This is a genomic window from Sphingomonas immobilis, assembly GCF_030580995.1.
Classification (GTDB): Bacteria; Pseudomonadota; Alphaproteobacteria; order Sphingomonadales; family Sphingomonadaceae; genus Sphingomonas; species Sphingomonas immobilis.
This window is the reverse complement of sequence record NZ_JAUQSZ010000013.1, coordinates 53,830-135,299: the sequence shown is the minus strand read 5'-3', so window position 1 is coordinate 135,299 and position 81,470 is coordinate 53,830. Positions and strand designations below refer to the sequence as shown.

At 67.6% G+C, this 81,470-nt stretch carries 82 protein-coding genes and 2 tRNA genes (1 of these 84 running past the window's edge); 54 read left to right on the top strand and 30 right to left on the bottom strand.

Features of this window, described 5'->3' with window-relative positions; genetic code table 11:
• Nucleotides 1–168: 168 nt before the first annotated feature.
• From hisH to Q5H94_RS17515, 13 genes are all read left to right on the top strand, one after another.
• Entirely contained in the window at nt 169–774 is a 606-nt protein-coding gene (hisH, locus tag Q5H94_RS17575; RefSeq protein WP_304562607.1) for an imidazole glycerol phosphate synthase subunit HisH, read from the top strand.
• Nucleotides 762–1,499, top strand: coding sequence for a 1-(5-phosphoribosyl)-5-[(5-phosphoribosylamino)methylideneamino]imidazole-4-carboxamide isomerase (gene hisA / locus Q5H94_RS17570; protein WP_304562606.1), 738 nt, complete (start codon nt 762–764; stop codon nt 1,497–1,499). The genes hisH and hisA overlap by 13 nt, the downstream gene beginning before the upstream one ends.
• 13 nt (nt 1,500–1,512) lie before the next feature.
• Nucleotides 1,513–1,764 carry a hypothetical protein gene (locus tag Q5H94_RS17565; RefSeq protein WP_304562605.1) on the top strand — a complete coding sequence of 84 codons (252 nt, stop codon included), beginning with the start codon at nt 1,513–1,515 and terminating at the stop codon, nt 1,762–1,764.
• On the top strand, nt 1,761–2,531 hold the full coding sequence (gene hisF / locus Q5H94_RS17560) for an imidazole glycerol phosphate synthase subunit HisF (protein ID WP_304562604.1): 771 nt from the start codon (nt 1,761–1,763) through the stop codon (nt 2,529–2,531). Before Q5H94_RS17565 ends, hisF begins: the two co-directional genes overlap by 4 nt.
• A gap of 154 nt (nt 2,532–2,685) precedes the next feature.
• Nucleotides 2,686–2,865 (top strand): hypothetical protein, encoded by a 180-nt coding sequence (locus Q5H94_RS17555; RefSeq protein WP_304562603.1) that lies wholly within the window; start codon nt 2,686–2,688, stop codon nt 2,863–2,865.
• Between the two features lie 32 nt (nt 2,866–2,897).
• Nucleotides 2,898–3,218 (top strand): phosphoribosyl-ATP diphosphatase, encoded by a 321-nt coding sequence (locus tag Q5H94_RS17550; RefSeq protein WP_304562602.1) that lies wholly within the window; start codon nt 2,898–2,900, stop codon nt 3,216–3,218.
• A gap of 10 nt (nt 3,219–3,228) precedes the next feature.
• Nucleotides 3,229–3,621: a histidine triad nucleotide-binding protein gene (locus Q5H94_RS17545; RefSeq protein ID WP_304562601.1), complete on the top strand. Its 393-nt coding sequence runs from the start codon at nt 3,229–3,231 to the stop codon at nt 3,619–3,621.
• A 62-nt stretch (nt 3,622–3,683) separates the two neighbouring features.
• A complete protein-coding gene (locus tag Q5H94_RS17540; protein ID WP_304562599.1) occupies nt 3,684–5,207 on the top strand; it encodes an amino acid permease in 1,524 nt (507 codons plus the stop codon).
• Nucleotides 5,208–5,326: 119 nt separating this feature from the next.
• Nucleotides 5,327–5,545, top strand: coding sequence for a translation initiation factor IF-1 (infA, locus tag Q5H94_RS17535; RefSeq protein WP_010162480.1), 219 nt, complete (start codon nt 5,327–5,329; stop codon nt 5,543–5,545).
• 61 nt (nt 5,546–5,606) lie between these two features.
• On the top strand, nt 5,607–6,182 hold the full coding sequence (locus Q5H94_RS17530) for a Maf family protein (protein ID WP_304562597.1): 576 nt from the start codon (nt 5,607–5,609) through the stop codon (nt 6,180–6,182).
• Nucleotides 6,175–7,122, top strand: coding sequence for a ribonuclease (locus Q5H94_RS17525; protein ID WP_304562596.1), 948 nt, complete (start codon nt 6,175–6,177; stop codon nt 7,120–7,122). Before Q5H94_RS17530 ends, Q5H94_RS17525 begins: the two co-directional genes overlap by 8 nt.
• 1 nt (nt 7,123) lies before the next feature.
• Nucleotides 7,124–7,315, top strand: coding sequence for a DNA gyrase inhibitor YacG (gene yacG, locus Q5H94_RS17520; protein ID WP_304562595.1), 192 nt, complete (start codon nt 7,124–7,126; stop codon nt 7,313–7,315).
• A 31-nt stretch (nt 7,316–7,346) separates the two neighbouring features.
• A tRNA-Phe gene (locus tag Q5H94_RS17515) sits at nt 7,347–7,422 on the top strand.
• Between the two features lie 33 nt (nt 7,423–7,455).
• Here Q5H94_RS17515 and Q5H94_RS17510 read toward each other — a convergent pair.
• From Q5H94_RS17510 to Q5H94_RS17490, 5 genes are all read right to left on the bottom strand, one after another.
• Nucleotides 7,456–8,901, bottom strand: coding sequence for an ATP-binding protein (locus tag Q5H94_RS17510; RefSeq protein ID WP_304562594.1), 1,446 nt, complete (start codon nt 8,899–8,901; stop codon nt 7,456–7,458).
• 51 nt (nt 8,902–8,952) lie between these two features.
• Nucleotides 8,953–9,819, bottom strand: coding sequence for an FAD:protein FMN transferase (locus Q5H94_RS17505; RefSeq protein WP_304562593.1), 867 nt, complete (start codon nt 9,817–9,819; stop codon nt 8,953–8,955).
• A gap of 77 nt (nt 9,820–9,896) precedes the next feature.
• Complete coding sequence (locus Q5H94_RS17500) at nt 9,897–10,805, bottom strand: DUF4198 domain-containing protein (RefSeq protein WP_304562592.1); 909 nt, start codon at nt 10,803–10,805, stop codon at nt 9,897–9,899.
• On the bottom strand, nt 10,802–11,275 hold the full coding sequence (locus tag Q5H94_RS17495; protein ID WP_304562590.1) for a DUF2271 domain-containing protein: 474 nt from the start codon (nt 11,273–11,275) through the stop codon (nt 10,802–10,804). Before Q5H94_RS17495 ends, Q5H94_RS17500 begins: the two co-directional genes overlap by 4 nt.
• 12 nt (nt 11,276–11,287) lie before the next feature.
• A complete protein-coding gene (locus Q5H94_RS17490) occupies nt 11,288–11,944 on the bottom strand; it encodes a PepSY-associated TM helix domain-containing protein (protein ID WP_304562589.1) in 657 nt (218 codons plus the stop codon).
• A gap of 207 nt (nt 11,945–12,151) precedes the next feature.
• Here Q5H94_RS17490 and Q5H94_RS17485 point away from each other — a divergent pair, with 207 nt between their 5' ends.
• The 6 genes from Q5H94_RS17485 (at nt 12,152) to Q5H94_RS17460 (ending at nt 21,913) form a co-directional block, all read left to right on the top strand.
• Nucleotides 12,152–15,289, top strand: a complete 3,138-nt coding sequence (locus tag Q5H94_RS17485; protein ID WP_304562588.1) for a PAS domain S-box protein — start codon at nt 12,152–12,154, stop codon at nt 15,287–15,289.
• A 68-nt stretch (nt 15,290–15,357) separates the two neighbouring features.
• Nucleotides 15,358–16,965: an NAD(P)/FAD-dependent oxidoreductase gene (locus Q5H94_RS17480; protein ID WP_304562587.1), complete on the top strand. Its 1,608-nt coding sequence runs from the start codon at nt 15,358–15,360 to the stop codon at nt 16,963–16,965.
• A 241-nt stretch (nt 16,966–17,206) separates the two neighbouring features.
• Nucleotides 17,207–17,647, top strand: a complete 441-nt coding sequence (locus Q5H94_RS17475; protein ID WP_304562586.1) for a MarR family winged helix-turn-helix transcriptional regulator — start codon at nt 17,207–17,209, stop codon at nt 17,645–17,647.
• Nucleotides 17,644–19,071 carry an efflux transporter outer membrane subunit gene (locus tag Q5H94_RS17470; RefSeq protein ID WP_304562585.1) on the top strand — a complete coding sequence of 476 codons (1,428 nt, stop codon included), beginning with the start codon at nt 17,644–17,646 and terminating at the stop codon, nt 19,069–19,071. Before Q5H94_RS17475 ends, Q5H94_RS17470 begins: the two co-directional genes overlap by 4 nt.
• Nucleotides 19,068–20,339: an HlyD family secretion protein gene (locus tag Q5H94_RS17465; protein ID WP_431312190.1), complete on the top strand. Its 1,272-nt coding sequence runs from the start codon at nt 19,068–19,070 to the stop codon at nt 20,337–20,339. Before Q5H94_RS17470 ends, Q5H94_RS17465 begins: the two co-directional genes overlap by 4 nt.
• Nucleotides 20,336–21,913, top strand: coding sequence for a DHA2 family efflux MFS transporter permease subunit (locus Q5H94_RS17460; RefSeq protein WP_431312189.1), 1,578 nt, complete (start codon nt 20,336–20,338; stop codon nt 21,911–21,913). The genes Q5H94_RS17465 and Q5H94_RS17460 overlap by 4 nt, the downstream gene beginning before the upstream one ends.
• A gap of 1 nt (nt 21,914) precedes the next feature.
• On the opposite strand, the gene Q5H94_RS17455 is transcribed toward Q5H94_RS17460, so the two are convergent.
• The 5 genes from Q5H94_RS17455 to gmd all read right to left on the bottom strand — a co-directional run bounded on the left by Q5H94_RS17455 (nt 21,915) and on the right by gmd (nt 26,869).
• The gene (locus Q5H94_RS17455; protein ID WP_304562584.1) at nt 21,915–22,382 is read right to left on the bottom strand and encodes a YaiI/YqxD family protein; all 468 of its coding nucleotides are present in this window, start codon (nt 22,380–22,382) and stop codon (nt 21,915–21,917) included.
• 15 nt (nt 22,383–22,397) lie between these two features.
• Nucleotides 22,398–23,399, bottom strand: coding sequence for a GDP-mannose 4,6-dehydratase (locus Q5H94_RS17450; RefSeq protein WP_304562583.1), 1,002 nt, complete (start codon nt 23,397–23,399; stop codon nt 22,398–22,400).
• 66 nt (nt 23,400–23,465) lie between these two features.
• A complete protein-coding gene (locus Q5H94_RS17445) occupies nt 23,466–24,767 on the bottom strand; it encodes a UDP-glucose dehydrogenase family protein (protein WP_304562582.1) in 1,302 nt (433 codons plus the stop codon).
• 103 nt (nt 24,768–24,870) lie between these two features.
• A complete protein-coding gene (gene fcl / locus Q5H94_RS17440) occupies nt 24,871–25,812 on the bottom strand; it encodes a GDP-L-fucose synthase (RefSeq protein WP_304562581.1) in 942 nt (313 codons plus the stop codon).
• A complete protein-coding gene (gene gmd, locus Q5H94_RS17435; RefSeq protein WP_304562580.1) occupies nt 25,805–26,869 on the bottom strand; it encodes a GDP-mannose 4,6-dehydratase in 1,065 nt (354 codons plus the stop codon). Before gmd ends, fcl begins: the two co-directional genes overlap by 8 nt.
• Before the next feature lie 199 nt (nt 26,870–27,068).
• Here gmd and Q5H94_RS17430 point away from each other — a divergent pair, with 199 nt between their 5' ends.
• The 3 genes from Q5H94_RS17430 to Q5H94_RS17420 all read left to right on the top strand — a co-directional run bounded on the left by Q5H94_RS17430 (nt 27,069) and on the right by Q5H94_RS17420 (nt 29,848).
• Entirely contained in the window at nt 27,069–27,881 is an 813-nt protein-coding gene (locus Q5H94_RS17430; protein WP_304562579.1) for a metallophosphoesterase, read from the top strand.
• 79 nt (nt 27,882–27,960) lie between these two features.
• Entirely contained in the window at nt 27,961–29,589 is a 1,629-nt protein-coding gene (locus Q5H94_RS17425) for an alpha-D-glucose phosphate-specific phosphoglucomutase (protein ID WP_304562578.1), read from the top strand.
• 16 nt (nt 29,590–29,605) lie between these two features.
• Nucleotides 29,606–29,848 (top strand): XrtV sorting system accessory protein, encoded by a 243-nt coding sequence (locus tag Q5H94_RS17420; RefSeq protein ID WP_304562577.1) that lies wholly within the window; start codon nt 29,606–29,608, stop codon nt 29,846–29,848.
• Between the two features lie 20 nt (nt 29,849–29,868).
• Here Q5H94_RS17420 and Q5H94_RS17415 read toward each other — a convergent pair whose 3' ends face one another.
• The 8 genes from Q5H94_RS17415 to Q5H94_RS17380 all read right to left on the bottom strand — a co-directional run bounded on the left by Q5H94_RS17415 (nt 29,869) and on the right by Q5H94_RS17380 (nt 38,166).
• Nucleotides 29,869–31,884 (bottom strand): acetyl-CoA carboxylase biotin carboxylase subunit, encoded by a 2,016-nt coding sequence (locus tag Q5H94_RS17415; RefSeq protein ID WP_304562576.1) that lies wholly within the window; start codon nt 31,882–31,884, stop codon nt 29,869–29,871.
• Nucleotides 31,885–32,179: 295 nt separating this feature from the next.
• Nucleotides 32,180–32,575 carry a lysozyme inhibitor LprI family protein gene (locus tag Q5H94_RS17410; protein WP_304562575.1) on the bottom strand — a complete coding sequence of 132 codons (396 nt, stop codon included), beginning with the start codon at nt 32,573–32,575 and terminating at the stop codon, nt 32,180–32,182.
• Nucleotides 32,572–33,594 (bottom strand): biotin synthase BioB, encoded by a 1,023-nt coding sequence (gene bioB / locus Q5H94_RS17405; RefSeq protein ID WP_304562574.1) that lies wholly within the window; start codon nt 33,592–33,594, stop codon nt 32,572–32,574. The genes Q5H94_RS17410 and bioB overlap by 4 nt, the downstream gene beginning before the upstream one ends.
• Entirely contained in the window at nt 33,594–33,941 is a 348-nt protein-coding gene (locus tag Q5H94_RS17400) for a hypothetical protein (RefSeq protein WP_304562573.1), read from the bottom strand. The genes bioB and Q5H94_RS17400 overlap by 1 nt, the downstream gene beginning before the upstream one ends.
• Nucleotides 33,938–36,076, bottom strand: a complete 2,139-nt coding sequence (scpA, locus tag Q5H94_RS17395; protein WP_304562572.1) for a methylmalonyl-CoA mutase — start codon at nt 36,074–36,076, stop codon at nt 33,938–33,940. Before scpA ends, Q5H94_RS17400 begins: the two co-directional genes overlap by 4 nt.
• The gene (locus Q5H94_RS17390; RefSeq protein WP_304562570.1) at nt 36,073–36,342 is read right to left on the bottom strand and encodes a type II toxin-antitoxin system RelE/ParE family toxin; all 270 of its coding nucleotides are present in this window, start codon (nt 36,340–36,342) and stop codon (nt 36,073–36,075) included. Before Q5H94_RS17390 ends, scpA begins: the two co-directional genes overlap by 4 nt.
• Nucleotides 36,339–36,602 carry a hypothetical protein gene (locus Q5H94_RS17385; RefSeq protein ID WP_304562569.1) on the bottom strand — a complete coding sequence of 88 codons (264 nt, stop codon included), beginning with the start codon at nt 36,600–36,602 and terminating at the stop codon, nt 36,339–36,341. The genes Q5H94_RS17390 and Q5H94_RS17385 overlap by 4 nt, the downstream gene beginning before the upstream one ends.
• Nucleotides 36,603–36,639: 37 nt before the next feature.
• Nucleotides 36,640–38,166: an acyl-CoA carboxylase subunit beta gene (locus Q5H94_RS17380; RefSeq protein ID WP_304562568.1), complete on the bottom strand. Its 1,527-nt coding sequence runs from the start codon at nt 38,164–38,166 to the stop codon at nt 36,640–36,642.
• A gap of 217 nt (nt 38,167–38,383) precedes the next feature.
• Here Q5H94_RS17380 and Q5H94_RS17375 point away from each other — a divergent pair, with 217 nt between their 5' ends.
• From Q5H94_RS17375 to Q5H94_RS17325, 11 genes are all read left to right on the top strand, one after another.
• A complete protein-coding gene (locus Q5H94_RS17375) occupies nt 38,384–39,766 on the top strand; it encodes a helix-turn-helix domain-containing protein (RefSeq protein WP_431312188.1) in 1,383 nt (460 codons plus the stop codon).
• A 191-nt stretch (nt 39,767–39,957) separates the two neighbouring features.
• Nucleotides 39,958–40,197: an exodeoxyribonuclease VII small subunit gene (locus Q5H94_RS17370; protein ID WP_304562566.1), complete on the top strand. Its 240-nt coding sequence runs from the start codon at nt 39,958–39,960 to the stop codon at nt 40,195–40,197.
• On the top strand, nt 40,197–41,102 hold the full coding sequence (locus Q5H94_RS17365; RefSeq protein ID WP_304562565.1) for a polyprenyl synthetase family protein: 906 nt from the start codon (nt 40,197–40,199) through the stop codon (nt 41,100–41,102). Before Q5H94_RS17370 ends, Q5H94_RS17365 begins: the two co-directional genes overlap by 1 nt.
• A gap of 132 nt (nt 41,103–41,234) precedes the next feature.
• The gene (gene coaD / locus Q5H94_RS17360; protein ID WP_304562564.1) at nt 41,235–41,744 is read left to right on the top strand and encodes a pantetheine-phosphate adenylyltransferase; all 510 of its coding nucleotides are present in this window, start codon (nt 41,235–41,237) and stop codon (nt 41,742–41,744) included.
• A 252-nt stretch (nt 41,745–41,996) separates the two neighbouring features.
• Nucleotides 41,997–42,488, top strand: coding sequence for a papain-like cysteine protease family protein (locus tag Q5H94_RS17355; RefSeq protein ID WP_304562563.1), 492 nt, complete (start codon nt 41,997–41,999; stop codon nt 42,486–42,488).
• Between the two features lie 247 nt (nt 42,489–42,735).
• Nucleotides 42,736–43,449, top strand: a complete 714-nt coding sequence (locus tag Q5H94_RS17350; RefSeq protein ID WP_304562562.1) for a peptidylprolyl isomerase — start codon at nt 42,736–42,738, stop codon at nt 43,447–43,449.
• A gap of 107 nt (nt 43,450–43,556) precedes the next feature.
• Nucleotides 43,557–44,591 (top strand): tRNA preQ1(34) S-adenosylmethionine ribosyltransferase-isomerase QueA, encoded by a 1,035-nt coding sequence (queA, locus tag Q5H94_RS17345; protein ID WP_304562561.1) that lies wholly within the window; start codon nt 43,557–43,559, stop codon nt 44,589–44,591.
• Between the two features lie 44 nt (nt 44,592–44,635).
• A complete protein-coding gene (gene rfbF / locus Q5H94_RS17340) occupies nt 44,636–45,406 on the top strand; it encodes a glucose-1-phosphate cytidylyltransferase (RefSeq protein WP_304562560.1) in 771 nt (256 codons plus the stop codon).
• Between the two features lie 74 nt (nt 45,407–45,480).
• Complete coding sequence (locus Q5H94_RS17335; RefSeq protein ID WP_304562559.1) at nt 45,481–45,987, top strand: EF-hand domain-containing protein; 507 nt, start codon at nt 45,481–45,483, stop codon at nt 45,985–45,987.
• On the top strand, nt 45,984–46,649 hold the full coding sequence (locus tag Q5H94_RS17330; RefSeq protein ID WP_304562558.1) for an HAD hydrolase-like protein: 666 nt from the start codon (nt 45,984–45,986) through the stop codon (nt 46,647–46,649). The genes Q5H94_RS17335 and Q5H94_RS17330 overlap by 4 nt, the downstream gene beginning before the upstream one ends.
• A gap of 35 nt (nt 46,650–46,684) precedes the next feature.
• The gene (locus tag Q5H94_RS17325; RefSeq protein WP_304562557.1) at nt 46,685–47,623 is read left to right on the top strand and encodes a bifunctional helix-turn-helix transcriptional regulator/GNAT family N-acetyltransferase; all 939 of its coding nucleotides are present in this window, start codon (nt 46,685–46,687) and stop codon (nt 47,621–47,623) included.
• Between the two features lie 173 nt (nt 47,624–47,796).
• Here Q5H94_RS17325 and Q5H94_RS17320 read toward each other — a convergent pair whose 3' ends face one another.
• Nucleotides 47,797–50,181 (bottom strand): TonB-dependent receptor, encoded by a 2,385-nt coding sequence (locus Q5H94_RS17320; RefSeq protein WP_304562556.1) that lies wholly within the window; start codon nt 50,179–50,181, stop codon nt 47,797–47,799.
• Nucleotides 50,182–50,273: 92 nt separating this feature from the next.
• Entirely contained in the window at nt 50,274–50,657 is a 384-nt protein-coding gene (locus Q5H94_RS17315) for a winged helix-turn-helix domain-containing protein (protein WP_304562555.1), read from the bottom strand.
• A gap of 202 nt (nt 50,658–50,859) precedes the next feature.
• Here Q5H94_RS17315 and tgt point away from each other — a divergent pair, with 202 nt between their 5' ends.
• The 4 genes from tgt to Q5H94_RS17295 all read left to right on the top strand — a co-directional run bounded on the left by tgt (nt 50,860) and on the right by Q5H94_RS17295 (nt 56,313).
• Nucleotides 50,860–51,996 (top strand): tRNA guanosine(34) transglycosylase Tgt, encoded by a 1,137-nt coding sequence (gene tgt, locus Q5H94_RS17310; protein ID WP_304562554.1) that lies wholly within the window; start codon nt 50,860–50,862, stop codon nt 51,994–51,996.
• 29 nt (nt 51,997–52,025) lie between these two features.
• Nucleotides 52,026–52,214 (top strand): hypothetical protein, encoded by a 189-nt coding sequence (locus Q5H94_RS17305; RefSeq protein ID WP_304562553.1) that lies wholly within the window; start codon nt 52,026–52,028, stop codon nt 52,212–52,214.
• Between the two features lie 76 nt (nt 52,215–52,290).
• Nucleotides 52,291–55,110, top strand: a complete 2,820-nt coding sequence (locus Q5H94_RS17300; protein ID WP_304562552.1) for a M16 family metallopeptidase — start codon at nt 52,291–52,293, stop codon at nt 55,108–55,110.
• A gap of 186 nt (nt 55,111–55,296) precedes the next feature.
• Nucleotides 55,297–56,313, top strand: coding sequence for a cell wall hydrolase (locus tag Q5H94_RS17295; protein ID WP_304562551.1), 1,017 nt, complete (start codon nt 55,297–55,299; stop codon nt 56,311–56,313).
• 171 nt (nt 56,314–56,484) lie between these two features.
• On the opposite strand, the gene Q5H94_RS17290 is transcribed toward Q5H94_RS17295, so the two are convergent.
• Complete coding sequence (locus Q5H94_RS17290; RefSeq protein ID WP_304562549.1) at nt 56,485–58,371, bottom strand: S9 family peptidase; 1,887 nt, start codon at nt 58,369–58,371, stop codon at nt 56,485–56,487.
• A 116-nt stretch (nt 58,372–58,487) separates the two neighbouring features.
• Nucleotides 58,488–58,901 (bottom strand): holin family protein, encoded by a 414-nt coding sequence (locus Q5H94_RS17285; RefSeq protein ID WP_304562548.1) that lies wholly within the window; start codon nt 58,899–58,901, stop codon nt 58,488–58,490.
• Between the two features lie 217 nt (nt 58,902–59,118).
• Here Q5H94_RS17285 and Q5H94_RS17280 point away from each other — a divergent pair, with 217 nt between their 5' ends.
• Together Q5H94_RS17280 and Q5H94_RS17275 are read left to right on the top strand one after the other, a co-directional pair.
• A complete protein-coding gene (locus Q5H94_RS17280; RefSeq protein WP_304562547.1) occupies nt 59,119–59,331 on the top strand; it encodes a hypothetical protein in 213 nt (70 codons plus the stop codon).
• A 31-nt stretch (nt 59,332–59,362) separates the two neighbouring features.
• Nucleotides 59,363–60,247 (top strand): bestrophin family protein, encoded by an 885-nt coding sequence (locus Q5H94_RS17275; RefSeq protein ID WP_304562546.1) that lies wholly within the window; start codon nt 59,363–59,365, stop codon nt 60,245–60,247.
• 9 nt (nt 60,248–60,256) lie between these two features.
• On the opposite strand, the gene Q5H94_RS17270 is transcribed toward Q5H94_RS17275, so the two are convergent.
• Nucleotides 60,257–60,688: a DUF7684 family protein gene (locus Q5H94_RS17270; protein ID WP_431312187.1), complete on the bottom strand. Its 432-nt coding sequence runs from the start codon at nt 60,686–60,688 to the stop codon at nt 60,257–60,259.
• 158 nt (nt 60,689–60,846) lie between these two features.
• Nucleotides 60,847–60,923, bottom strand: a tRNA-Pro gene (locus Q5H94_RS17265).
• 267 nt (nt 60,924–61,190) lie between these two features.
• On the opposite strand from Q5H94_RS17265, the gene yajC reads away from it, so the two are divergent.
• The 4 genes from yajC to Q5H94_RS17245 all read left to right on the top strand — a co-directional run bounded on the left by yajC (nt 61,191) and on the right by Q5H94_RS17245 (nt 64,598).
• Nucleotides 61,191–61,538, top strand: coding sequence for a preprotein translocase subunit YajC (yajC, locus tag Q5H94_RS17260; protein WP_304562544.1), 348 nt, complete (start codon nt 61,191–61,193; stop codon nt 61,536–61,538).
• 3 nt (nt 61,539–61,541) lie between these two features.
• A complete protein-coding gene (gene secD / locus Q5H94_RS17255) occupies nt 61,542–63,146 on the top strand; it encodes a protein translocase subunit SecD (protein WP_304562543.1) in 1,605 nt (534 codons plus the stop codon).
• Nucleotides 63,147–63,255: 109 nt separating this feature from the next.
• Nucleotides 63,256–64,224, top strand: a complete 969-nt coding sequence (gene secF, locus Q5H94_RS17250) for a protein translocase subunit SecF (protein ID WP_304562542.1) — start codon at nt 63,256–63,258, stop codon at nt 64,222–64,224.
• Nucleotides 64,224–64,598, top strand: a complete 375-nt coding sequence (locus Q5H94_RS17245) for an Mth938-like domain-containing protein (RefSeq protein ID WP_304562541.1) — start codon at nt 64,224–64,226, stop codon at nt 64,596–64,598. The genes secF and Q5H94_RS17245 overlap by 1 nt, the downstream gene beginning before the upstream one ends.
• A 30-nt stretch (nt 64,599–64,628) precedes the next feature.
• On the opposite strand, the gene Q5H94_RS17240 is transcribed toward Q5H94_RS17245, so the two are convergent.
• Nucleotides 64,629–65,792: a glycosyltransferase gene (locus Q5H94_RS17240; RefSeq protein ID WP_304562540.1), complete on the bottom strand. Its 1,164-nt coding sequence runs from the start codon at nt 65,790–65,792 to the stop codon at nt 64,629–64,631.
• Between the two features lie 100 nt (nt 65,793–65,892).
• Between Q5H94_RS17240 and Q5H94_RS17235 the strand changes: the two genes are divergently transcribed.
• Nucleotides 65,893–66,945 (top strand): sulfite exporter TauE/SafE family protein, encoded by a 1,053-nt coding sequence (locus Q5H94_RS17235; protein WP_304562539.1) that lies wholly within the window; start codon nt 65,893–65,895, stop codon nt 66,943–66,945.
• On the opposite strand, the gene Q5H94_RS17230 is transcribed toward Q5H94_RS17235, so the two are convergent.
• Nucleotides 66,942–67,760: a class I mannose-6-phosphate isomerase gene (locus Q5H94_RS17230; RefSeq protein WP_304562538.1), complete on the bottom strand. Its 819-nt coding sequence runs from the start codon at nt 67,758–67,760 to the stop codon at nt 66,942–66,944. The two genes, Q5H94_RS17235 and Q5H94_RS17230, sit on opposite strands and share 4 nt — an antisense overlap.
• A 157-nt stretch (nt 67,761–67,917) precedes the next feature.
• On the opposite strand from Q5H94_RS17230, the gene Q5H94_RS17225 reads away from it, so the two are divergent.
• The gene (locus Q5H94_RS17225) at nt 67,918–68,727 is read left to right on the top strand and encodes an outer membrane protein assembly factor BamD (RefSeq protein WP_304562537.1); all 810 of its coding nucleotides are present in this window, start codon (nt 67,918–67,920) and stop codon (nt 68,725–68,727) included.
• Between the two features lie 23 nt (nt 68,728–68,750).
• Nucleotides 68,751–70,403: a DNA repair protein RecN gene (gene recN, locus Q5H94_RS17220; protein ID WP_304562536.1), complete on the top strand. Its 1,653-nt coding sequence runs from the start codon at nt 68,751–68,753 to the stop codon at nt 70,401–70,403.
• A gap of 3 nt (nt 70,404–70,406) precedes the next feature.
• Here the strand turns inward: recN and Q5H94_RS17215 are convergent, their stop codons facing one another.
• Nucleotides 70,407–70,817, bottom strand: a complete 411-nt coding sequence (locus Q5H94_RS17215) for a hypothetical protein (protein ID WP_304562535.1) — start codon at nt 70,815–70,817, stop codon at nt 70,407–70,409.
• 374 nt (nt 70,818–71,191) lie between these two features.
• Between Q5H94_RS17215 and Q5H94_RS17210 the strand changes: the two genes are divergently transcribed.
• The 5 genes from Q5H94_RS17210 to typA all read left to right on the top strand — a co-directional run bounded on the left by Q5H94_RS17210 (nt 71,192) and on the right by typA (nt 78,598).
• A complete protein-coding gene (locus Q5H94_RS17210) occupies nt 71,192–71,398 on the top strand; it encodes a cold-shock protein (protein WP_304562534.1) in 207 nt (68 codons plus the stop codon).
• A 68-nt stretch (nt 71,399–71,466) separates the two neighbouring features.
• The gene (locus Q5H94_RS17205) at nt 71,467–71,673 is read left to right on the top strand and encodes a hypothetical protein (RefSeq protein ID WP_304562533.1); all 207 of its coding nucleotides are present in this window, start codon (nt 71,467–71,469) and stop codon (nt 71,671–71,673) included.
• 146 nt (nt 71,674–71,819) lie between these two features.
• Nucleotides 71,820–73,901 (top strand): NAD-dependent DNA ligase LigA, encoded by a 2,082-nt coding sequence (gene ligA, locus Q5H94_RS17200; RefSeq protein ID WP_304562532.1) that lies wholly within the window; start codon nt 71,820–71,822, stop codon nt 73,899–73,901.
• 180 nt (nt 73,902–74,081) lie between these two features.
• Nucleotides 74,082–76,616, top strand: coding sequence for a TonB-dependent receptor (locus Q5H94_RS17195; protein ID WP_304562531.1), 2,535 nt, complete (start codon nt 74,082–74,084; stop codon nt 76,614–76,616).
• A gap of 155 nt (nt 76,617–76,771) precedes the next feature.
• Nucleotides 76,772–78,598, top strand: a complete 1,827-nt coding sequence (gene typA / locus Q5H94_RS17190) for a translational GTPase TypA (protein ID WP_304562530.1) — start codon at nt 76,772–76,774, stop codon at nt 78,596–78,598.
• A gap of 86 nt (nt 78,599–78,684) precedes the next feature.
• On the opposite strand, the gene Q5H94_RS17185 is transcribed toward typA, so the two are convergent.
• Complete coding sequence (locus Q5H94_RS17185; protein ID WP_304562529.1) at nt 78,685–79,512, bottom strand: SDR family NAD(P)-dependent oxidoreductase; 828 nt, start codon at nt 79,510–79,512, stop codon at nt 78,685–78,687.
• A gap of 74 nt (nt 79,513–79,586) precedes the next feature.
• Between Q5H94_RS17185 and Q5H94_RS17180 the strand changes: the two genes are divergently transcribed.
• Nucleotides 79,587–80,030 carry a winged helix-turn-helix transcriptional regulator gene (locus Q5H94_RS17180; protein WP_304562528.1) on the top strand — a complete coding sequence of 148 codons (444 nt, stop codon included), beginning with the start codon at nt 79,587–79,589 and terminating at the stop codon, nt 80,028–80,030.
• Nucleotides 80,031–80,042: 12 nt separating this feature from the next.
• Here the strand turns inward: Q5H94_RS17180 and Q5H94_RS17175 are convergent, their stop codons facing one another.
• Nucleotides 80,043–80,444, bottom strand: coding sequence for an EVE domain-containing protein (locus Q5H94_RS17175; protein ID WP_304562527.1), 402 nt, complete (start codon nt 80,442–80,444; stop codon nt 80,043–80,045).
• A gap of 149 nt (nt 80,445–80,593) precedes the next feature.
• On the opposite strand from Q5H94_RS17175, the gene Q5H94_RS17170 reads away from it, so the two are divergent.
• Together Q5H94_RS17170 and Q5H94_RS17165 are read left to right on the top strand one after the other, a co-directional pair.
• Nucleotides 80,594–80,965 (top strand): hypothetical protein, encoded by a 372-nt coding sequence (locus Q5H94_RS17170; RefSeq protein WP_304562526.1) that lies wholly within the window; start codon nt 80,594–80,596, stop codon nt 80,963–80,965.
• Between the two features lie 128 nt (nt 80,966–81,093).
• On the top strand, nt 81,094–81,360 hold the full coding sequence (locus Q5H94_RS17165; RefSeq protein WP_304562525.1) for a DUF3297 family protein: 267 nt from the start codon (nt 81,094–81,096) through the stop codon (nt 81,358–81,360).
• Nucleotides 81,361–81,372: 12 nt separating this feature from the next.
• Here the strand turns inward: Q5H94_RS17165 and Q5H94_RS17160 are convergent, their stop codons facing one another.
• Nucleotides 81,373–81,470, bottom strand: the 3' end of a protein-coding gene (locus Q5H94_RS17160; RefSeq protein ID WP_304562524.1) for a LytR/AlgR family response regulator transcription factor. It continues 703 nt past the right edge of the window; 98 of the gene's 801 nt are visible here — the last part of the coding sequence; its start codon lies beyond the right edge, outside the window; its stop codon occupies nt 81,373–81,375.

The following is an 81,470-nucleotide window of genomic DNA, read 5'->3' as shown; positions in this document are numbered from 1 at the left end:
CGGGACGCCCCGGCGCACAGCCCCCCAACACCCCCCCGCCGGCGCGACCCCCCCCCCCCCCCCCCCCCCCGCGGGGGGGGGCGCGGGCCGCCCCCCCCGCGCCGCAAGCGTCGGCCTCTGCGAGAACTCCCCCACCCCCAACCCCTCCCCTGAAGGGGAGGGGCTTAAATGACGCTCGCCCTGATCGATTACGGCGCGGGCAATCTTCATTCGGTCGCCAATGCGCTGAAGGCGGCGGGGGCGACGGACGTGGCGATCACCGCCGATGCCGATGTGGTGGCGAAGGCCGACCGCATCGTGCTGCCCGGCGTCGGCGCGTTCGGGGCGTGCGCGAGCGCTCTCCGCGCGGTGCCGGGCATGGTCGATGCGCTGAACGTGCGCGTGCGCGACGAGGGTGCGCCCTTCCTCGGCATCTGCGTCGGCATGCAGCTGATGGCGGATACCGGCGAGGAGCATGGCGTCCACGACGGGCTCGGCTGGATTGCGGGCAAGGTGCGGTTGATGATCCCCGCCGATCCGGCCGCAAAGGTGCCGCACATGGGATGGAACGATGTCGCCCCCGCCGCGCACGCCGCGCTGATCGAACCGGGCGAGGCGTATTTCCTGCACAGCTACGCCTTCGAGGGCGACGACGTGATCGCGACCAGCGACCATGCCGGCCCCGTCGTCGCCGCGATCGGACGCGGCAACATGATCGGCGTGCAGTTCCACCCCGAAAAGAGCCAGCGCTACGGGCTCGATTTCCTGCGGAGGTTTCTCGCTTGGGCTCCCTGATCGTCTTTCCCGCCATCGACCTTAAGGGCGGCCAGGTCGTTCGCCTGGCCGAGGGCGATATGGACCGCGCGACCGTCTACGGCGACGATCCCGCCGCGCAGGCGATGCTGTTCGCGGGGGCCGGTGCGGAGCATCTGCACGTCGTCGATCTCGACGGGGCGTTCGCGGGCGCGTCGGTCAACGGCGCGGCGGTGAAGGCGATCGTGTCGCAATTTCCGGGGCACGTGCAGCTCGGGGGCGGCATCCGCAACCGTGAGAGCATCGAGCGGTGGTTCGATCTCGGCGTGTCGCGCGTGGTGATCGGCACCGCCGCGCTGGAGAACCCCGAGCTGGTGCGCGAAGCGGCGAAGGATTTCCCCGGCGGCATCGTCGTCGCGGTCGATGCGCGCGACGGCTTCGTCGCGACCAAGGGCTGGGCCGATGTCTCGACCGTCACCGTCACCGACATGGCGCGGCGCTTCGAGGATGCGGGGGTGGCGGCGCTGCTGTTCACCGACGTGGGGCGTGACGGGCTGCTGAAGGGCTGCAACGTCGAGGCGACGGTCGATCTCGCGCGGACCGTCGACATTCCTGTGATCGCGAGCGGCGGCGTGGCGGGGATCGGCGAGATCCACGTCCTTGCGCTGCACAACCGGGACGGCGTGGAAGGCGTCATAACCGGCCGGGCACTGTATGACGGGCGGCTCGATCTGGCGACCGCGCTGGCGGTGGCGAAGGCAGCATAGGGGAGTGGATCGCATGATACTGGTCTTGGCATTGGTGCTGCTGTTCGGGTCCATCGGCGGGGCGGTGCTGACGTGGCACCAGTTTCGCGGCGGGACGATGGCGCCGCTCGGGCTCGATCAGTTGCACATGATGAATCGCGTCCGCGCGAGCCGCCGCGACAGCCTGGAATTCTTCTGGGTGCTGAGCATCCTCAACTGGGTGGCGTGCGCGCTTGCCGCGATCGCCGGCTTCGTGCTGCTGCCGATCGGATTCGAACTGCTGTGACCGTCCGCGCGCGCGTCATCCCCTGCCTCGACGTGGCGAACGGGCGCGTGGTGAAGGGCGTCAATTTCGTCGATCTGCGCGACGCCGGCGACCCGGTGGAGCAGGGGCGCGCCTATGACGCGGCGGGCGCGGACGAGTTGTGCTTCCTCGACATCACCGCCAGCCACGAGGCGCGCGGCACGATCCTCGACGTGGTGCGGCGCACGGCGGACGTGTGCTTCATGCCGGTGACCGTCGGCGGCGGCGTGCGCACGCCCGAGGATGCGCGCGCGCTGCTGCTGGCGGGGGCGGACAAGGTCGCGGTCAATTCGGCGGCGGTCGAGCGGCCCGAGCTGGTGGCGGACTTGGCGGACCGTTTCGGCAGCCAGTGCGTCGTGGCCTCGGTCGATGCGCGGCGCGTGGACGGCCATTGGGAGGTGTTCACGCACGGCGGACGGCGCGGGACGGGCATCGACGCGGTGGAGCATGCGCGGCGACTGGCGGAGCTGGGCGCGGGCGAACTGCTCGTCACATCGATGGATCGCGACGGCACCAAGAGCGGCTTCGACCTGGAGCTGACGCGCACCATCGCCGATCTGGTGAGCGTGCCGGTGGTGGCGTCGGGCGGGGTCGGCGGGCTGGCCGATCTGGTCGCCGGCGTCGTCGAGGGCCATGCGAGCGCGGTGCTGGCTGCGTCGATCTTCCATTTCGGCGAGGCGAGCATCGCGGAGGCTCACGCAGCGCTGGCGGCGGCGGGGATTCCGGTGCGGCGACCGATTACACAATGATCGTCACCCCGGCCTTGAGCCGGGGCCCATCGTGCAGCGCGCGCAAGGCCAGAGGTTCGGTGCGTTCCGGGATGCATGGGCCCCGCCTCAAGGCCGGGGTGACGACGTATATTGGGGCGACGGAAAGTTAAGCGGTTCGCGCTAAACCACGCCCATGCCCGTCCTCCTCGCCCTTTCCGAAGCCGTGCATACCGGCGTGCCGAAGGTGCGCACCGGGCCCGAAGCGTCCGACATCGCGCTGTTCGTGATGGCGGTGATCGGCGTGTGGATCGCACGGCGGGCGCTACGTGCGCGGTTCGCGCAAAAGGCGAAGGCGCGCGCCCGCAAGGATTGACCTTCGCGGCCCGCCGGGGCAGCGCTCCCGACATGGCCGACGATTTCCTCGATACGCTCGAAGCGACCATCCGCGCGCGAAAAGGTGCGGATCCCGCATCCTCCTATGTCGCCAAGCTGTTCGGCAAGGGCCGCGCGAAGATCGCGCAGAAGCTCGGCGAGGAAGCGACCGAAACCGTCATCGCCGCCGTTTCCGAAAGCCCGCAGGCGCTCGCCAGCGAGGCGGCCGATCTTGTCTTTCACCTGCTCGTCCTGCTCGCCGACGCGGGGCTCAGCCTCGACGACGTCCGCGCCGAACTGCGCCGCCGCGAAGGCGTGTCGGGGATCGATGAAAAGGCCTCCCGTTCGAACTGAGGAGTTGTAGATGCCCGTCGACGCCACCCTCCCCTATGACGACCAGAACATCTTCGCGAAGATCCTGCGCGAGGAGATTCCGTCGAAGCGCGTGTACGAGGACGATTTCGCCGTCGCCTTCCACGACATCAATCCGCAGGCACCGACGCACATCCTTGTGATCCCGCGCGGACCGTACGTGAGCTGGGACGATTTCAGCGCGCGGGCGAGCGATGCCGAGATCGCCGGCTTCGTGCGCGCGGTGGGCAAGGTGGCGCGCGACAATGGCCTGGTCGCGCCCGGATACCGCCTGCTCGCCAACACCGGCGTGGATGCGCATCAGGAGGTGCCGCATCTCCACGTCCATCTCTTCGCCGGGCGGCAGCTCGGCCCGATGCTCGCGACGATTTCCCCGCGCCCCTAAGGGGGATTGCGCGCTTTCGATTTGCGGTTAGGCTCCCGAAATTCAGTATTCGGGGGACGTTGATGATTTTTGGGCGCGTAAAGTCGTTGGATGCCATTCTGGCGACGGCCGAAAAGAAATCACTGCACCGCTCGCTCGGCGCGTTCCAATTGACCATGCTCGGCGTCGGTGCCGTGATCGGCACCGGCATCTTCGTGCTGACGGCACAGGCCGCGCAAAAGGCCGGGCCGGGCATGATGCTGTCGTTCATCATCGCCGGTTTCGTCTGCGCCGTCGCCGCCCTCTGCTATGCCGAGATGTCGGCGATGGTGCCGGTTTCGGGCTCCGCCTACACCTATAGCTACGCCGTGATGGGCGAGCTGGTGGCGTGGATGGTCGGCTGGGCGCTGATCCTCGAATATGCCATCGCGGCGGGCGCCGTCTCGGTCGGCTGGTCGGGCTATTTCATCGGCTGGCTCAACACCAGTTTCCAGATACAGATACCGCTCGCGCTGGTGCGCGGGCCGTTCGACGGCGGGTTCATCAACCTGCCGGCGATGCTGATCGCCGCGATCGTGACGGCGCTGCTCGTCAAGGGCACCAAGGAAAGCGCGACCGTCAACGCCGTCCTGGTGGCGATCAAGATCCTCGCGCTGTCGCTGTTCGTGATCCTGACGATCCCGGTCATCAAGACGGGCCAGTTCACCCCCTTCGCGCCGCTCGGCTTCGCGGGCATTTCGGGTGCCGCCGCCTCGATCTTCTTCGCATACGTCGGCTTCGACGCCGTTTCCACTGCGGCGGAGGAAACCAAGAACCCGCAGCGCAACATGCCGATCGGCCTGATCGGCAGCCTCGCGATCTGCACCGTGTTCTACATGCTGGTCGCGGCGGGCGTGATCGGCACGGTGGGAGCACAGCCGGTGTTCGGCCCTGGCGGCGCGGCGCTCTCCCCCGGCACGCCCGAGCTTTCGCAGGCGTGCGCGGCGATCCACGAGAACGCCGTCGTCTGTTCGAAGGAGGCGCTGGCCTGGACGCTGAAGTCGGTCGGCTATCCCTTCATCGGCTGGCTGGTCGGTGCCGCCGCGATCATCGCGCTGCCGTCTGTCATCCTGATGATGATGTTCGGCCAGACGCGCATCTTCTTCGTGATGAGCCGCGACGGGCTGCTGCCGGAATTCTTCTCGCGCGTGCATCCGCGCTGGCACACGCCGCACGTCATCACGCTGCTGACCGGCGTGTTCGTGACGCTGTTCGCGGCGTTCTTCCCGGTCGGTCTGCTGGCCGACGTGTCGAATTCGGGCACGTTGTTCGCCTTCGCCGCCGTGTCGATCGCGGTGGTGGTGCTGCGCCATACCGATCCCAACCGCGCGCGCCCGTTCCGGACGCCGCTCGTACACGGCATCGCGGCGCTGTCGATCATCGGCTGCATCTACCTGTTCTACAGCCTCGACATCGTCACCAAGTCGCTGTTCTTCGGCTGGGCGGCGATCGGTCTGGTCGTCTATTACGCCTATAGCCGTTCGCGCAGCCACGTCGGTCGCGGGCTGAGCGAAGAACATGGCGGCGACGCGGGCATCCCGCCGCTGCCGGTGCCGCCGATCGACTGACGCTGATACTGGAGTTGGAGAAGCGTGGGCGGCCCGGTGCCGCCTGCGCTTTTCTTTTGAGGCGTTTGCGGCTATGGGCGCGCTTCACTCGCGATACCGCGAAAAATCCAGAGGTTTGTTTGGCTAAAGAAGAACTGCTCGAAATGCGCGGCCAGGTGGTGGAGCTTCTCCCCAACGCCATGTTCCGCGTAAAACTCGAAAACGATCACGAAATCCTCGGCCACACCGCCGGCAAGATGCGCAAGAACCGCATCCGCGTGCTCGTCGGCGACGAAGTGCTCGTCGAGCTGACGCCCTATGACCTGACCAAGGGCCGCATCACCTACCGCTTCAAGTGACACCCGCGGGGTGTCGTCCCCGCGCAGGCGGGGATCCGGAGCCACGAATGGCGACGGCTGAATGATCCCGGCACTTGTCCTGGCCTCCTCCTCGCCGCGGCGCCGCGATCTGCTCGCGCGGATCGGCGTGACGCCCGCACGGATCGAGGCCCCCGCCATTGACGAATCGCCGCACCCGCGCGAGCTGCCGCGCGCCTATGCGTTGCGTCTGGCCGAGGAGAAGGCCGGCGCGGTGGCGCGCGCCGAAGGCGAGATCGTGATCGCGGGCGACACCACGATCGCGGTCGGCCGCCGCATCCTGCCGCCGGCCGAGACAGAGGACGTCCAGCGCACCTTGCTGGGCCTGCTGAGCGGGCGGCGGCATCGCTGCATCTCGGCCGTCTGCGTGATCGGCACGGACGGCAAGGCGCGCACCCGGATGGTCGACACGATCGTCGCGTTCAAGCCGCTCTCGGCGTCCGAGATCGACGCGTACATCGCGTGCGGCGAAGGGCTCGGCAAGGCGGGCGGCTATGCCATTCAGGGCCGCGCCGAGGCGTTCGTGCGCTTCCTCAGCGGCAGCCATTCGGGCGTGATCGGGCTCCCGCTGTTCGAAACGCGCGCGCTGTTGCTGAGCGCCGGCTATCCGCTTGGCTGAATGGCTCTACGAGGCCGGGATCGGCGAGGCGCGCGCGGCGCTGGTCGAGGACGGCGTCATCGTGGAGGCGCGCATCGAGCTGGAAAGCGACGCACCGCGCGTCGGCGCGGTATTGCCCGCCCGGCTCGTGGAGATCACCGTGAAAGGGCGTGAGGGCCGCGTGACCTTCGCGGGCGGAGAGGCGATGCTGTCGCCGCTGCCGCCCGGCATCACGCAGGGCGCGGCGCTGACGATCGAGATCGTCCGCGAGGCCATTCCCGAGCCCGGTCGCGTCAAGCTGCCGCGCGCGGCTCCGTCCGATGCTCCGCCCGCGCCGGGGTCCACGCTGCTGGAGCGGATCACCGCGAGCGGCGTGCCGGTGCGCACGTGCCTGCCGCATCAACCGGATGCACTGGAAGCGGCGGGCTGGTCGGAGGTGCTGGACGAGGCGATGACCGGCGACATCGCCTTCCCCGGCGGCATGCTGCGGATGATCCCGACCCCAGCGATGACGTTGTTCGACGTCGACGGATCCGGGCCGCTGGAAGCGCTGGCTGTGGCCGCCGCGCGCGCCGTCGCCGCTGCGATCGTGCGGCACGATATCGGCGGGTCGATCGGCGTCGATTTCCCGACCGTCGCCGGCAAGGGCCCGCGCCAGGCGATCGCCGCCGCGATCGACGCCGGCCTGCCGCAACCGTTCGAGCGCACCGCCGTCAACGGTTTCGGCTTCCTGCAGATCGTGCGCAAGCGATCGCGAATCGCTTTGCCCGAGTTGCTCCGCGCCGATCCGGCCGGGGCGGCCGCGCGCACGCTGTTGCGCCAGATCGAGCGCACCCCGCCGCCGGTGCCCCCGCTCCACCGCGTGTCGCCTGCGATGGCGAAGGTGCTGGCGGCGCATCCGCACTGGCGCGATGCCGCCGCGCGGGCTACCGGCGCGGACATTCGTTTCGAGAGTAACTGACATGGCGCGCGCCAAGCCCTGCCCGCTCTGCGGCAAACCCCAGACCCCCGCTCACACCCCCTTCTGCAGCCAGGGTTGCCGCGACCGCGACCTGCTGAAATGGCTCGGCGAGGGCTATGCGATCCCGGCCGGACCCAGCAACGATGAAGAAGAGACGCGCAGCGGGGTGGACAGCGCCGGAAACGCCGATTAAGGACGCGCCTCTCCGATCCGAAACGGATCATGCCCGGGTAGCTCAGTTGGTAGAGCATGCGACTGAAAATCGCAGTGTCGGCGGTTCGACTCCGTCCCCGGGCACCACTTCCTTGAAAATATCCGGGCGTCGCCGAACGCTCAGTCCTGCACCGGCTGCGTCGTCCAGCCGAGCCGGGGAATCGTGAACGAGCGCTTGCCCGACAGATCCGTGCGCGCGACGATGATGTCGCGCTCCTCCATGTAGCTGACGACGCGACGCGCGCGGCCGAGCGAGCTGGTGCCGTAGATGCGCGCGATCTCGGCGTCGGCGGGGCACGGCGCACCTTCGCGGGCGGCGCGGGCGATCAGCAGGAACGCGCCGAGCATGTCGTCGGGCACGCCCGCCGCCGCCTCCAGCGCGGGCGCCCATTCCGCGTCGAGCCCCTCGAAGATTCCCGCCCGCGCCGCCGCCAGCCTGCGCGCGAACGCTGCGGGGTCGAGCGGCGGGCGGCGCGCGCCGGCCATCCGGCAGCGCACCTGGAAATCCTGGTACAGCACGGCGGCGGGGCGGCCGACCGCATCGGGGTCCGCGACGATCGCGCGCAGTACTTCGACCGCCAGCGCCTCGAGGTCGATCGGCTCTGCCTCCAGCGCGTCTGGTTCCTGTACCAAAGGCTGAGCGATATCGCCGAGCATCTGCGCGACCGGCAGCACCTTGCGCTCCGGCGGGCCGAGCGGCAGCAGCGGCTCGGGCGGCTCGGCGAGCAGGAGGTCGCGCATGCCGCCCGCCGGGGCGCTCGGCAGCGGCACCAGCACCGGGCTGCTGCTGCGCGCGGACGTCTCGACCGCGCCGATCCGCACCGTGATCGGCCGCCGCGCGATGGCGGGACCGAGGCCGAGGAAGGTGCCGCGCTGCAGGTCGCGGATCGTTTCCGCCTGCCGCCGCTCCATGCCGAGCAGATCGGCCGCGCGCGCCATGTCGATATCGAGGAAGGTGCGGCCCATCAGGAAGTTGCTCGCCTCGGCCGCGACGTTCTTGGAGAGCTTGGCGAGGCGCTGCGTGGCGATGATGCCGGCGAGGCCCCGCTTGCGCCCGCGCGACATGAGGTTCGCCATCGCCGAGAGCGACGCGCGCCGCACCTCCTCGCTCACCTCGGCCCCCGCGGCGGGGGCGAAGATCTGCGCCTCGTCCACCACCACCAGCGCCGGATACCAGAACTCGCGCGGGGCATCGAACAGCGCCATCAGAAAAGCGGCGGCGCAGCGCATCTGCCCCTCCATCTCGAGCCCCTCCAGGCTCAGCACGACCGAGGTGCGGTGCTCGCGGGCACGCCCGGCGAAACGCGCGATCTCGGCGGCGGTGTAATCGACCGCCTCGATCGCGACATGGCCGTAGGGGCCGGAAAGCGTGACGAAATCACCCTCGGGATCGATGATGATCTGCTGGACCTGCCCCGCGCTCTTTTCCAGCATCCGGCGCAGCAGGTGCGATTTGCCCGAGCCCGAATTGCCCTGGACGAGCAGCCGCGTCGCCAGCAATTCCTCCAGATCGACATATACGGGGGCGCCCGCAGTGTCGGTCCCCATATCGACCCGAAACGTCATGGCCGAAGCCTTGGCGGATCGCAGGGTACGGAGGCAAGCGCGAAGCGGGCGTCAGTCCGCGATCATCGCCGAAAGCTGTGGACTGAGCGTTTCGTTCGCGCCGACGAAGCGCGCGGCGAGGGATTCGCGCTCGGCCAGCGGGGGGCCGGCAACGGTGAGTGCGGTCGCCCAGGCGTCGGCGAGCATCGCGCTCGCGTGGATGACACTGACCGAGACCGTGCCGCGCGCGAGCGGCCGGCCGGTCGCCGGGTCGATCGTATGCGCGCCGCGCACGTAATCGCCCGAGGTCGCGACGGCGAGATCGTGCAGCCCGACCCGCAGCGGCGCGAGGTCGACCCCCGGCGGGCTTTCGAGATCGACCCACCACGGCTGGCGGTCGGGCCGCAGCCCCCTCCCCGCCAGTTCGCCGCCCACCTCGACCAGCGCATCGGGCAGGCCGTGGTCGCGCAGCAGATCGGCGATGGCATCGACCGCGAAGCCCTTGGCGATGCCCGATAGATCGAGCCACAGCCCGCCCGGCTGGCGCAGGCGGCGGGCACCGGAGTCCCATTCGAGGCGCTGCCAGCCTGCCGCAGCGCGCGCCTCCCCCAGCGCGGCTTCGGACGGCGGTGCGGTGACGGCTTCCGCTCCGAAGCCCAGCAAGGCAGCAGCACGGCCATGCGTCGGGTCGAACGCGCCGTCGCTGCGCGCGGCCACGTCGAGTGCAGCGGCGATGACGGTGGCGAAGTCGGGCGGAAGCGTAACCCAGGCCCCTGCCGAAGCGCGGTTGAAGCGCGAGAGGACGGACGACGGCTCCCACTGGCTCATCTCCGCGACGATGGCCGCAAAGCGCCGCTCGATCGCATCGCGCAGCCCGGCGGGAGCGCTGCCGGCAAAACGTACCTGCCACGACGTACCAATCGCCGCGCCGCGCAGCACGCCCACGCCACGCGAAGGATCGCACCGTGCGAACGCCGTCTGCGATACGTCCGCAGGCAGCGCGATCCGTATCTCGTTCAGGGCGTCACCACCTCGAGCGTCGCCGAATAGCTCATGCGGCGGGCCTCGGCGCGCTTTTCGGACGGAGCCTTGTCCTCGGCCTCGGTGCCGACCCAGTACATGCCGGCGGCGGGCCATTTGATCGCGACCACGCCGTCCGCGCCGGTCTTGAGCGTGACCTCGCCCGCATCGTCGCGGTAGCGGTCGCCGCCGGGGATCACCGTCACGTCGAGGCCGGGGGCAGGCTTGCCGTCGATCAGGAAGCGGAACTTCGCGGTTTCGCCCGCCACGACTTCATTGGGATGCGTGACCGGGTCGAGTTCGATGCCCTTGCCCGTCGGCTTGAGCGCGCCGGTCGTCGGTGCGCCCGCACTGACGAAGGTCTCGGCGCGGCCGATCACTTCGGTCAGCCGAACGTCGGTGGCGTCGGCGGGGATATCCTCGAACGCGACCGGCGGCTGGCGGCGCGGTTCGCCGCCGGGCGCGGGGCCGGGTCCGCCCGCCGGACGCCCAGCACCCGGACCGCCCGGCCCGCCCGGACCGCCGCCGCCCGGACGCCCGCCGACGCGGCGCTCCTCGCCGTTCTGCTTGAAGCTGCCGGTGATCATCGCCTGCACGCTCGCGATCTTCCACGTGCCCTGCTGGTCGAGCTTGAGGTCGAACGACGAGCGATAGCGGCTCTGCAGCGTGTTGAACGGCTGGGCGGGCGTGCCGTCGGGCGCGGTGATCGCGATCGAGCTCAGTTGCAGCGGGCGGTGATCGAAGAAGAACACATGGTCCGCCCCCGCCGCGTCGAAGGTCGCGATCGGGTTGTCGCCCGAATAGGCGGTGTTCGACGGCAGCACGAAGGGATGATCGGCGTAGGCGGCGGACGCCCAAAGCAGAGCGGCGAGCGGCGCCAGCCGAAGGATGCCGCGCGCGCTCACTTCGTCACCGTCACGGTGCCGAGTTCGGTCTTGCCCGCCGCCTTGCCGCCCGCCGCGGGCACGGAGATCGGCACGCTCACCAACTCGCGCCCGCCATGCTCGCGCGCCGCCTCGACGTTGAGGACGTATTTGCCCGGCTTGAGATCGGCGGGCAGCGGGATGGTGTAGCTGCCGGGGCCGCGCGTCGCGCCCGACACGCCGTCGGCGGGGAGCTTCATCGTCCGCCCGCTCTTGCGCCACCACGAGCGCAGGTCGGCGAGCCATTTCGTGCCCTCGGCACCGCTGGTCTTGTACCAGGCGAACAGGCTGCGCGCGCCGCCACCACCCGCAGGCTCGATCCACGCCGCAACATAGGGCTTCTTGTATTCGGCGATCGGCACGCGCGGCAGCACGACCGTGACGGTGCCGGCGATGGCGTTCGCGGGCAACGCCACGAAGCCTGCGGCGAGAGCGAGATGTGCGGGGCGCATGTTTTCCCTTCCCTAGTGAATGAAGATGAGTGCGATGACGAGCGGCACGGCGAACCCGAGCCCGACCAGCGGCCAGGTTTTCTTGCGGTGCTTCGCGTGGAACTGGAGGAGCAGCAGCCCGGTCGCGGTGAACAGAATCGCGGCGGCCGCGAACAGATCGATGAACAGCCGCCACACGATCCCGGTGTTACGGCCCTTGTGGAGATCGTTGAGCAGCGACAGCAGCCCCTGCGACGTCACCTCGGATTTGATCGCGCCGCTCGCGCGGTCGACGCTGACCCACGCATCGCCGCCGGGGCGCGGCATGGCGACATAGACTTCGGCGTCGCTCCACTCGGCGGGACGGCCGGCGGGGTTGAGCCCGACCGCTGCCGACACCGCATCCGCCACCTGCGCGGGCACCGGCGCGTCGCTCGCTTTCGGCGCGGGCTTCAGCAGCCGCAGCAGCGACGGCGCGAGCATGCCAGACTTCGCCGTCACTGCGGGCGTCGCCGGAATGATGTCGGCATGGTTGAGCGTCACGCCGGTGATCGCGAACATCAGCATCCCGATCAGCGAGACGGCGGCGCTGATCCAGTGCCAGGTGTGGAGCTGACGCAGCCACCATCCGCGCGAGAGGCGGCGTTTTTTCGGCGGGGCGGCGATGAGGGGAGCAGAATCAGCGTTCACACGCCACCGACTAGCGCGGTCGCGCGCCGATCACAATGCTATTGCAAATGGTTCGCATAAACTTGCATTCCTGCGAAGCGGCAGGGCTCCCGCTTCGATCGACTTTCAAGGAACCTGTACCGCCGGTCCGACGTTGATTACGGCTATGCCGGTCGTGAGGGAGAAAAGCCCCGCGGACGGCGTGTTTCGGGTGACAAGCGGGGGCCAATGACAGCGAGCGATACCGGCACGGACCAGGCCTTTCTCGCCGGTGGTGGTGAGATGGGGGTGCGGATCGCCGGGTTCGACTGGGCCGCTACGCCGCTCGGCCCGATCGAAAGCTGGGGCCCGAGCCTGCGCCATACCGTCGGGCTGATGTTGCGCAATCCGGTGCCGCTCGTCCTGCTGTGGGGCGAGGCCGGCATCATGATCTATAACGATGCCTATGCGGATTTCGCCGGCGGGCGCGACAGCCGCCTGCTGGGCAGCCATGTCCGCGAAGGCTGGGACGAGGTCGCCGACTTCAACGACAATATCGTGCGCGTCGGGCTCGCCGGCGGCACGCTGAGCTACCGCGACTTTCCGCTGACGTTGCACCGCCACGGCGAGCCCGAACTGGTCTGGCTCAATCTCGATTACTCGCCGGTGCCGGGCGACGACGGCAAGCCCGCGGGCGTGATCGCGATCGTCGTCGAGATCACCGACGCCTATAACACCCGCAACGCCATCGCCGAGAACGAGGCGCGCAATCGCCAGATCCTCGACAGTGCGGTCGATTACGCGATCATCGCCACCGACATCGCCGGCAATGTCGTGAGCTGGAACGCCGGTGCGACCAACATGCTCGGCTGGCGGCCCGAGGAGATGCTGGGCGAGCGGCTCGACCGGTTCTTCACGCCCGAGGACCAGGCGATCGACCGCCCCGGACGCGAGCGCGCGGAGGCGGCGGCAACGGGCCGCGTAACCGACGACGGCTGGCGGCTGCGGCGCAGCGGCGAACGCTTCTGGGCGCATGGCGAGATGGCGCCGCTGCGCAGCGAGGCGGGCGAGACGGTCGGCTTCGTCAAGGTACTGCGCGACACCACGTCGGAGCACCGCGCCCGCGAAGAGGTCGAGGCCGCCGAAGCCGTTGCCCGCCGCGCGCAGGAGGCCGGCGGCGTCGGCCTGTTCTCGATCGAGACCGCGCGCGACGAATTGATCGTGACGCCGGAATTCTGCCGGATCTTCGGCCTGGTGAATTCCGAGCGCATGCCCGCGAGCGTCGTGGAAAATCTGACCATCGCCGAGGACGCGCACATCATCTCCAACGCCGCGCGGCGCGCGAGCGGATCGGCGATGCTCGACGTCGAATATCGCATCCGCCGCGCCGATACGGGCGAGGAACGCATCGTCGCACGCAAGGGCGAATATGAACGCGACGAGACGGGCCGCGTCGTGCGGCTGGTCGGCGCGGTGCAGGACGTTACCGAGCGCCGCCGCGTCCAGCGTGCGCTGGAAAAGAGCGAGGCGGGCTTCAGCGCGCTGGCGCAATTCATGCCCAATCAGGTGTGGACGGCGCGTGCCGATGGCTGGCTCGATTGGTTCAACGATCAGGTCTACACTTTCTCCGGCACCGAAAAGGGTTCGCTGGACGGGGCAGGCTGGACGGCGATCGTTCATCCCGACGATCTCGATGCGGCGGCGGCGCTGTGGGCGAGATCGGTCGCGACCGGCGACGGCTATGAAACCGAATTCCGGTTGCGCGATGCCGGGGGGCAGTATCGCTGGCACCTGACGCGCGCCGTTGCGCTGCGCGATTCGGCGGGCGCGATCGTCTCCTGGGTCGGCACCAACACCGATATCGATGCGCAGAAGCGCGCCGAGGAAGCCTCCACGCAGGACCGCGAGCGGCTGTGGACGATCAGCCAGGATCTGCTGCTGGTATGCGATCCCGAAGGCCGCATCACCGCAATCAATCCGTCGGCCGAACGCGTGCTCGGCTTTCAGCCGGAAGAGATGATCGGCACGCTGCTCACCGATTTCATTCACCCCGACGATCTTGCGGATACGGCCGCCGAAGTCGCCCGCATCGCCGCCGGGGCGACCACCCTGTCGTTCGAGAATCGCTATCGCACGAAGAGCGGCGACTATCGGCTGCTCGACTGGACGGCTGTGCCGGCCGGCGGGCACATCCACGGCGTCGGCCGCGACATCACCGCGCAGCGCGCCACCGAAGAGGCTTTGCGCCAGAGCCAGAAGATGGAGGCGGTCGGCCAGCTCACCGGCGGCATCGCGCACGATTTCAACAATCTGCTGCAGGGAATCACCGGCAGCCTCGACATGATCCAGACGCGGCTCGACCAGGGCCGGCCGGGCGATCTCGGCCGCTGGCTGACCGGCGCCAAGACGTCCGCCAGCCGCGCCGCCGCGCTGACGCACCGCCTGCTCGCCTTCTCGCGCCGCCAGCCGCTCGATCCGCGGCCGGTACGCGCCAACCCGCTGATCTCCTCGATGGAGGATATGCTGCGCCGTTCGCTCGGTGAGCGGGTGGAGCTCGAACTGGTGCTGGCGGGCGGGCTGTGGCTGACACGATGCGACCCGAACCAGTTGGAGAGCGCGCTGCTCAACCTCGTCATCAACGCGCGCGATGCGATGCCGGAGGGCGGGCGGCTGGTGATCGAGACGTGCAACGCCCATCTCGATTCGCTCTACGCCGCGCGCGACCGCGACGTGCGGCCGGGGCAATATATCTGCATCTGCGTGACCGACACCGGCACCGGCATGTCGAAGGAGACCATCGCCCGCGCGTTCGAGCCGTTCTACACCACCAAGCCGATCGGCCAGGGAACCGGGCTCGGCCTGTCGATGATCTACGGCTTCACGCGCCAGTCCGAAGGCTATGCGCGCATCTACAGCGAGCTCGGCGAGGGATCGACGATCAAGCTCTACCTGCCGCGCTATCGCGGTGCCGAGGATCCGGAGGACATATTGCCCTCGCTGTCCGAGGTGCCGGCGGCGGACGGCGAGGTCGTGCTGGTGGTGGAGGACGAGCCGGTCGTACGCGGGTTGATCGTCGAGGTGCTGGGCGAGCTGGGCTACCGCGCGATCGAGGCGGAGGACGGGCCGAAGGGGCTGGAGATTTTGCAGTCGAGCCGTCGCATCGACCTGCTCATCACCGACATCGGATTGCCGGGCCTCAACGGGCGGCAGGTTGCGGACGGCGCGCGCGCGGTACGCCCGGCGCTGAAGGTGCTGTTCATGACCGGCTATGCCGAGAATGCGGCGCTCGCCTCGGGCTTTCTGGAGCCGGGCATGGCGATGATCACCAAGCCCTTCGCGATGGAAGCGCTGGCGACGCGCATTCGCGAGATCATCGAGAGCCGCTGATCTTCATCCTTCCCCGCAAGGGGGAGGATTCACGTGCGCGAAACCGCACGGCCCGTTAAGAGGCGCGGATGCTCCGCCTCACCGAACTGACGCTTCCGCTTCACCATGAGGCCGAGGATTTGCCTGCCGCGATCTGCGAGCGGCTGGGGATCGCGCCGGGCGAGCTGGTGCGTTTCGAGATCGCACGGCGCGGCAACGATGCGCGCAACAAGCGCAATATCAAGCTGGTCTATGCGATCGACGTCGAGCTCGCCGACGAGGCGGGCGTGCTGGTGCGGCTCGCGGACGACCACCGCCTGCGGCCGACGCCCGACACCGAATACCGTTTCGTCGCGCACGCCCCGGAAGGCGGCACGTCGCTGCGCCCGGTCGTGGTCGGCACCGGCCCGTGCGGGCTGTTCGCCGGTCTGATCCTCGCGCAGATGGGGTTCCGGCCGATCATCCTCGATCGCGGCAAGGTGGTGCGCGAGCGGACCAAGGACACCTGGGGACTGTGGCGCAAATCGGTGCTCGACCCCGAGAGCAACGTGCAGTTCGGCGAAGGCGGTGCCGGGACGTTTTCGGACGGCAAGCTCTACAGCCGCATCAAGGATCCGCGCCATCTCGACCGCAAGGTGCTGACCGAATTCGTCAAGGCGGGTGCGCCGCCCGAAATCCTGACCGAGGCGCATCCGCACATCGGCACTTTCCGCCTCGTCACGATGGTGGAGAGCATCCGCGCCACGGTCGAGAGCCTGGGCGGCGAATATCGTTTCTCCACCCGCGTCGACGGGATCGACATCGCGCCCGACCGCAGCGTTCGCGGCCTACACCTGCACGGCGGCGGCTATCTGGAGGCGACGCACGTCGTCCTCGCGGTCGGCCACAGCGCGCGCGACACGTTCGAGATGCTGCATGCGGCGGGCGTGTTCGTCGAGCCCAAGCCCTTCTCGATCGGCGTGCGCATCGAGCATCCGCAATCGTGGATCGACACGGCGCGCTTCGGCGCGGAGGCGGGGAACGATATCCTCGGCGCGGCCGAATATCATATTTCGCATCACTGTTCGAACGGGCGGACGGTCTACAGCTTCTGCATGTGCCCGGGCGGCACCGTCGTCGCCGCGACATCGGAAGAAGGCCGCGTCGCCACCAACGGCATGAGCCAATATTCGCGCAACGAGCGCAACGCGAACTCGGGCTTCGTCGTCGCGATCGACCCGGCGCGCGACTATCCCGGCGATCCGCTGGCGGGCATCGCCTTCCAGCGGCACTGGGAATCGGCGGCGTTCGTCGCGGGCGGATCGAATTACCGTGCGCCGGGGCAGTTGCTGGGGGATTTCATGGCGGGGCGGGCGTCGACCTCGCTCGGCAGCGTCGTGCCCTCCTATCGCCCCGGCGTGACGCCGACCGATCTCGCGCAGTGCCTGCCCGATTTCGCGGTCGAGGCGATGCGCGAGGCGATTCCGGCGTTCGGGCGGCAGATCCCCGGCTACGATCATCCCGACGTGGTGATGACGGGCGTGGAGACGCGCACCTCCTCGCCGGTGCGCTTCACGCGGGGGAAGGATTTCCAGAGCCTCAACACGGCCGGGTTGTTCCCGGCGGGCGAAGGCGCGGGCTATGCCGGCGGCATCCTCTCGGCGGCGGTCGACGGAATCAAGGTGGCGGAAGCGGTGGCGTTGAGTTTGACGCTTTAGCGTCACCCCGGCGCAGGCCGGGGTCGCTAGATTGTTTGGCGAAGGCGGTGCCACAAACGCAACGGCCCCGGCCTCCGCCGGGGCGACGGATGCGTCCAGCAACAAACCAGCAAAAATATTTGCACAACTCCCTTGCACCTATCTGCCGTTGAACTATCTGCCTGTGCAGATAATGCGGAGACAGCAATTGGCGCACCTGACCGTTGAAGATTGCGTGGCGAATCGGGCGCCAGCGCGCCTGATGCGGCGTATCGACAAGGATGCGCGCGCCCTGATCGAGGGGCGGCTGGAGCGTGCCGACGTCGATATCAGCTTCAACCAGTGGATCGCGCTGAAGGTGATTCGCGACGGCGTCGTCGCGACGGCGGGCGATCTTTCGCACGAGCTCAACATCACCACCGGCGCCACCACGCGCATGATCGACACGATGGAGGAGAGCGGCTGGATCGCGCGGACACGCAGCGGAACGGACCGCCGCGTCGTCGGCTTGCGGCTCACCGACGCCGGCCAGGCGACGATCGATGCGGTCGCGCCGATCGTGGTCGGCACCTGGAACGACCTGATCACCGATTTCAGCCGCGCCGAGGTCGATCAGTTCATCGCCTTGCTCACGCGCCTCTACAACGCCGCCGAAGCCCAGCTCGGCAAGGAAACCCGTCATTTGAAGGACGCTGCGGAATGACGCGCAAGCCTTTCGCCATCGTGATCGCCGCCCTGCTCGCGGGCTGCGGAGCCGTGCCCAAGGAGGGGCCGCAGGTCGCGCAGGTACGACCCACGGCCCTTGGCCTGTCCATTGCGACGCCGTCGGTGTCGGCGCGCTGGTGGGACGATTTCGGCGATCCGCAGCTCGGCACGCTGATCGACATGGGTCTGGCCGGCAACCCCAACCTCGAAGGGGCGCTCGCGCGTTTGCGGGCCGCGCAGGCGCAGATCGCCGTCCAGCATGCCGGCCAGTTGCCGCAGGTGACGGCGGACGCCGGGCTTCAGGTCGAGCGCTTCAGCGAAAATTATATCATCCCGCCCCCCTATGGCGGTGCGACCTATTCGGTGCCGTCGCTGGCGGCGAACCTGTCGTGGGATCTCGACCTGTTCGGCCGCCAGCGCGCGCGCGTTGCGCAGGCGCGCGCCTCCGCGCTTGCCGCGCAATATGATGCCGACGCCGCGCGGCTGACGATCTCCACCGCGATCGCGCAGACCTATGCCGGGCTGGTGCAGGCCAACCGCCAGATCGCCATCGCCGACAATTTCGTCTCCACCCGCCAGCAGGCGCTGGGGTATGTCCGCTCGCGCATCAAGCATCAGCTTGCCAGCAACTACGACGCGCGCACCGCCGAGACGCTGTTGGCCGAGGCGCAGCAGGCGAAGGTGCGCGCGGAACGCCAGCGCGACCTGATGATCCACGCGCTCGCGGCGCTGGTCGGGCGCGGTGCCGATTTCTATCCGCAGATCGCGACGCCGACCTTGTCGCTCGATGCCTTGCCCGCCGTGCCAGCCGAGCTTCCGGCAGACCTGCTCGGCCGCCGTCCCGATCTGCTCGCAGGCCAGGCGCGGATCGATGCGGCGGTCTCCGGCCGCGCGGTCGCGAAGGCCGATTTCATGCCCAACGTGAATATCACCGCGCTGGCGAGCCTCGCCTCGCTCGGGCTCGGCTCGTTCTTCACGGCGGGCTCGGTCCAGCCCGCCGCCGGCGCTGCCATCCATCTGCCGATCTTCGAGGGCGGGCGGTTGAAGGCGCAGTATCGCGGCGCGACCGCCGATCTCGACTCCGCCGTCGCCGATTATAACGGCAGCGTGATCGAGGCGGTAAAGGCATCCGCCGACGCCATCACCAGCGTGCGCTCGGTCGATGCCGACCTCGCCGCCCAGCAGCGCGTCGTCCACGGCCTGCGCGAAACGGTACGGCTCGATCAGGTCCGCACCTCGACCGGCCTCGGCTCGAAGCTCGACGCGATCGATTCCGGCTTCCGCCTGCTCGAGGCCGAACAGCAGCTCGCCGACGTACAGGCATCGGCGCTCACCAATCGCATCAAACTCATCGCGGCATTGGGGGGCGGGTTCGACGCCCGCACCGCCGTGGCATCGACTCAAAAGGGATCGGGACTATGACCGACAACAGCACCCGCATCGACCGCGATGCAGCCATTCGCGAAAACGTTGCCGAGGAAGCCGCGCCCATCGGCGCGACCGGCACGCCGTCTGCCGATCCGGTCATCGCCGCCCCGCCGCCGCCCGCCGCCCCCGCCGCAAAGCCGCGCGCACGCCGCATCGGCTTCATGATCCTCGGTGGTGTCGTGCTGCTCGGGCTCATCATCTACGGCCTGATGCAGTGGTTCGCCCCGCCGAGCGAGGAAACCGACGACGCCTATGTCGGCGGCAACGTCGTCGCGGTGACGGCGCGCGACGGCGGCACCGTGCTTGCCATCCATGCCGACAATACCCAGGCAGTGAAGCGCGGCGCGGCGCTGATCGATCTCGATCCCGCCACCACCGACGTCCAGCTCGCCGCCGCTGAGGCAGCACTCGGCCAGGCGGTGCGCGAGGTGCGCTCCAGCACCGCGTCCGTCGACGAAGCCGGCGCGGAAATTGCGCAGGCCCGCGCCGATCTCGCCAAGGCGCAGAACGATCTCTCGCGTCGCCAGGGTGCCGCCAAGGACGGCGCGGTCTCGGGCGAGGAAGTGAGCCATGCCAGCGACGCCGTCGTCACTGCGCGCGCCGCCCTGAACCTTGCGGAGGCGAAGCGCGCCGAGAAGGCGAGCGCGGTCGAGGGTACGGACGTCTATTCCAACCCGCGCGTCCTTGCCGCGATCGCACAGGTCCGCCAGGCCGCCATCAACTCCAGCCACATGCGCATCGTCGCGCCGATGGACGGCGTCGTCGCGCAGCGCACCGTCCAGCTCGGCCAGAAGGTCGCCGCCGGCACGCCGCTGATGGCGGTCGTCCCGCTCGACAGCCTGTGGGTCGACGCGAACTTCCGCGAGACGCAGCTCAAGGATCTGCGCGTCGGCCAGCCCGCGAAGATCGTGGCCGACGTCTATGGCGGCAAGATCACCTTCCACGGCCATGTCCTCGGCCTCGGTGCGGGTTCGGGCAGCGCGTTCTCGCTGCTGCCGGCGCAGAACGCCTCGGGCAACTGGATCAAGATCGTCCAGCGCGTGCCGGTGCGCATCGCGCTCGATCCGAAGGAGTTGCGCGATCACCCGCTGCGCGTCGGCCTGTCGGCGACCGTCGAGGTCGATACCAGCGACACGTCCAAGCCGCTCGTCGCGACCGCCACGCCGCCCGCCGGCGGCGTTCAGCAGAGCCTTGACGGCGGAGTGCAGATCGAAGGACGCATTCGCCAGATCATCAACCAGAATCTCGGACGCGGTCGGTGAGCTCAGCAGCTCCCGCCGCCAGCGGCGCCGGTGCCTCCCCTCCCCCCCGAACGGCACCGGCGCCGCTTCAAGGCGTCAATCTGGGGATCGTCGCCATCGCGCTCGCGCTCGGCACCTTCATGCAGGTGCTCGACGGCACCATCGCCAACGTCTCGCTGCCGACGATCGCGGGCAGCCTCGGCGTCAGCGCCGATCAGGGCACCTGGGTAATCACCAGCTTCGCGGTGGCCAACGGCGTCACCGTGCCGCTGACCGGCTGGCTGATGATGCGCTTCGGCGTGGTGAAGACCTTCGTATTCTCGGTCTTTGCCTTCTCGGTCGCGTCGTTCCTGTGCGGCATCGCATGGGATCTCAACTCGCTGATCTTCTTCCGCATCCTGCAAGGCGGCGTGTCGGGGCCGATGATTCCGGGCAGCCAGGCGCTGCTCATCGCGATCTTCCCGCCGCACAAGCGCGGCACCGCGCTCAGCATCTGGTCGATGACCACGCTGGCAGCGCCGGTGCTCGGGCCGCTGCTCGGCGGCTATATCTCCGACAACTACCACTGGTCGTGGATCTTCCTGATCAACGTGCCCGTCGGCATCGCCTGCGGCGTGATCTCGTGGCGCTACATGGCGAGCCGCGAGACGCCGACGATGAAGCTGCCGATCGATACGTTCGGCCTGATCCTGCTCGCCTTCTGGGTGTTCAGCCTGCAGACGATGCTCGATCTCGGCAAGGATCGCGACTGGTTCAACAATTCGACCATCATCGTGCTGACGGTCTGCGCCGTGGTCGGGTTCATCGCCTGGGTGATCTGGGAACTGACCGAGAAGCATCCGGCGGTCGATCTGTCGCTGTTCAAGAGCCGCAATTTCGCGCTCGGCACGCTCGCGCTGTGCCTCGGCTATGCGTTGCTGTTCGCCAACAACCTGCTGCTGCCGCTCTGGCTGCAGACGCAGATGGGATACACCGCGACCTGGGCAGGGCTGGTGGCAGCGCCGAGCGGGCTCGTCGCGGTCATCATCACGCCCATCATCGGCCGCTTCAAGATCGACGCGCGCATCCTCGCGAGCGTGGCGTTCCTGTCTTACGCCGGATCGTTCTTCATGCGCAGCTGGTACACGCCCGACGCCAGCTTCTTCGTGCTGATGTTCCCGCTGCTGCTGCAGGGCGTGGCGATGGCGACCTTCTTCGTGCCGTTGATCACCATCCTGCTCGACGGCGTATCGCCGCAGAAGCTGCCGAGCGCATCGGGCATCTCCAACTTCGCGCGCATCACGGCGGGATCGTTCGCCGCGTCGCTCATCACCACCTATTGGGACCGGCGCGCGGCGCTCCACCAGGCGCGGCTGACCGAGGTGGGGACGGATTATTCGCCGGTCTATCGCGGTGCGGTCGATCAGCTCCAGCAGCTCGGCGCGAGCCCGTTGCAGGCGACGGGCGCGATCCTGCGGCAGATCACCGGCCAGGCGTATCTACTGTCCTCGCTCGAACTGTTCTGGCTGTGCGGCTGGATCGCGATCGTGCTGCTCGGCGTCGTCTGGCTGACCCGCAAGCCGGCACCGGCCGACCACGGGCCGATGGCGGAATAGCTCAGGCCTGGCGCGCCAGCCGCACGAGCGCCTCGTCCAGCGCCGACAGGAAGCGCGAGCGATCGGTCTTGGAGAAAGGCGGCGGCCCGCCGATACGGTCGCTGGCGGCGCCGGCGCGCAAATCCGCCATGATCGCGCGCACCGCCACCGCGTTGCCGATCGAGGCGGCGGTGAAGGGCTTGCCGTTCGATCCGATCACCACCGCCCCCGCCTTGATGCAGCGATCGGCGAGCAGGATATCGCCGGTGATGACGATGGTGCGCGGGCCCGCGCGCTCGGCGATCCAGTCGTCGGCCGCGTCGAAGGCATCGCCGACGACGGTGCGCGCGATCAGCGGGTGCTGGGGGATGCGGATCGGGCTGTTGCTGACGATGGTGACGCGCACCTCGCGCCGCATCGCCACGCGGTAGATCTCATCCTTCACCGGGCATGCATCGGCATCGACGAGGATGTGGAGCGGCTCGCTCACCAACGCCAGCGCCCGTCAGAGCCCGGTATAGCCGCGATACCAATCCACCCAACGCGGTATCCCCTCGGCGATCGAGATCGACGGCGTGAAGCCGAGATCGTTCTGGATCGCGGTGATGTCGGCATAGGTCGCCGGCACGTCGCCGGGCTGCATCGGCTGGTAATCGCGCACCGCCTCGCGGCCGCACGCGCGCTCGATCGTCTCGATCAGCGTTTCCAGCGCCTCGGCGCGGTTGTTGCCGATATTGTAGAGCCGGTGCGGCGAGTGGCTGCCGCCCGCTTTCTCCGCGCCATCGTCTGGCGGCGGATTGTCGGTCGCCGCGATCACGCCCGCGACGATATCGTCGATATAGGTGAAGTCGCGCTGCATCTGGCCACCGTTGAACACCTTGATCGGCTGCCCGCGCAGGACCGCATCGGTGAACATCCACGCCGCCATGTCGGGCCGCCCCCACGGCCCGTAGACCGTGAAGAAGCGCAGCCCCGTCTGCGGGATGCGGAAGAGGTGCGCGTAAGTCTCGCTCATCAACTCGTCGGCGCGCTTGGTCGCGGCATAGAGCGAGATCGGCCAATCGACCCGGTCTTCGACGCGGAACGGCAGCGACTTGGTCGCGCCGTAGACCGAGGAGGAGGAGGCGTAGACGAGATGCGCGACGCCGCGCGCGCGCGCCAGCTCGAGGATGTTGACGTGTCCCGCCAAGTTCGAGCGCACATAGGCACCGGGGTTTTCCAGCGAGTAGCGCACCCCCGCCTGCGCGCCGAGATGCACGATCCGGTCGATCTCCACCCCCGCCAACGCCGCGTCGAGTGCGGCCTGATCGGCGAAATCGCATTCGTGGAAGGTGAAGCGTTCCCCCCCGGTGCCGGCGCGGATATCGGCGATCCGGTCGCGCTTGAGCTGGACGGGGTAATAGGGATCGAGATTGTCGATGCCGATCACCGTGTCACCGCGCCTCAGCAGCGCCCTTGCGACATGGCTGCCGATGAACCCGGCAACGCCCGTGACGATTATGGTCATGCAGCTCCCCTTAACCCCGCCGATCGTGCTACCCGGCGGCGGGAAGGGTGACAAGCACGAGGCCCCTCAGCGGCCGATGCTGGTATAGTCGAAGCCCGCCGCCTTGGCCTCGTCGGGCTTGTAGATGTTGCGCAGATCGACCAGCACCGGCGCGTTCATCAGCCCCTTGACGCGGTCGAGATCGAGCGCGCGGAACGCATCCCATTCGGTCACGATCGCCAGAGCATCGGTGCCCGCGACCGCCTCGTACGGGCCTTTGCAATATTCCACATTGTCGAGCACGGCCTTGGCCGCCTCCATGCCCTCTGGGTCGTACGCCTTCACCGTCGCACCGGCATCCTGCAGCGTCTGGATGACGGCGATCGCGGGCGAATCGCGCATGTCGTCGGTGTTGGGCTTGAAGGTGAGGCCGAGCACCGCGACCGTCTTGCCGCGCGCCTCACCACCCAGCGCGGTGATGATCTTGCGACCCATCGCGCGCTTGCGGCTGTCGTTGACCGCCACCACCGTCTCGACGATGCGCTGCACCGCGTCGTAATCGTGGCTGGTCTTGAGCAACGCCAGCGTGTCCTTGGGGAAGCACGAGCCGCCATAGCCCGGACCCGCGTGCAGGAACTTGGAGCCGATGCGATTGTCGAGGCCGATGCCGCGCGCGACGTCCTGCACGTTCGCACCGACCTTCTCGCACAGGTCCGCGATCTCGTTGATGAAGGTGATCTTGGTCGCGAGGAAGGCGTTGCCGGCGTATTTGATCAGCTCGGCGGTGCGGCGCGACGTAACCATCACCGGCGCCTTGTTGAGCGACAGCGGGCGGTAGATGCGCTCCATCACGTCGGTCGCGCGCGGGTCGTCGGAGCCGACGACGATGCGGTCGGGCCGCTTGAAATCCTCGATCGCGGCGCCTTCGCGCAGGAATTCGGGGTTGGAGACGACGCCGAACTCGCCGTCCGGGTTGACCTCGCGGATGATGCGCTCGACCTCGTCGCCGGTGCCGACGGGCACGGTCGATTTGGTGACGACGACGGTATAGCCCTTCATCGACTCGCCGATCTGCTTGGCGGCGGCGTGGACGTAGCTGAGATCGGCATGGCCGTCGCCGCGCCGCGAAGGCGTGCCGACCGCGATGAACACGGCGTCCGCATCCGCCACGCCCGCCGCAAGATCGGTGGTGAACGACAGGCGCGACGCCTTCACGTTGCGGTCGACCAGCTCGGCGAGGCCGGGCTCGTAGATCGGCATCTTGTTGGCGTTGAGCGCGTCGATCTTGCGCTGGTCGATATCGACGCAGATCACGTCATGCCCGAAATCCGCGAAGCACGCTCCCGACACGAGACCGACATAGCCCGACCCGATCATCGTAACCCGCATCGATTCTTCCTTTGTGCAGTGCAACCAAACGGCCCGATGAGCCCCTAAAGAGCGGCGCGTCGATAGACAAGCGGCGATGCTCCGGCGAGGGCGAATGTGACCGTCAGGCGCGGTTTTCCAGATACCAATCGTACGTGCGTGCGATTCCCTCGCCGAGGGGGATCGCCGGCTCCCAACCCAGACCTTGCAGCACGTCCGCGCTCATCAGCTTGCGCGGCGTCCCGTCGGGCTTGGTCTCGTCGCGGACGATGTCGCCTGTAAAGCCGACCGCGGCGGCGACCATCCCCGTCAGCTCCAGAATCGACACGTCGCTGCCCGATCCGACATTGACGTGCGCATCGCCCGAATAGTGCTGCATCAGGAAAATGCAGGCATCGGCGAGATCATCGACATGCAGGAACTCGCGGCGCGGCGTGCCCGTACCCCAGATTTCGATCGACGGCGCCCCCGCCAGCTTCGCCTCATGCGCCTTGCGGATCAGCGCGGGCAGGACATGGCTCGATTGCAGGTCGAAATTGTCGCCGGGGCCGTAGAGATTGGTCGGCATCGCCGAGATGAAGTCGCGCCCGTGCTGGCGGCGGTACGCTTGCGCGAGCTTGATCCCCGCGATCTTGGCAATCGCATACCATTCGTTGGTCGGCTCCAGCGGGCCGGTGAGCAGCGCGTCCTCGGTGATCGGCTGGGGCGCGAACTTCGGGTAGATGCACGAGGAGCCGAGGAACAGCAGCTTGGCGACGCCCTCTCGGTGCGCCGCCTCGATCACGTTCGCCTCGATCATGAGGTTGTCGTAGAGAAAGTCCGCCGGGAAGCTGTCGTTGGCGAGGATGCCGCCGACCTTCGCCGCTGCGAGGAACACCGCGTCGGGGCTTTCGGCCGAGAAGAAATCGCGCACACCGCGCTGGTCCATCAGGTTCAGTTCGGAACGCGGTGCGGTGATGACGTCGCAATCCTCACGCGCCAGCCGCCGCACGATCGCCGAGCCGACCATGCCGCGATGCCCCGCCACGAACACGCGCTTTCCGGCGAGGGAAAAGGCCTCAGGCATCCTGATCGATCGGCGCGTTCTTCATCGCCTCCAGATCGTGAAGCGCCATCTCACGCGCAAGCTCGCGCGCCGAAGTCTCATGCACCCAGCCGAGCTTTTCCTTCGCTTTGGTGGGGTCGCCGATCAGCAGATCGACCTCGGTCGGGCGGAAATAGCGCGGGTCGACCTCGACCAGGCATTTGCCCGTCTCGGTGCAGAAACCGCGCTCGTCCTTGCCCTCGCCTTCCCAGCGCAAGGTGATGCCGACATCGGCGAACGCCCATTCGACGAAGGTGCGCACCTGCGTCGTGGCCCCTGTCGCCAGCACGTAGTCGTCGGGCTCGTCCTGCTGCAGCATCAGCCACATGCCGCGCACATATTCGCGCGCATGGCCCCAGTCGCGCTTGGCGTCGAGATTGCCGAGCCACAGCTTCTCCTGCCGCCCGAGCCTGATCGCCGCCGCCGCGCGCGTGATCTTGCGCGTGACGAAGGTCTCGCCGCGCAACGGGCTCTCGTGATTGAACAGAATGCCGTTCGAGGCATGCATCCCGTACGCCTCGCGGTAGTTCACGACGATCCAATAGGCGTAGAGCTTGGCGACGGCATAGGGCGAGCGCGGGTAGAAGGGCGTCGTCTCGCGCTGCGGCACCTCCTGCACCAGCCCGTACAGCTCGGAGGTCGACGCCTGATAGAAGCGCGTCTTTTTCTCCATGCCGAGGATGCGGATCGCCTCCAGCAGGCGCAGCGTGCCGATGCCGTCGGCATTGGCGGTATATTCGGGCGTCTCGAAGCTGACCATCACATGGCTCTGCGCGGCGAGATTGTAGATCTCGTCGGGCTGGGTTTCCTGGATGATGCGGATCAGGTTGGTCGAATCGGTCAGGTCGCCATAGTGCAGGTGGAAGCGCGCGCCGGCATCGTGCGGATCCCTGTAGATGCTCTCGATCCGGCCGGTGTTGAACGAGGACGAGCGCCGCTTCACGCCGTGGACGATATAGCCCTTGTCGAGCAGCAACTGCGCCAGATAGGCGCCGTCCTGCCCGGTGACACCCGTGATCAGCGCGACCTTTTCGCTCATGTTTTCCCGCAAGCCCCTCTGATACCAGCCTCCCTTTGACGGCGGGGGGCGGTGATTTCCAGCGCTATCTCCCGGTGCGGCACGCCTCTCGCGCCGCCGCCCCGCTTGAATCGCACGGGGATCGGGCGCAAAAGGCGCGCCGGGTCCGGGCTTGCGCCCGGTGCCCATGGGGGTCGTTTCCATCGTTTCGATAGCATCCTTGCTTTCGCGCCTGCGCACCACCGAACCGCCCGTCGCGGTGGATGCGGAGGAGGCGTGGCCGACGCCGGCCGCACCGCAAGACATGCGGATCTACGCGATCGGCGACGTGCATGGCCGCCGCGATCTGCTCGACATGATGCTCAGCCAGATCGTCGCGGACCTGCAGACGCGCCCGGCGGAGCGCTTCACGCTGGTCTTCCTCGGCGACCTGATCGATCGCGGCCCCGATTCCGCCGGCGTGGTCGAGCGTATCCTGCGATTGCAGGCGGAGCGCGTGCCGCTGCGCATCATCCAGGGCAATCACGAGCAGATCCTGCTCGAGATGCTCGACGGCGACACCGATGCGCGCGATATGTTCGGCCATATCGGCGGGTATGAAACCATGACCAGTTACGGCCTGACCGACCACGAGATGCGCAGCCGCTCCGCCGACGAGAACGTGTCGCGCCTGCGCGAACTGATCCCGGAAACGCACCTCGCCCTTTTCCGCGCGGGCGAGGAGTCGGTACAGCTCGGGGATTACCTGTTCGTCCACGCCGGCGTACAGCCCGGCGTCGCGCTGGACGCGCAGAGCGCGCGCGATCTGCGCTGGATCCGCGCGCCGTTTCTCAACAGCGATCGCTATCATGGCAGCGTGATCGTCCACGGTCACAGCGTATCGAAAGCACCCGTAGATCGCGCCAACCGCATCGGCGTGGATACCGGTGCCTTCGCGACCGGCGTGCTGAGCGCGGTCGTGCTGGAAGGCGAGACGCGCCGCTTCCTCGAAGCGCGCGGGGTCGCCCGCGCCCGCACCGAAGAAGCCGCCTGAATCCAGACCGTTCCCCGACCCGCCATTGTCACGACCACGGTGCATTGGCTACGGCATTGATACATCTCTCGGGGGCCTCATGATCCGCACTGTCGAAACCACGCCCTTCGCCGACCAGAAGCCGGGCACATCCGGCCTGCGCAAGAAGGTGCGGCACTTCCAGCAGCCGAACTACATCCAGAATTTCGTGCAGGCGACGTTTGACAGCCTCGGCGCGCATGATGGCGCGACGCTCGTGCTCGGCGGCGACGGGCGCTATTACAATCGCGAGGTGATCCAGATCGTGCTGCGCATGGCGGCGGCAAACGGCTTCGGCCGCGTGCTGGTCGGCCAGGGCGGCATCCTCTCCACTCCGGCGGCGAGCAACGTCATCCGCCAGTACGGCGCGTTCGGCGGGCTGATCCTGTCGGCCAGCCACAATCCCGGCGGGCCCGACGAGGATTTCGGGATCAAATACAATATCGGCAATGGCGGCCCCGCGCCCGAGGCGATTACCGAGGCGATCTACGCCCGCTCGCAGGTCATCGATCGCTATCTGACGGTCGATGCCGACGACATCGACCTCGATACGGTCGAAGAGACGGTGATCGGCGGCATGACCGTGCAGGTGATCGACCCCGTCGCCGACTACGCCGCGCTGATGGAACGCCTCTTCGATTTCGACGCAATCCGCGCGCTGATCGCCTCGGGCTTCCGGCTATCGTTCGACGCTATGAGTGCGGTGACGGGACCGTATGCGACCGAAATCCTCGGCCGTCGCCTCGGCGCGGGCGAGGGCGCGATCCTGAACGGCGTGCCGCTGCCCGATTTCGGCGGCCATCATCCCGATCCCAACCTCGTCCACGCCAAGGCGCTGTACGACGCGCTGATGGCCCCCGATGCGCCCGATTTCGGCGCGGCGTCGGACGGCGACGGCGACCGCAACCTCATCATCGGGCGCGGCATCTTCATCACGCCGTCGGATTCGCTGGCGATGCTGGCGGCCAACGCGCATCTCGCGCCGGGCTACGCGGGCGGGCTCAAGGGCATCGCGCGCTCGATGCCGACGAGCGGTGCCGCCGACCGCGTGGCGGAAGCGCTCGGCATCGCGCTGTACGAGACGCCGACCGGCTGGAAATTCTTCGGCACGTTGCTCGACGCGGGCCTAGCGACGATCTGCGGCGAGGAGAGTGCGGGCACCGGCTCCGACCATGTCCGCGAGAAGGACGGGCTGTGGGCGGTGCTGCTCTGGCTCAACATCCTCGCCGTCCGCCGCCAGAGCGTCGCCGACATCGCGACCGAGCATTGGGCGAAGTACGGCCGCAACTATTACGCCCGCCACGACTACGAGGGCGTGGACAGCGCCGCTGCCGACGCGCTGATGGCGGCGCTGCGGGGCAAGCTCACGGAGCTTCCCGGCAGCACGGTCAACGGCCTAAAGATCGTGTCGGCGGACGATTTCGCCTACATCGATCCGGTCGACGGCTCGACCTCGCAGAAGCAGGGCATCCGCATCGGCTTCGACGGCGGCTCGCGCATCGTCTATCGCCTGTCGGGCACCGGCACGTCGGGCGCGACGTTGCGCGTCTATCTCGAACGCTACGAACCCGCGACCGGCGATCTAACGCAGGACACGCCCGTCGCCCTCGCCGACCTGATCGCCGCCGCCGCGCAGATCGCCGGGATCGCCGCACACACCGGCCGCAACGCGCCCGACGTCGTCACCTGACCCGCGAAGGAGCGGCATGAAAACCATCTACGACTGGATCACGGTCGCCATATTCTGCGCGATCATCACGCTGTTTCTCAGCCGCTCGGTCGCCGAGACCAAGGTGCCGGGCGATTTTCTGATCCACTATCTCGTCGCCTCGGTCGGGTGCGCGGTGGCGAACTATCTCGGCAACGAAGGCTATCATTTCGCCGCGGCCGCGATGATCGCGGCGTCGGTCGGCTACGTCTTTTATTTCCTGCGGCCGCTCGCCCGCTAACGGACGAGCGGCCGAGCGGCCTATTCCATCTCCAGGATCACGGCGTCCACCGCCAGGCTCTCGCCGGGCTTGGCTTCGACCGATTTCACCACCCCGGTCTTTTCGGCGCGCAGGATGTTCTCCATCTTCATCGCCTCGACGACGGCGAGCGGCTGGCCCGCCTCCACCTTGTCGCCCGCGTTGACATAGAGCTTCTGCAGCAGGCCCGGCATCGGGCAGAGCAGGAACTTCGACAGATCGGGCGGCACCTTCACCAGCAGGTGCTTGGCATAGGGCGCGACATGCGCGGGCAGCACCCGCGCCTTGTGGATCGCGCCGCGCGCGTTGAGGCGGAAGCCGGTGCGGGTGCGCGCGATCTTGACGATCAGCGGCGTGCCGTCGACCTCGGCCTCGATCACGCGGTCGCCCGGCGTATATTCCATCGCGATATCGAGATCCGCGCCGTCGACGGCGATCGCTTCCTCGGACACCGAGACGGCGTGATCCTTGTCGCCGATCCGCACCACCCACTCGGACGGCGGATCGAGCCGGTCGCCGAGCTGGCCGTCGGTGCGCCGCGCGCGGTCGGCCTCCGCCGTCGCCGCGAACGCCGCCACCGCCGCCAGTTCCTTGAGCAGATCCGCCGATGCCGGCGCACCGACGAAGCCTTCGGGATATTCCTCGGCGATGAAGCCCGTCGTGATGTTGCCCGAGCGGAAGCGCTTGTGCTGCATCAGCGCCGACAGGAAATCGATGTTGTTGCCGGGGCCCGAAATCTCGAACCGGTCGAGCGCGGCGATCTGCAGGTCGATCGCCTCCTCGCGCGTGTCGGCATGGGTGATCAGCTTGGCGATCATCGGATCGTAGAACATGCTGACCTCGCCGCCCTCCTTCACGCCGTCATCGACGCGGATGTACGGCGCGCCCTTGCCGACGGGGCCGTATTCGGGGCGCTGATCCTCGGGCGGATCGTAATGCACGAGACGGCCGATCGACGGCAGGAAGCCGCGATAGGGATCTTCGGCATAGACGCGGTTCTCGATCGCCCAGCCGGTCAGCGTCACGTCCTTCTGCTGGAACGGCAGCTTCTCGCCATACGCCACGCGGATCATCAGCTCGACCAGATCGAGGCCCGTGATCGCCTCGGTGACGGGATGCTCGACCTGCAGGCGGGTGTTCATCTCGAGGAAGTAGAATCCCTGCCCCGTCGTGTCCGCGCCCGACACGATCAGCTCGACCGTGCCCGCCGAATGATAGCCCACCGCCTGCGCCAGCGCGACCGCCTGCTCGCCCATCGCCTTGCGCATCTTCGGCGTGACGAAGGGCGACGGCGCCTCTTCCACGACCTTCTGGTGGCGGCGCTGGATCGAACATTCGCGCTCGCCGAGGTAGACGACGTTGCCGTGCTTGTCGCCCATCACCTGGATTTCGATGTGGCGCGGGCTCTCGATGAACTTCTCGATGAAGACGCGGTCGTCGCCGAACGACGCGAGGCCCTCGCGCTTGGTCGCCTCGAAGCCTTCGCGCACGTCCTTCTCGCTGTACGCGAGGCGCATGCCCTTGCCGCCGCCGCCGGCCGAGGCCTTCATCATCACCGGATAGCCGATGTCGCCGGCGATCTTCACCGCCTCGTCGGTGTCGGCGATCTCGCCGAGGAAGCCCGGCACGACGTTGACGCCCGCCGCCTTGGCGAGCTTCTTCGATTCGATCTTGTCGCCCATCGCGGCGATGGCGTTGGGCGGCGGGCCGACGAAGGCGATCCCGGCCTCGGCGCACGCCTTGGCGAAGCTCTCACGCTCCGACAGGAAGCCGTAGCCGGGATGGATGCAATCCGCCCCCGTCTCCTTGGCGGCGAGCAGGATGAGATCGGCGAGCAGATAGCTCTCCGCAGCGGGCGGCGGCCCGAGCCGGACGGCCTCGTCGGCCATCAGGACGTGCGGCGAACGCGCATCGGCGTCCGAATAGACCGCGACGGTCGCGATCCCCATCTTCTTGGCAGTCCGCATGACACGGCAAGCAATTTCGCCGCGATTGGCGACCAGGATTTTCTTGAACATGACGGCCCCTAGATGATGCGTTCGCGCACCGCGCGAACCTGCTGCTGGCCGTCACCCTGAACGTGTTTCAGGGTCCATCGTGCCAGGGGCACGGACGGCGCTGGTTGAGAGATGGATGCTGAAACAAGTTCAGCATGACGGCGGAAAATATGCGGAACGGCGGCCCCAAACGCATCGTCACCCCGGACGTGTTCGGGGGTCCAACGCGCCGCACATCCTGCCGTGTCTTGCTGCACGGCGGACGCCGGAACAGGTCCGGCATGACGGGTGGTGGCTGGGGTGAACGCGGCGCGCATCATTCGACGACCGTCAGCCCCTTGAGCTGCAACCGCCGCGCGTTGGTCAGCGCGGTCTTGCACTGGGCGATGATGAGGCCCTGCCGCGGATCGCCGGCATGCACCCCGCCCTCGACCGCGCAGGCGGTGTCGCGATAGCGGATCCACGCGCGCTGGCTTTCCAGCAGCGCCGCCGCATAGCCGAAGCCGCCGCCGCGCGTCTTGTTGAGCGCATCCTTGCCCTTCATGAAGGCGTTGGTGAGCTTCCACTGCGCCGCCATCTCGCCGTCCGCCTTCGCATAGTCCGCCAGCGCCGCCTTGGTGAGCGGGCCCGGAGTCGGCTTCGCAACCGGCGTCGGTGTCGCCCCGGGCTTGTGATCGGGCGCGGCGAGCGCGAGCAGCAGCAGCGAGATCATTCGGCCGCCACCGCATGTTCATGCGCGACGCCACAGGCCTTCGCCGCGCGCGCCGGCTCCTCGCCCTCCATCGCCTTCAACCCGAGCTTCGCGAACAAAACAGCGTCCGCGCTGTCGCCGCGGTTGCCGGTCGTCAGCAATTTGTCGCCGGTGAAGATCGAGTTGGCGCCCGCCATGAAGCACAGCGCCTGCGTCGCCTCGCTCATGCTCTCGCGGCCGGCGGACAGGCGCACCATGCTCATGGGCATGGTGATGCGCGCGACGGCCACCGTCCGCACGAACTCGATGTCGTCGATCTGCGCGAGCGGCGTATCGGCGAGCATGTCGCCCAGCACCGTGCCCTTCACGGGCACCAGCGCGTTGACCGGCACGCTCTCCGGGTGCCGCGGCAAGGTCGCCAGCGCATGGACGAAGCCGACGCGATCACCGCGCGTCTCGCCCATGCCGACGATGCCGCCGCAGCACACGTTGATCCCCGCCTCGCGAACATTCTCCAGCGTGTCGAGCCGGTCCTGGAAGGTGCGCGTGGTGATGACCTCGCCATATTTCTCCGGCGAGGTATCGATATTGTGATTGTAGTAATCGAGCCCCGCGTCGGCGAGCTGCTCCGCCTGCTTTGGCGTCAGCATGCCGAGCGTCATGCAGGTCTCCATGCCCATCTGGCGCACGCCCTTCACCATCTCGACGATGGCGGGCATGTCCTTGTCTTTGGGGTTGCGCCACGCGGCACCCATGCAGAACCGCTGCGATCCCGCATCCTTGGCCTGAGCCGCCGATTGCAGGACGGAACGCACGTCCATCAGCTTCGAGGCTTTCAGGTCGGTCTCGGCGCTGGCCGACTGGTTGCAATACCCGCAATCCTCCGGGCAGCCGCCGGTCTTGATCGACAGGAGCGTGCAGAGCTGCACCTCGCCGCTACGGTGATGCGCGCGATGCACGGTCTGCGCCTGAAACATCAGGTCATCGAAGGGGAGATCGAAGAGATCGGCGATCTCGGCGCGGGTCCAGTCGGTACGCATCACAGTTTCAAGGTTCCCATAAAGAGATAGACGAACACCCCGAGCCCCATCGACAGCAGGATCGGGGATGCGGTCCGGTACATATTGATATGACCGGTCAAAGGCTTGCCCTTGTAGCGCGCACCGACGATCTCGCCCGCGCCGCTGAACGACAGCAGCGCGGCAAAACCGATCACCAGCAGCGCCGTGATCAGCAGCGTGATGCCGCGGCCCTTTACCTGCGCCGCCAGCGCCAGCACGCCGCCCAGCGAGAACAGGCACAGCGACGTGAGGTGCTTGAAGTAATCGTAGAGCAGGGTCACGCCGTCTTCCGGCGGCCCCGGCTCGATCTCGGCATCCTCGATCATTCGGCGGCCTCTGCCTCGGGCGGCATGTTGTGGCCGAGCAGCTTGAGCACCTCGCCCGCCGCGTCGACGAGGTTGGTGCCCGGCCCGAAAATCCCCTGCACGCCCGCATCGCGCAGGATCTGGTAATCCTGCGCGGGGATGACCCCGCCCGCGATCACCTTGATGTCGCTGCGGCCCGCCTCGCGCAGGTGGCCGATCAGCTCGGGGATCAGCGTCTTGTGGCCCGCCGCCAGCGACGACGCGCCAACCACGTCGACATTCTCCTGGATCGCCATCGCCGCGGCTTCCTTGGGCGTCTGGAACAGCGGCCCCGCGACGATGTCGAAGCCGAGGTCGCCGAACGCCGAGCTCACGAGGTTGGCACCGCGATCGTGGCCGTCCTGCCCCATCTTGGCGACGAACATCTTGGGCTTGCGGCCCATCCGCCGGCCGATCGCGCCGACGCCATCGATCAGGCTGTCCCAGCGCGCATCGCCATCGTAAGCGCCGCCGTAGATGCCCTTCACCGGCGTCGGCTTGGTGCCGTAGCGGCCGAACACATCCTCCATCGCGAGGCTGATCTCGCCGAGCGTCGCGCGCTTGCGGGCACATTCCACCGCCAGTTCGAGCAGGTTCGCATCGCCCTTCGCGCCTTCGCGCAGCGCGTCGAGTGCTGCGACACACGCCGCCTCGTCGCGGCCCGCCTTCACCTTCTTGATGCGCGCGATCTGCGATTCCCGGACGGCGACGTTATCGACGTCGAGGATGTCGATCGGGTCTTCCTGCGCCAGCTTGAACTTGTTGACGCCGACGATCACCTCCTCGACGCGGTCGATGCGCGCGGCCTTGGCGGCGGCCGCCTCCTCGATCATCGCCTTGGGCCAGCCCGCCGCGACGGCCTTGGCCATGCCGCCTTCGGACTGGACGCGCTCGATGATCTCCCACGCCTTGTCGACCAGCTCTTTCGTCAGGCTCTCGATATAATAGGAGCCGCCGAGCGGATCGACGACCTTTGTCATTCCGGTCTCTTCCTGGATGACGATCTGCGTGTTGCGGGCGATGCGCGCCGAGAAATCGGTCGGCAGCGCGATCGCCTCGTCGAGCGCGTTGGTGTGGAGGCTCTGCGTGCCGCCCAGCATCGCTGCCATCGCCTCGATCGTGGTGCGCATGACGTTGTTGTACGGGTCTTGCTCGGTGAGCGAGACGCCCGACGTCTGGCAATGCGTGCGCAGCATCTTGCTGCGCTCGTCCTTCGCGCCGAGCTGCGTCATCGCGCGGTGCCACAGCACGCGCGCGGCGCGCAGCTTGGCGATCTCCATGAAGAAGTTCATGCCGATCGCGAAGAAGAACGACAGCCGCCCCGCGAACTTGTCGATGTCGAGGCCCGAGGCGACGCCGTATTTCACATATTCCATGCCGTCGGCGATGGTGAAGGCGAGCTCCTGGAGCTGCGTCGCCCCGGCTTCCTGCATGTGATAGCCGCTGATCGAGATGCTGTTGAACTTGGGCATCTCGCGGCTGGTATAACCGAAGATGTCCGAGATGATCCGCATGCTCGGCTCGGGCGGATAGATGTAGGTGTTGCGGACCATGAACTCCTTGAGGATGTCGTTCTGGATGGTCCCGTCGAGCAGTTTGCGGTCGACGCCCTGTTCCTCGCCCGCGACGATGAAGAAGGCGAGGATCGGGATCACCGCGCCGTTCATCGTCATCGACACGCTCATCTGATCGAGCGGGATGCCGTCGAACAGGATCTTCATGTCGTCGATCGTGTCGATCGCCACGCCCGCCTTGCCGACGTCGCCGGTCACGCGCGGATGGTCGCTGTCATAGCCGCGGTGCGTCGCGAGATCGAACGCGACCGACAGGCCCTTCTGCCCCGCCTTCAGGTTGCGGTGATAGAAAGCGTTCGATGCTTCGGCGGTCGAGAAGCCGGCATATTGCCGGATCGTCCAAGGCCGCCCCGCGTACATCGACGCACGCACCCCGCGCGTGAACGGCGCGAAACCGGGCAGGCCGGGATCCCACCCGTCGAGATCGGCCTCGGTATAGAGCGGCTTGACGTCGATCCCCTCCGGCGTCGGCCAGGTGAGATCCTGCCCCTTCACCTCCTTGGCGGCGGCGGTCTGCCAGTCTTCGAGTGTCTTGTCGGTCATGCGTTTTCTCTCGTGCTGCGGACCGCAGCGATCAGAATGTCGTCGTCGCGTACCAGATAACCGATCCGGTACTGGATCGCCGGTAGCGAAAGTTCACGGCTGCCATCGCGGCGGGGGCGGCCAAGGTACGGAAAATCGATCAACCGCTTCGCCCCATCGCGAAGTGCCACCTCGATGCGATCGGCAAGGTCGGGGCTGCGCTCCGCCAGAAAGTGCCAGATCCGATCCATGTCCGCTTCTGCCGCCCGCGACCAGTTCAGCTTCACGCCGCGCGCGCGGCAAGCCAACGCCTGCGGCGTTCGGCGGAGTGAGCCAGATAATCTTCATCGGAAATGACGCGACCGGCTTCGATATCCTCGAGTCCCGCACGCACCGCCTCGTCGAAGTCGCGCTCCAGATCGATCCGCGCACGCAGCGCCTCGGCCGCGACCTCGCCGACCGATTGCGCATGGTCGCTGGCGATCCCGCTCAGCGCGTCATGCTCGGCGCGGTCGATCTCGATCGTGATGCGAACCCGGTCGTCCATCAGTGCGGCCTCCTCGCGAGCGTCATACCACCAACGCTCACAGCGGGATATTGTCGTGCTTCTTCCACGGATTCTCGAGCGCCTTGTTGCGCAGCTTGCGCAAGCCCAGCGCGATCCGCCTGCGGGTTGAATGCGGCAGGATCACCTCGTCGATGAAGCCCTTGCTCGCCGCCACGAACGGATTGGCGAAGCGCGCCTCGTATTCCGCCGTCTTCTCGGCGATGCCGACCTCGTTTAGCCCGCGGAAGATGATCTCGACCGCGCCCTTCGCGCCCATCACCGCGATCTCGGCGGTCGGCCAGGCGTAGTTGAGGTCGCCGCGCAGATGCTTCGAGCTCATCACGTCATACGCGCCGCCATAGGCCTTGCGCGTGATGACGGTGATCTTGGGCACGGTCGCCTCGGCATAGGCGAACAGCAGTTTCGCGCCGTGCTTGATGATGCCCGAATGTTCCTGCCCGACGCCCGGCAGGAAGCCCGGCACGTCGACCAGCGTGATGATCGGGATCTCGAACGCATCGCAGAAGCGCACGAAACGCGCCGCCTTCTTCGACGAATTGATGTCGAGGCACCCCGCCAGCACCATCGGCTGGTTGGCGACGACGCCGACGGTCTTGCCCTCGACGCGGCCGAAGCCGGTGATGATGTTGCCCGCATGCGCCGGCTGCACCTCGAAGAAATCGCCCTCGTCGAGCACCTTCTTGATCAGTTCGTGCATGTCGTACGGCTGGTTGGCCGATGCCGGGATCAGCGTGTCGAGGCTCTCGTCGATCCGGTCCCACGGGTCCGCGCTCGGCCGCTCGGGCACCGGCGACTGGTTCGAGGACGGCAGGAAATCGATGAAGTCGCGCGCCGCGAGCAGCGTCTCGATATCGTCCTCCAGCGCGAGATCGGCGACCGACGACTTGGTGGTGTGCGTGATCGCGCCGCCCAGCGCCTCCTGCGTCACCACCTCGTTGGTGACGGTCTTCACCACGTCGGGCCCGGTCACGAACATATAGCTCGAATCCTTCACCATGAAGATGAAGTCGGTCATCGCCGGCGAGTACACCGCGCCGCCCGCGCAGGGCCCCATGATGAGCGAAAGCTGCGGCACCACGCCCGATGCCAGCACGTTGCGCTGGAACACCTCGGCATAACCGGCGAGCGAGGCCACGCCCTCCTGGATGCGCGCACCGCCCGAATCGTTGATGCCGATGACGGGGGCGCCGACCTTCATCGCCATGTCCATGATCTTGCAGATCTTGGTCGCATGCCGCTCCGACAGCGAACCGCCGAACACGGTGAAATCCTGCGAGAAGACGAACACCAGCCGGCCGTTGATCGTGCCCGATCCGGTGACGACGCCGTCGCCCGGCACGGTCTGCTCGGGCATGCCGAAATCGACGCAATTATGCTCGACGTACATATCGAGCTCCTCGAACGAGCCTTCGTCGAGCAGCACGTCGAGCCGCTCGCGTGCGGTCAGCTTGCCCTTGCTGTGCTGCGCGGCGACGCGCTTCTCCCCGCCGCCGGCCTTGGCTGCGGTGCGCTTGCGTTCGAGTTCGGCAATCGTGGACGACATAGGGCTCCCCTAATCTATGCGCCCTCTCTTCGCGGCGAAGCGGCCGCGCGCAACTGTGATCTTGCAAAGTTGCGAGGACAAGGTTTGCAAACTATGCTGTCGGGATGGCCGCAACCCCAACTCCGTTCGTGCTGAGCTTGTCGAAGCACCGTCCTTCTTTCGACCGCCGAGAAGTAGAGCAGCCCTTCGACAAGCTCAGGGCGAACGGTTGGAGGGTTTGTCTTTGATAGCGCCCACCAAACGCCTCTACGCCGGCCACGAACTGCGCACCCTGCGGACCCGCCTTTCGCTCACCCAGGCGGCGATGGCGCGGCGCATCGGCCTCTCGGTCAGCTATCTCTCGCAGATCGAGAGCGGCCACCGCCCCGTGCCGCCGCGCGTGCTGGCAGCACTCGCCGCCGAGCCCTGGGCACCGCGCGACGCCGACGACGAGACCCGCCTCGTCGCCGAGGCGCTGGAGGCCGCCTCCGACCCCGGCATCGCCGCCGAACCCATCGACGAGCCCGCCTTGCGCCGCGCCGCGCAGCAACAGCCGCGCCTCGCCCGCCGCCTCGTCGCCACGCACCAGGCCCTGCTGCGCGCGCAGGAGCAGCTCCGCATCCTCGACGACCAGCTCGATTCCTCGGCGAGCGCGACCGACAGCCTGCCGTGGAACGCGGTGCGCGACTGGTTCAACGACGCCAGCAACTATGTCGATGCGATCGATCGCCGCGCAGAGGCGCTCGCCGAGACCGGCGTGCCGCTGGAGGAACGCCTGCGCGCCGATTTCGGCGTGACCGTGACCTATGGCGCGGCCGGCGGCCTCGTCCGCGCCTACGATCCCGCCAGCGCCACGCTGCGCATCGACGGTGCGCAACCGCCCGAGACGATCCGCTTCGCCCTTGCCGACCGCTACATGCGCCTCGCCTGCGCCGATCTCGTCGCGGAGACGGTCGCCCATTCGGGCATGACCTCCGACCCCGCGCGCGACCTGCTTGCCGCCGGGCTCTACAATTACGCGGCGGGTGCCTTGCTGATGCCGTACGAGCCGTTCCGCGCCGCCGCCCGCACGACGCGCCACGATATCGACAAGCTGCGGCGGCAGTTCGGCACCAGCTTCGAACAGACCTGCCACCGCCTATCGACGCTGCAACGCCCCGGCGCGCTCGGCATCCCCTTCTTCTTCTGCCGCGTCGACATGGCGGGCAACATCACCAAGCGGCACTCGGCCACGCGCCTCAAGTTCGCGCGCTTCGGCGGGGCCTGCCCGCTGTGGATCGTCCACGAGGCGGTCGCGATCCCCGACCGCGTGCTGGTGCAGCTCGCCGAGACGCCCGACGGCGTGCGCTATATCTCGATCGCCAAGGGCCTGGTGAAGGCGTCGGAGGATTTCACCCGCCTGCCGCGCCGCTACGCGCTCGCGCTCGGCTGCGAGGCGAGCTTCGCGGCCGATTTCGTCTATGCCGACGCGCTCAGGACGGACGGTGCGGCGACGCCGATCGGCACCTCCTGCCGCATCTGCCCGCGCGGCGACTGCGACCAGCGCGCCTTCCCGCCCGCCGCCGGCCGCATCGTGGTGGACCGCGACCGCAGGGGCGCAGTGCCTTACGCGCTGGAATAATCTTAAAGCCCCTCCCCTTCAGGGGAGGGGTGGGGGTGGGGCCGTGCCGCGAACGCGCGCTTGAAAGCAAAGTGCAGGTCTCGGTGAGACTGAGACGCCCCACCCCCAACCCCTCCCCTGAAGGGGAGGGCCTCAAGAATGGGCCACCCCCGTCCTTGACCCCCAACCCGCCCCTCGCGCATAGCGGCGCGATGGACAAACCCGTCGAAGAACTGTCGTTCGAAGAAGCGCTTGGCGAGCTCGAGCGAATCGTGTCGCAGCTCGAAACCGGCTCCGCGCAGCTCGATCAGGCGATCGGCCTGTACGAACGCGGCGACCGGCTGCGCCGCCGCTGTGCCGAGCGGCTCGACGCCGCGCAGGCGCGGATCGAGGCGATCCGGCTCGATGCCGAAGGCCGCCCCACCGGCACCCAGCCGTTCGCGGCGGCGTGATGACGACGACGCTCGCCGCCCCGTCGCTCAAGGAAGCGCTCGCCGACGTCGCCGAGGATATCGACCGCCGCCTCGACGGGCTGCTCGCCGTCCCCGGCGATCCGCGCCGCGACCTGTACGAGGCGATGCGCCACGCCGCGATCGGCGGCGGCAAGCGCCTGCGCCCGCTGCTCGTCTACGCCACCGCGCGGCTGTTCGGCGTCGACCGCGACTGCGCGGGCCGCGTCGGCGTCGCGATCGAGTGCATCCACGTCTATTCGCTGATCCACGACGATCTGCCGGCGATGGACGACGACGACATGCGGCGCGGCAAGCCCACCGTCCACAAGGCCTATAGCGAGGCGACCGCGATCCTGGCGGGCGATTCGCTCCACGCCCTCGCCTTCGAAGTGCTCGCTGACGTCGACACCCACCCCGATCCGTTCGTGCGCGCCGAGCTCGTGCTCGATCTCGCGCGCGCGGCCGGCCCCGCCGGCATGGCGGGCGGCCAGATGATGGATCTGGAGGCGGAAAAGACTACCTTCGACCTGCCCACGATCACCCGCCTCCAGGCGCTGAAAACCGGCGCGCTGATCGCCAGCGCCGTCGAGATGGGCGCGATCCTTGGCAAGCTCTCGCCCGAGGGCCGCACCCCCTTGCGCGGCTACGCCCGCGATATCGGCCTCGCCTTCCAGATCGCCGACGACCTGCTCGACATCGAGGGCGATGAGGCGGCGGTCGGCAAGGCGCTGCGCAAGGACGGCGACGCGGGCAAGGAAACCTTCGTCTCGCTGCTCGGCCTCGAACGCGCGCGCGAACAGGCCCGCCTGCTCGTCGATCAGGCGATCGCCCATCTCAGCCACTACGGCCCCGAGGCCGATCTGCTGCGCGAGATCGCGCGCTTCATTCTCGAGAGGGATCGGTGATCCTTCGATACCCGTCTTCGACTTCACTCAGCCGCTACTCAGGACGAGCGGAGTGAAATAACAGCCGTTCGTCCTGAGTAGGCATTGAGCTTGTCGAAATGCCGTATCGAAGGACTTTTGGGGGCAATCCGAATGACCATCCGCACCGGCGTCTATCCCGGCACTTTCGATCCCGTCACGCTCGGGCACATGGACATCATCCGGCGCGGGGCGAAGCTCGTCGACCGGCTCGTCGTCGGCGTCACCACCAATGCTTCCAAATCGCCGATGTTCAGCCTCGAGGAGCGCATGGCGATGGTCCAGCGCGAGGTCGCCGGCATCGGCGGCGAGATTCATGTCGTCAGCTTCGATTCGCTGCTGATGGACTTCGCCGAGCGCGAGGGCGCGAAGGTCATCGTGCGCGGCCTGCGCGCCGTCGCCGATTTCGAATATGAATATCAGATGGCGGGCATGAACCAGCAGATCAATCCGCGCGTCGAGACCGTCTTCCTGATGGCCGACGTCGCGCTGCAACCGATCGCCAGCAAGCTCGTCAAGGAAATCGCCATCTACGGCGGCCCGATCGACCGCTTCGTAACGCCGGCCGTGGCGGCGGACGTGGGCAAGCGCGTGCGCGAAGTGGGCCTCAAGGGCACCCGATAACAGCCCGCGCGGGCACCCGATTTCTGCGGGCCTGAGCGTATCGCCTGCGCGCGTTCCGGCGCGGGCGCCGTCCGCGCGGCGTCTCCGCACGCAGTCAAGGTGCTGATCCAGCTTCGAAAATTCGCGACTCGCGCCGAATCTCTACAAATAGGCGGACAACTAAGTCTTTGATACCGCGTGAGTTAACTTTGACTCCCCGCCCATCTTATCATGTGGTATTGTGCGCTATACTTGATGAGGGGGAGATCGTCGGTGCCTGTTCCTGTCTATGGTCAAAAGTACCGCATGAGCTGCTGGGCGGCGTCGATGCGGATGATCCTCGCGTCGCGCCTGCGATTCGTGGATAGCGACGACGCAATCGCCGCGCCCACCAACGACCAGGCGTCGCTGCTGTCCGGGCTCAATCCCAACGCCACGGCGTCCCTGCGGAACTGGGGTTTTCGGACGCTCGCCCCGATGTGTTACACCGAATCCGGGTTCGCGACCCTCGTGCAATCGCGGGGTCCGCTGTGGGTGGCATGCGACGTGCGCTTTCCCGGCGCGTCGCGCTCCTCGCCGCACATCCGCGTCGTCACCGATGCGCTCACGATAAATGGGGCGCTGTTGCTCGGCGTCAACGATCCCGGCCCGGTCGGCGTCGGCAGCCGCTATCAGGAAACCTACGCCAATTTCTGCGCGAAGAACGAAATGCTCGGGTCGCAGGAACTGGGCGAACCGGCACCCGTCTATATCGCGCATCTGTAGCCGCCGCGATCGCCGCTGTCCTACACCCCGCCGATCTGCGATAGTCGCAGCCGGTCTTTCTTGTCGCCGGCGCACGCGATCGGTGCAATTTTGGAAACGATCGCGGGAGACAGTTTCCAATCAGGCGTCAATCGTGTCAACCAGGTGTGAACTTCGGCAGTCAACGCCCCGCCGCCACGTTCAGATTGGCGCAAGCCCGGATTTGCTCTAAGCCCCGCGCACCCTCCTGCCGTACCACGGGGAAATGATGCGTTTTCTTATCAGTCTGGTCGTGTTGCTCTCCGCCCTGGCCGGCGGCCCCGTTTACGCCAAGAAGAAGGAAGTCGTGCCGGTCGCGCCGCCGCGCCTCCCGCCCGCCTCCGTCACCGATCCTGAAAACCTCTGGTATCTCGATCTGTCGACCGGCGGCCGCGTCGTCATCTGGCTGCGGCCCGATGCCGCGCCGAAGATGGTCGATCGCGTCAAGACGCTGACGCGCCAGCATTTCTACGACGGCCTCGCCTTTCACCGCGTGATCGACGGCTTCATGGCGCAGGGCGGCGATCCCAAGGGCGACGGCACCGGCGGCTCGACGCTCCCCGATCTGCCCGCCGAGTTCAACTACCTGCCGCACGTGCGCGGCGCGGTCTCCGCCGCCCGCGCGGAGAAGGAGGACAGTGCCAACAGTCAGTTCTTCATCGTGTTCGATCCCAAGCTGAGCCTCGACAAGAAATACACGGTGTTCGGCCGCGTGATCGAGGGCATGCCCTTCGTCGATACGATCACCCGCGGGGAGCCGCCCGCCAACCCCTCGCGCATCCTGCACGCCTATATCGCGGCGGATCATCCGCCGGCGTACGTGCCCCCCGCACCTCCCACGCTTGCCCCGGCGGCGGCAGCCGCGCTTCTCGGGCCGGCCAAGCCCGCAGCGGTGGTGAAGCCCGCTCCGGCGGCGACGACGAAGAAGAAGGCGGCGAAGTAAGCCTTCCCCGTTCGGGCTGAGCTTGTCGAAGCCCTGCCTTTCCCTCGTGCCAAGAAGTACAGCCCTTCGACAAGCTCAGGGCGAACGGGGTCGGAAATAGGCTCAGCATGAACGTCGACCTGTTCGATTTCGACCTCCCGCCCGAGCGGATCGCATTGCGCCCGGCGAGCCCACGCGACGCGGCGCGGCTGCTCGTCCTCGACGGCGAGGAGACGCGCGACCTCGCCGTCACCGACCTGCCCGGCCAGCTCCGCGCGGGCGATCTGCTCGTCTTCAACGACACCCGCGTCATCCCCGCCCAGCTCGAGGGCACGCGCGGGGAGGCAAGGATCGGCGCCACCCTCCACAAACGCGAGGGGCCGCGCCGCTGGCGCGCCTTCATCCGCAACGCGCGCCGTATCCGCCCCGGCGAGGCGATCGATTTCGGCAGCGGCGTCTCCGCCATCGCCGACGATCGCGGCGCGGACGGCAGCTTCGCCCTCACCTTCCTCGGCGATGAGCCGGTCGAACTGCTGCTCGAACGCGCCGGCCGCATGCCGCTACCGCCCTATATCGCCTCCAAACGCCCCGCCGACGCCCGCGACCTCGACGATTACCAGACGATGTTCGCCGCGGAGAAAGGCGCCGTCGCCGCCCCCACCGCCGCGCTGCACTTCACCCCCGGCCTGATGGCCGCGCTCGACGCCGCCGGGATCGGCCACGCGACGCTGACGCTGCACGTCGGCGCGGGCACCTTCCTGCCGGTCAAGGCCGACGACACCGCCGATCACGCGATGCACGCCGAATGGGGCCGCATCGACGCCGCCACCGCCGCGCGCCTCAACGCGGTGCGCGCGAACGGCGGCCGCGTCATCGCGGTCGGCACCACCAGCCTGCGCCTGATCGAAAGCGCCACCGGTGCGGACGGCGTGATCCAGCCCTTCGAAGGCGACACCGCGATCTTCATCACGCCGGGCTACGCCTTCCGGGGCATTGACGGCCTGCTCACCAACTTCCACCTGCCGCGCTCGACCCTGTTCATGCTCGTGTCCGCGCTGATGGGGCTCGATCGCATGCAGGCCGCCTACGCCCACGCCATCGCCTCGGGCTACCGCTTCTACTCCTACGGCGACGCGAGCCTGCTGCTCCCTTGTAAGGCGTAGCAATCGCTGGCAGATCGCTCGCGCATTGTGGGGGATCGGGTCTAGTGAAAGTGGTGATCCTGGCGGGCGGCCTCGGCACGCGCATCGCCGAAGAAACGTCGGTCCGGCCCAAGCCGATGGTGGAGATCGGCGGGCGGCCGATCCTGTGGCACATCATGAAGCTCTACGCCCATGCCGGCCTCACCGACTTCGTCGTGTGCCTCGGCTACAAGGGCTATCTGATCAAGGAATATTTCGCCAACTACGCCCGCCATATGTCGGACATCACCGTCCACACCGCGACCGGCGAGATCCAGGTCCACCGCAACGAGGCCGAGGACTGGCGCATCTCGCTGATCGATACCGGCGAAGAGACGATGACCGGCGGCCGCCTGAAGCGTGCGCTCGCCCATGTCGATGACGATACCTTCTGCCTCACCTACGGCGACGGCGTCAGCGACGTCGACATCGCCGGCGGCATCGCCTTCCACAAGAGCCACGGCCGCAAGGCGACGGTGACGGCGGTGCGCCCGCTCAGCCGTTTCGGCCAGCTCATGCTCGACGGCACCGCCGTCACCGATTTCCGCGAGAAGCCGATCGAGGAAGGCGGCTGGATCAACGGCGGCTTCTTCGTGCTCGATCGCTCGGTCGGCGACTATATCGCCGGCGATGCGGTGACGTGGGAGTTCGAACCGATGGCGCGGCTCGCCACCGAGGGCAACCTCCAGGCCTATTTCCACAACGGCTTCTGGCAGCCGATGGATACGCTGCGCGACCGCCAGTTCCTCGAATCGCTCTGGGCCTCGAAGAAGGCCCCGTGGAAGCTCTGGGCGTAAGAGAGGGTCTATCCACGCGGGCGGCAAAGCGGCTATCGCGGCGCACGATGCCGGGCAGTCGATCTCACTGGAGCATGATTCGGGTGCCGCTCGCGCTCGCCACGGCGATGGCGTGCCCGGCCTTCGCCCAAACGCCGGCCCCCGCCCCCGTCGCGCCGACCATTGTCCCCGGCCAGCCGCTCGCGACGATCGTCGCCGAGCCGGTCGCGATGATGATCGCCGCCTGCGATGCCAACGGCGACGCGATCGTCTCCCGCGCTGAACTCACCGCCTGCCTCGCGCGCAGCTACGCCGCCGCCGACCCCGACAAGAAGGGGTCGATCGGATATATCGGCTATGCCGAATGGGCGCTGAAATGGCTCGGCGACCGCAATGCGCTGCCCAGCCCGTTCGAGGTCGACCGCGACGGCGACAACCGCATCACGCTGGCCGAACTCGAAGCGCGCTTCGACAGCATCTTCGCGCGGCTCGACAAGGACAAGGACGGCAACCTCACCCGCGCCGAACTGCTGACGATCCGCAGCGGCTTCGGCGGTGGCGACCGTCCCGGCGGCCCCGGCGGCAAGCGCGGGCGCAAATGACGGTGCAGGCCGCCATCGACGCCCCGCGCTACCAGCTCGCGATCTTCGATTTCGACGGGACGCTCGCCGACAGCGGCGACTGGTTCCTGTCGATCGCCGATCACCTCGCCGATCGCTTCAACTTCCGCCGCGTGCCGCCCGAGGACATCGACGCGCTGCGCGGCCGCACCACGCGCGAGGTGATCCGCCACCTCGGCATCTCGCGGTGGAAGCTGCCGCGCATCGGGCGCTACGTCCACGCGCTGCTCGCGACGCAGGTCGACAGGATCAAGCTGTTCGACGGCGTGATCGATCTCGTCACCGAATTGCGCGAGGCCGGCGTGCGCATCGCCGTCGTCACCTCGAATGCGGAGAACAACGCACGTGCGGTGCTCGGCCCGCTCGCCGATCATGTCGAGATGTTCGAATGCGGCGCGTCGCTGTTCGGCAAGGCCCCGCGCTATCGCAAGGTTCTGCGCAAGACCGGTGTCCCGCGCGATGCGGTCATCTCGATCGGCGACGAGACGCGCGACATCTCTGCGGCGCGCAAGGTCGGCATCGCGGCGGGCGCAGTGCTGTGGGGCTATGCCAATCGCGTCGCCCTGTCGAACTGCGCGCCGGACATCATGTTCGAGCGGCCTGAAGAGGTCCGCGACCATGTACTGGGTGTCGCCGTCGAATAGTTGACTCCGTCATATATTTACGCGACCTTCCACCGATGGAAACCACCCTCCAGTCGGTCCGCGCCTTCAATCGCTTCTATACGCGCTTCGTCGGCGTCCTCGACGAGGCGTTCCTCGGCACCCCGCTGTCGATCGCCGAGGCGCGCGTCCTGTGGGAGATCGCCAACCGCGACGGCACGCTCGCGACCGATCTGCAGGAGGCGCTCGGGCTCGATCCCGGCTACACCAGCCGCATCCTGCGCCGTTTCGAGAAGGAGGGCTGGATCGCGCGCGGCCGCGGCAGCGACGCGCGCCGCCGCCCTATCGCGCTGACGGAAGGCGGCCGCGCGGTGTTCGCCGATCTCGATGAGCGGCAGCGCGGCGTGATCGCGGAAAAACTCGCAAGCCTCGCCGCGCCGGACCGCGATGCGCTCGGCCACGCGCTCGACACCGCGCGCGGCCTGCTCGGCGACACGAAGCGCGGCTATACGATCCGCCCGCACCGCGCCGGCGACATGGGGATGATCACCGCGCGCCAGGCGATCCTCTATGCCGACGGCTATGACTGGGGGGCACCGATGGAGATCCTGCTCGGCGAGGTGACGAGCACGTTCCTGCGCGACCTGCAGCCCGAGCGCGAGGCATGCTGGATCGCCGAGAGCGGCGGCGCGATGGCGGGCTCGATCTTCTGCTGCGACGGCGGAGACGGGGTCGCCAAGCTGCGACTGCTGTATGTCGAACCATGGGCACGCGGCATGGGGATCGCCAACGACCTCGTCACTCGCTGCGTCGATTTCGCACGCGCGGCGGGCTACGGGAAGATGACGCTCTGGACGCACACCGTCCTCACCAGCGCGCGCCGCATCTACGCCGCCCACGGTTTCGAGATCGTCGCGACGGAAATCCACCACGATTTCGGTGAGCCGGTGCAGGGCGAGACGTGGGATCTGACGCTGCTGCAGCGGCGCGGTTCGGTTGACACGATTGACACCTGACCGGAAACTATAAGTAAGGATCGTTTCCGATTTTGCACCGATCCCCCGACACGCGACGGGCGTTTGCCGCGAGGGCGGGCACGGGAGTCTGGCTGTTCAAAGAGCGATGTACGCAAATATCATCCGCCGTGGGTGGAACGCGGACGTTGGAGGCTTCTGCTAGGAAGACCCTGTTACTGGCGCGCCCGCAGCGTGATTCCAAAAGTACGCGGATCGCTCGGCGTGCCGAGGATGAGCCCGGAATTGCCCGACTGGATCGTCACGTTCTGGATATAGTCGCGGTCGAACAGGTTGCGCGCGAACACCGCCACTTCCAACCCGTCGCGCAGCCGCAGGCCGAGGCTGGCGTTGACCAGCGTGTAAGCGGGGATGACGGTGTAGGCTGAGTCGGTCGGGTCGCCGTACATGCTGGTGCGCGCGACCATGTCGGCATGGAACAAAAGCGCCGCGCCGTTCCCGACCGGCTGCGCGTAATCGGTCCCCACCGTGATCGCCCATTTGGGGAGGCCCGACAGGCCCATACCGCTGAGGTTGCAGACCGTCGTACCGTTGGCGATCCGCTCGATCGGGCAGGAGCCGGTCGGATAGGACACGTATTTTCCGTCGGCATAGGCGACCGAGGCACGCAGCGAGAAGGTGCTGGTGATCTGCGCGTTCGCGTCCGCCTCGAAGCCGAGCACGCGCACTTCCGGGATGTTGGCGAGATATGTGCGCAGCGCGGCAGCGGCACCTGTGTCGGTGACGTTGGCCTGGAAATCGGTGACCTTGGTGTAGAAGCCGTCGATGTTGAAGGTCAGCCGCTTGTCGAAAAGCTGAGTCTTGATGCCGGCCTCGTACGCGGTGTTTTCCTCCGGCTTGATGACGATCTTGTCGAGCGCGGTCGGCGGCAGGCCCGACATATTGATGCCGCCCGATTTCGCGCCGCGGGCATAGCTGACATAGCCGAGCACCTCGTCGCTGAACTGGTAGGAGATATTGGCGCGGCCCGTCAGCGCGCCGCCCCTTACCGCGCCGGAATAGCTCTGGTCGCGCAGGATGCCCTGCTTGGCGGCGTTGAGCGCGGCGTTGGTCGTGGAGAGGCCGCCGAAGGTGAACAGGCTGTAGCTGCCGCGCTTGTCCTCGTACGTGTAGCGCAGGCCACCGGTCAGCGTCAGGCCGGCGAGCGGCCGCCAATTGACCTCGCCGAACGCGGCATAGCTGTTCGACTGGAAATCGGTCCGGCCGTCCGACGAGAAGCCGTCGAGCAGGTTGGACGGGACGGCGACGGCGGGCGTGCCCGTGGTCGGCCCGATCAGCCAATATGCGGCGAGCGGGCCATAGACCGAGATCGGCCGGCCGATGATGCGCTGACGGAAGAAATAGAGGCCGCCGACATAGCTGAACGGCCCGTCGCCGTTGGAGGCGAGGCGCAGCTCCTGGCTGAACTGGTCCTGCCGCGACGGAATGTGCTGCGTGATCTGGATCGGCAGGCCGGTATAGTCGCGGTCGTTGGCCGCATCCCAGTTCCAGAAGCGCCACGCCGAAACCGAAGTGAGCGTTGCGCCGCCGAGCGTCCAGTCGGCGATCGCGGATACCCCGCCCTCATTGGTGTTCGCGCCGACCGCCGCGTCGATATCGGTCAGGCGATCATAGGGATTGAGGCTCGGCGGCGTGTACGGGCCGCCGGGCACGTTCGCTGCCAGCGCCGCATATTGCCGCGCCGCCGATTTGAGCGTCGGCGCGACGCGCAGATAGACCTGCGTGCAGCACTGGCTCTCGAAATTGGTGAAGTCCGCCGTCACGCGCAGGCTGAAATCCGCGTTCGGCGTGAACAGCAATTGCCCGCGCACCGCCTGATTGCCGATGTCGTTGGGCTTGTCGCCGGTGCGCACGTTGGTGATGACGCCGTCGCGCCGCGTTACCACGCCTGACAGTCGGAACGCCACCGTGTCGCCGATCAGCGCGCCGGTTGCCGAAGCCTTGGCCTGCACGAAATTATAGTTGCCGTAGCTGAACTCCTCGGTCGCCTCGCGCGTGAAGCTGGGCGCGCGCGTGGTGATGTTGATCGCGCCGGCGGTGCTGTTCTTGCCGAACAAGGTGCCCTGCGGCCCGCGCAGCACCTCGATCTGCTGGACGTCGCTGAAATCGAACGCGGCGGTCGCCGGGCGGCCGTGATAGACCTGATCGACATAGAAGCCGACGCCGCTCTCCAGCCCGTCATTGGCCTGGCTGACCGCGACGACGCTTGAGCCGAGGCCACGGATCGTGAAGGCGGTATTGCGCGGGTTGGCCGAGCTGTAATTGAGCGCGGGCACCAACTGCGTCAGCTGCTGCGTGTTCACGGTATACGACCGGTCGAGCAGATCGCCGCCGACGACGCTCAGCGAGCCGGGGATCTTTTGCGCATTCTCCGGGCGGCGGCGGGCGGTGACGATGACCTCGCCGGTGTCCTCCACCGTCCCGGCCTCGGATGCCGCAGCCGCATCCGCCGCCGCCGGCTTCGCAGGCGCGGCCTGGGCCTGTGCTGCGTTGAGCATGGTCAGGAATGCCGCCGACGACAGCAGAAACGAAATGCGCATCAACCCCGAAATCCCCGCTTTGTCGTGTTCGATATATTCCATCATATACATCGCAGTGCGGCCGACGCCAGCGGCGGCGCAACGACCGTGCCCTAGCGGGTGGGTTTTGGCGGCAGCGGCGTGTCCCGCACCTGCGACAGAAGGCCGGTGTAAGCCGGATCGCTCGTGAGCGCGGCAGCGGCGCGGCTCTCGAGCGCGCGGAAGTCGTTCAGGACGCTGCGGCCGGCTTCGGTCAGTTTCGCGCCGCGATCGGCATTGCCGCCCTTTTGCGTTTCGATCAGCTTGTTTTCGAAACAGCGGTTCATTTCGTCGGCAAGCAACCAGATGCGCCGATAGCTCATGCCCAGGGCGCGGCCGGCGGCTGAGATCGACCCCTCACGGTCGATCGCTTCCAGAACCTCGGCCTTGCCGGGTCCAATCGCGAACACGTCCCCGCAAACAAGCTGGAGTTTCAACTTGAGGCGATTGACGCGCATTGCCGCTTACCGTCACGTGATAGTGCCATTGCGGGAGTGTGCGCGGAAAGGTGCGGGCTCGCAATCACCAGGCACCCGAAATGGTCGCGACCGGCGATTGTCCGCTATGGGTCGCTGGCGGACGCTACGAAGGCATCCCTCGCATCGACCGGAAACCTCGTCTCCGATTCCCTCGGGCACCGAATCCCGCTAACGGCAGCCGATGACCTCGCGTTTCCAGTTCACCATCTCCGCCACCGACGGCAAGGCGCGCACCGGCACGATCGCCATGAAGCGCGGCGAGATCCGCACCCCCGCCTTCATGCCGGTCGGCACCGCCGCCACCGTCAAGGCGATGAAGCCCGCCGACGTCCGCAAGGGCGGCGCCGACATCATCCTCGGCAACACCTATCACCTCATGCTCCGTCCTAGCGCGGAGCGGGTCGCGCGGTTGGGGGGCCTGCACCACTTCATGCAGTGGGACCGCCCGATCCTGACCGACAGCGGCGGCTATCAGGTGATGAGCCTGTCCGACCTCACCAAGCGCGACGAGAACGGCGTCACCTTCAAGAGCCACCTCGACGGCACGCGCCATACGCTCAGCCCGGAGCGTTCGATCGAGATCCAGCGACTGCTCGGCTCGGACATCGTCATGGCCTTCGACGAGCTGGTGCCGACCACCTCGACGCCCGAGGTGCAGGCGGCGGCGATGGCGCGCTCGATGCGCTGGGCGAAGCGCAGCCGCGAAGCCTTCGACGGCGGTGGCGAGCATGCGGAGAACGCCGCGATCTTCGGCATCCAGCAGGGCGCGCTCGACCAGACTCTCCGGGGCGACAGCGCGGCGGCGCTGATCGATATCGGCTTCGACGGCTATGCGATCGGCGGCCTCGCGGTCGGCGAGGGGCAGGAGGCGATGTTCGGCTGCCTCGACTTCGCGCCGGATCAACTCCCCGAGGACAAACCACGCTACCTGATGGGCGTCGGCAAGCCCGACGACATCGTCGGCGCGGTCGAGCGCGGGGTCGATATGTTCGATTGCGTGCTGCCCACCCGCAGCGGCCGCACCGGCCAGGCCTTCACGCGCGAAGGGCCGATCAACCTGCGCAACGCGAAGTTCGGTGAGGACACCGCGCCGCTCGATCCCGCCTGCGGCTGCCCGGCCTGCACGACGTGGAGCCGCGCCTATATCCACCATCTCGTCCGCGCCGGTGAAATTCTCGGCGCTATGTTGATGACGGAACACAATCTTTGCTTCTATCAGGATTTGATGGCCGATCTTCGCGCGGCAATTTCGGACGGACGGCTCACATCGTTCGCCGAAGCGTTCAGATCGGCATATGCCGGCGTTGGCAAGGTGTGATCGGCGGCCGCCGATCGGGAGAGGGTGAGATGAGCGACGAGATCAACGAAATCGAGGAAGCCGCGCGCGACGCGAAGCGGGTGCGCGATGCCGCCGCCAAGTCCAAGCCCGATCCCAAAGGCGATCACTGGCCGATCGCGCAGGTCGCGATCGGCGTAGGCGTGGGATCGGCTGCGATCGCGGCGGCATTCCTGTTCGCGAACCGCGGGAAAAAATGATCATATGGGGCGGCGATTGACCGCCCCGCCGATCCGCGACACTCTGCGCTGAACCCTTCCCCCGGAGAGTGATTACATGCGCCTGATCCGTGCCGCCCTCTTGCTGGGCGCAGCCACGCTCCCGCTCGCCGCCACTGCCCGCCCCGCGAAAGACCCCGCGCCCGCGATCAAGCCGATCGACTTCACCGAACGCACGCTCGCCAACGGGCTGAAGGTCTACGCGATCCGCGACACCGGCACGTCGAACGTGTCGGTGCAGGTCTGGTACAACGTGGGATCGAAGGACGATCCCGCCGGCCGCTCGGGCTTCGCGCATATGTTTGAGCATCTGATGTTCAAGGCGACGCGCAACCTCGTCGCCGAACAGATGGACCGGCTGACCGAGGACGTCGGCGGCTACAACAACGCCTCCACCAGCGACGATTACACCGAATATCACGAGGTCGTCCCCGCCAATCACCTCGAGCGCCTGTTGTTCGCGGAGGCCGATCGCATGTCGACCCTGGTGGTCGAGCCGGTCAGCTTCGGTTCGGAACGCGACGTCGTGAAGGAGGAACTGCGCGGCAACATCGCCCAGCCCTACGGCAAGCTGTTCTCGGGCTATTCCTCGGCGATCTCGTACAGCAGGCATCCCTATGCGCGCTCGACGATCGGCAGCATCGCCAATCTCGACAGCGCCGGGATCGAGGACGTCCGCGCCTTCCACGCGACCTATTACCGGCCCGACAATGCGATCCTCGTCGTCGCGGGCAATTTCGATCCGAAGCAACTCGATGCGTGGGTCGACCGGTATTTCGCGCCGATCAAGCGCCCGGCCACGCCGATCCCGCGCGTGACCGTGGCGGAGCCCGAGCGCACCAAGGCGACGCACTACACCGTCTACGAGGCGAACACGCCGCTGCCCGCGGTGCTGATCTCCTACCCGCTGCCGCCCGACAACGATCCCGACAATCCGGCGCTCGCGGTGCTCAACACGGTGCTGTCGGGCGGCGAGAGCTCGCGGCTGTACGAGAACCTCGTCTACAAGGATCAGCTCGCGCAATCGGCGCAGACCTATCTCGACACCAAGCAGGGTCCGGGCAATCTGATGGCCTTCGCGATCCTCGCGGGCGGCAAGACGGCCGATGCCGGCGAAGCGGCGCTGCGCGCGCAGATCGCCCGGCTGCGCGATGCGCCGGTGACGGCAGAGGAACTGACCGAGGCGAAGAATCAGATCCTGACCAGCACGCTGCGCAGCCGCGAGACGGCGGAGGGCAAGGGCCGCGCGATCGCGACCTCGGCGATCATCGACGGCGATCCGCGCACCTCCGACCGGCAACTGGCCGAGATCGCGCGCGTCACCGCCGCCGACGTCCAGCGCGTCGCACGAAAATATCTCCGCGACGAGCGCTCGGCGGCCATCCGCTACCTCCCCGCCGAAAGCGCGCCCGCCGGTACGAAGGGCGACGCGATCGCGGTCGCGAACACCGTTCAGGTTTCGGCGCTGAAGGCACCCGCAGACATGGCCGTGCCGACGCCCGCGAGCGCGGCCGAGCGCATCGCCCCGCCCGCGCCCGGCACGCCGGTCGCCGCTGCGATCCCGACGCCGCAGGAATTCAAGCTCGCCAACGGCCTGCGCGTGATCGTCGTGGAGAAGCACGACCTGCCGCTGCTCAGCGCTTCGCTGGTGACGCAGGGCGGCGCGGCGTGGGACGCGCCCGGTCGCGCCGGGCTCGCCAGCCTCACCGCCGATCTGATGACGAAGGGCACCGCCACCCGCTCCGCCACGCAGATCGCGCGCGAGATCGAGGCGCTGGGCGGGTCGATCTCCAGCGGCGCGGGGTGGGACAGCTCGCAGATCGACGTCACGATCAAGGCCGATCAGGCCGCGCCCGCGCTCGGCATCGTCGCCGACGTCGTGCAACACGCCGCCTTCGCGCCCGAGGAGATCGAGCGTGCCCGCGCGCAGGATATCGACGGGGTCAACGTCGCGCTCAAGGATCCGGCCTCGCTGTCGTCGCTCGTCGCGGCGCGCGCGGTGTTCGGCGACGGGCCGTACGGGCATCCAGCATCGGGCACGCCGACCGCGCTGAAAGCGATCACCCGCGCCGACATCACCGGCGCCTTCGCGCATATGTGGCGGCCGCAGCAGGCCGCGCTGATCCTCGTCGGCGACATCACGCCGGCGCAGGCCAAGTCGCTGTCCGAAAAGAGCTTCGGCGGGTGGAAGGCACCCGCCGGTGCCGGCCTGGCCGCCGTGTCGCCACGGGCCGTGCCGGAGCCGCGCATGATCGCCGTGGACATGCCCGGCGCGGAGCAGGCCGCCGTCATCGTCTCGCGTCCCGGCATCGCGCGCAGCGACCCCGACTATTACGCGGCGAGCGTCACCAATGCGGTGCTCGGCGGCGGCTATTCCTCACGGCTCAACCAGGAAATCCGCATCAAGCGCGGCCTCGCGTATGGCGCGAGCAGCCGCCTGACCGCGCACCGCATGCCCGGCTCGATCTCGGGAATCACCAAGACCAAGAACCCGACCGCGCCGAACACCGTGGCGATCATCGTCACCGAGATGAAGCGGCTCGGCGGCGAGCCTGTGTCCGCCGCCGAGCTCGAGACGCGCAAGGCCGTGCTGATCGGCGACTTCGGCCGCGCGACCGAAACGGGCGCGGGCATCGCCAGCACGCTCGGCGATTATGTCGTCGCGGACCTGCCGCTCGACGAGCTCAAGCGCTTCGTCCCCGCCGTCACCGCGGTCGATCCGGCGCAGGTGCAGGCGGTGGCTGCCAAGCTGTTCGATCCGGCGGCGGCAAGCGTCGTGATCGTGGGCGATGCGAAGCAGTTCCTCGGCAAGGACGATGACGGGATGGAGGTCATCCCCGCCGACAAGCTCGATCTCGACAAGGCATCGCTCAAGTAACGCTCACACCGTTCGTGCTGAGCTTGTCGAAGCACTGCCTTTCTGGCGTCGGAAAGAAGGGCAGCCCTTCGACAGGCTCAGGGCGAGCGGTCGTGCGAAACTTACCTTAACCATCAAGTGTTTCGCTGCGGCACAGCCTGAAATCGGGGGCATTTCCGAAACCTCTGATCGGCTATGCGCGGGCCCGTGAACGGCCGCTTCTTCCTCGATTCGTGGCGCCTTGCCGGGCTGCTGTTGCTGGTCTGCGCGGCGATCTCGGCCCATGCCGCGTTCCGTGCGATCGAGGATCAGGCCGCGAAGTCCGCCCCCGCCGCGCCGCGCCCGACAGGTTATGAGGCGCAGGATCACTTCCCCGGTGCCGCCGCGCTCTACGCGGAGGACGCGCCCGAAGTCGCGCCCGTCGCCATCAAGGGCGCGACCGGAACGACCGAGCTGCCCGATCTGCCGGTGCCGCCGGGCGTGGCGAAGGCAGCGTTCGATCAGGCCTCGCTCGATGCGACGATCCGCCCCGCCGCCGCCTTTTCGATGGCGAACGCCAGCGCGACCGACCGTGCCCGCGCGCTCGAATGTCTGACGACGGCGATCTATTTCGAAGCGGCGACCGAGCCCGACAAGGGCCAGCAGGCGGTGGCGCAGGTGATCCTCAACCGCGTCCGCCATCCCGCTTTCCCGGCGACGGTGTGCGGCGTGGTCTATCAGGGTTCCGAGAAGGCGGGTTGCCAGTTCAGCTTCGCCTGCGACGGATCGATGCTGCGCGGGCGGCCGTCGCAGGCCTATTGGCTGCGCGCGGCGCGGGTCGCGGCGGCGGCGCTGGGCGGGTACGTCTGCGCCGAGGTCGGCCTCGCGACGCACTACCATACCTATGCCGTCACGCCGGCCTGGAACCGCAAGCTGGTGATGACGGCGGCGATCGGCGCGCATTTCTTCCACCGCTGGCAAGGCTGGTGGGGCACGCCCGCCGCCTTTCGCCAGGTCTATGCGGGCGGTGAGCCGTTTCCGGGTCCGCATCCGCGCGCCGTGCAACCGGTGACGCCGCTGACGCTTGCCTCGACCGTCCTGCCGCCGCCGACGCCGCAGGCCGCGATCCAGCCGGCCTATGCGCAGAGCGGTGTCGCCCTCCCCGCCCCGCGCGCCGCCTCTGCCGCGCCGCAATCGGGCGACGTGCTCGATCGCTGGAAGGACGCGGGCAAGCCGCTGCGTTGACTTCAAGCCCCTCCCCTTCAGGAGCATCGGGTCGGCCATGCCCCCGGCATGGCCTGAACAGCGCGGGGCGCTGTTCACCCGACGCTGGGTTGGGGTGGGGCCGTGCCGCATGAGCCACTCTCTGCGAGGCTTCCCCCACCCCCTGCCCCTCCCCTGAAGGGGAGGGGTGAATTACGGCTTCAAATACCGGTCGAACCACGCCACCGTGCGCGCGCGCAGATCCTCGGCATTGCCCTGGCCGCGCACGCCGTGGCCCTCGTCGGGGTAGATGACCAGGCTGGCTGGCACGCCCAGATCCTTCAGCGCGTGCCAATATTCGATCGATTGCGTCGGCGGCACCTCGATGTCGCGCTCGCCGACCCAGATGAAGGTCGGGGTCCGTGCCTGCTTCATGAAATAGATCGCGGACGGCGCGCGGTACGCCGCCTCGTCGTCGTAGAGCGTTTTGCCGAAATAGGGCAGCATCCACTGGTCGATGCCGTTGGTGCCGTAATAGCTGATCCAGTTGGAGATGCCCGCCCCCGCGACGATCGCCTTGAAGCGCTGCGTCTGCGTGTTGGCCCACATCGCCATGAAGCCACCATAGGACGCACCCGTAAGCCCGAGCCGCGCGTCGTCGATCGGCGCGACCTTCTCCACGGCGTCGATCCCGGCGAGGATGTCGCGCAGGTCGCCGCCGCCGAAGTCGCGGCGGTTGGCGGCGGTGAAGGCCTCGCCCTGCCCGTAGCTGCCGCGCGGATTGGGAAGGAAGATGTAGTAGCCGGCCGCGAGCAGGTCCGCGCTGCTCGATCCCGGCGCGACATAGCCGGGCACGTGCGCAGCCGCCGGGCCGCCGTGAACGATCGTGATCATCGGCGCCTTCTTCTTCGGGTCCGCCCCGACGGGCGCGAGAAGCCAGCCCTGCACGTCGAAGCCGTCGCTTTTCCATTCGATGCTGCGCGCGGTGGCGAGCGCGGGAACCGCGTCGTTGTCGTGCGTGATCTGGACGGGGGCAGCGACCGGCCCCGCGTAGATCGCAGGGGCCTTGGCATAGTCCTGCACCACAGTCGCGACCGTTCGGCCATCGGCGCTGTAGGCGGCGCGCGCGTCGCCCGCCGAGAAGCTCGCCGCCGCCATGAAGGGCGGCCCCGCCGCAGCCGCGCCGAACGGGGCGATGGCGGCATGATCGCCGGCGAGACCCGTGACCATGAAGCCGCCGCGCGTGACGGCGAGCGACGTCGTCGTGATATCGGCATGGGCGGTACGGTTGACCGGCGTGCCCCCCTCAAACGGCACCTCCCACACATCGCCGCCGACCGAGCCGAAGTCGCTCATCAGCCCGCCGATATAGGCGACCGTCCGCCCGTCGGGGGAAACGCGCGGGAAGTTCGCCTGCGTCGCGGGCTTCGCGATCGTCCGCACCGCGCCGGTCTGGGCGTCGATGGCGTCGAGCGTCGCGACCCACCAGTTGGCGTCGCCGTTGCCCGGCGCGGTCGTCGCGACGAAGCCCTTGCCGTCGGGCGTCCAGTCATATTCGTAGACGTAGCGCCCGGCGGGCGAGAGCGGGCGTAGCGACGCCGCCGCCACCGGCGCACGCCCGATATCGAACACGGCGAGCCGCTGTTCGTCGTTATGCTCGCCGATCTCGCCGACCTGCCGCACACCGGCCTGGTTCGCGCCCGCTTCCTTCGCCGCCCCGATCGTCACCAGCAAAGCGATGCGCTTGCCGTCCGGCGAAAAGCGCGGCGTCTGGGCGATGCCCGCGACCGTGGCGATCGTCCGCTTGCCCACCGCCAGCGTAACCGTCCCCGCCGCCCGGTCGCGTGCCAGCCAGGCGAGCGAGCCGTCCGGCGCGAAGGTGAGCCCCGAATAGCTGCACGTCCTGCAGGGATCGAGCGTGGCGAGAACCTTGCCGTCCTTCGCCGAGCGGACGGTGATGACGCCGCGCCCGTCGCCCCGTTCCACCGCCGCCACGCGCGTGCCGTCCGGTGAAAGCGCGAGGGCGTCATACTGGCGCACCGGCGCGGCGAGCGCAGGGGTGGCGAGCGACAACAGAACGAGCGGAAGGAGGAAGCGCATGGCGGTCTTTCGGGGGGGAGGCTTTCGGCAGGAATAGTCTCTGCCGTCACGATCGCCAAGCGCCTCGCCCCGGAAAGTCCAAAGTCGCGCGGTCCTTTACGCGTATGCGCGCGAGGCTATTTCTCCAGCCCCCGCGCCTTCCCCCAGCTCCGCGCCGCCGTATACCCCAGATAGCCGGTGCCGAAGAGCGCGTAGAGCGGTTCCGGGATGCCGTTCAGATAATCGTTCATGCCCTTGGCGATGGCGGCCGCCATGTGCGGTTGCGCCGCCGCGATCAGGCCCATCGGGATCGACCAGAGCAGGATCGCGTACATCACGTAGAGGAAGCTCGGCCGCGCGCGGCTCGTCCACGGATCGGTCGATTGCGCCTCCGCCAGGATCGCGGAGATCTGCGTCCTGACCTGATCCATCTCCTGCGTGCCCTGCAGGCGCAGCAGTTCGAGCTTGGCGGCGTCGCGCGCCTTGGGATCGGGGATGATCTTGTCGATGATCCCCGCGATCGGGGTGATGATGCCGTCGAATAGGCCCATGATCTGTCCTTTCATGCTGCAGAACCTAGCGAATATAACCTATATGGTTATGTGTAGGACAGACGGTGTACCGCTGCCTTTCGCCTGGCAGGAACCACCGCCATGCGGGCGCGATTCCTCGTTCATGCTGCGTCGCAGCAATATTTCCTTACGACCCGCCAACACTTGGCCAGAATCGGCTCCCTACGTTGCCCCCTCCACCCCGAAGGAGACGCCGATGATGCATCAACCCCATGAAAAGCCGTCCAAACCTATGGAATCGCTGCGCGCGACGATGCTGTGGCTCGCCTTCGGGATCGGCGTGCTCGCCTTCCTGGTCGCGATCGGCCGGCCCGAATGGTTCCACCTGCGCCCCGCGAGCGGAACCGCCGTCGCTTTGTCGCTCGCCGCCCAGCCGCATCCCGAGCCGGTTTCGAAAGCACAGCCGTGACGCGGCGCGCGGGAGGGCGTAACGACGCGGCATGATCGTCACCCACGCCCCAAGCGCCAAGCAGATCGTCCGTGAAGTCTGGAAACCGCTCACCGCGCTTTTCGTCTGGGACGTGATCGTCACCGTCACCTATTACGTGCTGCCCTTCAAGGCGCCCGAATTGCCGCTGGCGCTGTTCGGCTCGGCACTGGCGCTGTTCCTCGGCTTCCGCAGCAACTCCGCCTATGCCCGCTGGTGGGAGGGACGGACGCTCTGGGGACAGATGATCAATTCCAGCCGCAGCCTGGCGCGCGCGGCGCGCAATTTCCTGCCCGACGAGGCGATCGACCTGAAGCGCACGATCGTGCTGCGCCAGATCGCCTATGTGAACGCGCTGCGCTGCCAGTTGCGTCGCCAGCCGGTCGATGTCGAGGTGATGCGCTTCCTGTCGGGCGGCGAGGCCGACGCCGCGCTGACCAAGACCAACGTCGCCAACGGCATCGTCGAGGGCACCGGCCGCCGCATCGACCTTGCCCGGCGCGAGGGCTGGATCGACACCATCCAGCAGACGCAGATGGAGGCCGTGCTGGTCGACATCTCGAACGCGCAAGGCGGCATGGAGCGGCTGAAGAACACGCCGCTGCCCAACCAGTACCGCTTCCTGCCGACACTGTTCACGCATATGTTCTGCGTGCTGATGCCGATCGGGCTGGTGGAATCGCTCGGCTTCGCGACGCCGCTCGGCTCGACGATCGCGGGGCTGATGTTCCTCGCCGTGCTGGCGATCGGCGACGACCTGGTCGATCCCTTCGCCGCCAGCGTCCACGACGTGCCGCTGACGGCGATGTGCCGCACGATCGAGATCGACCTGCTGCAGGCGATCGGCGACGACGCGCCGGGGGCTATGGTGCCGGATCGGGCGGGGGTGTTGTGGTGAGGGGATGCGCTAATTAGCGTCTTCACTAATGGCGCTTTCGTAAAGACTGAGCATTTCGGCCTCTCGCGCTTCTGCCGAAATATCAAGAATGACGGTCGCTTGTAGCTCAATCGTCGGATGCCAAGCACAATGCTCGGCATACCAAAACACCTCTGCGAGACGTTCGCGCTCGTGCCAAGTCGTCATAACGAAGCGATCGTCGGGAACGTCTCCGTAATCGAAGTCGTCGAGGTTGGCGTAGTCGACGCTATCATCCCACCTGCTGCAATCGTCTCCCCAAGCCATCATGTAGAGGCAGCCGTTCGCGACCAGCCACGCACTAACTTGGCCGCGCCAGTCGTCAGTAACTTTCTGCTCAACGATCACGACAGCGCGAAAAGGGCGCTTTGCGATTTCTGGAGTCGTCGTCCCTGCGGCAAGATGTAGGTATATCGGTGGCACCCCCGCAGACGTAACAGATCGCCCGCAGAAATGGAGGTGAGGTGTTGTCCAGAAAAAGCGCCGCGGCGAAGCCGCGTCGTCGGTCGGCGCTTTTCGCGCCGCCGGCCGGTCGAGCCGGGGCTCGCGTCGCAGCGTCGCTGCGACTGGCCGGCTCGACTTGGTCGGGGCGACAGGATTCGAACCTGCGACCCCCACACCCCCAGTGTGATGCGCTACCAGGCTGCGCTACGCCCCGACCGAGGGGGGCGCGTTTAGGCTGAGCCGTCTCGCGATGCAAGCGCGATCCTCGACCCTATACCTCCGTTCGTCCTGAGCGAAGTCGAAGGGCGTGTCACGGGCGCTGCGTCGCGACCACGTGCTTCGACGACGCTCAGCACGAACGGTGTTTGGGGGATCGCCCGATCACCCTCTCGGTTGCACCCACCCCGCGCCCGTGATAGCGCGCGCCGCTTGTAGGCCGCCGGTTATCCCGCCGCGGCATTCCTCGCCTGTTCAGGACGCCATGTTCGCAACTCTCGCACTCGCCGCCTCCACCAGCGCCGCCGGCAATCCGCTCGGCGGCAGCGGCGGGCTGATCGCCTTCGGCGTCCAGATCGGGCTGATCCTGATCGCCTTCTACTTCCTGATGATCCGCCCGCAGCAGCAGCGCCAGAAGCAGCAGGCGGCCAAGCTCGACGCCACCAAGAAGGGCGATTCGGTCGTCACGGCGGGCGGCATCCTCGGCAAGGTGACCAAGGTCGAGGACACGACCGTCGAGGTCGAGATCGCGCCGAACGTCAAGGTGCGCGTCGTCAAGGCGACGCTGACCGACGTCACCCCGCTGAACGGCGGCAAGCCGGCGAACGACTGAGCCATGCTCGATTTCCCGCGCTGGAAGATCCTCTCGATCGTCGGGCTGCTCATCTGCCTGATGCTGCTCGCCGTGCCGAGCTTCATTCCCGAAAAGACGACCGACGCCTGGGGCGTCAAGCTGCCGCGCATCAACCTCGGCCTCGATCTCGCCGGTGGCAGCCATCTGCTGCTCGAGGCGGACACCGCCGATCTCGCGCGCACGCGCATCGACACGATGCGCGAGCAGATCCGCACCGAAATGGGCCGCACCCCCGCCATCGCGATCGGCGATATCGCCGAGGCCGACGGCAAGCTCAGCTTCATGCTGCAGGACGTGACCAAGCTGGACGCGGCGCGTGAGCGGCTCAACAAGCTCACCAGCGGTGCCGCCATGACCGGCCAGCGCGACTGGGATCTGAGCGTGGTGGACGCCTCGCGCATCGTCATGACGCCGACCCAGGCCGGGCTCGACCAGGCGATCCGTCAGGCGATGGACGACGCGACCGAAGTCGTGCGCAACCGCAGCGACGGCATGGGCACCAAGGAAGCGACGATCGTGCGCCAGGGCACGAACCGCATCTCGGTCGATGTTCCCGGTCTGCAGGATCCCGCCGCGCTGAAGCGCACGCTCGGCCAGACCGCCAAGCTCGAGTTCAAGCTGGTCGACGACACGCCGGTCGATCCCGCCGCGATCGCCAAGGGCCTGCTGCCGCTCGGCACGCAATTGCTGCCCGACATGGAGGGGCCGAAGGGCACGCAGTCGGGCGTATTGCTCGTCAAGCGCCAGGCGATCCTGACCGGCGACCAGCTCGTCAACGCCTTCCAGAGCAACAAGCAGGAAGACAATTCGGCGATCGTCAACTTCACCTTCAACAGTGAGGGCGGCAAGAAGTTCGCGCGGATCACGCAGCAGAACCTCGGCAAGCGCTTCGCCGTGGTACTCGACAACAAGATCATCTCGGCACCGCGCATCAATTCCGAGATCCTCGGCGGCAGCGGCTATATCGAGGGCAATTTCACCGTCGCCTCGGCCAACGAACTCGCCATCGCGCTGCGTTCGGGCAAGCTGCCGGTCGCGCTGAAAGTGGTCGAGGAACGCACCGTCGGCCCCGATCTCGGCGCCGATTCGATCCATGCCGGCATCACCGCCTCGGTGATCGCGGTGGTGCTGGTCATCGTATTTATGATCGTGACCTATGGCCGCTTCGGTTTCTATGCCGACTATGCCGTCGTCATCAACGTCGTCGTCATCATGGGCGTGCTCGCGCTGCTGAACGGCACGCTGACGCTGCCGGGCATCGCCGGCTTCGTGCTGACGATCGGCACCGCGGTCGACGCCAACGTGCTGATCAACGAGCGTATCCGCGAGGAGCGGCGGCGCGGGCGCAGCGTGATCCAGTCGGTCGAGCTCGGCTACAAGGAAGCCAGCCGCACGATCTTCGAGGCGAACGTGACGCACGCCATCTCCGCCGTCATCATGTGGGTGGTGGGATCGGGCCCGGTGAAGGGCTTCGCGGTGGTGCTGCTGATCGGCATCGCGACATCGGTGTTCACCGCCGTCGTCTTCACGCGCATGCTCGTCGTCCTCTGGATCCGCCGCAACCGTCCGACGGACATGAACATATGAGCGGCGCTTCCCCGTCGCCCCGGCGTAGGCCGGGGCCGCTGCGTTGCTTGGCGACGCGCGTGCTCCAAAACCCAGCGGCCCCGGCCTTCGCCGGGGCGACGGAGTTATCATGCGCCTGCTGAAGATCGTCCCCGACAACACGAACCTGCCGTTCGTATCGCTGCGCCGCTACGCCTTCGCGCTGACGCTGCTGCTGTCGATCGCGGCGGTGGCCTTCACGGTCGCGCGCGGGCTCAACCTCGGCGTGGATTTCGTCGGCGGCATCACCGTCGAGGAGAAATTCGCGAAGCCGCCGTCGCTCGACGTGCTGCGCGAGACGGTCGACAAGCTCGGCCTCGGCGAAGTCCGCCTGCAGACCATCGGCGACGCCAACACCGTGTCGATCAAGCTGCCCCCGCCCAAGAGCAAGGATGAAGGCGCCACCAACCGCGTCGTCGACCAGGTGAAGGCGGCGGTCGCGGCGAAATTCCCCGACGCGCATTTCTCGAAGCAGGATTCGGTCACCGGCAAGGTTTCGGACGAGCTGATCTGGAAGGGCGTGCTGGCCGTGGTGCTGGCGGTGGTCGGCATCGGCCTGTTCGCGATCTTCCGCTTCGAATGGCAGTTCGGCGTGTCGACCGTGGTCGCCATCGTCCACGACGTGCTGATGACGCTCGGCTTCTTCGCGATCACGCAGCTGGAGTTCGACCTCAACATCGTCGCCGCCGTGCTGACCATCATCGGCTATTCAATCAACGACAAGATCGTCATCGACGACCGTATCCGCGAGAACATGCGCCGCTATCGCAAGATGGACATGCCCGGCATCGTCGATCTGTCGGTCAACGAAACCCTCCCGCGTACCGTCATGACGTCGCTGACGATCCTGCTGGCGCTGTTCGCGCTGCTGATCTTCGGCGGGCCGGTGCTGCGCGGCTTCACCGCCGCGATGATCCTCGGCATCGTCGTCGGCACCTATTCGTCGATCTACGTGTCGTCGTCGCTGCTCATCTCGCTCGGCCTGCGCCCCGATCCGACTAAGGGCGACGCGCCGGAGAAGCCGGTCCCCGCTGAAGGCATGCCGACGAAGAAGCGCTGATGCAGTTCGAGAAGGGCCAGAAGACCGACGGCCCGTTCATCTCGGGCTTCTCGCACGGCGGCTTCAAGGTCGACGAAGGCGTCTACCGCGCGCTCCTCATCACGCCCGAGCGCGCCGACGGGTGGGAGCCGCCCGCCATCGCCGACCTGACGCCGGAGGCGATCGCGCCGCTGTTCGTGCTGTCGCCGCCGCCGGAGTTTTTGCTGCTCGGCACGGGCGCGAGCCTCGTGCGGCCGCCAGTCAGCTTCGTGCGGGCGATGGAGGCGAAGGGCTTCGGCATCGAGGCAATGGACAGCCGCGCCGCCGCGCGCGCCTGGGCCGTGCTGCGCGGCGAAGGCCGCTGGATCGCAGGCGCGCTGTATCCGCTGACCTGACTCCCCTCCCGCTTGCGGGAGGGGAACGCGCTAGGCGAGCAGCCCGCGCAGATGCGCGTACAATGCCGCCGTATTCGCCTCCCAGGTAAAGCCCTCCGCCCCGCGCCGCACGGCCTCCTGCGCGGGCCCCGCGGCCAGCACGTCCCCGATCGCGCTCGCGAACGCCGCCGCCTCACGCGCCACGACGCGGCCATACACCGCATCCGTCACCACCTCGCGCGCGCCGCCCGCGTCGGTAATGACCACCGGCGTGCCGCAGGCGAGCGCCTCGACCCACGCATTCGCCAGCCCCTCCGATGCCGAGGCGAGCGCCATCACGTCGCCCGCGGCGATCAGCGCGGGGAGGTCTGTGTGCGGGATCGCGCCGAGCAGCCGCACGCGGTCGCCCACGCCGAGCGCCGCGATCCGCGCCTCCAGCGCGCCGCGCGAAGGCCCCTCGCCCGCGATCAGCAGCGACACACCGGGCAGCCGCGCGACCGCGTCGATCACCACCTCATGTCCTTTCCGCGGAATCAGCGCGCCGACCGACACCACCAGCGGCCCCGCGACGTCGTAAGCCGCCTTCGCCGCCAGCCGGTCGCGCGGCGCAAACCGCGCGAGATCGACGCCGGTGTGATGCACGCGGATGCGATCCTCCGCCATGCCGATCGCCGCCATGTCGGCGCGCATCGCCTGGCTGACGGCGAGCAACCCGTCCGCCGCCTGCCCCGCCGCGATCACCTGACGCGCGGTCGCGGGGATGTGGCCCCAATGGTGGATGTCCGCGCCGCGCGCCTTGATCGACACCGGCACGCCGAAGCGCCGCCCCAGCGCCGTCGCCGCCGGCCCGTCGGGAAAGAAGAATTCCGCATCGATCACGTCGAACGCGAAGTCGCGCCGGATCTCGGTGAGCAGCGGCACCAGCGCCCGCACCAGCGCCGCGACGTGAAAGCGCCCGCCCGTCCCCGGCACGGTCGCGAAGCGCGGCCGCCGCACGTCGAGCCCCTTCCACGTCTCGCGCTTCGGCAGACCCGCGAGCGGCGCGTAACGGCCGACCCGCGACAACGGCCACGGCGGCATCCCCACGGGCGCCACGACGCGCAGCGCCACATCGGGATGCGCCGCCAGCCCGAGCGTCTGCCGCTCCACGAACACGCCGAGATTCGGCGCGGCGGCGTGCGGGAACAGCGTGGCGAGAGTGAGGACGCGCAGCATCGCGGGAAAGCCTAGCACGCGAAGGTTAAGCGCGCGCTGCCATGTGGCGGTCGCGGCGCGGGCAGCATATACAGGCGCACTCCATCGCCACGAGGCTCGTGTGATTGTCGCCCTGATCTTCATCGCCGCGTTTCTGGCCTTCGTCGCGAGCGCGGTGGCGGGCGGCGGCGCGGGGCTCGTGCTGGTGCCGCTGCTGCGCCTGATCCTGCCGGTCGCGGCGATCCCCGGCGCGCTGTCGATCGGCACGGCGGCAAGTTCGATCTCGCGGCTGTACCTGTTCCGCGACCGTATCCGCTGGGACGTGGTGCGCCGCTTCGTGCCGACCGCGCTGCCCGCCGCCGGGCTGGGCGCGTGGCTGCTGACGCGGATCGAGCCCGCCTATGTCGAGTTCCTGCTCGGCTGTTTCCTGCTGCTCAACCTGCCCGCGCTGTTCCGCCGCGCGCCCGAACCGGGGACGGAGACGCCGCTGCCGCTCGCGCGGCTGCCGTGGCTGGGTGCGGCGGCGGGGCTGCTGTCGGGCTTCACCGGCGCGGTCGGCGTGATCTTCAACCGCGCCTATTACCGGCTCGGCATGTCGAAGGACGAGATCGTCGCGACACGCGCGACCAACGAGGTGCTGCTCCACCTGCTCAAGATCGCGCTCTATGCCGCGTTCGGCCTGTTGCCCACCAGCGCGATGGTCGCGGGGGCGCTGGTCGCGGGCGCGGCGATCCTTGCGGCCTTCGCCACGCGCCCGATCCTGGCGATGCTGCACGAGGGTCTGTTCCGGCGCGCGGGGCTGCTGGCGATGGTCGCGTCGGGCGTCACGATGTTCAGCCTTTCGGGCAGCCAGATCATGGCGATCCATCAGGCGTGGGTCGATTATGTCGCGCGCGGCGACGAAGCGGAGATGCAGCTCTACCTCGCCGGTGCGCGCCACGCGACGATCGAGCGCGAGGACGACGGCAGCTTCGTGATCGAGCGGAGGGTCGCGGTGGCCGATCTGCCCCGCCCCGTCGCGGCGGCGCTGCCCACGGTCGCGCGGCCGGAAGCGATCACGCTGGTCGAGGAGGTGCGCGGCTTCGGCGTCCGCTATTACGAGGTCTATCACCGGCGGGGCGGCGCGATCGTCAAGACCGAGCTCGCCCCCGAAGGCACGCGCCGCGAGACCTAGCGGCGTTTGTCGCCCGGATAGGCCAGCAGCACGTCGCTGCCCGCCTCCGCCTCGATGCGGCATTTGCCCTCCAGCGTCAGGCATTCGCCCGCCTTCCACGCGACGCCGTCGGCCACGCCCGCGCCCGTCACCGGCACCAGCCATGCCATCTCGCCCAGCTCGATCTCGCGCGTGCCGCCGCCGAAGCGTTCGACGACGAATTTCGGCCCTTCCGCGAGGATCGTCACGTCGCCGCCGTCCTGATGCGGCGTCGGCGGCGCGACATACGGCTCGGGGTTCGCCGCTGCCACACCCGCGTCGAGGTGCAGCTCGCGGTCCGATCCGTAATCGTAGAGCCGGTACGTCAGGTCGACGTTCTGCTGGATCTCGATCACCGTCAGCCCCGGCCCGATGGCGTGAACGACGCCCGCCTTCGAATAATAGAACTCCCCCGCCTTCACCGGCTTCCAGTCGAGCTTGTGCTCGATCGAGCCGTCGAGCGAGCTTTCGCGCAGCTCGTCCTTGGTCATCGGCGCCAGCGTGCCGATCGCGATCGTCGCGTGCGGCTCGGCGGCGAGGATTAGCCACGCCTCGTCCTTGCCGCGCGGATAGCCCGCCGCCTGCGCGGTCTTGTCGTCGGGATGGACCTGCACCGACAGGCGATCGCTGGTGAAGAGATATTTGATCAGCAACGGCGGCTCGCCCGCGTGCGGCGTCTGGAACCACACCTCGCCGATGGCGGGCGCGTCGGGTGCGGGATCGGGGAAACCGGGCCAGAGATCGTGCCGGCCCCAGGGTTTCTCGACGCGCTTGGTGGCGAGCAGCGTTGCGGTCATGTCGGGAGCCCTTCGGTAAGTCTGCGGAGATGGTAACGCGAACGCCCATCGGGTCCATCTGTTTCAATTCGGCGTTGCGCCGCCAAAAACCGCCACGATTTCGACCAGATGTTTTTCGATTGTTCCCGCCTCCGGCGTTCGGCTAAGGACCAAGATGATGCGTATACCCCTGTCCCGCTCGATCGCGCTCGCGCTCATCGCCGCTTCGGCGCTCCCCATCGCCGGTTGCGCCGGTGGCGGCAAGGCCAAGGCCGACATCCCCTATGTCGCCCGCGACGTCGGCACGCTCTACACCGCCGCGCGCAAGCGGCTCGATCGCGGCGAGTACAAGACCGCCGCGCTGCTGTTCGACGAGGTCGAGCGCCAGCATCCCTATTCGATCTGGGCACGCCGCGCGCAGTTGATGAGCGCGTTCAGCTATTATTGCGATCACAGCTACACCGAATCGATCCAGTCGGCGCAGCGCTTCCTGTCGGTCCACCCCGGCAACCGCGACGCGCCTTATGCCTATTATCTCGTCAGCCTCGGCTATTACGAGCAGATCAGCGACGTGACGCGCGACCAGAAGATCACGCAGCAGGCGCTCGATGCGCTGGGCGAGCTGATGCGGCGCTATCCGAACAGCAAGTACGCCGCCGATGCGCGCCTGAAGGTCGATCTCGTGCGCGATCACCTTGCCGGCAAGGAAATGGAGATCGGCCGCTTCTACGAACGGCGCGGCCAGTGGCTGGCGGCGACTTTGCGCTTCCGCACCGTGGTCGATCAGTATCAGACGACGACGCACGCGCCCGAGGCGTTGCTGCGGCTGACCGAAAGCTATCTCGCGCTCGGCGTGCCCGAGGAAGCGAAGAAGTCCGCCGCCGTGCTCGGCGCGAACTATCCCGGCACCGATTGGTATGCGCGCGCCTACAAGCTGATCGAGCAGCATCCGCCGAAGCCCGCGCCCGCCCCCAAGGCGGGCGCCTGACCCTCCGCGCGGGCTAGCGCGCCATGCTGACCTCCCTGTCGATCCGCGACGTGGTGCTGATCGAGGCGCTCGATCTCGAATTCCATGACGGGCTCGGCGTGCTGACCGGGGAGACCGGGGCGGGCAAGTCGATCCTGCTCGATGCGCTCGGCCTCGCGCTCGGCGGGCGCGGCGAAAGCGGGCTGGTGCGGCAGGGCGCTGCGCAGGCGGTCGTCACCGCGAGCTTCGATCTGCCGCCGGGCGCTCTCGCCGACGTGCTGGCGCAGAACGGCCTCGACGTCGAACCCGGCGAGCCGCTGATCGTGCGGCGCATCGTCAAGGCCGATGGCGGCAGCCGCGCCTTCGTCAATGATCAGCCCGCCTCCGCCGCGCTGCTGCGCGAACTCGGCGGCAGCCTCGTCGAGATCCACGGCCAGCATGACGACCGCGGGCTGCTCGCGGCGAGCGGCCACCGCGCGTTGCTCGATGCCTTTGCGCGGATCGACACCGGCGCGGTCGCCCGCGCGCACCGCACCTGGCGCGAGGCCGAAGATCTGTTGGCGACGGCACGCGCCGAACTCGACACGCAGGAGCGCGACCGCGAGTGGCTGGAGCATGCCGTCGCCGAACTGCGCGCCTTCGCGCCCGAACCGGGCGAGGAAGCGGAACTGGCCGACCGCCGTGCGGGCATGCAGCGCGGCGAGAAGATCGCGGCCGATCTGCAGGCGATCGCCGATCTGCTCGACGGATCGGACGGCGGGCTCGCGAAGCTGCGCCAGGCGGCGCGCATCCTCGAGCGTGTCGCCGAAGATCACGAAGCGCTGGCCGAGGCATTGGAGGCGATCGACCGCGCGATCGACGATGCCAGCGCGTCGCAGGACAAGATCGATGAAGCCGCGCGCGCGCTCACCTTCGATCCCGCGCAACTGGAGGCCGACGAGACGCGGCTGTTCGACCTGCGCGCACTGGCGCGGAAACACCGCGTGCAACCCGATGCGCTCGCCGATCTGACCGACGAACTCGGCGCGCGGCTCGACCTGCTGGAAAGCGGCGGGGCTGGCATCGCAGCGCGCGAGCGGGCGGTGGCGGTGGCCGCCAGGGCCTACGAAACCGAGGCCGCCACGCTCACCGACGCGCGCACCGCCGCCGCCGCCCGGCTCGATACGGCGGTGAAGGGCGAGCTCGCGCCGCTCAAGCTCGACGCCGCGCGTTTCCGCACCGTCGTCGCCCCGCTCGACGCCTGGGGCCCGGCGGGCAAGGACCGCGTCGAGTTCGAAATCTCGACCAATCCCGGCGCGCCCTTCGCCCCGCTCGTCAAGATCGCGTCGGGCGGCGAGCTGTCGCGCTTCATCCTGGCGCTGAAGGTGGCGCTGGCCGAGGAAGGCGGGGCCGCGACGATGGTGTTCGACGAGATCGATCGCGGCGTCGGCGGCGCGGTGGCGAGCGCGATCGGCGAACGCCTCGCGCGGCTGTCGCGCGCCACGCAGCTCTTGGTGGTGACGCACAGCCCGCAGGTGGCGGCGCGCGGCGACCAGCACCTGCTCATCGCCAAGAGCCACGACGGCATCGTCACCCGCACCGGCGTGCGGTCGCTCGACGAAGCCGAGCGCCGCGAGGAGATCGCCCGCATGCTCTCCGGCGCGACCATCACCGACGAGGCGCGCGCGCAGGCGGAGCGGCTGCTGGAGACGGCTTGAGCGTCAGGGCACCGGAGGGAGCGCAAAAGGCTCCGTCGCGCGGTAGCTGACCGTCGCGCCCTTGGCCGCGATCTCCCGCTTGAAGGTGCGGGCTTTCGAGGCATAGTTGATCAGCAGCCGCCCCGGACCAGTCCACACCACGTTCGTCCAGATCGTTCCGCCGCGACCCAGAGCAGCTTCGCCGTGATTGTCGTCCGCTACGAACACCTCCACGGCGTTGCTCTGCCACTCGCTCGCGCGGCCGACCCGCACGACCGTGACGTTCGTCGTGGTCGCACCGCAATCGCGGTTTTCGAGTATGGCATATCGATCGCTGCCGGGATCGCGTGCCACCTGCATCACGTCCGAACCGCACGGCCCGGTGATGTCGCATCCGGCGAGCGCGAGAGGGACTAAGGAAAGGAGCCGGCGCATGATGAAAGGCTAACCACGCGCGCACTTCATCGCCAGTGAGGATCTGGTGCAGACTATCGTCGCCAATAAAAGGCGACTTTACCGAAACGATGTGCTAAATCCCGAATCATCCCGGCGAAGTGGCCCACAAGCATCGCCTGGACTGAGAGACCTCCCGCGCTCCCGCTTGCCTGGCATCGGACGTAGCCGTGAATGTTATCTCTCGTATCCTCGATTCGCTCGCGCGGCTGATCCAGGAAATCCGTTACTTCCTCCGCGGATAGAATTTCCCCCATCGACGTCGCCGGCCGGGGCCGGACGGCGTCTTCGTCTTTGATCCCGGCCCCACCGGCGCTTCCGCAAGCGGCATCGTCGTAATCCAAGGAACTACAATCATGCCGACTGGCACCGTGAAATTCTTCAATGCCGACAAGGGCTATGGCTTCATCGCACCCGAGGACGGCGGCAACGATGCCTTCGTCCACATCAGCGCGGTGGAAGCCGCCGGCATGCGCACGCTCGATCGCGAGCAGCGCGTGAACTACGAGCTCGAGCAGGATCGCCGCGGCAAGATGTCCGCCGTCAACCTGAGCGCCGCCTAACCGCGCCGGGCGGCGGGGCCTTTCGGGGTCGCGCCGCCCGTCTCGTTCCTCAAGCGGAGAAGCTACCCATGAACAGCACCGCAATTTTCTACCGCGACCGCGCCCGCCAGGCCGAGACCGACGCCGCCGCCGCGACGCTCGACAATGTCCGCGACCGCTGGACCCGCGCCGCCAAGGCCTGGGACGAAATGGCCAGCCGCGCCGAAAAGACCGCCGAACGGCGCAGCGTGAACGAAGAGGCGAAGCTGGCGTCCGAGATGGCGGAGGACGACTAGAGGCAGACCCGCGCGCCGCGGGTCGGTGCGCGAAGCGCAGCCTCAAGTCCGGCCGGCGGGTCGCTTTAGCGAACCCGGCCGACGGCGGCTTTGCCGTCGGCGCACGCGGGCTTGATCGCCCCGCCACCCATCGTTAGCCCACCGCTATGCCAGCCGCCCTCCCCACCACCGACGAAGCCGCCGCCGCGGAACTCGCGAGCCTCGCCGGTCAGATCGCGCGTCACAACCGCCTTTACCACACCGACGACGCGCCCGAGATTTCGGACGCGGACTATGATGCCCTCACCCGCCGTAACGCCGCGATCGAGGCCGCCTTCCCCCACCTCGTCCGCACCGATTCGCCGAGCGTACAGGTCGGCGCAGCGCCCGCCGCGCACCTCGCCAAGGTGGCGCATGCGCGGCCGATGTTCAGCCTCGACAATGCCTTCAGCGACGAGGAGGTCGCCGACTTCCTCGGCCGCGTCCGCCGCTATCTGAAGCTCGCCGAGGACGAGGCGGTCGCGCTCACCGCCGAGCCCAAGATCGACGGCCTGTCCTGCTCGATCCGCTACGAGAAACGCAGCCTCGTCCGCGCGCTGACCCGCGGCGACGGCCAGATCGGCGAGGACGTGACCGCCAACGTCCGCACCATCGCCGACGTGCCCGATGCTCTGCCCGAGAACGCCCCCGACGTGTTCGAGGTGCGCGGTGAGATCTACATGGCGAAGGACGACTTCACCGCCCTCAACGCCCGTTTGCTCGCAGAGGGCGAGGCGGCGGGCAAGGAAGCGCGCCAGTTCGCCAACCCGCGCAACGCCGCCGCCGGGTCGCTGCGCCAGAAGGACGCCGCCGTCACCGCATCGCGACCGCTCAAATTCTTCGCCTGGGGCTGGGGCGAGGCGAGCGCGCTCCCTGGCGACACCCAAAGCGCGGTGATCGCCGCGATCCGCAATTGGGGCTTCCCGGTCGCGTCGCTGTTCCGCCCTGGCGGCACGATCGAAGACGCGCTCGCCACCTACAAGACGATCGAGACCGAACGCGCCGACCTGCCCTTCGACATCGACGGCGTGGTCTACAAGGTCGATCGGCTCGACTGGCAGCAACGGCTCGGCTTCGTCGGCCGCGCGCCGCGCTGGGGCCTCGCGCACAAATTCCCGGCGCAGCAGGCGCAGACGACGCTGCTCGACATCGACATCCAGGTCGGCCGCACCGGAAAGCTCACCCCCGTCGCCAAGCTGCAGCCGGTGACGGTCGGCGGTGTCGTGGTGCGCAACGCGACGCTGCACAATGCCGACGAGATCGCGCGGCTCGGCGTGCGGCCCGGCGACCGCATCGTCCTGCAGCGCGCCGGCGACGTCATCCCGCAGATCGTCGAGAACCTCACCCGCGACGAGGATCGCCCGGCCTGGGTGTTCCCGGATCACTGCCCGATCTGCCAGTCCGAAGCGGTGGCGGAGGAAGGCGAGGTCGACGTGCGCTGCACCGGCGGGCTGATCTGCCCGGCGCAGCGCTTCGAACGGCTGCGCCATTTCGTCTCGCGCGGCGCGCTCGACATCGACGGGCTCGGCGGCAAGACGCTCGACGAGTTTCTCGAACTCGGCTGGATCGCCGAGCCCGCCGACATCTTCCGCCTCGCCCCGCACCGCGAGGAACTGATCGGCCGCGAAGGCTGGCAGGCGAAATCGGTCGACGCGCTGCTCGCCGCGATCGAGGCGAAGCGCGCGCCCGATGCCGCGCGGCTGCTGTTCGGGCTCGGCATCCGCCATGTCGGCCAGACCACCTCGCGCGACCTGATGAAGATGTTCGGCACGCTCCCGCTCTTGCGCGAAACCGCCGAAGCGGCGCGCGGCGGCGATGCAGAGGCGATCGAGCGGTTCGCGCTGATCGAGGGCGTCGGCCCCGTCGTGCTGGAGGCGCTCGGCGACTTCTTCCACGAGCCGCACAACCGCCAGGTCTGGGACGATCTCCTCGCCGAAGTGACGCCGCCGCCCTTCGTGGTCGAGACGCGCGCCTCGCCCGTCACCGGCAAGACGGTGGTGTTCACCGGCACGCTGGAGACGATGAGCCGCGACGAGGCAAAGGCGCAGGCCGAGGCGCTGGGCGCGCGCGTGTCGGGTTCGGTTTCGGCCAAGACCAGCCTCGTCGTGGCGGGCGCAAGTGCCGGATCGAAGCTCAAGAAGGCGGCTGAACTCGGCATCGAGGTGATCGACGAAGCGGGTTGGGCGGCGCTCGTCGCTGCGGCGCAATAGGCCCGCATCGGGCGCAGTGATGCGTTTTTGCAACGCAGCATGACGGATTTGTCAGCAGGCTAGGCGAATCGCCGACCAATCGGCAAATGTCATCGAACCGAAATATTCGAGTTGCAAGGGCCCCGCAACGGCGCGCCATCGCGCCGGTTGCGACGACTCGCCGCCTAAAGGGGACTAATTATGCGTAATCAACTGCTTGCGGGCGCGGCTTTCGCTGCCCTCGCGCTTCCGGGCGCGGCTTTCGCCCAGTCGACCGGCTCGAGCGAGGTCGAAAACGACATCGTCGTCGTCGCCCAGCGTTCGGACTCGTCGGTCAACGGCATCAAGATCCCCGAGAGCACCAAGGCCCGCCAGATCATCACCAACGAGCTGATCAACCGCGGCGCGCCAGGCAACACGCTGCTGCAGTCGCTCAACATCGTTCCCGGCGTGAACTTCACCAACAACGATCCTTACGGTTCGTCGGGCGGCAACATCCGTATCCGCGGCTTCGACGGCTCGCGCATCTCGCTGACCTTCGACGGTTTCCCGCTGAACGATTCGGGCAACTACTCGATCTATTCGAACCAGCAGCTCGACCCCGAGTTGGTCGACGAGGTCAACGTCAACCTCGGCACGACCGACATCGACAGCCCGACCGCGTCGGCCTCCGGCGGCACGATCAACTACAAGACGATCGTCCCCAGCGACACGCTGAGCGCCTCGGCCACCGCCGCTTACGGCGACAACAACTACACGCGCGCCTTCGGCCTGATCCAGACCGGCGTGTTCACCTCGTTCGGCACCAAGGCGTTCGCGTCGGCCAGCGTCGCCCGTAACGACAAGTTCAAGGGCCCCGGCGAGATCAGCAAGCAGCAGTTCAACCTCGGCATCTATCAGCCGATCGGTTCGAACGGCGACTTCATCCGCGTCTCGGGCAACTACAACAACAACCGCAACGCCTTCTACCGCAACCCCAACGTCGGTGACCTGCGCAGCCTCGCGGGCGGCGCGACGATTCCGGCGATCCCGGTCAACGCCGCCGGTACGCCCTTCGCCGGCTTCGCCTCCGCGCCGATCACAATCCCGACGAACCTCAGCCAGTCGCAGCGCGACGCCGTGCTGGGCTTCGAATATGCAGCGATCTGTACGGCACCCTGCACCAACACCAACTATCAGGGCGTCCGCATCAACCCGTCGAACACCGGCAGCGCGCGCCTCAACTCGCGCTTCACCGCCACCGACAAGCTGACCTTCTTCGTCGACGCTTCGTACCAGTATACGCTCGCCAACGGTGGTGGTTCGAGCCTGCTCGCCGAGAACAGCGCGCGTGCCAAGGGCAGCCTCGTCGCTTCGCCCGGCGTTGATTACAACGGCGATGGCGACTTCAATGACTCGGTGCTGTTCTACGCGCCGAACAATACCAACACGAACCGCTACACCGCGATCGCATCGGCGCTGTACGAGCTGTCGGATGATCACCGCGTCCGCGTCGCTTACACCTACGACAACGCGCAGCATCGTCAGACCGGCGAATGGGGCTATCTGACGCCGACCGGCGATCCCTACAGCCCGTTCGGCGGCCGCACCGCCGCCGGCCGGCCGGTCCTGACCGCCGACGGCTTCGCGCTTGGCCAGCGTGACCGCAAGTCGGTCGCGCTGCTCAACCAGATCTCGGGCGAATATATCGGCAAGTTCTTCGACAAGAAGCTGACGATCCAGCTCGGCATCCGCGCACCGTTCTTCGAGCGCAACCTGCAGACCTTCTGTCCGATCCAGGCGAAGGACGGTTTCGCATACTGCACCACTCAGCCGATCCTCGCGGCCGGTTCGCCGACGCCGCCCGCGGCCGGTGCCAACAACTCGATCCCGATCTACGTGACGCAGGGCACCAACCTCGGAACTGCTCCGCTTGTGTACAATCAGCTCTACGCTCCGTTCAAGGCGAACTACAAGTTCAGCAAGGTACTTCCGAGCGCCGGCTTCAACTTTAAGTTCACCGATACGCTGAGCGCTTTTGGTAGCTACGCGCAGGGTCTTTCGGCACCGCGCACTGATAACCTCTACCGCGCGCCGCTGCTCACCATCACGCCGGAAACAACCGACGCTTTCGATCTCGGCTTCCGTTACAACTCGCGGTTCATCCAGGCGTCGGCGGCCGGCTGGCACATCTACTACAAGAATCGCATCGTCACCTCTTACGACTTCGATCAGGGCATCTCGATCGATCGTAACATCGGCTCGGTCGATACCTGGGGCGCAGATGTTGGCGTGACGATCCGTCCCGCGCAGTTCGTCGCGCTGACCGGCACCGCGAGCTACACCAGCACCAACATCCTGCAGAACGTTCCGCTTGGTAACGGCGTGTTCGCGCCGACTGCGGGCAAGCAGGTTCCCGAGACGCCGGAATGGCAGTTCGGCGGTCGCGCGCAGTTCTATGCCGGACCGATCGAGCTCGGCATCCAGGGCAAGTGGGTCGACAAGCGTTACGCGACCGACGTCAATGACGTGATCGTGCCGTCCTACACGCTGATCGACCTCGACCTGCGCTACAAGATGACCGATCTCGGCTTCAAAAAGACCTACGTGCAGCTCAACGTGCAGAACCTGTTCGACGAGTTCTACTACGGTTCGATCAGCTCGCAGATCAATGCGGTCGGAAACTCGTCGTCGCAGCCGAGCCTCACGGTCGGTTACGGCCGCACGATCACGGGCTCGATCCACTTCGAGTTCTGATCCGGTACTATCGTTTCGTCACGCAGCCGCCGCTCCTCTGCAAAGGGGGGCGGCGGTTCGCTTTTGGGGCGAAGAAACGCACCCCCTTTCCGCAGCGCGGCATTTAGGCTAGGGGCCTGCGCAATCTTTTCAATCTACAGCATCGGGCATTTTCAATGAGCCTCCGCAATGTGGCGATCATCGCGCACGTCGATCACGGCAAGACCACTCTCGTCGATCAGCTTTTCCGCCAGTCCGGCACGTTCCGCGACAACCAGCGCGTCGAAGAGCGCGCGATGGATTCGAACGATCTCGAAAAGGAGCGCGGCATCACCATCCTGGCGAAGCCGACCTCGATCGAGTGGGAAGGCACGCGCATCAACATCGTCGACACGCCCGGCCACGCCGATTTCGGCGGCGAGGTGGAGCGCATCCTGAGCATGGTCGACGGCGTCGTCCTGCTGGTCGATTCGTCGGAAGGCGCGATGCCGCAGACCAAGTTCGTGACCGGCAAGGCGCTCGCTTTGGGCCTCCGCCCGATCGTCGTCGTCAACAAGGTCGATCGTCCCGACGAGCGCATCCAGGAAGTGCTGGACGAAGTGTTCGATCTGTTCGTGTCGCTCGACGCGACCGACGAGCAGCTCGATTTCCCGGTCCTCTACGCCTCGGGCCGCAACGGCTATGCCAGCGAGGATCCTTCGCGTCGTGAAGGCACGCTGACCCCGCTGTTCCAGAAGATCGTCGATCACGTGCCGCCGCCGGCGCTCGAGGTCGAGGGCACGCCCTTCACCTTCCTGGTGACGCTGCTGGACCGCGATCCGTTCCTCGGCCGCGTGCTGACCGGCCGCGTCCAGTCGGGCGTGGTCAAGGTCAACCAGCCGATCCACGCGCTGAACGACGACGGCAAGATCATCGAGACGGGCCGCGCGTCCAAGCTCATGTCGTTCCGCGGCCTGGAGCGCGTTCCGGTCGAGGAAGCGCGGGCGGGCGACATCATCAGCCTCGCCGGCCTGGCGGTGGCGACCGTGGCCGACACGATCGCTGACCCGAGCGTCACGCAGGCGATCCACGCCCAGAAGATCGATCCGCCGACGCTGTCGATGCGCTTCGCCGTCAACGATTCGCCGATGGCGGGCCGCGAGGGCAGCAAGGTGACGAGCCGCATGATCCGCGACCGACTGGAGCGCGAGGCGGAATCGAACGTCGCCATCAAGGTGACCGAGAGCGAGGACAAGGATTCGTTCGAAGTCGCCGGCCGCGGCGAGCTTCAGCTCGGCGTGCTGATCGAGACGATGCGCCGCGAAGGCTTCGAGCTCGGCATCAGCCGCCCGCGCGTTCTTTTCCGCGAGGACGAGGACGGCAAGAAGACCGAGCCGTACGAAACCGTCATCATCGACGTGGACGACGAATATTCGGGCACGGTCGTCGACAAGATGAACCAGCGCAAGGGCGAGATGACCGACATGCGCCCCTCGGGCGGCGGCAAGACGCGCATCACCTTCTCCGCGCCGTCGCGCGGGATGATCGGCTATCACGGCGAATTCCTGTCGGACACGCGCGGCACCGGCATCATGAACCGGCTGTTCGAGAAATATGGCCCGCACAAGGGCAATATCGAGGGCCGCAAGAACGGCGTGCTGATCTCCAACGGATCGGGCGAGGCACAGTCCTACGCGCTCGGCCCGCTCGAGGATCGCGGCATCCTCTTCGTCGGCCACGGCGAAGCGCTGTACGAGGGCATGATCGTCGGCGAGAACGCCAAGACGGATGACCTCGAGGTCAATCCGATGAAGGCGAAGCAGCTCACCAACTTCCGCGCATCGGGCGGCAAGGACGACGCCGTCCGCCTGACCCCGCCGAAGAAGATGACGCTGGAACAGGCGATCGCGTATATCGACGACGATGAGATGGTCGAAGTGACACCGACCAAGATCCGCCTGCGCAAGCGCCATCTCGACCCGCACGAGCGCAAGAAGGCGACGCGGGCGAAAGCGGCGGCCTGAGGCCGCCGCGGTGGCGACGCCGATGCGTCGCCATTCGCGCTGCGCCTTCAGGAACGTAACGCACCGGCCTGAAAGATCTCAGCGCGTCATGCCGGTTCGCTGACCCGGTAGCGCTCCGCTGGCTCGCGCCGGCTCAATCCGCCCGCCAGCGCCTGCCGCTCGGCCTGCATCGCCTCGAAATGCGCCAGATCGGCGTCGGCGAGCGGCGGGATCGTCACGGTTTCGCGCGCGTCGAAACCGGCGAGCGCCGCATCGACCAGGTCGTCCGCCTCCATCACCATCGCCGCCGGGAAGGCATCGATATCCTTGCCCGACCGCGCCCAGATCTCGGTGCGCGTCGCGCCCGGCAGCACCGCCTGCACGTAGAGCCCCTTGCCGCCATATTGCGCCGCGAGGCTCTGGCTGAGGTTGAGGATATAGGCCTTGGAGCCCGAATAGACGCCGTCGAACCCCTCCGGGTTCAGCGCCAGCACCGACGACAGGTTGATGATGGCCCCACCCAGGCCGCCCCCGGCCGCACGCGCCACAAAGGCACGCCCTGCGGCACTCGCAAGCACCGTCGGCGCAGTGACATTGAGCGCGATCAGCCGCTCGGCCTCAGTTACATCGGAGTTGATGAGATCACGCGTCATCGACACCCCCGCATTGTTGACGAGCAGGGTGACGGCGGCGTCGCCGGCCAGCCGCTCGGCCACGCGCGCGAGATCGGCGCGGTCGGTCAGATCGGCAGGAAGCACCTGGATCGCGCGCGCGGTCTCGTCGCGCAGCCTTGCCGCGAGAGCCTCCAACCGCGCGACGTCGCGCGCCACCAGAACGAGATCATAGCCGCGATGAGCGAGCCGGTCGGCATAGACCGCACCGATGCCGGTCGATGCGCCGGTAACGAGGGCGGTCTGATTGAGAGCTTCAGTCATGATCATTCTCCTTTTCGTCCGGCTACCGAGTCGGGCGACTTGCGTTTTAATAGTGACGTGACTATCATTCTGCAATGGACAACAATCTTCTTTCTTATGGCCCCTGCCCGGTCGGGCGCGGCCTCGCCCGTGCCGGCGATACGTGGAGCATGCTGATCCTGCGCAACGCGGGGCTCGGCGATACGCGCTTCGACCAGTTCCAGAAGAATTTGGGAATCGCGCCCAACATCCTGACGCGGCGCCTGGCGGCGCTCCTCGAGGCGGGGATGCTGGAGCGGCGGCGTTACAGCGAGCACCCTCCGCGCGACGAATATCTACTGACAGAGGCGGGGCGCGACTATCTGCCGGTGCTGCAGGCGCTGGGCGCATGGGCGGCGAAGCATTTCGGCGGCGGGCCGATCAGCCGCCCGGTCGAGGCGGAAACCGGCCGCGCGATCGTGCCGGTGGTGGTGGATGCCGGGACGGGCATACCGCTCACCGAGCTGCGCATCACGACGCGGTTGCCCGACGCACCCTGACCGAAGGACGTGTCAGCCTGCGCCCATCGCGGCGATCACGTCCCATTCCTCCGCACGTACGGGCGACACCGAAAGGCGGGACTGGCGCAGCATCTCCATGCTGGCGAGCTTCGGCTCGGCCTTGATCGCGGCGAGCGTTACCGGCTTCGTCATCGGGGCGACGGCCTTGACCTCGACGGAGACCCAGCGCGGCTCATCGCCGTCCTGCCGGGCGGTGCGCGTCACCTCCATCACGCCGACCACGGCCTTCTCCTTGCCGCTGTGGTAGAAGAACGCGCGGTCGCCGACGGCACACGCTTTCAGATGAAGGGCGGCGGCGGGGTTGCGGACACCGGTCCATTCGGTCGTCTTATCCGCAACCAGCTCGGCCCAGCTATAGCTCTCGGGCTCCGATTTCATCAGCCAATACGCCATGCCGTCCTCTCGCCGACCACCTAAACCTCGCGTTAACGAACCATTCCGGGGCCGTTCAGCGCGACTCGGGTAATCGCATGCAACAAGCTAGTCCACCAATGCGTTATCGATCCAACGGGGATGGGCTTAGAGATACGAGGAGGTTAGTGATGAATTCGATTCTGAAGAAAGCCGGCCTTGGCGCAGCACTCGCCGCAACCGCTCTGACCGCCGCCGTTCCGGCCGAGGCGCAGCGCTGGCACGGTGGCCGCGGCGGCTGGCATGGCGGCCGCGGCGGAAACGCTGCCGGTGCGGCCGTGCTGGGCGGCATCGTCGGCCTTGGCCTGGGTGCTGCGATCGCCAGCAACAACAATCGCGGCTATTACCGTGACGGATATTACGACCGCGGATATCGCGGATATGACGGCTATTACGATCGCGGCTATTACTACGACGATTACTATAGCCGCCCGCGTTGCCGCACCACGTTCCGCTGGGATCCTTATTACGGCGAACGTGTGCCGGTTCGGATTTGCCGCTGAGGCACGCCGACCAAGCGCAAGCTCGCCCGCAGACGGTGCGGGCCTGAGGAACGAAACGGCGCGGGCAACACCCGCGCCGTTTTCGCATCTGGCGCGCCCGCGTTTTTTCCGCCAAGACGCCCCCCATCATGACCGACACCACGCCAGACCGCCTGTCCTCCAACCCGCGCAGCCAATTTTACGACGAGGCGGCGCTGTCTCGCGGGATCGGCATTCGCTTCAAGGGTGCCCAGCGCCACGACGTCGAGGAATATTGCCGTTCCGAAGGCTGGATCCGCGTCGCGCTGGGCAAGAAGGTCGATCGCCACGGCAACCCGCTGACGCTCAAGCTGTCGGGCGAGGTCGAGGCGTGGTTCGAACGGCCGGCGGCGGGTGAGGCCGTCGAAGAGGCCTGACCTCCCCCGTCGTTAGTGGACGAACCGCGCGACCACGTCGCGGTAGCTCCGGCTGACCTTTACCTGCGCGTTCGACTGCAGCACCAGGAAGCATTCGCCGTTGGTGTGCG

Bases quoted from the DNA above. Each gene is read 5' to 3' on its own strand.
- Q5H94_RS17485 (WP_304562588.1), top strand. From the start codon at position 12,152: ATGACAGCGAGCGATACCGGCACGGACCAGGCCTTTCTCGCCGGTGGT.
- Q5H94_RS17165 (WP_304562525.1), top strand. From the start codon at position 81,094: ATGACCGACACCACGCCAGACCGCCTGTCCTCCAACCCGCGCAGCCAA.
- Q5H94_RS17380 (WP_304562568.1), bottom strand. From the start codon at position 38,166: ATGTCGTCCACGATTGCCGAACTCGAACGCAAGCGCACCGCAGCCAAG.
- Q5H94_RS17425 (WP_304562578.1), top strand. From the start codon at position 27,961: ATGATCCGCACTGTCGAAACCACGCCCTTCGCCGACCAGAAGCCGGGC.
- Q5H94_RS17415 (WP_304562576.1), bottom strand. From the start codon at position 31,884: ATGTTCAAGAAAATCCTGGTCGCCAATCGCGGCGAAATTGCTTGCCGT.
- Q5H94_RS17205 (WP_304562533.1), top strand. From the start codon at position 71,467: ATGAACAGCACCGCAATTTTCTACCGCGACCGCGCCCGCCAGGCCGAG.
- Q5H94_RS17545 (WP_304562601.1), top strand. From the start codon at position 3,229: ATGCCCGTCGACGCCACCCTCCCCTATGACGACCAGAACATCTTCGCG.
- Q5H94_RS17315 (WP_304562555.1), bottom strand. From the start codon at position 50,657: ATGCGCGTCAATCGCCTCAAGTTGAAACTCCAGCTTGTTTGCGGGGAC.
- tgt (WP_304562554.1), top strand. From the start codon at position 50,860: ATGACCTCGCGTTTCCAGTTCACCATCTCCGCCACCGACGGCAAGGCG.
- ligA (WP_304562532.1), top strand. From the start codon at position 71,820: ATGCCAGCCGCCCTCCCCACCACCGACGAAGCCGCCGCCGCGGAACTC.
- Q5H94_RS17365 (WP_304562565.1), top strand. From the start codon at position 40,197: ATGACGACGACGCTCGCCGCCCCGTCGCTCAAGGAAGCGCTCGCCGAC.
- Q5H94_RS17275 (WP_304562546.1), top strand. From the start codon at position 59,363: ATGATCGTCACCCACGCCCCAAGCGCCAAGCAGATCGTCCGTGAAGTC.
- Q5H94_RS17300 (WP_304562552.1), top strand. From the start codon at position 52,291: ATGCGCCTGATCCGTGCCGCCCTCTTGCTGGGCGCAGCCACGCTCCCG.
- scpA (WP_304562572.1), bottom strand. From the start codon at position 36,076: ATGACCGACAAGACACTCGAAGACTGGCAGACCGCCGCCGCCAAGGAG.
- Q5H94_RS17195 (WP_304562531.1), top strand. From the start codon at position 74,082: ATGCGTAATCAACTGCTTGCGGGCGCGGCTTTCGCTGCCCTCGCGCTT.
- secF (WP_304562542.1), top strand. From the start codon at position 63,256: ATGCGCCTGCTGAAGATCGTCCCCGACAACACGAACCTGCCGTTCGTA.
- Q5H94_RS17185 (WP_304562529.1), bottom strand. From the start codon at position 79,512: ATGACTGAAGCTCTCAATCAGACCGCCCTCGTTACCGGCGCATCGACC.
- Q5H94_RS17330 (WP_304562558.1), top strand. From the start codon at position 45,984: ATGACGGTGCAGGCCGCCATCGACGCCCCGCGCTACCAGCTCGCGATC.
- gmd (WP_304562580.1), bottom strand. From the start codon at position 26,869: ATGAGCGAAAAGGTCGCGCTGATCACGGGTGTCACCGGGCAGGACGGC.
- Q5H94_RS17510 (WP_304562594.1), bottom strand. From the start codon at position 8,901: ATGACGTTTCGGGTCGATATGGGGACCGACACTGCGGGCGCCCCCGTA.
- bioB (WP_304562574.1), bottom strand. From the start codon at position 33,594: ATGCGTACCGACTGGACCCGCGCCGAGATCGCCGATCTCTTCGATCTC.
- yacG (WP_304562595.1), top strand. From the start codon at position 7,124: ATGGCGCGCGCCAAGCCCTGCCCGCTCTGCGGCAAACCCCAGACCCCC.
- Q5H94_RS17475 (WP_304562586.1), top strand. From the start codon at position 17,207: ATGCGGCGTATCGACAAGGATGCGCGCGCCCTGATCGAGGGGCGGCTG.
- Q5H94_RS17565 (WP_304562605.1), top strand. From the start codon at position 1,513: ATGATACTGGTCTTGGCATTGGTGCTGCTGTTCGGGTCCATCGGCGGG.
- Q5H94_RS17170 (WP_304562526.1), top strand. From the start codon at position 80,594: ATGAATTCGATTCTGAAGAAAGCCGGCCTTGGCGCAGCACTCGCCGCA.
- Q5H94_RS17335 (WP_304562559.1), top strand. From the start codon at position 45,481: ATGATTCGGGTGCCGCTCGCGCTCGCCACGGCGATGGCGTGCCCGGCC.
- Q5H94_RS17370 (WP_304562566.1), top strand. From the start codon at position 39,958: ATGGACAAACCCGTCGAAGAACTGTCGTTCGAAGAAGCGCTTGGCGAG.
- coaD (WP_304562564.1), top strand. From the start codon at position 41,235: ATGACCATCCGCACCGGCGTCTATCCCGGCACTTTCGATCCCGTCACG.
- Q5H94_RS17495 (WP_304562590.1), bottom strand. From the start codon at position 11,275: ATGCGCCCCGCACATCTCGCTCTCGCCGCAGGCTTCGTGGCGTTGCCC.
- Q5H94_RS17210 (WP_304562534.1), top strand. From the start codon at position 71,192: ATGCCGACTGGCACCGTGAAATTCTTCAATGCCGACAAGGGCTATGGC.
- Q5H94_RS17445 (WP_304562582.1), bottom strand. From the start codon at position 24,767: ATGCGGGTTACGATGATCGGGTCGGGCTATGTCGGTCTCGTGTCGGGA.
- yajC (WP_304562544.1), top strand. From the start codon at position 61,191: ATGTTCGCAACTCTCGCACTCGCCGCCTCCACCAGCGCCGCCGGCAAT.
- Q5H94_RS17325 (WP_304562557.1), top strand. From the start codon at position 46,685: ATGGAAACCACCCTCCAGTCGGTCCGCGCCTTCAATCGCTTCTATACG.
- Q5H94_RS17410 (WP_304562575.1), bottom strand. From the start codon at position 32,575: ATGATCTCGCTGCTGCTGCTCGCGCTCGCCGCGCCCGATCACAAGCCC.
- Q5H94_RS17240 (WP_304562540.1), bottom strand. From the start codon at position 65,792: ATGCTGCGCGTCCTCACTCTCGCCACGCTGTTCCCGCACGCCGCCGCG.
- Q5H94_RS17285 (WP_304562548.1), bottom strand. From the start codon at position 58,901: ATGGGCCTATTCGACGGCATCATCACCCCGATCGCGGGGATCATCGAC.
- Q5H94_RS17180 (WP_304562528.1), top strand. From the start codon at position 79,587: ATGGACAACAATCTTCTTTCTTATGGCCCCTGCCCGGTCGGGCGCGGC.
- Q5H94_RS17215 (WP_304562535.1), bottom strand. From the start codon at position 70,817: ATGCGCCGGCTCCTTTCCTTAGTCCCTCTCGCGCTCGCCGGATGCGAC.
- Q5H94_RS17400 (WP_304562573.1), bottom strand. From the start codon at position 33,941: ATGATCGAGGATGCCGAGATCGAGCCGGGGCCGCCGGAAGACGGCGTG.
- Q5H94_RS17320 (WP_304562556.1), bottom strand. From the start codon at position 50,181: ATGCGCATTTCGTTTCTGCTGTCGTCGGCGGCATTCCTGACCATGCTC.
- Q5H94_RS17470 (WP_304562585.1), top strand. From the start codon at position 17,644: ATGACGCGCAAGCCTTTCGCCATCGTGATCGCCGCCCTGCTCGCGGGC.
- typA (WP_304562530.1), top strand. From the start codon at position 76,772: ATGAGCCTCCGCAATGTGGCGATCATCGCGCACGTCGATCACGGCAAG.
- queA (WP_304562561.1), top strand. From the start codon at position 43,557: ATGAACGTCGACCTGTTCGATTTCGACCTCCCGCCCGAGCGGATCGCA.
- Q5H94_RS17555 (WP_304562603.1), top strand. From the start codon at position 2,686: ATGCCCGTCCTCCTCGCCCTTTCCGAAGCCGTGCATACCGGCGTGCCG.
- Q5H94_RS17465 (WP_431312190.1), top strand. From the start codon at position 19,068: ATGACCGACAACAGCACCCGCATCGACCGCGATGCAGCCATTCGCGAA.
- secD (WP_304562543.1), top strand. From the start codon at position 61,542: ATGCTCGATTTCCCGCGCTGGAAGATCCTCTCGATCGTCGGGCTGCTC.
- Q5H94_RS17280 (WP_304562547.1), top strand. From the start codon at position 59,119: ATGATGCATCAACCCCATGAAAAGCCGTCCAAACCTATGGAATCGCTG.
- fcl (WP_304562581.1), bottom strand. From the start codon at position 25,812: ATGCCTGAGGCCTTTTCCCTCGCCGGAAAGCGCGTGTTCGTGGCGGGG.
- Q5H94_RS17290 (WP_304562549.1), bottom strand. From the start codon at position 58,371: ATGCGCTTCCTCCTTCCGCTCGTTCTGTTGTCGCTCGCCACCCCTGCG.
- Q5H94_RS17550 (WP_304562602.1), top strand. From the start codon at position 2,898: ATGGCCGACGATTTCCTCGATACGCTCGAAGCGACCATCCGCGCGCGA.
- hisH (WP_304562607.1), top strand. From the start codon at position 169: ATGACGCTCGCCCTGATCGATTACGGCGCGGGCAATCTTCATTCGGTC.
- Q5H94_RS17175 (WP_304562527.1), bottom strand. From the start codon at position 80,444: ATGGCGTATTGGCTGATGAAATCGGAGCCCGAGAGCTATAGCTGGGCC.
- Q5H94_RS17450 (WP_304562583.1), bottom strand. From the start codon at position 23,399: ATGACCATAATCGTCACGGGCGTTGCCGGGTTCATCGGCAGCCATGTC.
- Q5H94_RS17305 (WP_304562553.1), top strand. From the start codon at position 52,026: ATGAGCGACGAGATCAACGAAATCGAGGAAGCCGCGCGCGACGCGAAG.
- Q5H94_RS17225 (WP_304562537.1), top strand. From the start codon at position 67,918: ATGCGTATACCCCTGTCCCGCTCGATCGCGCTCGCGCTCATCGCCGCT.
- Q5H94_RS17480 (WP_304562587.1), top strand. From the start codon at position 15,358: ATGCTCCGCCTCACCGAACTGACGCTTCCGCTTCACCATGAGGCCGAG.
- Q5H94_RS17385 (WP_304562569.1), bottom strand. From the start codon at position 36,602: ATGGACGACCGGGTTCGCATCACGATCGAGATCGACCGCGCCGAGCAT.
- Q5H94_RS17420 (WP_304562577.1), top strand. From the start codon at position 29,606: ATGAAAACCATCTACGACTGGATCACGGTCGCCATATTCTGCGCGATC.
- recN (WP_304562536.1), top strand. From the start codon at position 68,751: ATGCTGACCTCCCTGTCGATCCGCGACGTGGTGCTGATCGAGGCGCTC.
- Q5H94_RS17540 (WP_304562599.1), top strand. From the start codon at position 3,684: ATGATTTTTGGGCGCGTAAAGTCGTTGGATGCCATTCTGGCGACGGCC.
- Q5H94_RS17530 (WP_304562597.1), top strand. From the start codon at position 5,607: ATGATCCCGGCACTTGTCCTGGCCTCCTCCTCGCCGCGGCGCCGCGAT.
- Q5H94_RS17350 (WP_304562562.1), top strand. From the start codon at position 42,736: ATGCGTTTTCTTATCAGTCTGGTCGTGTTGCTCTCCGCCCTGGCCGGC.
- Q5H94_RS17245 (WP_304562541.1), top strand. From the start codon at position 64,224: ATGCAGTTCGAGAAGGGCCAGAAGACCGACGGCCCGTTCATCTCGGGC.
- Q5H94_RS17230 (WP_304562538.1), bottom strand. From the start codon at position 67,760: ATGACCGCAACGCTGCTCGCCACCAAGCGCGTCGAGAAACCCTGGGGC.